This window comes from Kribbella sp. VKM Ac-2568 (assembly GCF_004345365.1).
Classification (GTDB): Bacteria; Actinomycetota; Actinomycetes; order Propionibacteriales; family Kribbellaceae; genus Kribbella; species Kribbella orskensis.
The window spans coordinates 229,185-342,498 of the sequence record NZ_SLVF01000002.1 but is presented as its reverse complement, the minus strand read 5'-3'; the positions used below and the strand labels follow the sequence as shown (position 1 = coordinate 342,498).

Sequence of the window (113,314 nt, the reverse complement as noted above, 5' to 3'; positions counted from 1 at the left end):
CGAGCTAGTGATCGCCGATGCCCGTGCGCGCGGCGAGGTGACCGTGGCCGACGACCGCGAGGCGGCCCGCTCGGTGGTTGCCCAGCTCGAGGGTCAGGTGTTGTTCGCCAAGCTCTTCAACGACCCCCAGCGACTCGAAGCCCTGTGGAGCAACTGCCTGGCGCTGCTGGGTGCGAAGGTGCCTGAGCAGGCTGGCAGCTGATCAGTCGTCGGCCGGAGTGGGATCGGTGTGGAGCCGGATCTGCTTGACGCGGACGGAGCCGTCGCCGTACAGGTCGAGCTCGCGGTGGGCGCCGTCGGCGCCCCAGCCGGACTCGGTGTAGAAGCCGCGGAGGACGTCGTCGGTGGAGTTCACCCAGACGGTGACCCGGCTGAAGCCGTCGGCGCGGATGGTGTCGACCACTGCATTCAGTAGGCGCGAGCCGTGCCCGGCGCGGGTGGCCTCGGGGTCGACAGCCAGCTCGGCGACGAGGGCGTCGTGGCGCGGGTCGGCGTCCGGATCGTCCGACGCGGTGATCGCGGCGAAGCCGACCAGCGTGCGACCTGCCAGTGCGACCAGGACGCGGTTGCGGGCCTCTCCTGGAGCGAGCAGTGCGGCCCGCCACTGGGCGGCGAACTGGGCCGGGTTGAGGTCGGCGAGCACGTCGAGCGGGAGCAGGTTCTCGTAGGAGCGGCGCCAGGCGGCGACCTGGATCTCGCCGATCGCGTCGGCCTCGGCAGGCAATGCCAGCCGCACACTCGACTCGGCGATCGGATCCTCCGACGCGCCCATCGAGGACAGGTTGGCCGGTTCCGGTACGCCGAAGTCGCTGCTCATACGACCTATCCTTTCAAAGCGCCTGGCAACGGCGATCGGCAGGACACCCGTCGGGGAGGTGTCCTGCCGATCGCGGTCTCAGTAGGTCGGCCGGTTCTCAGTAGGTCAGGCGGCGGAGCAGAGTCTCGGCCGGACCGCGGTACGACTGCTTCGTCATCTGGTAGGCGCCGATCACCGAGATCGTCCAGACCGCGATCGCGGCACCCGCGGCGGTGAAGGCGGTGTTGCCGAGCCGGTCACCCAGGTTCAGCGTGAAGGGGGCCAGCAGCAGCATCCAGGCGATCGACTGGAGCAGGTAGCCGCTCATCGAACGCTGACCGAGCGCCGAGATCGCCGTGATCGGCAGACTCAGCTGGTCCGGCCGGCGGTTCGCGGTGAGCTTGCCGACCAGCAGGGCGAACAGTGCGATGTACCCCGGGCCGCCGAACTGGCCGCTGATGTTGTGCAGGAAGCTCATCGCGTCCACCGCGGCAGCGTCGACGTGCAGCCAGCCGGCCGAGACAAGGGCGAGCGGCAGACCACCCAGAACGGTGATGCCCATGCAGGCCGCGGCAACCCGGATCAGGAGGGTGCGGTGGGCCAGCGGGTTCTCCAGCATTTGCTTGCGGGCTGCCCAGATGCCGAGCCAGACGATGACGATGAAGCCGAGCACGGTGGCGGTGTGCAGCGGGTACTCGTGCAGCCGGTCGACCAGGCCGGCGCCGTAGCTGGTGGCGGCCAGGGACGGGTTCGGGCTGTCGGTCATCGCGTGGGCCGGGCCGGAGGTGTTGGCGATGGCGAGCACGGCCAGGCCGGCGGCGACGATCGTGTAGACGACCTGGGCTCCCCAGATCCACAGGATGATCTGGTGGAATTTGTCGCCCCGATTCAGCAGAAGCAGCGTGCAGAGGATCCCGACGATGCCGTAGGCGCCGAGGAAGTCACCGAAGTACAAGAGTGTCGCGTGGGCCAGGCCGAAGGCGACGAGCCAGCCGTTCCGCTTGAGCAGGATCTTCCGTACTCCGCTCGCGGTGGTGCCCGCGTTCTGTTGCCGCCGGGCGAGCTGGACCAGCCCGTAGCCGAACATCACCGCGAACACCGGATAGGCCCGCGCATCCACCAGCGTGGTCTTGAGGAAGTTGAGGATCCGCTCGAGTCCGTGCGGATCTCCGTTCAGTCCGGGCTGCCCGGCGAACGCGAAGTTGGCCGCGTTCGCGAGCCCGATCAGCAACAACATCGCACCCCGGATCAGGTCCGGAGCCAACGCCCGCTCCCGCCCCGTGACCGGTCCCCGCCACCCACCGACCCGCTCAGCCACCTGCACCACGACAACCACTCCCTCAAACTGTTGAACCCCTGAACTGTTACCTCCATCCTTCTGTCCCGGCGCCTGGCTCCCTATCGCCCTGAGCCCCCTCTTCGGGTGGTGCTACCACCACCCTTCGGCCGCGACGGCGTTCGGAGTACGGGCGAGTTGTGACACTTTTTGTCGGGAGAGGGAGGAAGTGTCACATCTGCGCTATGCTCGCGGGCATGGACAGCTTTCAGGCGACGATCGAGGCGGATGGGCGGATCGAGCCGCGGGATGCGATGCCCGAGGGGTATCGCAAGACGCTGATCCGGCAGATCGCCCAGCACGCGCACTCCGAGATCATCGGGATGCAGCCGGAGGGGAACTGGATCAGCCGCGCCCCGTCGCTGCGGCGGAAGGCGATCCTGATGGCGAAGGTGCAGGACGAGGCCGGCCACGGCCTGTACCTGTACGCCGCCGCCGAGACGCTCGGGGTGGATCGTGCCGACCTGCTGGACCTGCTCCACAGCGGCAAGCAGAAGTACTCCAGCATCTTCAACTACCCGACCCTCACCTGGGCCGACATCGGCGCGATCGGCTGGCTGGTCGACGGCGCCGCGATCGTCAACCAGGTGCCGCTGTGCCGCTGCTCCTACGGACCGTACGCGCGCGCCATGGTCCGGGTCTGCAAGGAGGAGTCGTTCCACCAGCGGCAGGGCTTCGAGATCCTGCACACGCTGTGCAACGGCACCGAGGCGCAGAAGGCGATGGCGCAGGACGCGCTGAACCGCTGGTGGTGGCCGAGCCTGATGATGTTCGGTCCGCCGGACGCCAGTTCGACACACTCCGAGCAGTCGATGGCGTGGGGGATCAAGCGGCACAGCAACGACGAGCTCCGGCAGCGGTTCGTGGACATGACCGTCCCGCAGGCCGACGTCCTCGGCATCCGCGTCCCGGACGAGGGGCTGACCTGCGACGAGGAGACCGGGCACTACAGCTTCACCGAGCCGGACTTCACCGAGCTCTACGAAGTTGTCAAGGGCAACGGTCCGTGCAACCAGCAGCGCCTCGCGCATCGCGTCAAGGCGCACGAGGACGGTGCCTGGGTCCGCGAGGCAGCGGCGGCGTATGCCGAGAAGCAGGCCGCCAAGGCGCAGGGGAGTGCCGCATGATCGAGCCGCTGTGGGAGGTCTTCATCCGGTCGAGGCGCGGCCTGTCGCACGTGCACGTCGGCAGCCTGCACGCGCCGGACGCGACGATGGCGCTGCGCAACGCCCGCGACGTCTACACCCGCCGTCAGGAGGGCGTCTCGATCTGGGTGGTTCCGGCCACCGACATCACCGCGTCGAGCCCGGACGAGAAGGACGAGTTCTTCGACCCGGCCGGCGACAAGGTCTACCGGCACCCGACCTTCTACCAGGTCCCGGAAGGCGTCGACCACCTGTGAACGACCTCTTCGTCTACACGCTCCGGCTCGGGGACGACGCGCTGATCGCGGCGCAGCGGACCGCAGAGTGGATCGCGGCCGCTCCGCAGCTCGAGGAAGATGTGGCCCTGGGCAACATCGGGCTCGACCAGCTCGGCCAGGCCCGCACCCTGCTGCAGTACGCCGGGCAGGTCGAGGGCGCGGGTCGCTCCGAGGACGACCTTGCCTACTTCCGCGACGAGCGTGACTTCCTCAACGTGCAGCTCTGCGAGCTCCCCAACGGCGACTTCGCGCAGAGCATCGCCAGACTCCTGTACTTCGCGACGTACCAGCACTTGCTCTACGAGGAGCTGCGCGGGTGTGCTGACGAGACTCTCGCGGGTGTCGCCGGCAAGGCGGTGAAGGAGGTCGCGTACCACGTCGACCACGCGACGCAGTGGGTTCTCCGCCTCGGCGACGGCACCGAGGAGAGCCACCGGCGTATGCAGGCCGGCCTCGACACGATGTGGCCGTACACGGCGGAGCTGTTCACCTCGGACGCCCTCGTGGAGCGCCTGGAGGTCGCGGTGGATCCGTCCACCCTGCACGACGAGTGGGAGCGTCGGGTCACCCAAGTGATCGATGAATCCACCTGCGCGCGGCCGACTTCGTCGTACCAGCACTCCGGTGGTCGCGAGGGCCGGCATACCGAGCACTTCGGCTTCCTGCTCGCGGAGCTGCAGCACGTGGCGCGCTCGCATCCAGGAGCATCGTGGTGAGCGACACCGCGATCAGCGACGCCCAGATCTGGGAGGCGGTCGGCGAGGTCGCGGATCCGGAGGTGCCGGTGCTGACGATCGCGGATCTTGGCGTACTGCGCAGCGTCCGGCACGAGGGTGGCGAGGTGGTCGTGACGATCACCCCGACGTACTCCGGCTGTCCCGCGATGGACCTGATCCGGCACGAGGTCGAGCTGACCCTGAATCATCTGGGCGTCGAGGGACGGGTCGAGACGGTGTTGTCGCCGGCCTGGACCACCGACTGGATGAGCGACGAAGGCAAGACCAAGCTGACGGAGTACGGGATCGCTCCACCGACCGGCAAGCGTGCCGTCGGTGGACCGGTGTCGCTGAGTCTGACCATTCGCTGCCCGCTGTGCGGTTCACCCGACACGACCGAGTTGAGTCGCTTCGGCTCCACGTCGTGCAAGTCGCTCTGGCGCTGCAACTCCTGCCGAGAGCCCTTCGATCACTTCAAGGCGATCTGACATGACGACGATGACCCGTAGGCGGGCCACCTTCCATTCCCTGACGGTGAAGGCGATCGACCTGGTCACCGACGACTCGGTCGCGATCACCTTCGACGTGCCGGCCGATCTGGCGGCGGAGTATGAGTTCGCCGCGGGACAGCACCTGACCGTGCGGCGGCCGGGGGACGACGTGCGGCGGAGCTACTCGATCTGCTCGCGGGCCGGGTCCGGCGTACTGCGGATCGCGGTCAAGCGGATCCCCGGCGGCGAGTTCTCGTCGTACGCCGCCAGTGGGCTGAAGGTCGGGGACACGATCGAGGTGATGACCCCGCTCGGCCGGTTCGGAACCCCGCTGGACCCGGCGAACGCCAAGCACTACGCGTTCGTCGCCGCGGGCAGCGGGATCACCCCGGTGCTGTCGCTGGTCGCGACCATCCTGGCCGTCGAGCCGCAGAGCCGGGTCACCCTGCTCTACGGCAACCGCACCGCCGGTTCGGTGATGTTCGCGGACGACCTCGCCGACCTCAAGGACGTGTACGCCGAGCGGCTCCACCTGGTGCACGTGCTCTCCCGGGAGTCGACCGAGGTCGAACTGTTCAGCGGCCGGATCGACAGCGATCGGTTGCGCCGGATGATCGACACGATCCTGCCGGTGAAGTCCGTCGACGAGTGGTTCCTCTGCGGGCCGTACGCGATGGTCGTCGGCGCGCAGGAGGTGCTGCTCGACGAGGGCGTGCCGCGGGAGACCGTGCATGCCGAACTGTTCCACGTCGGCGACGAGGCGCCGGTCGCCCGCGTCGAGGAGAACGTGGCCGACGAGGACGCAGCCGAGGTGACGGTCATCCTGGACGGCCGCCGGTCGACGTTCCCGCTGGGGGAGCACGCGAAGGCGGTGCTCGACGCGACCCTCGCAGTACGGACCGATGCGCCGTTCGCCTGCAAGGGCGGCGTGTGCGGGACCTGCCGGGCCAAGGTCGTCGAGGGGACCGTGCGGATGGATACCAACTGGGCCCTCGAGCCCGACGAGATCCGGGCCGGCTACGTGCTGACCTGCCAGTCCCACCCGACCAGCGACAAGGTCACCCTCGACTTCGACGCCTGACGGTTGCGCCTCCCCGGAACTGTCGGAGTTCGCTGAAATACTCGGCCGCTCACGACGTGAGGGACTGAGGGGGTGGGGCGCCGTGATGGGGCGTTCGCATGCGTTGTCCGGTTGGTGTGCCGGTCTGGCCGTGGCGCCGTTCGTCGGCCTGCACTCGGTGGCCGAGGTGGTGCCGTTCGCCACCGCGACCGCGGGGTACGCGTTGCTCCCCGACCTCGATCACCCGGGCGCGAGCGCGTCGCGGGTGCTCGGTCCGATCACCGGGTTCGTGTCGGGCGCGGTGCGAGCCTTCTCGGGTCTCCTCTACGCGATCACCAAGGGACCGCGCGACGAGGACAGCACCGGGCGACACCGGCACGCGAGTCACACCCTCGCCGCGGCCATCGCCCTGGGCTTCCTGACCTCCAGCGTCGGTGCTGCCGGCGGTTGGCGCGCAGTACTCGGCGTCGCGTTGTTCGGCCTGATCCTCGCCGCGGACGTGCTCGGCGACTGGGTGCTGACCGTCGTCGTCGGCGCGGGTGCCTGGACTCTCGCAGGCACCTGGTTGCCCGGCACCTCGGCTGCTCAGGCACTGCAGGGCGGCCTCGCCGAGATCGGTAGCTGGATCGGTGTCGCGGTCGCCGTCGGGATGTTCGTGCACTGCCTCGGCGACAGCCTCACCCGGTCAGGTTGTCCGTGGCTCTGGCCGCTGCCGATCCGCGGCGAGACGTGGTACGAGATCCGCCTGCCCCGCGGCCTCCGCTTCCGCACCGGCGGCTGGGTCGAGAACCTTCTCATCGCCCCGGCTCTGGTCATCGGCAGCGTTCTCCTGCTCCCCGGCGCCGTCCAGGTCCTCCGCGACTTCCTGGCCGCACTGCTCTCCACCACCTCGGTCTGGATCGCCGGCGCCAACTAGCCGGGCGTGGTGCGCCGGAGGAGGAAGCTCACGGCACACCACGCCAGGGGTGGAACCTCATGGGTGGCTGGGAGGCGGGGCACGAATCCCGGCCACCCACGAGGGATCGGGGGGTCAACTCCCGGCGTCGGGAGCGACCAGGTCCGGCAGCTTGGCGTCGAAGAGCCCGGCGAAGGTCAGGCTGGGCAGGATCTGCCCCTGGTTCGGCGCGCCGGTCACGACGCTGTAGGCCCACTCGACCGTGCGCAGCCGCTGGTTGGGGGTGCCATGGTGACCGGGGTCGGCGAAGTTGCAGTCGCCGATGCCGTAGAAGACCTGGTCGAAGAGTCGCACCCGCTTCCACTGCATGCTCGCGCCGCGCGAGTGGGACAGGAAGTAGGCACCGAAGCCATCGGCCATCAGTTCGGTCCGGCGAGTCGCCTCGGGGCCGGTCAGGTCCGACGCGAACAGACCGTCCTCGTACTGGACGTGGTGACCGAACTCGTGCGAGAGGATCGCCTGCGGCGCCACGTCACCGAGTCCGATCGCCTGGTAGGCCTGCAGGATGCCGTCGCCCATCACGATCTGGTCCGGCAGAGCGGCCACTGCGGGGTTCGGATCGCCAACGCCGGTGAACGCGTAGGCGTTCAGGCTGAGCAGCGGGTGGTTGCGGAACTTCGGCTGCTCGGCCCACGAGGCGTAGAGGTTCGCGAAGTACGTCGAGTCGAAGTCGGACCGGTTGTAGATCGTCCGGAACACCCGGTAGAGCGCCGAACGGTCGGCCAGGATCGCGCTGTGCATCGGCTTGATCCTGATGTCACCGGACTGGATGTCCCAGAACGTCTTCACGTCGCGGAAGGTGTGCGTCACCGCGGTGGTGAACTCACCGTTCAGCCCGTACGGCGAGTTGGCGGGCGTCGCGATCATGCTGCCGTAGCCGGCCAGGTTCGACAGCGTGGCGCCGAGCGCGAAGATCTTGTCCAGCGTGGTCCAGTCGGCGATGGTGCCGGCCACCCAATCCGTGAGCGGAGTGTTGGGCGAGCAGGCGTAGTCCTCCGGATCGATCGCCTTGAGGATCGCGGCCGTGGAGGCGGGTGCCTCCTCCAGGCCGAGGCGCTGCGCGTTGGCCGTCGCGGTGGCCACGATCTCCGGGCCGAGCATCGCGCGAGCCTGCTCCAGCAGGGATCCGGGCTCCCTCCGCGATCGATCCGGCGAGCTGTTCTCCATCCCGTCTTGCCTTCGGGCTGTCGGAATCCGGCATGGCAGATTCCTGACGCTGACACCTCTGTGCCGTCGTCTTGCCGGTCGGCCTTGCGCGGCTGAGCAATCGATGCCAGTCTCGAAATCCGGCGAAGGATCGACGGATGGTGAGCGTTCCGTCACAACACGTAGTTCCAGAAACTTTTCCGGACTTTTTCGGACAAATGTGTAACGCCTGCGGGGGGTCGCCCGATAGGACGAGTGAGCCTGGTGGCTGCCCGGACCCCCGAGCGGACAGCCACCAGGCCTACTCATTTCTCGAGGCAGTGGGAGCGGTAATCTGAGCCCCATGTCCTCAGCAACAACTCCCGCCTCAGCAGCCCTGCCATTCGGCCGGTTGACCACGGCGATGATCACCCCGTTCCGGCCTGACGGCTCGCTCGATCTCGACGCTGCGCAGAAGGTGGCGACCGGGCTGGTCGACCAGGGGAACGACGCGCTGATCATCAACGGCACCACCGGCGAGGCGCCGACCACCAGCGACGAGGAGAAGGTCGAGCTGGTCCGCGCCGTACTGGCCGCGGTCGGCGATCGCGCGAAGGTGCTTGCGGGCGTCGGGTCGAACAACACGGCGCACACCGTGGAGTCCGCGAAGGCTGCCGAGGCCGCGGGAGCGGACGGCCTGCTGGTCGTCACGCCGTACTACAACAAGCCCCCGCAGGACGGCATCAAGGCGCACTTCACCGCGGTCGCGGACGCCACCGGCCTGCCCGTGCTGGTCTACGACATTCCCGGCCGCGCCGGTGTCCCGATCACCACCGAGACGCTGCTCGCGCTGGCCGAGCACCCGCGGATCGTCGCGGTGAAGGACGCCAAGGGCGACGTCGCCGGCACCACCAAGGTGCTCGCCAACTCCGACCTGGCCTACTACTGCGGCGCCGACGAGCTGAACCTCGCCTGGCTGGCGATCGGTGCCGTCGGCATCGCGAGTGTGGTCGCGCACGTGGCCAGTCCGCAGTACCGCGAGCTGATCGACGCCGTCGTCGCCGGCGATCTCGCCACCGCACAGCAGATCGATCGCCGGCTGGTGCCCGCCGTCGAGGCGATCATGACGAGGACCCAGGGCGCCATCATGGTGAAGGCCGCACTGAAGCTGGCCGGCGTGATCGAGCACGCGACCCTGCGGTCGCCGCTGATCGAGGCGACCGCCGAGCAGGTCGACCGGCTCACCACCGATCTCAAGACGGCAGGACTGATTGCATGAGTCACCCCCACCCGGATCTGGACACGCCGGCACCACTGGCGCCCGGCGCGCTGCGGGTCATCCCGCTCGGCGGCCTCGGCGAGGTCGGCCGGAACATGACGGTCTTCGAGTACGACGGCAAGCTGCTGATCGTCGACTGCGGCGTGCTCTTCCCGGACGAGAACCAGCCCGGTGTCGACCTGATCCTCCCGGATTTCCAGCCCATCCGGGAGCGTTTGGACGACATCGTGGCGGTGGTCCTGACGCACGGCCACGAGGACCACATCGGCGGCCTGCCGTACCTGCTGCGCGAGCGCGGCGACATCCCGGTGGCCGGCTCGCAGCTCACCCTGGCGCTGCTCGAGGGCAAGCTGAAGGAGCACCGGCACCGCAACGTGCCGCAGCAGACCGTGGTCGAGGGCGAGACGGTGCGGTTCGGCCCGTTCGAGTGCGAGTTCATCGCGGTCAACCACTCCATCCCGGACGCGCTCGCGGTCGCCATCCGTACCCCGGCCGGCCTGGTGCTGCACACCGGAGACTTCAAGATGGACCAGTTGCCGCTGGACAACCGGATCACCGACCTGCGCGCGTTCGCCCGGCTCGGGGAGGAGGGCGTCGACCTGTTCTGCGTCGACTCCACCAACTCCGAGGTGCCCGGTTTCACCACCCACGAGCGCGACATCGCGCCGGTGCTCGACGGGGTGTTCAGCAAGGCGAGGAACCAGCGCATCATCGTCGCCTGCTTCGCCTCCCACGTGCACCGCGTCCAGCAGGTGATGGACGCCGCCGTGAAACACCACCGCAAGGTCGCCTACGTCGGCCGCTCGATGGTGCGGAACATGGGAGTCGCCCGGGATCTGGGCTTCCTCAACGTCCCCGGCGACACCCTGATCGACATGCGCGAGCTCGACAACTACCCGCCGGAGCAGGTGGTGCTGGTCTCCACCGGCTCGCAGGGTGAGCCGATGTCGGCCCTGTCGCGGATCGCCGCGAACGACCACCATGTAGTACAGATCCAGCGGGGCGACACCGTCGTCCTGGCGTCGTCGCTGATCCCGGGCAACGAGAACTCGGTGTTCCGGGTGATCAACGGGCTGACCCGGCACGGCGCGAACGTGATTCACAAGGGCAACGCGCTGGTGCACGTGTCGGGCCACGCGAGCGCCGGTGAACTGCTGTACTGCTACAACATCGTCAAGCCGCGCAACGTGATGCCGGTGCACGGGGAGATCCGGCACCTGCACGCGAACGCGGAGCTCGCCCGGCAGACCGGCGTACCGGCCGAGAACGTCGTGGTGGTCGAGGACGGGGTGGTGGTCGACCTGATCGACCGCAAAGCCGTTGTCGCGGGCAAGGTGGACTGCGGGTACGTGTTCGTGGACGGGTCGACCGTCGGCGACATCACCGAGACGTCGCTGAAGGACCGCAGGATTCTCGGCGACGAGGGTTTCATCTCGGTGATCGCCGTGATGGACTCTGTCACCGGCAAACTGACAGCCGGACCGGAGATCCAGGCCCGCGGGTTCGCCGAGGACGACACCGTCTTCGACGACCTGAGGCCGAAGATCGAGGCGGAGATCGAGAAGGCGATCGGGAGCGGGGTGGACGACATGTACCAGTTGCAGCAGGTCATCCGCCGCGTGGTCGGCAAGTGGGTCAGCGACACGCATCGTCGCCGGCCGATGATCATCCCGGTCGTCGTGGAGTCCTAAACGAGAGGGTGGGCCAGGCATGAGTTTCACTGGTGTCAATGGAGCCGGGCAGCGCCGGCCCACCATGAAAGAGGTCGCGGCCCGGGCGGGCGTGGCGCTCAAGACCGTCTCCCGGGTGGTCAACGAGGAGCCGAACGTCAGCCCGGAGCTGACCGCGAAGGTCCAGGCCGCGATCAAAGAGCTGAACTACACGCCGAACGAGAGCGCCCGGATGCTGCGCCGGGGCAAGACCGGCACCATCGCAGTGGTGATCCGGGACATCGGTGACCCGTTCTTCGCCTCCCTCGGCCGCGCGGTCGAGCTGTGGGCCCGGTCCAGCGGCTCGGTCGTGATGATCGGCCTGACCGACGAGGACCCGGAACGTGAGCGGGACGTCTGCCTCGAGTTCGTCGCCCGCCGCCCGGACGCCCTCATCATGGCGCCGATCGGCGAGACCCAGGACTACCTGGCTCCACACGTGGACGCGGGCATGGCCGTGGTCACGATCGACCGGCCGGCGCACGGGATCGAGGCCGACGCCGTACTGGCGGACAACGCCGGCGGCATCGACCAGGCGATCGACCACCTGGTCCGCCAGGGGCACCGCCGGATCGCGTACCTCGGTGACGACGAGCGGATCTTCACCGCCCGCGAACGGGTCGTCGCCTACCGCGCGGCGATGGCCCGGCACCGGATCGACGTCGACGAGGACCTGGTCCACCTGTCCGAGCCGACCACCGAGGGCATCGGGATCACCCTGTCCGCAGTACTGGACCGGCCGGAGCCGGCCACCGCGATCCTCTCGGCGAACAACATGACCACCGCCGAGGTACTGCGGGGGATGGCGGGCCGCCGCGATCGGGTCGCCCTCGTGTCGTTCGACGACCTGGCGCTGGGGGACCTGCTCAGCCCGGGGCTGACCGCGGTGGCTCAGTCGGCCGACGTGATGGCCCGTACGGCGATCCAGTTGATGACCGAGCGCCTGCCCGAGCCGCATCGCCCGGGCCGGACCGTTCGGGTGCCGGTGAAGCTGACGATCCGGGGCTCGGGCGAGATCCCGCCCTCGAGCTGAAGGCGACAGCGCAGAGGACCGCGATAACCGCGGTCCTCCCGCTGTTGGTGAGCTACTTCCGCATCGTGGCGGCGAGCGGGCACTGGAACGGGTCGCGCGCCCTCAGCCCGACGTTGTTCAGGTAGTCGATGACGATCCGGTAGGACTCGAACAGACCGACCTCGGTGTACTTCACGCCGTGCACCTGGCAGTACTCGCGAACGATCGGCCGCACCTTCCGCAGCGTCGGCCTGGGCATGCTCGGGAAGAGGTGGTGCTCGATCTGGTAGTTGAGGCCGCCCATCGCGAAGTCCACCATCACACCGCCGCGGATGTTGCGGGACATCAGCACCTGGCGGCGCAGGAAGTCCAGCTTCATCGTGGCCGGCACCAGCGGCATGCCCTTGTGGTTCGGCGCGAACGAGGCGCCCAGGAAGACGCCGAACAAGGCGAGTTGCAGCCCGAGGAAGGCGCTGGCTTTGCCCATCGGCAGCACGATGTAGAGGGCGGCGATGTAGCCGCCGATCCGGGACACGACGACCGCGGCCTCGATGCGCTCCAGCCGGGTCGCCCCGCGCCGGAAGAGGTGCCGGATGCTCGCCACGTGCAGGCTCAGCCCCTCCAGCGTCAGCAGCGGGAAGAAAAGCCAGCCCTGCCGATCGCCGAGCCACTTGACCAGGCCGGTACGGCGGGCGACGTGGTCAGGGGTGAAGGCGACCACTCCGATCGCGATGTCGGGGTCCTTGCCCAGCTGGTTGGGCGCGTTGTGGTGCTTGCTGTGCTTGTTGCGCCACCAGGTGACGCTCATCCCGGCGAGTCCGCCGGACAGCAGCCGGGCGGTCCAGTCGTTCCAGGCGGCCGAGTCGAAGATCTGCCGGTGTGCGCTGTCGTGGCTGAGGAACGCGACCTGGGTGAGAACGACCGCGAGCGCGCCGGCCATCAGCAGCTGGAACCAGGAGTCGCCGAGGAGGATGAAGCCGGTGATGATTCCGCCCAGCGCGGCCAGTACCAACCCGATGCGGGTCCAGTAGTAGCCGTAGCGGCGCCGGAGCAGACCAAGGTCACGCACAGTGTGCGAGAGGTCGGTGTAGAGACTTGCGTGCCGCGCCTGCGGGCCTTGCGGATGTCTGTCATCCGCGACGAGCTGTGACAATGAGAACGCCCCATCCGGGAGTGCATCGGTCGAGATGCGCTACCGGGTCCAGGGCAGCGCCACGAGAAAGTGGCTGACACCGTCAACGGAACCACGGCCGACCATCGGGCGCAACTCAGCGGGTCAGCAGTGCAGAAGTTTGGAGTGTGCCGTCGAGCACACCGTGGGCCACGGAAGTCAGCCCGCAGCCCCGGCCCCGGGCGTACGAACGCATTGCGGTGAAGGCGTCCGGCAGGCTCACGCCGGCTCGTTCGGCCAGCATCCCCTTGGCCTGTTCGATCACGACGCGGCTGTCCAGCGCGTGCTGGAGCTGCCCGGCGAGCTCCTGCTGGCCGCGCAGCTCCCGTTCGTGCAGCAGGCCGATCGTCGCCATGTCGGCGAGGGCTTGCCCGAGCGCGGCGTCCTCCTCGGTGAGCGGAGTCGGGTTGGACCGGAACAGGTTCATCGCGCCGATCACCTGGCCGCGGAGTCGCAGCGGCAGGGCATGTGCGGAGACATAACCACCGGCCGCCGCTGCCGAGGCGAAGTCGGGCCAGTCGGCCAGGTCGACGTTGACGACCGGTACGCCGGTCCGGAAGCACTCCGGGCACGGTCCCTCGTTCTGCTGCAGCTCGAACAGCTCCAGCAGTTCGGCCTGGTCGTCCGAGGAGGCCATCACGTGCAGTACGCCGTGGTCGTCGGCCAGCATCAGGCCGGCCGCGTCCACGTCGAGCAGCTCGACCGTCGCCTCGGCGAGCATGCCGAGGAAGTCGACCAGGTCGAACTCGGCGACCAAGGTGTCGGCCAGCGTGATGAAGACCTGCGTGAGGCGGTGTTCTCTGCTCATTCCCCGGCATTCCCTTTCGGCCCTGACTTCCCTCCATCATCGGTCCCCACACAAGGGTGAGAACACCCTGGCTGAGTTGTCAGGTAGTTCGCTCGAAGGTCACCCTGCCGTCACCCTGGAAGAGCACCTTCGGCTTCATGAACCTGAGCCGCCGCCAGCTGCTGGCCGCCACCGCCGCCGCGAGCGCCACCGTCGCCGTACCGGCCGCAACCGCCGCCGCTGCCCCCAACCTCGTCCGCCGTACCCGGCCCGCCCTGCCGTCCGGGATCGCCAGCGGCGACGTCACCTCGAACTCGGCCGTCGTCTGGTCCCGGACGGATCGCCGCGCCCGCCTCGTCGTCGACCTGACCAGCCATGGCCGGTTCGACAAGGCAGTGCGGCTGCGGGGCCCGATCACCTCGGCCGACGAGGACTTCACCGCCCAGTTGCCGCTGAAGGGACTCCGGCCCGGCCAGCGCTACGACTACCGGATCGGCTTCGAGGACTCGTCCGGCCGGGTCGGCGAGACCGCCGAAGGCTCCTTCAGTACTCCGGGCCGCAACCGCCCGGTGAGCTTCGTCTGGACCGGGGACACCGCCGGCCAGGGATACGGCATCAACCCCGAGATCGGCGGCATGGTCGCGTACAAGGCGATGCACCAGACCCGGCCCGACTTCTTCCTGCACTCCGGCGACAACATCTACGCCGACGGCCCGATCGAGGCCGAGCTGAAGGTTGCCGACGGCACCATCTGGAAGAACGTGGTGACCGAGGAGGTCTCCAAGGTCGCCGAGACACTGGCCGAGTATCGCGGCCGTTACAAGTACAACCTGCTCGACCAGAACGTGCTGGACCTGTACGCCGACGTGCCGATCGTCAGCCAGTGGGACGACCACGAGACCCTGAACAACTGGTACCCCGGCGAGATCCTGACCGACGACCGGTACACCGAGAAGCGGGTCGACGTGCTCGCGGCGCGGGGCGCGCAAGGCGTTCCTCGAGTACCTGCCGATGACGCACCCGGCCGGGCGGAACCGGATCGACCGCAAGGTGAGCTACGGCCCGCTGCTGGACGTGTTCTGCCTGGACATGCGGACCTACCGCGGCGCCAACCCGGCCCCGGGTGTCGCCGGCCCGGTCGCGATGCTGGGAGCGGAGCAGGCCGCTTGGCTGGTGCGGGAGGTCGCTGCGTCGAAGGCTGCCTGGAAGGTGATCGCCAGCGACATGCCGCTCGGCCTGCTCGTCCCGGACGGCAACGAGATCGAGGCGGTCGCCAACGGTCTGGCCGGAGCGCCGGGTGGTCGTGAGCACGAGATCGCCTGGGTGCTGAGCCAGTTCAAGCGCCGCAAGGTGCGGAACACGGTCTGGCTGACCGCGGACGTGCACTACTGCGCCGCACACCACTACGACCCGTCCCGCGCGGCCTTCACCGACTTCGACCCGTTCTGGGAACTCGTCGCCGGTCCGGTCAACGCCGGCACCTTCGGCCCGAACGGGCTCGACTCGACCTTCGGTCCGAAGGTGGAGTTCGTGAAGGCGGCGGACTTCCCGAGCCAGCCCCCGAGCGGCGGCAACCAGTTCTTCGGCCACGTCGAGATCGACCCGCGCACCGAGGTCTTCACCGCGTCGCTGCGCAACCTCTACGGCGAGGTCCTGTGGCGCAAGGACCTGAACCCCGCCGGACGGCACTGACTGTATTTGACTCTTTCCCCGCCCCACCGCCCCGGTCTGGCTCTGGGGAGCGGCCCACTCACCGGTCCGGACGCCTAGCGCGGGATGCCGCCCGCCGAAGGTCCGGTGAGTGGGACGCCCAGTCGCCGCCTGCAAGGGAAAACCGGCGGAAGGGAGTCGGTACGGCGTACTAGGTTGGCTGGCATGACCTCCGAGTACCCCGAGAGCCGCCGCGACGAGAGCGTCGTCGACACCCTGCACGGCCGTGAGATCGCCGACCCGTACCGCTGGCTGGAGGACCCCGACTCCACCGAGACCAAGGACTGGGTCCGCCGTCAGAACGAGGCCACCGAGACCGAACTGTCGAGCTACCCCGAGCGGGAGTGGTTCCAGCAGACGATGACCGCGATCCTGGCGCGCCCGCGGGCCGGCGTACCGGCTCAGGAGTCCGGCTGGTTCTTCGTCGGCCGCAACGACGGCACCCAGGCCCAGGACGTCGTGTCCGTCGCCGACTCCCTGCAGGGGCTGCTCGACGGCGGCCGGGTCCTCATCGACCCGAACAAGCTCTCCGAGGACGGCACCGACTCCCTGGGCAGCTACACGGTCAGCCCGGACGGCCAGTACTTCGCGTACGGCGTGAACGAGAGCGGTAGCGACTGGATCACCTTCCGGCTACTGGAGGTCGCCACCGGCGCCGAGGTGGACGACGTGGTCACCCAGGCCAAGTTCTGCGAGGCCACCTGGCTGCCGGACTCCTCGGCGTACCTGTACCTGCACTACCCGGCCAGTGGTCGCAGCGAGGGCACCGAGACGAAGGCGCTCGGCGGGGGCCAGTTGAAGCTGCACAAGGTCGGGACGCCGCAGGAGGACGACCAGCTGATCCTGAGCTTCCCGGAGAACGACCGGATCTTCATCGGGCCGGAGGTCTCCGACGACGACCGCTACCTCGTCGTGACGATCAGCGAGGGCACGGACCCGGCGACCAGGCTCTGGCTCTACCCGATCACGGACGGCGGGCTCGGCGAGCCGATCAAGGTGATCGACGAGTTCCGCGACGAGACCGCCTTCGTCCGCATGTCCGGCGACCGGCTCGTCCTCCGGACCGACCGGGACGCGTCGCGGGGCCGGGTGGTGACCTCGGACCTGGAGGGCACTTTCACAGACCTGATTCCCGAGGGCGAAGGCGCGCTGCAGTCTGTCCGCGGGACCGCGGCCGGTCTGGCCGTGCTGTCCCTGATCGACGCGCAGCCAGTGCTCTCGCTGTACGACCTGGACGGCGGCAATCCGCGGGTGGTGCCGGTGCCTGGTGGGGGAGTCGTCGGCCTGAACGCGTCACCCAAGCACGACGAGGTGTTCGTCGGCCTGTCGTCGACCACCGACCCGACAGTCTCGTACGTCGTCTCCGCGGTCTCGGGTGAGTTCCGCGCACTGCCTGAGCTCGTACCGGCTGGCGCGGGCTTCACCTCGCCGGAGATCACCGTCACCCGACGGGTCGAACCGGGCCGCGAGGTGCCGTATTTCCTGATCAGCCGGGCCGACCTGACCCTCGACCAGCCGCGGCCCACGCTCATGTGGGGGTACGGCGGCTTCCGCATCCCGGTGCTGGCCGATTACCGGCCGGGGTGGCCCGCCTGGCTCGCGGCCGGCGGCGTACTGGTGATCACCAACCTGCGCGGCGGCGGCGAGTACGGCAGTTCCTGGCACGACGAGGGGCGGCTGGCGAACAAGCAAAACGTCTTCGACGACTTCATCGCGGTCGGCGAGCACCTGCAGAAGACCAAGGTGACCACGCCGCAGCAACTCGCCATCCACGGCCGCAGCAACGGCGGCCTGCTGGTGGGCGCGGTGATGACCCAGCGGCCGGACCTGTTCGCGGTGGCACTACCCGGGGTCGGCGTGATGGACATGCTGCGGTTCCACCTGTTCACCGTGGGTGCTGCGTGGGCGTCGGACTTCGGGCTGCCGGACGACGCCGCACAGTTCGAGGACCTGGTCGCCTACTCACCGCTGCACAACCTGCGCGCCGGTACGTCGTACCCGGCGACGCTGGTCGTGACCGGCGACCACGACGACCGGGTGGTGCCGCTGCACAGTCACAAGTTCATGGCGACGCTGCAGCACGTGCAGGCCGGAGATCGTCCAGTGCTGAGCCGGATCGAGGTCAACACCGGCCACGGCTTCGGTAAGCCCGCGGCCATGGTCGCCTCGGAATGGGCCGACCTACTGGCGTTCGCCGCGCATCACACAGGTCTGCGACCGCAGTAGCGGGTCAGTATTCTGACGGATGCCTGCCGGTGGGACCGGTGGTGGACTCGAGCTACCAGTCCCACCTGAGCAGGGAGAAGTCAGATGAGCGCATCGTTCGAGGTTCCCGACGCCGGCACCGACCCGAGGATCGAGCGACGGGTCCGCGAGTTCCTGGCCGTGCTGAACAAGAACCCGGATCCCTTCTGGTTGCTGCCGGGCGACGAGGTCCGGGCCACTCTCAGCGGCCTGCAGGCCACCGTGCCCGTCGACCTGAGTGGCGTCGACGTCGAGGAGCGGGACATCTCGGTCGACGGCACAACGACGAAGATCTACATCCAGCGGCCGAGCGGGGTCACCGAGACGCTGCCAGTGATCCTGTTCCTGCACGGTGGCGTGTGGATCGCGGGCGACTTCGACAACCACCAGCGGCTGACCCGGGACCTCGTCGTCGAAACCGGGTACGCGGTGGTCTTCGTCGAGTACACGCCGATCCCGGACGCGGTTTTCCCGACCCAGCTCGAGGAGGCGTACGCCGCGCTGCAGTGGGTGGCTCGCGAGGGCGGGTCGGCCGGTCTCGACGCGAGCCGACTGGCGGTCGCGGGCAACAGCGTCGGGGGCAACCTCAGCGCGGCGCTCACGCTTTACGCACGAGACCACGACGGTCCCGAGATCAAGGCGCAGTTGCTGCTCTACCCGGCCACGGACGCGCGCTTCGACACGGACTCCTACCGTGAGTTCGCCGACGGACGGTTCCTGCCGACGGCCTTCATGAAGTTCGGCTGGGACACCTACGCGCCCGACGAGGCCACCCGCCACAACCCGTACGCCGCTCCGCTGCAGGCCCGGGTGGACCAGCTGGGGGGCCTGCCCCCGGCGATCATCCACACCTCGGGCAACGACGTACTGCGGGACGAGGGTCAGGCCTACGGCCACAAGCTCGACGAGGCCGGCGTCGACGTCATCTCGATCCAGTACGTCGGCCAGATCCACGACATGGCGCTGCTCAACCCGATCCACGACTTGCCGTCCACCCGGGCTGAGTTCCGGCACGCGGCTGCAGATCTGAAGCATCTGCTCGGCTGAATCCCGTCGCGTTCACTACCGCCGCTCGCCCGCTCTGTAATAGATTCAACCTGGATCTGATCGCGGAGCGCGGCGAGGTGGTGGATGACAACCCTGCCTGCGGAGTTGACCAGCTTCGTCGGACGACGCCAGGAGTTGCTGGAGGTCCGGGCCCTGCTCGCCACCAGCCGACTAGTCACGCTGACCGGTCCGGGTGGAGTGGGCAAGACCCGGCTCGCGCTGCGGACCGCAGTACGGGTTCAGCGGACTTTTCCCGACGGCGTGTGGCTCGTTGAGCTCGCAGCTGTGCACGATCCCGGGCTGTTGGCGAAGACGATCGGGATGACGTTGGGGTTGCGGGACGCCGACGAAGATCCGGCGGCCAGGCTGACGGAGTACCTAGGTGACCGGTCGCTGCTGCTGGTGCTCGACAACTGTGAGCACCTCGCTGAGGCGTGTGCGGTGCTCATCGGGCGGCTACTGCCGGCCGCGCCCGGCATCCGCGTGCTCGCGACCAGCCGGCACGTCCTAGGTGTCGAGGGAGAACATGTGTACTCCGTGCAGCCGCTCGTCGTCGGTGAGGTCCGCGACCTGGCCGACGCCCACGAACGGGACGTCGTGAGGTTGTTCGCTGATCGAGCTGTGGCGACGTCCGCCGGCTTCACGGTCGATGAGCAGAACTGGTCTCAGGTCGTCGAGGTCTGCCGGCGGCTGGATGGGATCCCGCTGGCCGTCGAACTGGCCGCTGCTTGGCTACGCGTGCTCTCGGTCGACGCCTTGCTGGACAGGCTCGACAAGGTGCTGGCTCCTGGAAGCAGGTCAAGTCCTGCGCGGCACACGCTGGCGGCGACCATCGACTGGAGTCACGCCCTGTGCACTCCGGCAGAGCGAACACTGTGGGCCAGGCTCTCCGTCTTCGCCGGAGGATTCGATCTCGCTGCGGCTGAGGAGGTCTGTTCAGGTCGGGACGTCGCACCACTCGACGTGCTCGAGTTGCTCGCCAACTTGGTGGACAAGTCGATCGTGCAATCGGAGCAGGGGACTGCACGCTTCCACCTTCTGGAGACGATTCGCCAGTACGGACTTCGACGACTCCGCGAGGCGGGGGAGGAGGACGCGGTACGGGCCCGCCACCGCGATCACTACCTGCGGCTTGCCGAGGGATGGAGCCGGGACTGGCGCCGCAGCACCGCTCAGACCAAGACGTACGCGCAAGCCAGGCAGGAGCACGCCAACCTCCGCGCAGCGCTGCAGTTCAGTCTGGGGAGTCCGGACCAGGTGGCGATCGGTCTGCGGCTGGTTGTCGCCCTGCACTTCCAGTGGTTGTTCTGTGGTCATCCGGCTGAGGGCAGGCTCTGGCTGGAACAGGCCTTGGAGCTCAACCCGGAGCCCAGCCGAGACCGCGCTGCGGCGCTGGGCATCACCGCGTACGCGCTGAGCCTGATGGGGTACGCCTCATCGACCTACTCCCACGCCCAGGAGGCCGACGCATGGGCGCGGAAGCACCAGGACGAAGACATGCTCGGCCACACGAAGTTTCTCCTCGGCTCCTACTACTTCCTGACTGGTGAGATCGAGAAGTCGGCGCCGCTCTTCGAGGAGTCGATCAGGCGTCTCGAGGGCCTGGGGGAGCCGAGCAGCTTCGTGCTGATGCTCTACTCGGCCGTCGCGCAGGCCGAGCTCTGGCAGGGGCATCTCGCCGAGGGCATGGCGCTCGCCCGCCGGGCTCTCGGGCGCTGCGACGACACTGGCGAGCAGTTCGCTCGCCGCAGCTTGCTCTTCGCCGCCGCGCTCGCGGACTGGATGCAAGGCAACCATGACGAGGCGGTCAAAGGTCTGACGCAGGCCATCAGGCTCGCGCAAGCCTTCAACGATGTCCTTGGCGCGATCAACTCGCTCGAGCTGCTGTGCTGGACGACCGCCGCTTCGGGGCGGCACGAGCGCGCAGCCGAGCTTCTGGGAGTGGCGAACAAGGTGTGGTCGCTGGTCGGTGGGCACCGGTTGCTGGGCTCGCTGAAAATGATCGACGCCCATGACGCCTGCGAGCGGGACGTGCTGAACGCGCTCGGCAGTTCCCGCTACCAGGCGGCCTTCGACCGCGGGACGGCCGCGTCCGTGGAGTTCCATCAAGCGATGGTCTATGCCGTGGGGCGCGAGGCAGACGCCGACGGCGCGGTGGCTCCCGCCCGGCCCGGAAGAGGATCGCTGAGTGAGAGGGAGTACGAGGTGGCCGAGCTCGTGGCGCAGGGACTGACAAACAAGGAGATCGCGCTCCGCCTGGTGATCAGCCGGCGGACCGCGGAGTCACATGTCGTCCACATCCTCGACAAGCTCGGCTTCAACTCCCGCAGCCAGATCGCGACCTGGCTGACGAGCCGTCGGTACGACGCTCGCTAGTCCGGGGTGACTCGCTCATAGTCCGGCGTGGCTGGTTCTGCTTGGCGTTTGCCGCTCACCTTGCAGGGCTGCTGCCGGACGCTTCTGCCACCTACCAGGCCTGGGTCTCTCCGAGCGGTGGATCGGGCTCAGGCGGTTGGCAGGTGCGGGTGTGTCACCAGATCTGGGGGGCCTCGAGGTCGCGGGGGTCGCCTACCGGCTGACAGCCGTGGGCGGACTCGACGTACTCCGACGCCGGGCCGGTGGTGGCGAGGGTGCGGACCGCGGTGACGAGGCGATCGACGTGCTCGCGGCTGGTACCGAGGCCTAGGCTGGCGCGGACGGCCGTTCCGTGCTCCGGGGACTCGGCGAGCAGGTGACCGACCAGCGGGTGGGCGCAGAACTTGCCGTCCCGCACGCCGATCCCGTACTCCGCCGAGAGTGCCGCGGAGACCACGGTTGAGCTGACCCCCTCGACGGTGAAGCAGACGGTGCCGACACGGTCCGCCTCGGCTCCGAAGATCGAGTACGTCGTTACACCGGGGATCTGCGCCAGGCCGGTGCGAAGCCGGGCGAGCAGGCTGCGCTCGTGCTGCTCGATGGCCTCGCGGTGCTTGCTGATCGCGGCACAGGCCGCGGCCAGGGCGATCGCGCCGATGACGTTGGGGGAGCCGCCTTCGTGGCGCGCCGGACCCTCGTTCCAGACGGTGGCTTCGGGGGTCACGGCGGCGGTGGCGCCACCGCCGTACAGATACGGGTCGGCCGCGTTCAGCCAGTCGGCGCGGCCGATCAGGGCGCCCGCGCCGTACGGGGCGTAGAGCTTGTGGCCCGACAGGGCGACCCAGTCGACGTCGAGCTCCTCGATGTCCACCGGGCGGTGCGGCGCCAGTTGGGCGGCGTCGAGGCAGACCCGCGCGCCGTGGGCCTTGGCGACAGCGGCGATCTCCTCGATCGGGAAGATCTCGCCGGTGACATTGGAGGCGCCGGTGAGGACGACCAGGCGCGGGCCGTCGGGCGCAGTACGGAGTGCGTCGGCGACGGCAGTCACGGCTGCCGTCTGGGAGGTCGGAGCCGCGAGGCGGATGGTGCGCTCGGCCGGCCAGGGGAGCAGAGCCGCGTGGTGCTCGGACTCGAAGACGATCACGGTCGCGTCGGCCGGCACCGCTCGGGCCAGCAGGTTCAGGGCGTCGGTGGTCTGCCGGGTGAAGATCACCTGGTCTGTGCTGCGGGCGCCGACGAAGGTGTGGACCTCGCTGCGCGCCCGCTCGTACCACTGGGTGGTGATCCGGGAGGCGTACCCGTTGCCACGATGCACCGACGCGTACGACGGGAGGGCTGCCTCGACGGCCGCGCGGACCGACTCGAGACAAGGCGCGCTGGCTCCGTGGTCGAAGTTCGCGTAGTCCGTCACCCGGCCGTCGGCCAGCGGTACGAGCAGGTCGGCCGCGACGGTGGCGGGGATGCTGCCGGAGGTGAGCCGCGCGACGGCCGGACGGCTGCTCGCGGCGGAGTTGGCAGGCTCGAGGATGGAGAGGATCGACATGGTTCTGCTCCCGGGTGGTCCGCACTTGCCGATTCGGGGTATCCGAACGGCCGGGTCCTCACCCGGGGCACCCCACCGCGGAGGAGGGTTGCCGGCCAGCAAGCCGGGGCTTCGCGCTGGCACTCATGACCTGCCGAAGACGGTAACCAACGACCTTGTCCGTGCGCCAGCAGCTATCTCATTAGATGGGATAGCCGGACATATCGTGAGACAGCGATCTTCCGGAAGGCTCTCCTGGCCCTTACGTCCGAAGAACTGCTGACCCGGGTCCGCACTTCTTCGGACGCTAGGGTCTGGACGATGATGGCGGCATGATCGGACGACTTCACCATGTGGTGCTCGACTGCCCGGACCCTTCGGCGCTGGCGCGGTTCTATTCGGAGCTGACCGGGCTGCCGATCACCTACGAGAGCGTCGACTGGGTGGTGATCGCGGTGAACGACACGACTTCGGGGCTGGCGTTCCAGCTCGCGTCGGATCACCGGCGGCCGGTCTGGCCGGATCCGGAGCGGCCGCAGCAGTTCCATCTCGACGTGATGGTCGACGATGTGCAGGCCGCCGAACCGCAGGTCCTGGCGCTGGGCGCCCGGAAGCTGTCCGGCAATGTGTTCGAGGACCCGGCCGGCCACCCGTTCTGCCTCATCCCGCGTCCGGGCTGGGCGCCCCCGGTCCATCCCGGCTAATCAGTTGGTGCGGTGGCGGTCGGCGGGGGAGGATGCGCGGATGACCTGGACCGCGCCTGAGATCGAGCGACCCGAGGGTTCGCTGGTGGCACCCGAGCGGGAGTTGCTCGCCGGCTACCTGGACTTCTACCGAACGACGTTGCTCTACAAGTGCGTTGGCCTGACCGCCGAGCAGTTGGCCGTCCGGCCTGCGCCGCCCTCGAACCTCTCGCTGCTCGGGCTGATCCGCCACGCCACGAAGGTGGAGCGCATCTGGTTCCGCATCCACTTCGCCGGCGACGACCCGGCCGAGCCCCTGTTCGCGCCGGAGCTCGGAAAGGACGCGGACTTCGAGCTGATCGACGCCAGCCGGGCGCAGTCGGAGTACGAGGCTCTGATCGCCGAATGGGCCCTCTCCGACAAGGCCGCCGAGGGCCACTCCCTGGACGACCGCTTCACCTTCAGCGGCGAGCCCTCGAGTCTCCGGATGATCTACATCCACCTGATCGGCGAATACTCCCGGCACTGCGGCCACGCGGACCTCCTACGCGAACAGATCGACGGTGTCACCGGCGCCTGAGGATTTAGACCTCCTGGGCAACTAATGTGCGGCGGGTGCCTTTTCCGTTAGCGCATCCGGCCGCGGTGTTGCCGTTGATGCGAGGCCCGTTGGTGGCGTCGGCGCTGGTGGCGGGTGCGGTCGCGCCGGATCTGCTGTACGTCGGTGCCGCCTACCGGTTCGCGACCATGTACATCGACGGGAACCTCACCATCACGCGGACGCACGAGTTCTCGGCTGCGTTCTGGCTGGACCCGCTGCTGGCTCTGCTCATCCTGCTGGTCTTCCATTTGCTGGTGAAGCGGCCGCTGCTCGCCCTGGCTCCCGCCGCCCTCGCCGGCCGATTGCCGTCGCCTGCTGTGCGCCTCCGGATCCCCAGCCTCGTGGATCTGTTCTGGATCGTGGTGTCGACGGTGATCGGCGCGTTCACCCACGTGCTGTGGGACTCGTTCACGCACTACGACGGGTACCTCGTCCGGCACAACTGGAAGTTCTTCACCGCCGACATCACCCCGTTCTGGGACCTCAACCGTGTGCTGCAGTACTTGAGCAGCGTGGGCGGCGTCCTGGTCATCGCGATCTGGCTGTACTTCTGGTGGCGCAAGACCCCGCCCAGCCCGGTCGACTCCAGCCGTTACGTCCCCGCACCCGCCCGGTACGCCGTACTTGTGGCGGTGGTCCTTCTGGCCGCAGCTGCCGCCAGTTGTGGAGGTGGGCCGGGCCGAGGGTCCGCTGCTCGGGGAAGCGGTCGCGCGGCTGCTGCTGACCGGGGCCGCCTCAGGTGTGCTCCTGGCACTCGCCGGGTATGTGCTGATCTGGCACGCGCTGGGCCTGAAGAGGCTTCAGCGGGAGCGGGTGGCGGGGTTGTGACCCTACGGATGGGGCGGTGTGATCGGCGTGTGACACGTGTGACTCGAGAGGTAGTCGGGGTAGCCTGCTAGATATGGCGACCCGCACGTCTTCCCCGGCGCGGGCGCGGAAGTCGGCAGCCAACAGTCCCGGTACGGGCCGGTCGGCGGCAGGTGGACGCTCCCGTCCGTCAGGTGCCCAGAAACGTGGGCAGAGCGCGAAGCGCAGTGGTACTACCGCTGCGCGCACGGCCGCGCCCAAGTCGAGCGGCGCCGGTCCTTTCGCGGCCGCCATGCTGGCCCTCGGGCGAGGGCTGATCAAGTGCTGGATCGGGATCGCACACCTGCTCGGTGGCATGGTCCGCGGAATCGGTCACGGCGCCCGCGACCTGGACCCGGCCCACCGCCGCGACGGCGCGGGCCTCACGCTGATCGGCCTCGCGCTGGTCGTCGCCGCCGCGATCTGGTGGAACCTGCCCGGTGCCGTCGGCAACGGAGTCCGCACTGTGGTCGGCGGCAGCGTCGGCATGCTCGGCTGGGCCGTGCCGCTGATGCTCCTGTTCGTCGCGCTTCGGACGCTGCGCCACCCGGACCGCAACGGCCCCGCCGGGCGCCAGGTGATCGGCTGGACCTCGTTGTCGCTCGGCGTGCTCGGACTGGTCCACATCGCCAACGGCCTGCCGCGTCCCGGCAATCCGGCCGACGGCAGCCTGAAGGAGGCAGGCGGCGCCATCGGCTACGTGGTCTCCTCGCTCCTGTCGGACCTCCTCACGGAGTACGTCGCCGCGCCGCTGCTCGTGCTGCTGGCGATCTTCGGCGCGCTGGTCGTCACCGGTACTCCGATCTACGCGATCCCGCTGCGGGTGCGGGCCGCGTTCGACGTGCTGCTCGGGCGGACGGAGATCCCGGCCGACGCTCCGTCGGTCACGGCGCAGGCCGACGACACCGTGCGGCTCACCCGCAAGGAGCGGCGCGCCAAAGCCGCTTTGGACGACGACGGCGAGCCCTCCGTCAAGCCGTACGACTCGCCGGTGCTCGAGGGCCGCGAGATCTCCAAGCGCGGCCGGAAGAAGGCCGCCGTGGGGCCGGAGGAGGATGGCGACGACGTCGACGCGGCGGCCGACACCGAGGCCGAGCCGGCCTGGAAGGCCGCAGCCGCCTCGAAGGCGGAATCCGCTCCCGAGCCGCCGCCGCACACGCCGATCCCGCAGCGGGTGGAGCAGCTCAGCCTCTCCGGCGACATCACCTACACGCTCCCGGACGGCCAGATCCTGAGGCCCGGTTCGGTGCACAAGGCGCGGACGAAGGCGTCGGACGTCGTCGTGGACCGCCTGACCGAGGTGTTCGACCAGTTCGGCATCGACGCGCAGGTCACCGGCTACACCCGCGGCCCGACCGTCACGCGGTACGAGGTCGAGCTCGGCTCCGCGGTCAAGGTGGAGAAGGTCACCGCGCTGAGCAAGAACATCGCCTACGCGGTGGCCAGCGCGGACGTCCGGATCCTGTCGCCGATCCCGGGCAAGTCCGCGATCGGCATCGAGATCCCGAACACCGACAAGGAGATCGTCAGCCTGGGCGACGTGATCCGGTCGGCGACCGCGCGCAACGACCACCACCCGATGGTGGCCGGGCTCGGCAAGGACGTCGAGGGCGGGTTCGTCGTCGCCAACATGGCGAAGATGCCGCACCTGCTGGTCGCGGGTGCGACCGGCTCCGGCAAGTCGTCCTTCGTCAACTCGCTGATCACCTCGGTGCTGATGCGCTCGACGCCGGACGAGGTGCGGATGATCCTGGTCGACCCCAAGCGGGTCGAGCTGAACAACTACGAGGGCATCCCGCACCTGATCACGCCGATCATCACGAACGCCAAGAAGGCCGCCGAGGCGCTGCAGTGGGTCGTGCGCGAGATGGACATGCGCTACGACGACCTGGCGGCGTTCGGCTTCCGGCATGTCGATGACTTCAACAAAGCGGTCCGCGGCGGCAAGGTCAAGCCGCCCGCGGGCAGCGAGCGCGTCCTCACGCCGTACCCGTATCTGCTGGTGATCGTCGACGAGCTCGCCGACCTGATGATGGTCGCCCCGCGAGACGTCGAGGACTCGATCGTCCGGATCACCCAGCTCGCCCGGGCCGCCGGTATCCACCTGGTGCTGGCCACGCAGCGGCCCTCGGTCGACGTCGTGACCGGTCTGATCAAGGCGAACGTGCCGTCGCGGCTCGCCTTCGCCACCTCGTCGCTGGCCGACAGCCGGGTCATCCTGGACCAGCCGGGGGCCGAGAAATTGGTCGGACAGGGTGACGGGCTGTTCCTGCCGATGGGCGCGAGCAAGCCGATGCGTATCCAGGGCTCTTGGGTCACCGAGAACGAGATCCGCGCGGTCGTCGAGCACTGCAAGGAGCAGTTGCAGCCGACGTACCGCGAGGACGTCACCGCGGTGGCCGGCCCGAGCAAGGATCTGGACGACGAGATCGGCGACGACCTCGACCTGGTGGTGCAGGCGGCCGAGCTGATCGTCTCCACGCAGTTCGGGTCCACCTCGATGCTGCAGCGTAAGCTCCGGGTCGGCTTTGCCAAGGCCGGCCGGTTGATGGACATCCTGGAGAGCCGGGGTGTGGTCGGGCCGAGCGAAGGGTCCAAGGCCCGGGACGTGCTGGTGAAACCTGACGACCTAGAGGACTTCGTCGCCACATTGCGAGGAGAGTGACCCGTGACCGCCCATACCGCGATGGCTCGGTCTGAGCAGCACGCTGTCGACCCGGATTCCGTCGCCACGGAGTTCACCATCCGTGCCTCCCAGAAGGTGCACGGGGGCCTGGCCCTCGGCGCCGTCCTGGTCGCGCTCGGATTCGCCGCCTCCGCTTCGAGCAGCCCCACCGGTGTACTGCGCTGGATCGCGGCCGCGGCGTTCGGCGTACTGGCGGTGATCTGCGCCCGGGCGATGACGGTCGGGGCGCTACTGGTCGCCGACGAGGTCGGGATCCGGTTGCGGATCCGCAACGAATGGATCGGTACTCGCTGGGAAGAGATCGAGGAGGTCACCGTCCTGCCACGGCGGCACCTGCTCGACGACGGGCGGATCGCGGTACACCTGCTGGACCCCGGGCCGGTGCTCGGAGCGATGTCGCAAGCCAGTCGCAAGGTGACTGATGCCAACCGTCGCCTGACGGGAACCTCACTCGCGGTACCGTTCGGGTTGACGGCTCGGCCGTCGAACGGGGAAGTGGTTCAGGCGCTGCACTTGCTGGCAGACACCAGGTGTCCGGTCAGGGAACAACTCTGACATCCGCGTGACCCCGTCTGACCAAGGCCGTTGACTGTGGTGTCAGCGGATCTGAACAAACTTGTCGACGACGGTGGAGAGGCGGTGGAGACGTGAGCATCGGCAGCGAGCTCACGGCGGCCCGCGAACGGGCTGACATGACGATCGAGCAGTTGAGTGCCTCGACCCGGATCAGATCCGGTCTGCTCGCCGCCATGGAAGCCGACGACTTCACCCGCTGCGGTGGCAATTTCTATGCCCGCGGCCACATCCGTGCGATCGCCCGCGTGGTCAAGACCGACGCCGAGGTGTTGCTGGCGAAGTTCGACGAGACGCATCCGGAGCCCGACGCCGACCGCAGCCGCCGCGACGAGCGCGCGCAGGTCCGGCGACCGACCCTGCACCCGGCACGTCCGCGCTGGGCCGTGGTCCTCGGCGCGATCCTGGTCGGCCTGATGGGCTGGGGAATGGTCCGCCTCTTCACGCTCCCGAGCGACGTGGAGGCCAACGCCTCCAAGACCGCCCCGACCCCGGTCGTCACCACGCCCGCTCCCAAGGTGACCGTCAAGCCGTCGGCGAAGCCCAAGCCCCCGGCCAAGCCGCCGGTCGTGAAGCCGGGCATCGTCAAGCTCACCCTCACCGCCCGCGGCGACGGCTCCTACGTCACCGTCCGGAACTCCAGGGGCGTCCGCCTCTTCCAAGGCCGGCTGGGCCCGGGCTCCACCCAGACCATCGTCAACAAAGGCGAAATGCGAGTCTCCCTGGTCAACGGCGGCAACATCACCGTCCTGATCAACAACAAGTTGTCCATCCCACCCGCCAAACGCTTCACCATCACCTCCACCGGCAAACTAACCAGACCGAACTAACGATTCGGCGAGGGCCGGTCGCCATCCCGCACCCGTCCGCGCGGGTGAGTGGGACCTGCGCGTTCGCTGGGTGGTTCAGGGTCCGGTGCCTTTCGCGTAAGTCGGTCCGGGGTCCGCGCCCCTCACATGGGTGGGTTGGGATCCTGGCTCTTCGTGGGCGGCTGATTTCGAGGCGTCGGGTGCAGCAGTCATACTCGGAGTGATGACTACGACTCCCACGACCGTCGCCCTGGTCACGCTGGGCTGTGCCCGCAACGATGTCGACTCCGAGGAACTGGCCGGACGGCTCGAGGCCGGCGGCTTCCGCCTCGTCGACGACGCCGCCGAGGCGGACACCGTGGTGGTGAACACCTGCGGGTTCGTCGAGGCCGCCAAGAAGGACTCGGTCGACACCCTGCTCGCCGCCTCCGACTACAAGGAATCCGGCCGGACCCAGGCCGTCGTGGCCGTCGGCTGCCTGGCCGAGCGGTACGGCGAGCAGTTGGCCGAGGCGCTGCCCGAGACGGACGCCGTGCTCGGCTTCGACGACTACGCGGACATCTCCGAGCGGCTCCGCTCGATCCTGTCCGGCACCAAGCACCAGTCGCACGTACCGCGCGACCGCCGCAAGCTCCTCCCACTCGCCCCGGCCGACCGCGCGAACGCCACCGGCGTAGCCCTCCCCGGTCACGGCAACCCCCACGACACCACCGCAGTCAACGCTCCAGCGGGTGACGACCTCACTCGTGAGGCGTTGGTGGGTGGCGAGGCCGCAGGCGACGGCGGCGTGGACGGCAAGGAGCTCAAGGGGCGGACCGTGAAAGCGGCCGACCGCGAGTTGACGATCGATGCGCCTGACCTGGCCTCCGCGCCGGCGAGCGGACCCCGGATCATGCGTCGCCGGCTCGATGGTGGCCCGATGGCCCCGCTGAAGCTCGCGTCCGGGTGCGATCGTCGTTGTGCGTTCTGCGCGATCCCCGCCTTCCGCGGCGCGTTCGTGTCCCGTCGTCCCACCGAGGTACTCGGCGAGGCGCACTGGCTCGCCGAGAACGGCGTCCGCGAGGTCTTCCTGGTCTCGGAGAACTCCACCTCGTACGGCAAGGACCTGGGCGACCTCCGCCTGCTGGAGACCCTCGTCGCCGAGATCGCCGAGGTCCCCGGCCTCACCCGGGTACGCGTGTCGTACCTGCAGCCGGCCGAGATGCGACCGACGCTGATCACGGCGATGGCGTCCACCCCGGGCGTCGCGCCGTACTTCGATCTCTCCTTCCAGCACGCCTCCGGACCACTGCTGCGGCGGATGCGCCGGTTCGGTGATGCGGAGCGGTTCCTCGAACTGATCGAGCAGGTCCGCGCGCAGGCGCCGACCGCCGGCATCCGCAGCAACGTGATCGTCGGGTTCCCGGGGGAGACCGAGGAGGACGTGGACATTCTCTGCGACTTCCTTTCCCGCGCCGGACTCGACGCGATCGGTGTGTTCGGGTACTCGGACGAGGACGGCACCGAGGCGGAGACGTACGACGGCAAGCTGGACGAGGACACCATCGCGGCCCGGCTGGATCGCGTCACCCGGCTCGCCGAGGACCTGACCTCCGCGCGCGCCGAGTCCCGGATCGGCGAGACGGTCGAGGTGCTGGTCGAGTCGATCGACGGCGACACCGCCGAGGGCCGTGCCGCCCACCAGGGGCCGGAGGTGGATGGTTCGACCACGCTGACCGGGCTTCCCGACGGCCTGGCCATCGGCGACCTGGTCTCTGCCGAGGTGGTCGGAACCGAGGGTGTCGACCTGATCGCCGAATTCGCCGCGCACGTGGGCACCCGAGAGGGCGTCGCGGCAGCTAACCTGACCGCGTGACCATCCCGCCGACGAATCCGGTGCCGCACGCCGCCTCCGGACCGCTCAGCGCGCCGAGCGCCTGGAATGTGGCGAACGCGCTGACGGTTCTGCGACTGGTGCTGGTGCCGTTGTTCGTGTGGTTGCTGCTCCGCGACGGTGGCCAGGACACCGAGACCCGGCTGCTCGCGACCGCCGCGTTCGTAGTGGCGATCGTCACCGACCGGTTCGACGGCGACATCGCGCGCCGGTGGAACATGGTCACCAACTTCGGCAAGATCGCCGACCCGATCGCCGACAAGGCGCTCACCGGAGCCGCGTTCATCGGACTGTCCATCCTCGGCGAGCTGCCGTGGTGGGTGACCATCGTTGTGATGGTCCGTGAGTGGGGCGTCACCGCGCTGCGCTTCTGGGTGATACGGCACGGCGTGATGCCCGCCAGCCGCGGCGGCAAGCTGAAGACCGTTCTCCAGGCGATCGCGCTCGGCCTCTACCTCCTTCCGTGGCAGTCGGTGGCCGTTCTGCACTGGACGGCAGTCGTGTTCATGGGCGCGGCCGTGATCGTCACCATCGTCACTGGCCTCGACTACGTCGGCCGAGCCCTCCGCCTCCGGGCCGCCGCGAAGCGCCCCCTTCCATGAGTCAGGAAGCGCCCACTCCCAGGGGTCAGGACGCCGTCGGGACCGCGCTACAGCGGCTGGTGGAACTGGTGAAGAACCGCGGGGAGACCCTCGCCACGGCCGAGTCGCTCACCGGCGGCCTGGTGGGCGCAGCGCTGACGGACATCCCGGGCATCTCCGCGATCTACCGCGGCGGCGTGGTCGTCTACGCGACGGACTTGAAGGCGACCCTCGCAGGCGTTCCGACGGACCTGCTGGCCCAGGTGGGCCCGGTGCACTCCGACACCGCAGCAGCCCTCGCAGCCGGCGTACGGGAGCGGCTCGGGGCCACCTACGGCCTGGCCACGACCGGTGTCGCCGGCCCGGACCCGCAGGACGGGATCGAGGCGGGCACGGTCTATGTCGCGGCGGCCGGTCCGGACGTTGTAAAGGTACGAAAATTGTCCCTGAGTGGGGACCGGGCAACCATCCGCCGCGGCAGCGTCGAAGCTGTTCTGGACCTGGCGGCAGAACTCGTGGCGGAAGATCTGGCCGTACCGGGGTGTTGAGACCAGCATGGGGACAGGTAAGGCAGACTGGTACGGCGCACCGAAGCTGGACATTGCGAGGAGTAGTGACCCGGCAGCGGGTACCGTTGGTTCTCACGGACGGGCTACGGTGCGAGTAGGTTCGGTCCGACAGGCGGAAGGGAGAAACCTCATGGTGCTGGTTCGTGGCCTGCTGGGCGACGTCCTGCGGCGCAAGCGGCTGCGCCAGGGGCGCACTCTGCGCGAGGTGTCCGCCGATGCAAGGGTCAGCCTGGGCTATCTCTCCGAGGTGGAGCGCGGTCAGAAGGAAGCCTCGAGCGAGCTGCTCGCCGCCATCTGCATGGCGCTGGAAGTTCCCTTGTCGACGATCTTCGCCGAGGTGAGCGAGGACCTGGCCCGCGAAGAGGCTCTGGTGCTGGCTCATCCCACCATCGAGACCGAGGTCGTCGCCTCCGCCGCCTAAATCGCGGCATTGCTCACGGCCTGACTCGCGGTAGTGCCCGCGCCTGACCGCCGGTCCGGCCTGACGCTGGGCCTGCCTTGCGGCTTGGCTTCTCCTGCGCGGTTCATCGGTTGCCGCCCATCCAGGCCATGTTGCTCGGCCAGACGAACTGCAACGCCTGGATCGGCGGATCTCCGGCGCGTCTGAACATCCCGTTCGCCGTATAGAGGTGGGTCGTGGAGTCGGGAAAGCGGAGCAACTGCGGCTTCTGCCCAGTCGGGTAGAACCGGCTCAGGTCATCACCCTCGTCGAAGCGCTCCCCGTCGAGCACGGCCCGGACGAGCGGTCCGAGGTCGCCTTGGACGGACTCCGGCCGGCAGTTGAACGTGATGAACTCCGGATGACCCCGCAGGCTGAGCCCGAGCGTGTAGGCGAAGGCCGGATTCCGTTGGTCGTCACCCTCGATGAACTGCACGGTCCAGCCGTGCGTCCGGATGCTGTCCACGAGTCGCTGCAGGTACTCGTCGTTCGTGATGCCGCCGCACACGTCGCACATGGTCTTCTCCTCCTCAGGTCGAACAGATGTTCGATTCGACAGAGAAGATATCCGTCATCTCGCCGGTGCCGCGGGGTTATCCACAGACGCCAGGGCAGCCGAGGTCAGAGCTCAGGCTGGCAAGTGGGGCACCAGTAGCTGACGCGGTCCTGGGGCGGCTCGCCGATGTGGGCAGTCTGGATCGTCGTCCCGCACCGCCGGCACTGCTTTCCGGCGCGCTCGAAGACCCAGGTCCGCTGACCCGGACGATCCACGCCGGTAGCCACCTGAGCGGCGCGCCGCAGGTTCGACTTCAGCAGGCGGCGACTGAGGTCCACCGCCGCACCGAGATCCACGGATGACACCGGGCGCCACGGGTGCAGCCCCAGGAGGAAGCAGACCTCGGTGCGATAGAAGTTCCCGATCCCGGCCAGGTTCCGCTGGTCCAGCAATGCTTCACTGATAGTTCGTTCGGGTTCGGCGGCGAGGTTGGCGATCGCGAGGGACCGGTCGAAATCGGGGGATAGCAGGTCGGGGCCGAGGTGCCCCACCACCGTGTCCTCCTTCTCCGTCTCGACGAGTTCGAGCACCGGCAGCCGATACCCGACGGCCACCCAATCAGCGGTCTCCAGCACGACCCTGATCTGGAAGTCCGGGCCGCCCTTCCAGGACTCACCAGGGCGGTACAGATGCCAACTGCCATCCATCCGGAGGTGACTGTGGATCGTCAGCCCATCCGACACCCGCATCAGGAGATGCTTGCCGCGCGCAACGACTTCCGTCATCGTGCTCCCGCCGAGGTCGGCTGTCGCCAGGGACGGCACCCGGAAGTCGGTCCGCGTCAGCTCCCGACCGCCCAGGGCCTCGTTGAGACGCTTGCAAGCGCGCCAGACGGTATCTCCTTCAGGCACGGCTCAATCCCCCTCAGACATGGCTCAGGCCCGGAGCCGCAGTCCGCGTGGCGTCGCGTGGAACCCAGCCTTCGCCAGGGCATCCCCGAAGGCCGTGTGCCGCACCTGCTCGCCGTCCGCGGTCTCGACGCTGAGCTTGCCGAGATGGCCGTCCCTGATCGCAAGCGCGAGCGCATCTACAGCAGGCTGCAGCAGGTCCGGGTCTTCGGTGAAGCTGAGCACGGTCCGCCCGCCGCGCTCGACGTAGACGATCAGCCGCCCGTCCACGAGCATCACCAGAGCGCCCGCCTTGCGCCCCGGTCGATGACCACCCGCGTTCTCCCGCTCGGGCCACGGCAGCGCCGCACCATAGGGATTCGCCGGATCGGAAGCAGCCAGTACTACGGCCCGCGCCGCCGGCTCCTCCTTACGCCTCCCGGCCGCGGAGTTCGGCGCGCTGGTCGGAAGCTCAGCCATCGCCCGCAAGCGATCCACCGCGCCAGGCAAGGCGAACTGCGCCGCACCGAGCCCCGCCACGAAGTACCCGCGACGGCAGCGTCCAGACTCCTCGAACGCGCTCAGCACCTTGTAGACCGCGGCGAATCCACCCGGCGTCCGCTCGGTGATCACCGAGCCGCGAGTGACGATCCCGTAGCGGTCGAGCAGTGTCTCCGCCGCGGCATGAGCGCGTCTGGTGGCATCCGGGTTCCGCTCAGGCAGCAGAGACCAGCGGCCGCCTGCCGTGGGCGGACCACTCCGCGATGGCATGGCGGGCCGCCCTGGCCGGGTCGGACGACCCGGGCGCGGGCGGGGCGGAGTACGGCGGGTTCGGTGGCTGCCTCGGCCGCCGCCGACCAGGGAGCGCACCGGGGCCAGCGTGTCGTTGGTCAGGTGCCCCGCCCAGACCAGATCCCAGAGGACACCGACCAGCGTCTCGTCATCGACCACGCCGGCACTCGCGCCGACCACGTCGCTCAGTTGCCGGAAGAAGAACGCCCCTCCGCCCGACAGCGCGTCGAGCACAGCCTGGTGGGTCTCACCAAGCTCGAAGGCGGGATCCGGATCGGGCAGCGTCAGATCGCAGTTGTCCGCGAGATGCAACGAGACCCAGCCGTCCGTGCCCGGCAGCGAACCCGAGCCCGCCCAAACCACCTCGCCCGTCGCAGTCAGCTCATCCAACATGGACGGCTGGTACCCGGGGACGCGTGACGGCAACACGATCGACTCCAGGGCCGACGCGGGCACAGCACAACCCGCCAGCTGCTCAACGGCGCCCAGCAGCACGTCGTACCCACGGCCGCGGCTGCTGGTGATTCCCTGCCAGGCAGGCAGGAAGCGCGCCAGCGCGGCGGGATCGACAGGCTCGACCTCCTTGCGGAGCGCAGCGAGGGAACGACGGCGGAGCAGCCGGAGGATCTCCGAGTCGCACCACTCCATCGCGATGCCGCCAGGCAGGAATTCGCCTTCGACCACCCGCCCGGCAGCCGCCAACCGCCGCAGCGCATCCGTCACCACAGCCACGCCGATCCCGAGGTGGGTGGCAAGGTCGATCGCGCGGAATGGGCCATGTGTGCGGGCATAACGAGATACCAGATCGCCCAGCGGATCCGCGACAGATTCGGCGTGAGCCTCGGCGACACCCGGAGGCAGCGGTACTCCGAGGGCGTCGCGCAGCCGGGCGACGTCCTCCACCACGGCCCAGCGGTGCTCGCCCGCGATCCGCACACGGACCACTCGCCGGGCAGCGGCAAGGTCGGTCAACCAGGCCTCGGCGTCCGAGCCGTCCACACAACGCTGCGAAGCCTCGGAGATCGACAGCGGCCCGACCAGCCGTAGTACGTCGAACAGGCCTTCGGCATCGCGGGCTCGACGGTCTTCCGCCAGGCGCTGCAGTTCGGCCTCGGTGCGCAGTACGACCTCTGCGTCGAGGAGTTCGCGCAGCTCGGTCCGGCCCAGCAGCTCCGCCAGCAACCCCTGGTCCAGGGAGAGGGCGGCCGCGCGCTTCTCGGCGAGCGGGGTGTCGCCCTCATACATGAAGGCGCCCACGTAGCCGAACAGCAGAGACTTCGCGAACGGCGAGGCCTCGGGCGTCTCGACCTCGACCACGGAGATCCGGCGCTCGCCGATCCCGGTCAGGAGATCCTTCAGCGCGGTCAGGTCATACACGTCCTGCAGGACTTCCCGCAGCGTCTCGAGCACGATCGGGAACGAGCCGTACTTGCTGGCGACGCTGAGGAGCTGCGCCGACCGCTGACGCTGCTGCCACAGCGGGGATCGCTTGCCCGGATTGCGCCGGGGGAGTAGCAGCGCCCGCGCCGCACACTCACGGAACCGCGCGGCGAACAAGGCCGATCCGCCGACCTCAGCGGTGACCAGATCCTCGATCTCGGCCGGGTCGAACAGCACCAGATCCGCACCCGGCGGTGCCTCGTCGGTCTCCGGCAGGCGCAGCACGATCCCGTCGTCACCGGAGACGGACTGCGCGTCCATCCCGTACCGCTCCCGCAGGCGGGCGGCGATCGCCAGAGCCCAGGGGCCGTGCACCTGACCGCCGTACGGCGAGTGGATGCAGACGCGCCAGTCGCCCAGCTCGTCGCGGAACCGCTCGACCAGGATGGTGATGTCGTCCGGGATCCGGCTGGTGGCCTCGCGCTGCTCGGCGAGATAGGCGACCAGGTTGTTTGCCGCGTACTCGTCCAAGCCGGCGTCGCGTGCGCGTTTGACTGCCTTGGCTTGTGGCAGCGAGGCCATCGTCCGGACGAAGGCGCCGGTGGCAGCGCCCAGCTCGGCCGGACGCCCGACGGCATCGCCCTTCCAGAACGGGAGCCGCCCTGGTTGACCGGGAGCCGGTGAGACCAGCACCCGATCGTGGGTGATGTCCTCGATCCGCCAGCTCGACGCGCCCAGGGTGAAGACGTCGCCGACCCGCGACTCGTAGACCATCTCCTCGTCAAGCTCACCGACGCGGTGGTTGGTGGACTCGCCGACCAGGAAGACGCCGAACAGGCCGCGGTCGGGGATCGTGCCGCCGCTGGTCACCGCCAGGCGCTGAGCCCCCGGCCGGCCGGAGATCTCGCCGCTGACCCGGTCGAACACGATCCGCGGCCGGAGCTCCGCGAACTCGTCCGACGGATAGCGCCCGGACAACATGTCGAGCACCCCGTCGTACGCCGAACGCGGCAACGTGGCGAACGGGGCGCACCGGCGTACGAGGGCATAGAGCTCGTCCACATCGATGGTGTCGAGGGCAACGATCGAGACGATCTGCTGGGCGAGTACGTCGAGTGGGTTGGCCGGGATGTGCAGGCTCTCGATCAGGCCGTCGCGCATCCGCTGGACCACCACGGCCGTGTCGACCAGGTCGCCGCGGAACTTCGGGAACAGCACACCTCGCGAGGTCGCGCCGACCTGGTGCCCGGCGCGGCCGACCCGCTGCAGACCGCTTGCCACGGACGGCGGCGCCTCGACCTGGATCACCAGGTCGACCGCGCCCATGTCGATGCCGAGCTCGAGGCTGCTGGTCGCGACCACGCAGGGCAGTCGCCCGGACTTCAGGTCTGCCTCGATCAGCGCGCGCTGCTCCTTGCTGACCGAGCCGTGGTGGGCCCGGGCGATCAAAGGCGGTGCTGCGAGGGACGCACCCGACTGAGCCATGAGTTGCGCGGGTGAGCCTGCGTCAGGCAACTCCAGCTCCGCCCGCTCGGCAGCGATCTCGTTCAGCCGTGCGGTGAGCCGCTCAGCGAGGCGACGTGAGTTGGAGAAGACGATGGTGGAGCGGTGGGCCGAGATCAGGTCGAAGACATGCTCCTCGACATGCGGCCAGATCGAGGCATGCTTAGGCGGCCCGGCGGCTGGGCCGGAGACCTCGATCTCGGTGTTTGCGAGCTCGGCCATGTCCTCGACCGGCACGACGACACTGAGATCCCACTGCTTGGTGAACTTGGGCTGGACCACCGTGACGGGCCGCTCGCCGCCGAGGAAGCGGGCGACCTCCTCGACCGGCCGGACGGTCGCGGACAGGCCGATCCGCTGCGCCGGCTTGGGCAGCAGCGCATCGAGCCGCTCGAGGGTGAGGGCGAGATGGGCGCCGCGCTTGGTGCCGGCGACCGCGTGCACCTCGTCGACGATCACCGTCTCGACGCCCTTCAGCGACTCGCGGGCTTGCGAGGTGAGCAGCAGGAACAGCGACTCGGGAGTGGTGATCAGTACGTCGGACGGCTTCGTGGCGAAGCGCCTGCGTTCGTTGGCCGGGGTGTCGCCGGAGCGCACCGCGACCTCCACGTCGAGCGGAGCCTCGCCGAGCCGCCGGGCGGTCTCGCGGATTCCGATCAGCGGAGCTCGCAGGTTGCGCTCGACATCGACCGCCAGAGCCTTCAGCGGTGACACGTAAAGCACCCGGCAGCGCAGCTTCGGATCCGTCGGAGGAGGAGTGGTGGCCAGCCGGTCGAGCGCCCAGAGGAAGGCGGCCAGGGTCTTGCCGGAACCGGTCGGGGCGACCACCAGCGCGTCCCGGCCCGCGGTGATGGCGTCCCACGCCTCGAGCTGGGCCGGGGTGGCCGCCTCGAAGACGTCGCCGAACCACGCCCGGGTGGCGGGCGAGAAGCGGCTGAACGCGGTGGGTCTCTGCACGATCCCCATCTTGCCGGGTGCCACCGACAGTTCTCGGAGGGCTGACACCGGACAGAGCATTGTCCCCTGCTTCTGGAATGATCGGAGACATGCTGAACCGCGTGCGTACCGCACTCGTCGTCGTGGCCTGTCTGTTCGCTCTGACCGGCTGCGTGAAGCTGGATGCCGACCTCGAGGTGAACACCGACGAGACCGTCTCGGGCAGCATGACGCTCGGGATCGACAAGCAACTGGTCCAGACCAGTGGGCAGTCGCTGGACAAGATCCGGCAGCAGGTCGAGGACGGGATCAAGGGGTCGGACACCGAGGGTGTCACCTGCAAAGCCTTCGAGGACGACAAGTACGTCGGTTCCGAGTGCACCTTCGACAAGGTGCCGTTCAGCAAGATGGGCAGCTCGACCGGCGACGGCGTGAGCTTCCGCAAGGACGGCGACAAGTTCATGGTCAGCGTCAAGGACATGAACCTGGGCAGCATGCCGACCGGCAGCCAGCCGGTGATCAACTTCAAGATCACCATGCCGGGCAAGATCCTGGAGCACGACCCGGGCGCCCAGGTGAGCGGCCGCACCGCGACGTACGACAGCGTGGAGAAGCTGGGCAACGTCTCCCTGACGTCGAACTCGAGCGCCGGTTTCCCGCTCTGGGCCATCATCCTGATCATCGTGCTGGTGGCGTTGGCCGCCGCTGCTGTGGCGTACTTCGTACTCCGCGGCCGCCGGAACGCTGCCCAGGCGCAATACCCAGGTCAGTACGGGCAGTACCCGGGCCAGCCGCAGCCGGGCCAGTGGGGACCCCAGTACGGCGGCCAGCCGGGCCAGCCTGGTCCGTACGGGCAGCAGGGGCCGTATGGCCAGCAGCCGGGTGGATACGGTGAGCAGGGGCCGTACGGGCCGCCACAGCAGTACGGGCAGCCGGGGCCGGGGCAGTACCCTGGGCAACCTCAGCAGGGTCCGCCGCAGCAGGGTCAGCCGGGCCAGTGGGGTCCGCAACCGCAGCAGGGACCGCCGCAAGGGCCGCCTCAGGGTGGACAGCCTGGGCAGGGTCAGGGCGGCGGTTGGGGTCAGCCCCAGCAAGGCCCGCCACACCAGCAGCCTCCGCACCAGGGACCGCCTCCGCAGGGCGGACAGCCGCCGCAGCAGGGGCAGCCTGGGCAGGGACCGGGCGGGCAGGGTCAGAGTGGGCAGGCTCAGGGTGGTTGGGGTCAGCCGCCGCACGGCGGGCAGCAAAGTGGACAGCAGGGCGGCTGGAACCAGCCGCCGGACGATGACGGGCAGGCATGAGACTGACGGAATTCTGGGACCGGATGGACCACCATCTCGGTCCTGCCTACTCGCGGACCTGGGCCGAGACCCAGGTGGTGAGTGAGCTCGGCGGCCGCACGGTCGCCGAGGCATTGGCCCAGGGCGAGCACGCCAAAACAGTCTGGCGCGCCGTCTGGGCCCACCTCCAACTCCCCGCCAGCGAGCGCTGAACCAGTAGATCAGCCACCGGCGAGCGAGGGCTCGGGCTCTTCTTCGGGAAGTTCCTCGCCCGGCTTCGGGTCGCGCTTCTGGGCCAGCTTGCTCGGCCACCACATGTGCCGGCCGATGTCGAGGGTGAGCGCCGTCACCAGTACCGACCGGACCACGATCGTGTCCAGCAGGACACCGAGCGCGACCGCGAAACCGATCTCCGCGAAGGCCACCACGGGCATCGTCGCCAGCACCGCGAACGTGCCCGCCAGCACCAGCCCGGCCGAAGTGATCACGCCACCGGTCGCGGCGACGCCGATCAGCGCGCCGCGACGGGTTCCGTACACCTTCGACTCCTCGTGCACCCGGGTCATCAGGAAGATGTTGTAGTCGATGCCCAGGGCAACCAGGAAGACGAAGACGAACAACGGCAGCGAGGGATCGGCGCCTCCGAACCCGAGCACGTGGGTGAACACCAACGCGCTGAGGCCCAGGGCGGCTCCGAAGGACAGCACGACCGTAGCCACCAGCAGGACTGGGGCCAGCAGGGATCGCAGCAGCAGCGCGAGGATCAGCAGCACCACGCCCAGCACGGTCGGGATGATCACCTTGTTGTCGTGGTTCGACGCGCGTTGCGTGTCCAGCAGGATCGCGGCTCCGCCACCGGCGAGCGCATCGGCTCCGTCAACCGCGTGTACGGCGGCTCGCACCCGGTCGACGGTGTCCTTGGCCGCCTGAGTGTCGACGGCATCCGTCATCGTGCCCTCGAGGTAAGCCAGGTCGCCGGCGGTTCGCGGCTCGGCCACCGAGGCGATTCCCGCCGTCGACTCCATCGCCGTACGGACTTCCGCGGCCTTGTCGGCGTTGCTCACCACGACCAGCGGATTGCCTGCGCCGGCCGGGAAGTGTTCCGCCACGACCTTCTCACCGACCACCGAGTCCGGAGTACCGGTGAAGGACTCCTCGTTCGTGAGCCCGTTGGCGTCGAGAGTGAGCATGCCGAGAGACGCGGCGCCAAGCGCCAGCGAGGTGACGACCCAGGTGAGCCGTGGCCTTATTGCGATCCGCCGCCCGATCCTGCCCCACACGCTCGTCTCGGTGTGGTCGTCGGATCCATAGGTCGGCCGCAGCGGCCAGAACACCCAGCGGCCGGAGATGACGAGCAGAGCGGGCAACAGCGTCAGCATGGCCAGCAAGGCGACCACGATGCCGACAGCAGCGACCGGTCCGAGGCCACGGGTCGAGTTCATGGAAGCCAGCAGCAGACAAAGCATGCCGGCCACGACTGTCGAGCCTGAGGCGATGATGGCCGGCCCCGAGCGGTGCAAGGCGAACGCCATCGCCTCATGCCGATCCTCATGCCGCCGCAGTTCTTCTCGATAGCGAGCCACCAGCAGCAGGGCATAGTCCGTCCCCGCGCCGAACACGAGCACTGTGAGGATGCCTGCGCTCTGTGCGTTGACGGTGAGGTCTGCCTTGGTCGCCAGCAGGTAGACCACCGCTTGCGCGGCGAACAGGGCGACACCGGCGGAGATCAGCGGCAGGAGCCAGAGCACCGGGCTGCGGTAGGTGAGCAGCAGGATGATGATCACCACGGCCGCAGCGGAGTACAGGAGCTTGCCGTCGATGCCGGCGAAGGCCTCCTGCGAGTCCGCGGCGAATCCACCAGGTCCGGTCAAGTGGAACGACAGTCCGTCGGGTCGCTCGGCCGCGATCCGTCGGATGTCGTCGGCTCTCTCACCGATCGTTTCCCAGCCGCCTGAGCCGGCGTTGATCGGCACGAGTACCTGCAGGGCCTTCTTGTCCTCGGACGGAATCGGCCCGATCACCTTGCGGTCGACGTCCTGCAGCTGGCCGAACTGGGCGACCTGAGCCTCCACCGCCTGCTGGTCGGCCGGGGTGATCCCGCTGTCCCGCACGTACACGAGGACGGCCGGGATCTCGTCCGGCGAGGAGAACTGCGCCGAGGCCTTCAGGACCTCGGTCGACTCGGCATTGCCGGGCAACCAGGACACAGCATCGTTCTCCTGAGCACCGGTGAGCTTGCTTGCCGGGCCGAAGGACACCGCGATCGCGACGATCCATAGCGCGAGCACGATCCACTTCGACACCTTGCCGCAAGGCAACGCCGCGAGCCGTCCTGATCCAGCCATTCCGTATCACGCCCCCTAGGGGAGCGGCCCGCCCGTCGTACGCCGGTCGTCCTCGACGCACCCCCCTGGTCAAGCCTGGTGTGTACCACGGCACGCGTCAACGAGCCCCGAGTAGTACTGCGATTACCGTCCGCGCGTGGTCGCCTGGGGACTGGAGGTCAGCTTCAGACGGTCCAACCGGTGCGTTCGGCCCATTCCTCGGCCGGCAGGTAGATCAGGTCGCACACGGGATCCTTCAGGTCGGCGTACTCGCCCACCGACTCCAACGGGAGACTCGCCGCCCGCTTCTTGAACTCCCCGTACGCCGCCGCGGTGTCCGGGTGGGCTCGCAGATAGTCCCGGAACAGCAGGGCGTACCGCTGGTTGGCGCGGCCCGCTACTCGCAGGTGCAGGTTCACCCGGCGGCGGTACATGGGCTCGATCACCAGCCGCTTGACCCACTGGAGCTCGTCCTTCGGCAGGCCCGGCACGGGGTGATCGCGGCGCGGCGGGCGCACCTCCCAGTCGGCGGCGACCAGCAGTTCCACCGCGTCGTCCAGGTCGGTCTCGCTGACGACGGTCGCCTGGATGTCGAGGACGTCCTTGGCCGCCAGTCCCGGTACCGCGGTCGAGCCGATGTGGTCGATGCGCAGCGCGGTGTCCCCGAGGATGTTGTGGATCACCTGCGCCGTCTTGTCGTACTGCGCGGCCCAGGTGGCATCTGGTCTGACGATGGCGATCGCGCTCATGGGTAGATCATCGCAGCGCGCGTGGACCTCAGACAGGCCTTATCCGGAACGAGCCGCTGTTGAGGAGGTCCGCGGCGGCGTACGCGGCGTTCCGGATGCCCTTGCGCTCGTCGAAGAAGCCGCCGACCACTCCGATCGCCGGGAGCTTGCCGAACATCCTGGCGCCGATGCTGCCGCGCGGGCGGTCCTCGAAGACGTCCCCGAGCCCGCCGAACAGCTTGCTGATCCGCCAGACCAGCCGGACGCCCATGCGCAGCCCCACCTCCTCGGACTCCTCACCCAGGCCCAGTTGCTGCGCGACATCCTTGCCCGCGGTGGTCGGGTCGTCGTACTTGAGCACCTCGTCAGGGGTGATCGGCCGGGACGTCAGCACCCGGGCGATCACCGCGGTGCGGTCCGCATGCGCCTCCACGCCGTACTCGCGGCAGACGGCCCCGACCACCATGGCCTGTACTGCGGCGCCGAGGGTGTCCTTGACCGGCAGGGCATCCGCGGCGGCTCCGCTGAGCCGGGGGAGGCCCGCGACCAACGCGGCGAACCCGCCTAGCCGCTCCACCCACCAGCCGCAACGCTCGGCCAGTGGCAGGGTCGGCCACTCGGTATGACCGGGGACCCGCATCCGCAGCAGCCCGTCGATGGCCAGGATCAGGCCCTTCTCGGCCAGGTTCGGCTGCTCCTGGGCGGAGTACTCGGTGAGGATGCTGCGGATGCCGAACGGGTCCGGGGTGCGGAGTGAGTCGAGCACCGAGTCGATGCCGAACTCGACCCTGCTGAGGGTGAGGATGACGGCGGAGTCGGGGACGTCGGGGCGGTCGGTCACGAGCGCCAGAGTAGGCAGTCGACGGTCCAGCCTGGGTGTCCGGGCCAGGTTCCGGCGTGTCAGTTGCGGTTCGAACACGTGTTCGGGTTAGTTTGTCTCGTACGAGTTCGTCGGATCGGCCGAGTTGTCCACAGATTCAGCGCGGCACCCAAAACTGTCCGACGTAACCCATACCGTCTCTGGCGACAAAGAATTCCTCCGGGCAGCTGGGACAGCGGCCCCGATAGTAGATGGGTTAGGTGGCAGTCACATGGCTGGTGCAGCGGCGAGTGCGGAGCGCAAGGCCGGCGATCGCGAGAAGGCTCTGGCGACCGCGCTGACGCAGATCGAGCGGCAATGCGGCAAGGGGTCGGTGATGCGGCTGGGCGAGCAGGGCCGGGCGCCGATCGAGGTCATCCCGACCGGTTCGATCGCGCTCGACATCGCGCTCGGGATCGGTGGGCTGCCGCGTGGCCGGGTGGTGGAGATCTACGGCCCGGAGTCCTCCGGTAAGACGACGGTGGCGCTGCACGCGGTCGCGAACGCGCAGCGGGCCGGCGGTATCGCGGCGTTCATCGACGCGGAGCACGCGCTCGACCCGGACTACGCGCAGAAGCTCGGTGTCGACACCGACGCCCTGCTGGTCTCGCAGCCGGACTCCGGTGAGCAGGCGCTGGAGATCGCCGACATGCTGATCCGCTCCGGCGCGATCGACATCGTCGTGATCGACTCGGTGGCCGCGCTGGTGCCCCGGGCCGAGATCGAGGGCGAGATGGGTGACAGCCACGTCGGTCTGCAGGCCCGGCTGATGAGCCAGGCGCTGCGCAAGATGACCGGTGCGGTCAGCGGTACCAACACCACCGCGATCTTCATCAACCAGCTGCGCGAGAAGATCGGCGTCATGTTCGGCTCCCCGGAGACGACGACCGGTGGTAAGGCGCTGAAGTTCTACGCCTCGGTGCGGCTGGACGTGCGCCGGATCGAGTCGCTCAAGGACGGCACCGACTTCGTCGGCAACCGGACCCGGGTCAAGGTCGTGAAGAACAAGGTCGCTCCGCCGTTCAAGCAGGCCGAGTTCGACATCATCTACGGCCAGGGCATCAGCCGTGAGGGCAGCCTGCTGGACCTCGGCGTGGAGCAGGGCTTCGTCCGCAAGGCCGGCGCCTGGTTCACCTACGAGAGCGACCAGCTCGGTCAGGGCCGGGAGAACGCGCGGAACTTCCTGCGCGACAACCCGGATCTGGCCAACGAGCTGGAGAAGAAGATCAAGGAGAAGATGGGCATCGGCGCGGCGGTGGACCAGCCGGCCGAGGCTGCAGTGGCCGAGGTCGATGTCGACTTCTGAGAGCACCCGTCCGGGCCCGCGCCGGCGTCGCCGGTTCGGGTCCGGGCAACCCTCCACACCGGCCGACTCGGAGCTCGACAAGCCGTCGGATCCCGAGTCGGCCGCGCGGACGATCCTGCTCGACAAGCTGACCGCCCAGCCGCGGACCAGGGCTGAGCTGGCCGACATCCTTGCCGAGCGGGAGATCCCGGACGAGGTTGCCGCGGCGGTCCTGGACCGCTTCACCGAGGTCGGCCTGATCAACGACGCCGCCTTCGCCAACGCCTGGGTGGAGTCCCGTCACCGCGGCCGCGGCCTGGGCAAGCGCGCGCTCGCCCAGGAGCTCCGCCGCCGCGGCGTCGACGACGAGCTCGCCCGCGACGCCCTGGACGAGCTCGACCCGGACCAGGAAGAAGCCACCGCTCGGACCCTGGTCCGCCGCAAACTCCGGTCGATGCGCTCCCTCGACCGCCAGGTAGCCATGCGCCGCCTCCTCGGCATGCTCGCCCGCAAGGGCTACCCCGGCGGCCTGGCCATGACCATCGTCAAACAAGAACTAGCCGCCACCGACGAAGAACTCCCCCTCCTCAACGACTCCGGCCTAGAAGTCGAATAACCGCCTCACTCTGTCTCCCCAGCCGTCCGCCAGGCGCCAGGCAACCCCGCACTCGCCGGCCCGGTGCTGCCCAGCCAGCAACCTGCACTCCTGGTCTGTGGCAACGGCCCACGCTGAGCTCGGCCAGCGTCCGCGACCATCCGGGAGCAGCGGTGGATGGGGCGTGGGCGGCTGGGCGCGGGCAGGCTGACGGGGGTGCGGAGCGGGGGAATTGGAGGGGGTTGGGGTGGTGAATTGGGGGTGCGGGGGAGTACGGGTGGGGAGGGAGTCGGGGGTGTGGGCGGCGAGGGACGTTGACGGGTGGGGGTTGACGGTGTCTGATCCGAGGTAGGGATCGGGGTTTGTGACTGGTCCGTAGGCTGAGATTTTCGTCCGATCCGCCCCTGACACCTCTCGGAGGGTGCAATGAACGATTTCCAGGAACAGGCGAAGAACTGGCTCCGGAACGTCGTCAAGCAAAACCCGGACAAGATCAAAGCGGGCGTGGATAAGGCCGGTGACTTGATCGACAAGCAGACCGGCGGCAAGTACTCGGAGAAGGTCGACACGGTCCAGCAGAAGGTCGGCCAGTACGTCGAGTCGCAGTCGGGCGACGCTTCACAGACTTCCGGTACGACCCAGGACGCCCCTGAGCAACCGTCCGCATCCGAGCAGTCGACCGGGACCACCGCAGAGACCGTGGACCCCGCGACCGGCCCCGACGACGGCGCCCCGGGCGCCGCCACCCAGTCGACGGACTCCACCGCCGACTCCGACACCACTGAGTCCGGTACTTCGGACCCGGCTGACGGTGGGGTGGTCGGTGGTACTCCACCAGATGTGTCGGAGCAGCCGAGCAGTTCGGCGGGCTCAGGCACCGAGGGCGCGGCAACTGGCGGCACAGCCACCGGTACCTCGGACGGTGACCCGTCCGCCGGTACTCCGGGAGGCGGCGGCAACATGTCGACCGGCGAAGGTCTGCCCGAGGTCGCCGACCCATCTGGCGGCGATGTCGAGAGCCCCACCGCACAAGCCGAACGTTCCGGTGGAGACGTCGAACGTTCCGGTGGAGACGTTGAGCGTTCCGGTGGAGACGTGGAGGGGACCGGCGGAGCTGGCGAGCGTTCGGGCGGCGACGTCGAGCGGACTGGCGAGGACGTCGACCGGTCCGGCGGAGATGTCGAAGGCGAAGGTGGCGGCGGCCTCCCTGGCCCCCGCAGTTGATCTGACCACAGCGGTGCCTGGCCAACGTTCTTGGCCAGGCACCGCTTTGTCATGCCCTGCCCGCCGCCACGGCGCGCCCCCGCGCTGATGCACGCGCGCTGACGCGCAACCTCGCCTCCTCGGGGCGCGACGGGCGGGTGGGGGAGTGCCGGGGGCGGTGGGGTGATGGCGCTGCGGGGTAGATGGGGAGTGCCGGGGTGGGTAGAGGTGGGGGAGTGCGGGGGGTGAGTGGGGGTTTACGGGGTGGAGTGAGGTTGGGGGGTGGTGGGTGGGTGTCCGTGTTGACGGGGTGGTGGGGCGCGCCTAGCCTCGGAATCAGTAAGGGATCACTCCACCTGACGGTGGCGGATATAGCACCGGCGGGCCGGTTGATCACCGGCTGATACGGGCCGGACGATGACGCGAGACCAACGCTCGACCGAGCTTAAAGAAACGGACGACGGCGACCTTCATCGCCGTCGGATGGGACGGAACCGCCGCGGCGGACGGGCCAGTCGCAGTCGACAGGTCACGCCGGCGCGAACGGGACCGTGATAGCGAAGGATCCGCTGTGCGGGCGGGACTGTCCTGACGGACGGAACCATCCCAGGACGGAACCATCCGGGACGAACAGTCCAGGGTGGGACTGGACAGGGTGGGACGGGACAGGACCGGCCACCACGGATCAGGCACCTCCGAACCTGGTGGTGCGTTTCGCCGTACCGTCATCCGGCCGTCTGTCCACCGCTCAGTGGCGCATCCCTTCCACGTTGACAAAGTCACGCCCCGCGGGCGCGACTCGAAGAGGGGAGACGCCGATGTCACTCGCGGCCCTGCCGACGGCGGCATCAGTCGGGCTCGTCCTGATCGGGTTGCTGATCGTCGGCCTGCTTGCCTGGATCGGCTTCACGCTGTCCCGCCGCAAGGTCGCCGATGCGACCGCGGCCGCGACCGCCGCCGAGGCGAACGCGAAGCTCGAGGCAGCCACCATCACTTCCGGCGCCAAGTCCGCCGCCGAGCTCGTCCGCCGCCAGGCCGAGGAAGAGGCCGCCGTACTGCGGGTCCGGGCCGAGGCGGCCGAGCAGCGCGCTGAGGAGATCCGGCGTGGCGCCGAGGACCGCGCGTCCGAGGTACGGCGGGAGGCCGAGCTTCGGGCGTCCGACGTACGGCGCGAGGCCGAGTCCGAGGCCCAGTCGATCCGCGACGACCTGCGCGAGCAGCGGCTCGAGATGGAGCGGCGCGAACACCGGCTGACCGAGCGCGAGGAGCGCCTCGACGAGCAGCACCGGAGCATCGAGGAACGCCAGACCGGGCTGACCGCCCAGCTGGCCGAGCTGGATCGCCGCAAGGCCGAGATCCGCGACCTCGAGGAGGAGCGCCGGCGGATCCTCGAGGGCGTCGCGAACCTCACCACCGAGCAGGCGAGGGCCGAGCTGGTCGCCGCCATCGAGGCGGAGGCGAAGCGGCACGCGCACACGATCGTCCGCGACATCGAACGACAGGCGCAGGACGAGGGTGAGATCAAGGCCCGCAAGATCATCACCGGCGCGGTGCAGCGGCTGGCGTCCGAGCAGACCAGCGAGTCCGTCGTCTCCGTGGTGCACCTGCCGAGCGACGACATGAAGGGCCGGATCATCGGTCGCGAGGGGCGCAACATCCGGTCCTTCGAGCAGACCACCGGCGTCAACCTGATCATCGACGACACCCCGGAAGCGGTGCTGCTGTCCTGCTTCGACCCGGTACGGCGGGAGACCGCGCGGCTGACGCTGGACTCGCTGGTGCTCGACGGGCGGATCCACCCGAGCCGGATCGAGGAGATCTACGAACGCAGCAAGGGCGAGGTGGCCGAGCTGTGCGAGCGGGCCGCCGAGGACGCGATGGCGGACGTGGGGATCACGGATCTCCACCCGGAGCTGATCCGGACGATGGGCCTGCTGCGGTACCGGACGTCGTACGGGCAGAACGTGTTGAAGCACCTGATCGAGTCGGCGCACATCGCGGGGATGATGGCGGCCGAGCTCGGGCTGGACGTCAAGCGGTGCAAGCGTGGGGCGTTCCTGCATGACATCGGGAAGGCGCTCACGCACGAGTCCGAGGGCAGCCACGCGATCGTCGGGGCGGATCTGGCCCGCAAGTACGGCGAGGACGACGACGTCGTGCACTGCATCGAGGCGCACCACAACGAGGTCGAGGTGCGCACGGTCGAAGCGGTACTGACGCAGGCGGCTGATGCCGTCAGCGGCGGCCGGCCGGGGGCGCGGCGCGAGTCGCTGGAGGCATACGTGCAGCGGCTCGAGCGGCTCGAGGAGATCGCGATGCACCACGACGGAGTGGAGAAGGTGTTCGCGATGCAGGCCGGGCGGGAGATCCGGGTGATGGTGATGCCGGATGCGGTGGATGACATCGCTGCTCAGGTGATGGCTCGGGATATCGCCAAGCAGGTCGAGGAGGAGCTGACCTACCCGGGGCAGATCCGCGTCACTGTCGTGCGGGAGTCTCGCGCCACCGAGGTTGCCAAGTAGTTCTAGGTGGGGTCGGTGTATTTGGCTCGCCAGGGTGGCGGGTCAAAAGGGGTGGCGTAGAGGCGGGTTTCTTTGGCGATGCGGCCGTCGGTGAACTCGACGATGTTGGCGACGTAGTAGATGTCGCCGCTGTAGTCGGAGCGGCCCATCACCACGAAGTGGTCGCCGGAGCCGATGATGCGCTGGATCTGGATCGAGGGCGGGCTGGGGTACTCCTGCTGCATCGCCCGCATCGTGTCCCGGCCGACGATGCGTTCGCCGGACTGCGGCATCTCCAGGACGTAGTCCTCCGCGCGCATCTCGTGTTCGGCCTCGGCGGACAGCGCCAACTGCCCGTCCATCGGCCAGAGCCGTTCCAGCAACTCCCTGTTCCGATCCGTCATCACGCCCGCCCCTTCGTGGTCTGTACCGCCACTGTCGCCCGGACTCTTCAGCCAGCCTTAAACCAGCTCACCCGCGCCGTAAATGGTCCGGCCCGAGGCGGCTTCAGCGGTTACGTTCGGTGGATGGACGACATCAGACCGGCCACCAGTGCAGACGTGGACCAGCTGATCGAGGCAGAGCAGCATCCGGCCGCTCGCGAACACCTCCGGGAACGCTGGGCACAGCAAGTCCGCGGTGAAGCCCTCTTCCTCCTCGCACGCCGAGACGGCGCCGTCGTCGGACACACCATGCTGCTGCGCGAGTCGAAGTACCCGGCGGTCCAGGCGAAGTACGAGCCGGCCGAGATCAACGCTCTGCACGCCTACGTGCAAGGCCAAGGCATCGGTACTGCGATCGTCGCCGCAGCTGAGGGCATCGCCGCGGAGTGGGGCCGCGCGTACGTCGGCCTGGCCGTCGGGCTGGACAATCCCGGCGCACGCAGGTTGTACGAACGCCTGGGCTATGAGCAGTGGACCAACGGCCAGGTGCTGGACGAGTGGACCGAGAAGGACGCGGACGGCAACATCGTCCGCAGCCACCGAGACCCCTGCGACTACCTGCTCAAACCGCTGACATCGATCAGCATCAGCGGCCAGGTGTGACCAAGCCCGTCTCATAGGCGAGGACGACCGCCTGGACGCGATTGCGGAGATCGAGCTTGGCCAGGATGTGGTTGACATGCGTCTTGACGGTGGCCTCGCTGACTACCAGGACCGAGGCGATCTCGTCGTTCGACCGGCCACGCGCGATCTCCGCGAGCACAGCGACTTCCCGCGCCGTCAGGGATGCCAATCCTGGAGGCAAGCCCGTCACCGGGGGTGGTCTGCCGATGTGCTCCTCGATCAGCCGGGTGGTGATGCTGGGCGCCAACAACGCCTCGCCCGCGGCCACGGTCCGGATGCCGGCGGCGAGTACATCAGGTGGCGTCGCCTTCAGCAGGAATCCGGCTGCGCCGGCCCGGAGCGCGTAGTACACGTACTCGTCGAGGTCGTACGTGGTCAGAATCAAGATCTTGGTCCGGCAGCCGAGCCGCACGAGCTCGCGGGTCGCGCCGATTCCGTCGAGAACGGGCATCCGGATGTCCATCAGCACCACGTCCGCATCCGTGCGCCGGACAGCTTCGATCGCCTTCCTCCCATCCGCGGCTTCGGCGACCACGCTGAAACCACGGACCTGCAGCACCAGCGCCAGGCCGGACCGCACCAGGTCCTGGTCGTCCGCGATCACGACGCTGTTCATCGGACGAGCGGCAGGTCGGCGGTCAGCACGAAGCAGCCGTCGTCGCTGCGACCGTGGGTGAGGCGACCACCGAGAACGGCGACTCGCTCGCCCATTCCGAGGAGTCCCAGTCCGCCGCCACTGTCCGCGGGACCCGAGGTCGGGTTCTCGACGCGGATCCGCAGCTCCGTCGCCGTGCGGGTGATCCGCATCGACGCGATCCGGTCGGCGGCGTAGCGGAGTGCGTTGGTCAGCGCTTCCTGGACGATCCGATAGCCCGACACGTCGACGTCGGCCGGAAGTGCAGCGAGCTGACCTTCGACGGTGAGGTCCACCCGCAGCCCGCTCCGGCGGAACCGCTCGACGAGTTCCTGCAGGCGGTCGAGTCCCAGCGGTGCAGCAGGTTCGTCATCGTCGTCGGTGTCCCGAATCAGCCGCAGCAACCTCCCGGTCTCCCCGAGCGCCTCGCGCCCCACGGCAGTGACTTCGTCGATCGCGGCCTCGGCACCCGATACGTCGTTCCGCAGCAGGTCGCGAGCAGCCGCGGCCTGCACCACCATCGCGCTCACCGAGTGGGCCATGACGTCGTGCAGGTCGCGCGCGATCCGGGCCCGCTCGGCCGCTGCCGCGTCCCGCCGTACCAGCTCCTGATGCCTGACGAGGAGCTCGGCCTGTTCGGCCAGCCGCATGTTCCGGGCGTCGAGTGAACGCATCAGCCGGCCGAACGCGTAAGGCGGCAGGACGATAGCCGACACGAACACCAGATCGGAGACGTCCAGCGGTTGATCGAGACGCAGATATCCCCAGGCCAGCGCGGCGACGAACAACACGAGCGGCGTCAGCGCGAGCACGCCACCGACCCGCCGGGCGATCGTGATGGTCGCCAGCGCGAGGATGAGGATCGGCGCGGCGGCCTCATCGACCTCACCCACCGGGATGAGTAGAACGAGACCCGCAAGGGTGCAAGCGGCCAGCGGGAACCGCCCGCGCAGTACCAGCAATGCGCAGGCGGTCCAGTCGATGACCAGCGCCGCGGCCGCGCCCGGCAGATCGAGCGCCAGGAGCTCGACGGTCGCAACGATGCCCAGTGCCGCCGGTACTACGGCCTGCCGCAGCGCCGGCGGGTATCCCCACCTCACGCCTCGATGGTAGATCCGCGCGCGGCGCGGCGGGTCAACCCAAAGATGGAGAAGGCACCGACCCGGGAGCCGACGCCGCGGACGTAGTACTCGATTTACGGTCGCCGCAAATGAGGCGTCCCGAGGAGGCAGAGATGAATCCTGAACAGCGGCAAACCAGTTGGTGGGTCTGGGTGCCCACCGGAGTCGGTGTCGTTCTCGCGCCGTTGCACGCACTGGCACGGTTCGCGACACCGGACGGAAAGGAGGACCTGGAGAGTGGAGTCGTCCAGTGGTGGGCCGAGCCCGCTGCTCGAGCATTGCGGCCGCTGCTCGACTGGTCGGACGCTGACACGGTCTATCGGGCCTACGGCAAGGTGTGGCCAGTCCTGATCGCGGCGACCGCTCTCAGCGCGCTTCAGGTCTGGCGCAGTCGCCATCCACGGCGCTTGGAACGGTGGGGTTGGCGGCTGACACTGCCCGGCCTGGCCCTGATGGTCCTTGGACTCTTCGGGTTCTTCTGGCTCGGATTGGACGTCGCCTATATCGCGGCAGGCATGCCCGGCTTCCTGCTGGCGGTGGTCGGCTCGGTGCTGCTCGGCGTTGCCTTCCTTCGTGACGGGTACAGGCCATGGCTAGCTCCTGCTCTGCTGCTCGGCTGGTTGCCACTTGACATCGCGTTGAGCAGCGTCCTGTCCGCCGGGGCCGGCACAGTGCCAATGATGGCTGCCTGGGCACTGGCCAACTCCAGAGCACGCCGGGGCGAGGCTCGGCGGCCGATCCCGCCGGATGCACTACCGTCCAGCCGCCAGAGTGCGTAGGCATTGGTCAGCGATCCTGGAGGGCATCGCGCGCGATCGAGAGGGTGGCATCCAGTCGCTCCCACTGGGCGGATCCCCAGGTGCGCATGCCCTCGCGGGCTTCCTCAGCGTCGGCCGTGTCAGGGGAACCGTGCAGCAGGCGGACCACTCGCGCCGTGTAGTCCGAGACGTACCGGCGGAGCAGGAAGAACGCGAACAGGTCCACCTCGAGTCGCGTATCCACTGGATAGACGGCGAGCACTCGGCGCAGTACGTGTCCGTCGACAGGCTGCTCGCCGTGGAGCAGCAAAGCGAGGTCGCACTCCGCCGGCGCGAGCATCGCGCTGTCCCAATCGAGTGCGCTGAGGCGTCCGTGCTCGTCGACCAGCAGGTTGTCCCCGGCCAAGTCCGCGTGGCACACCACGAACCGTTGCGGCAATCGGCGTACTGCGGACTGCAACCGCTCCAGCCGTTCCAGCTGATCCATCAGGGCCGCCTGCTCGGAACGAACGATTCGCTCGCCCAGGTGCAGCCGGAGCTCGTCCACGACAACCAGGGAGAAATGTTCGCGGGGGAGCACGACCGAAGGCGTGACCGCGTGGAGCGCCGCCAGAACCCTGCCGAGCTCGTCGAGGACGGCATCGGGCCACTTCGGCCAATTCGCAGGCGTGGTACCCGGCAGGAAAGGGAACAGTGCGACGACTCCGGCCGGCACCGAGCCGGAGAGTTCCCCGGCTCGGGTGGGCACGGGATAGGGGGGCGTGCTCGGAAGCCCGCTTCGTGAAGCTCCCGCACGAACGGCAGCCGAGCCACCGCGCCGGCCGCATCCCGACCACCAGGCCACAACTTGAGGAAGTACTGCTCGTCTCCAGCGTTCACCGAGTAGCCGGCCGAGACCCAGCCCAGGGGAATGAACTGCAACTCCTCGAAGTGCAGCCCATACAACTCACGAACGGCTCGGAGCAGCGCGCCGCGATCGACTCGCGGCTCAGTCAGCACGACGAAGCGGGATCAGCGGAAGGCGGCCTGGCCGGTGAGGGCTTGGCCTATCACCAACTGGTGGACCTCGGACGTGCCTTCGTAGGTGAGGACGGACTCGAGGTTGTTCGCGTGGCGCATCACCGGGTACTCGCCGCTGATGCCGTTCGCGGCCAGGATCGTGCGGCACTCGCGGGCGATCGCGATCGCCTCGCGGACGTTGTTCAGCTTGCCGACGCTGACCTGCTCGGGGCGTAGCGTTCCCTTCTCCTTCAGCCGGCCGAGGTGGACCGCGAGCAGGATGCCCTTGTTCAGCTCGACCGCCATGTCCGCGAACTTCGCCTGGGTCAACTGGTACGCCGAGAGTGGCTTGTCGAAGACCTGCCGCTCGGCCGCATAGTCCAGCGCGGTCTCCAGGCAGTCGCGGGCCGCGCCCATCGCGCCGAAGATGATGCCGAAGCGCGCCTCGTTCAGGCAGCCCAGCGGCCCGGACAGACCACGGGCCTCCGGCAACATCGCCGACGCCGGCAGCCGGACGTCGGCCAGGATCAGCTCCGAGGTCACCGACGCCCGCAGCGACATCTTCCTGGTGATCTCCGGCGCGGAGAACCCAGGCGTGTCAGTCGGTACGGCGAACCCGCGCACACCGTCATCCGTCTTGGCCCAGACGACGGCCACGTCGGCCACGGAGCCGTTGGTGATCCACATTTTCGAGCCGTTCAGCACCCAGTCGTCGCCGTCTCGCCGGGCGTTCGTCCGCATGCCGCCGGGGTTGGACCCGAAGTCCGGCTCGGTCAGCCCGAAGCACCCGATCGCCTCACCCGCGGCCATCCGGGGGAGCCACTCGGTCTTCTGCTCCTCACTGCCGTACTTCCAGATCGCGTACATCGCGAGCGATCCCTGAACGCTGACGAGCGACCGCATCCCGGAATCGGCCGCCTCGATCTCCAGACAGGCCAGGCCGTAGGCGACAGGCCCGAGCCCGGCGCAGCCGTACCCGGTCAGGTGCATCCCGAGCAGCCCGAGGGCGCCAAGCTCCTTCGCCAAGTCTCGTGCGGGGATGGTCGCCGACTCGAACCACTCCGGCAGGTGCGGCCGCAGCCGCTCGTCCGCGAACCGGCGGGCCGTCGCCCTGATGGCGACTTCCTCTTCGGTGAGCAGCGAGTCCACATCCACGAGATCCAGCGAAACGGTCATGAGCTCACGCTATCCGCATCGGATGGGCTTGGGACTGAGGAAGACCTCACACCTGGGGTGCGGTTCTACTTGCGGTACCAGGGCCACCACCAGTGGCGTTTGCGCGGGTGGCGGACGACGACGCTGCTCCAGCGGGCCTCGCCGGTGACGCGGAGGCGGACGCCCCCGGCCTTCGGAGTACCGGCTGTGTTCTTGGAGCTGCTGCCGACCATGTCGATCTGGTCGATGTCGACGCTCCAGCCCTCCGGAACGATCATCAGGACGGAGCTGTGCTTCGGGCGCACCTCGACTTCGATCTCGGGCCAGCGCACGACGGCGTCGGTGAAGTCGAGCTTCACCGACGAGTGCTCGGGGAGGGCGATGATCCGCTCCGGCACGGTCCACGCTCCCTCGCGCTTCTGGGAGCTGTGCTTGGCGCGGATGGTGAGCTCGGCGGCGTCCCCGTGCGCGACCGGGACCAGGTCGGCGGTCGCGGTACGTAGCTCGAGCTGGGTCTTGGCCGAATAGATCTGGGTCAGCCGCTGGTCCATCTCCTCGAAGTCCAGCCGGCCGTCGCTGTGGGCCTCCTGGATCATCGAGGCGGCGTGCTCGCGGTCGCGGTCGGATGCCCGATGGCCGGGCGGGGGCTGTTCCAGACTCATAGAGGCAAAGGTAGCGCCGCACCCTGGTCATCCGCTTGCGCCTGCCGTCTCCGAGAACTGTCCGGAACCTGGAACAATGGCCGCGTGAATCCGCGAACCGTCGTCATCCTCGGCTCGACCGGCTCGGTCGGGACCCAGGCCCTGGAGCTGATCGGGCGCAACCGCGACCGGTTCCGCGTACTTGCCATCTCCGCAGGCGGCGACAACGTCGGCCTCCTGGCCCAGCAGGCGCTGGAGTTCGAGGTCGAGGTCGTCGGCGTCGCCAGGGCCACGGTCGCGCAGGATCTCCAGCTCGCCTTCTACGCGGAGGCGCAGCGCCGCGGTTACGCCCAGGGAGAGTTCCGGATCCCCAAGATCCTCACCGGCCCTGATGCCTCCACCGAGCTGGCCGGGCTGGCCTGTGACGTCGTTCTCAACGGCATCACCGGATCTGTCGGGCTGCAACCGACTCTGGCCGCGCTGGACGCCGGTACGACGCTTGCGCTGGCGAACAAGGAATCCCTCGTCATCGGCGGGCCGCTGGTCGTCAAGCGGGTCAAGCCCGGCCAGATCGTGCCGGTCGACTCCGAGCACTCCGCGATCGCCCAGTGCCTGCGCAGCGGCACAGCCGATGAGGTGCGCCGTCTGCTGGTGACCGCGAGCGGCGGCCCCTTCCGCGGCCGGAGCCGGGCCGAGATGGCCGACGTGACGCCCGAGCAGGCGATGAACCACCCGACCTGGGACATGGGCCCGGTGATCACGATCAACTCCGCCAACCTGGTGAACAAAGGGCTGGAGGTGATCGAGGCCCACCTGCTCTACGGACTCCCGATGGACCGGATCGACGTCGTCGTGCACCCGCAGTCGATCGTGCACTCGATGGTCGAGTTCGTGGACGGTTCGACCGTGGTCCAGGCGTCCCCGCCGGACATGCGGCTGCCGATCGCCCTCGCCCTGGGCTGGCCCGACCGGATTCCGGACGCCGCGCCGGCGTGTGACTGGACCACGGCCGCCAGCTGGGAGTTCGAGCCGCTCGACAACGAGGCGTTCCCCGCGGTCCAGCTGGCCCGAGAGACCGGGGAACGCGGCGGCACTGCGCCCGCGGTACTGAATGCCGCCAACGAGGTCTGTGTGGAGGCGTTCCGGCAGGGGCGGCTGCCGTTCCTGGGGATCGTCGACACTGTGGCCCGGGTTGTGACCGAACACGACGTACCCTCGTACGAGGAGCTGTCCATCGACGATGTACTCGCCGCGGACGCCTGGGCGCGGGCCCGGGCCCGCGAACTGACTGTCACCGCAAACGACTGAGGCCAGGAGACCACCAAGGCATGAGCGCACTCCTCACACTCATCGGCGTCGTGCTGTTCGTCATCGGCATCCTGGCGTCGGTGGCGCTGCATGAGATGGGTCACATGCTGCCCGCGAAGGCGTTCGGCATGAAAGTGACCCAGTTCTTCGTCGGCTTCGGCCGGACGGTGTGGTCCACCAAGCGCGGCGAGACGGAGTACGGGTTCAAGCTGATTCCCGCCGGTGGTTTCGTCCGGATCATCGGGATGATGCCCCCGGCCAAGGGCCAGGATCCGACCAAGGTGCGCAAGGCCAACACCGGCCCGATCCAGTCGCTGGTGGAGAACGCCCGCAGCGCGGAGTACGAGACGATCGATCCGGCGGACGACGGCCGGCTGTTCTACCAGAAGGTGTGGTGGAAGAAGCTGATCGTGATGGCGTCCGGTCCGCTCGTGAACGTCGCGATCGCGTTCGGGCTGTTCGCCGGCCTGTTCATGCTGTACGGCACCGACGTCCCGCAGACCACGGTTGCCACAGTGACGGACTGCGTGATTCCGGCCGATCAGGCGTCCGCGGATCGCAAGTGTCAGCCGGCGGACAAGGAGTCGCCCGCCAAGGCGGCCGGGTTCCAGGTCGGCGACAAGATCGAGTCCTTCAACGGGACCACGATCAGCAGCTGGGACGACCTGACCCCGCTGATCCGGGCGAACACCGACAAGCCCGCCGTCATCGTCGTCGAGCGCAACGGCCAGCAGACCACGCTGCAGACCAACACCATCCTGAACCAGGTAGTTGAGAAGGCAGGCTCCGACAAGATCGTCTCGGTCGGCTTCCTCGGCGTCTCCCCGGAGCAGAAGGTCGAGCGGCAGGACTTCGGCTTCGTCGTCGACAAAATGGGCGAGCTGACCGTGGCCACGGTCAAGGCGCTCGGCAACTTCCCGGAGAAGCTGGTCGGCGTCGCCAAGTCGATCGTCGGCGGCGACCGCGACCAGGACAGCCCGATGAGCGTCGTCGGCGCCAGCCGGGTCGCCGGTGAGGTCGCGTCCAACAACTCGCTGACCGGGGGTGAGCGGATCGCCTTCCTGATCTCGCTGCTCGCCTCGCTGAACCTCTTCCTGGCGCTGTTCAACTTCATCCCGTTGCTGCCGCTGGACGGCGGCCACATGATCGGCGCCATCTGGGAAGGCATCCGGCGTGGGTTCGCCAAGCTGTTCGGCCGGCCCGACCCGGGGTACGTCGACGTCGCCAAGCTGCTGCCGATCGCCTACGTGGCGGCCAGCTTCATCGTGGTGATGGGCGTGCTGCTCGTCATCGCCGACATCGTCAACCCGATCAAGCTCTTCAACGGATAACTCACAACGGTTAAAGGACACATGAGCATCTCCCTGGGCATGCCCGCGCTGCCTCCCCCGACCCTCGCGCCACGCCGCAAGACCCGCCAGATCAAGGTGGGCAAGGTGCTGGTCGGCGGTGACGCGCCGGTGTCCGTGCAGTCGATGACGACCACGCTGACCTCGGACGTGAACACGACGCTGCAGCAGATCGCGGAGCTCACCGCAGCCGGCTGCGACATCGTCCGGGTCGCCTGCCCGTCGCAGGACGACGCGGACGCGCTGCCGGAGATCGCCAGGCACTCGCAGATCCCGGTGATCGCGGACATCCACTTCCAGCCGAAGTACGTGTTCGCCGCGATCGAAGCCGGCTGCGCCGCGGTACGGGTGAACCCGGGCAACATCCGCAAGTTCGACGATCAGATCAAGGAGATCGCGGCCGCCGCGAAGGACCACGGCACCTCGATCCGGATCGGCGTCAACGCCGGCTCGCTGGACCCGCGACTGCTGCAGAAGTACGGCAAGGCGACGCCCGAAGCACTCGTCGAGTCGGCCGTCTGGGAGGCGTCGCTGTTCGAGGAGCACGACTTCCACGACTTCAAGATCTCGGTCAAGCACAACGACCCGGTCGTGATGGTGAAGGCGTACGAACTGCTCTCCGAGCGAGGCGACTGGCCGCTGCACCTCGGTGTCACCGAGGCGGGACCGGCGTTCCAGGGCACGATCAAGTCGTCCGTCGCGTTCGGCGCGCTGCTGTCCAAGGGCATCGGCGACACGATCCGCGTCTCGCTGTCCGCGCCGCCGGTCGAGGAGGTCAAGGTCGGCCTGCAGATCCTGCAGTCGCTGAACCTGCGCGAGCGCAAGCTCGAGATCGTCTCCTGCCCGTCGTGCGGCCGCGCACAGGTCGACGTCTACACGCTGGCCGAGCAGGTCACCGCCGGGCTCGAGGGCATGGAGGTCCCGCTCCGCGTCGCCGTGATGGGCTGTGTCGTGAACGGTCCGGGCGAGGCGCGTGAGGCCGACCTGGGTGTTGCCTCGGGCAACGGCAAGGGCCAGATCTTCGTCAAGGGCGAGGTGATCAAGACGGTCCCCGAGTCCAAGATCGTCGAGACCCTGATCGAAGAGGCCATGCGCATCGCCGAGGAGATGGGCGAGTCCGTCGACGGCGGCGAACCCACCGTCACAGTCAGCTGACTCAGGCCCGGTACCCTCGCCGCGTGACGGAGTACATGGTTGTCAGTGCGATTCGGGCGGAAGCTCGATACGTGCCGGAGGGGATTCCTGTCGTCGTGACGGGGATCGGTAAGACGGCTGCCGCGGTGGCCGTCTCCCGGGCTCTGGCCGAGCGCGATACGACTGACCTGGTGGTGCTGAACGTCGGTACTACGGGCGCGCTGCGCGACGGGATGGCCGGGCTCTACCTCCCGAGCGAGGTGATCAACCACGACATCAACGCGGAAGCGGTCCGGGCGATCGGGCTGGACCCGCAGGAGTCGCTGAAGGTCGACGGGGGCGACGGGACCGTGCTCGCGTCGGGGGACGTGTTCGTAACCGACCCGGTGATCAAGGCGCGGCTGGCGGAGCGGGCGCATCTGGTCGACATGGAGGCGTACGGCGTCGCGTTCGCCTGCCGGGAGTTCGGCGTACCGGTTCGGCTGGTGAAGCATGTGTCGGACTCGGCCGACGAGGCCGCGATGGATTGGCCCGCGTTGGTCGACGCGAGCGCCAAGGTGCTGGGGGAGTGGGTTCGTTCAGAGGTCGGCCAGGTGTGACAGCACCTGGATTTCGCGGTCCAGCCAGCGCATGACGCCGATGCCGCCCGCCCGGACCGCTCGGTTCGCCTCCAACGCCTCCGACACTGTGACCCAGCGCGGTTCCAACTCGAGTTCGGCTTCGTAGCCCTCCAGTTCAGGCTCGCTGGGCTCGCTGTCGGATGTGCAGTAGAAGTAGTGCGAGGTCTGCTTGAACACCTCGTACTCCGGTTCGATCGCGCGCAGGTACTCCGTGGTGATCCCGATGGCCAGGCCGATCTCGACGCCGGGCAGACCGCACTCCTCGAGGAACTCGCGCTGCAACGCCGCGGCGATCGACTCCCGCCCCTCGACACCTCCGCCCGGGAACTTGTAGTCGCCGTGCCGCGACGCCAGCAGGAGCAGGCGGTCGTCGCGGAACAGCACGCCGCGGACCGAGGTCCGTTGCAGCGTGGGCGCGGTCAGGTCGAGGTCCGGGTCATGGACGAAGCTTCCGAGCAGCATCCGGCTATTCTGGCTTGACCTTGACCCTGAGGGCAGGGTTTAGCGTCGGTGTCGAGGAGGCGGAATGCATATCAGCGACCTGGCGGCCGAGGCCGGTGTGACAGTCAAGGCAGTGCGGTACTACGAATCGCAGGGCCTGCTGAAGCCCCACCGGGAAGCGAACGGCTACCGGACCTACAGCGGCGAGGACCTGCTGGTGGTCCGCGAGATCAAGGCGTTGCTGTCGCTCGGACTCACCGCGGAGCAGACCTACCCGTTCATCGAGTGCCTGCGGGCCGGCAACGACCGGGCGGACGTCTGCCCGGCCTCGCTGACGGCCTACCGGACCCGGATCGCCGAGGTGGACCGGCGGATTGACGAACTGACCGATCTGCGGGCCCGGCTGACCGATCTCCTCACCGATGCCGAAAGCTGGAGAACGAGAGTGAGAGAGACACGATGAGCGATCTGCAATCTGTCGACGAGACCAACTTCGACCAGGTGGTGCTGGGCGCGGACAAGCCGGTGCTGGTGGACTTCTGGGCCCAGTGGTGCCCGCCGTGCCACCAGATCGTCCCGGTGCTCGCCCAGATCGCGGAGGAGCGCAAGGACCGGCTCTCCGTGGTGAAGCTGAACTCCGACGAGAACCCGTCCATCTCGGCGCGGTACCGCGTGATGGCACTGCCGACCCTGATGCTGTTCCACCACGGCGAGCTGATCTGGTCCGTTGTCGGCGCCCGCCCGAAGGCCAAGCTCCTCAAGGAGTTGGACGACGCCCTACTCACCGCCGTCTGACCCGAGACCTGCGAGGAAGCTGGGCCGGCAGCCGAGACCGCGCTGCCGGCCCAGCTTCAGCTGTTCTCGCTGAACAGTTCGACCAGTACTCCGTGGGGCCCGGCGACGTAGGCGGAGGTGGTTCCCCAGTCGGTGGTGGTGGGCTCCAGGGCGATCTTGCCGCCGCGGGCGCGGATCGCCTCGATGTCCGCTTGGACGTCGTCGCTGCTGAACTGCAGCAGGGTGCCGCCGAGTGGCGTGACGTCGTCGATCATCGCGCCGCGGTGCAGCGCGATCGTGATGGCGCCGGCCTTCACCTCCGCATAGCCGTCCGCGGCGTCGCCCGACACCTCCAGGCCGAGCACGCGAGAGAAGAAGTCGGCCAGGTCCTGGTTCTTCTCCGCCGTGTCGGAGATCAGGCCGAGGTGGTCGAAGCGCAGTGTCATCGGATCGCTCCTTGCTTGGTAGCTCCCTAGATTGCTAGCATCATAGCCATGACCGAGGAAGCTGCCAAGAAGGCGCAGTTCAACGTCTACCTGCCGCCCGACCTGATTCGAAGGGTCAAGCACAAGGCGATCGACGAAGGCGCGAGCTTGTCTGCCCTCGTCGAGCAGGCCCTGACGAAGTACCTGGACGAGCACGGAGAGGCCGAGGGATGAACGAGATCGTTGTCCGACCACTGCGGTTCAGCGCCGACGTACCGGCGATGCGGGCGTTCCTGGAGACCTTGGGGCTGCGGTCCCGGATCGAGTCGGAGCGCGGCGGCTGGGTCGACATGGTCGCGGGGCGCGGGATGGTCGCGCTGCACGACGCCGCCAGCAGCAGCACCGGCGCCAAGGCGAGGGACACCCGGTTGTCCTTCGAGGCCGATGAGATCGACGAGTTGAAGGGCCGGCTCGAAGCAGCCGGCTATCGGGAGGTCGCCATCTGGGACGAGGCCTATGGGCGGGTCCTCTCGGTCCTCGGGCCTGACGACACCACCCTCTGGATCGACGAACGCAGCAAGGACCTCTACGGCTACAAGCTGCACGACGCCCATCCGGACACGCGCTGGTCGGTGACCCCTCGTCTGGCCGTCCAGGATCAAGCCGCCTGGCAGCGTTTCCTCCAGACCCTTGGCGGCGACAACGCCGAGCTGGTGCGTTACGACCCACCCGCGGCCGAGGTCGGAGTACAGCTCGAGCTCTCCACGTCGGAGCCTTTGGACGAGGTCGTACGGCGGCTCGTGGCGACCGGGTATGAGCCGACGGGGGCGCCCGACGGGTTGTCCGTCGTGGACCCGGACGGGTTGATCGTGCGAGTCCGCGGGTGATCCGAGTACGCCGCGCCTGGCCGGGCGACGCCGACGCCGTACGGGAGGTCGGTCTCAAGACCTGGCCGGTCGCGTACGAAGGCCTGGCGTCGCCCGAGTTCATCGTCGACGGGCTGGCCGCCTGGTGGTCCCCGGAGGCGGTAGACCGGGGCATCCGCCAAGGCATCACCCTGATCGCCCTCGACGACGAAAAGGTCGTGGGGATGGTCGCGCTCGGGCAGGAGGAGGGCTTCTGGGTGATGTGGAAGCTGTACGTGCTGCCGCAGTATCAAGGCAAGGGCGTCGGCAAGGCGTTGCTGGACGGGGCGATCGCGGCTCTCCCGGCAGGGACCGAGCAACTCCTGCTGGACGTGCTGATCACCAATGAGCCGGCGATCGGCTTCTACCGCAAGCATGGCTTCGGAGCGCCCCGGACGACACCGGCCAGGGACCTGGGCGACGAGTTGATGTGGATGAGCCTTGACCTCCAGTCCCCTTGAGGCCGCAGGATGACCTCCGTGAGCGACAGATTGCGCGACGACCCGGACTTCCGCCGGTACTGGCTGGCTCGGGCCCTCTCCATCACCGGTTCGATGGTGACGGCTGTCGCCTTGCCCGTGCTGGTCTACCGGCTGAGCGGTTCGCCCTTCCTCACCGCGTTGGTCACCGCGCTGGAGGCAGCGCCGTACCTGCTGACCGGGCTGTTCGCGGGCGCGCTGTCGGATCGCTGGAACCGCCGGCGGGTGATGGTGTCGGCGGACCTGATCAACGCGGTCGTGATCGGCTCCATCCCATTGGCGCACTGGCTCGGCATCCTGACCGTGCCGCAGGTGCTGGTGGTCGGGTTCGTCGTGCAGATGGTCTACACGTTCTTCGACGGCGCGAACTTCGGCGCGCTGCCCGTCCTGGTCGGGCGGGCTCGCGTCGCCCAGGCGAACGCGGCGGTGTGGACCGCGTCGAGCCTGATCGAGTTGTTCGTACCGCCGCTGGCCGGGCTCGTGCTCGCAGTACTCAACCCGGCCACCTTGCTCGCGCTCGACGCCCTGAGCTTCGTCGCGTCGGCGAGCGCAGTACGGGGGATCGTGCGGGCGATGTCCGAGCAGCGGGAGGGGCAGGCGCCGCTGCGGCCGGGAGTGGTGTTCAGGGACATCGCCGAGGGGCTTCGGTTCCTTGTCCGGAATCCGGGTGTCCGGACGATGACGATCGTGGGGAGCCTGCAGTCTTTCGCCGGCGGCGGATTCGTCGCGTTGATGGTGGTTTGGTTGGACCGGGCGCTGCACGTCGGTACTTCGGGGCTGCGGTTCGGGTTGGTCTGGGGCGCGTGGGGGATCGGGGGACTGGCGGCCGCGGTCGGGCTGCCCCGGCTGCTGAAGCGGCTGCCGCCGGCCGCGATCACGCTGTACGCGATCCCGGTCTCCGCGGTGCTCGGGATCGTCACCCCGCTGATGCCGACCTGGCCATTGGCCGCGATTGCGTTGCTGGCGTGGGGTTCGGCATACGTGCTGGTGATCGTCAACGCGATCTCGTACCGCCAGCAGGTGACGCCGGAGCAGTTGCTCGGCCGGGTGAACACAGCCGGGCGGATGCTGTCCTGGGGAGTGGGCTGGACGCTGGGGTCAATCCTTGGCGGTGTGCTCGGCAGTCAGCTCGGCGTACGGCCTGCCATGGTCGCGATGGGGCTGCTCGGCTTCCTCGCGGTCCTGGTCGCCTGGACCTCTCCGTTGCGGGCAATTGCGGCGGCGCACGACCCATTACAGGCCTCCGAGGGCGGGATCAGCTAGGTTCTGCCCCGTGGGCGTACGGGTACTGGGTCCTCGCGACCTGTCAGCAGCGAGGGCCGTCATCGCCCGTGATCCGATCGTCAACGTCTTCGTGGACAGCCTGGTGCAGGCTTCCGGGCTCGACCCGCGCCGCGGCGCGGAGGTCTGGGGGTACGTCGAGAAGGGCGAGCTGGAGGCCCTCTGCCATGCCGGCGGGAACATGGTTCCGGTCGGCGCCGGGGAGGCCGCCCTGCGCGCCTTCGCGGCGTATGCGCTTCGCCGGGGCCGGAACTGCTTTCAGATCCTCGGACCGGCGCGTGCCGTCGAGCAACTATGGGCGGCGCTCGAACCGCAGTGGGGTCCGGCCCGCGAGGTCCGTGACGACCAGCCGTTCATGGTGATCGACACCGGGCCCGCGATCGCGCCCGATCCGCTGGTGCGCGCGGTCGAGCCCGTCGAGCTGTCCATCCTCTATCCGGCCTGCGTGGCGATGTACACCGAGGAGGTCGGTGTCCCGCCGCAGACCGGTCCCGACGGGACGTTCTACCGGTCGCGGGTGGCCGAGCTGATCCGGGCCGGCCGGGCGTTCGCGCGGATCGATGACGGCAAGGTCGTGTTCAAGGCGGAGATCGGTTCGGTCGGGTCCGGCGTCTGCCAGATCCAGGGTGTGTGGGTGGATCCGTCGCGCCGCGGCGAGGGTCTGGCCGCGCCGGGAATGGCCGCGGTGGTCGAGCTCGCGCGGCGGATCTCCCCGGTGGTGACGCTGTACGTGAACGCCTTCAACATCCCGGCCCGGTCGGCGTACGAGCGGGTCGGGTTCCGGACGATCGAGACGTTCGCGACGATCCTGTTCTGAGGCTGAGCGCTCACTGTGATGGCGCGGTGACCGCTGGTGAGGTTGGCTGATCCCGCAGCGCCGCCCCGCCCAGCCGAAGACCGCACTGGTTGCCCTGGGCAAGGAGATCGGTGCGCTCAATGGTTTTCCTGTGTCGACTGGTGACGGCGGTGTCGGCTACTTCGCCCCCGGCGCGACGGACGACTGGCTCTACGGCAGCCGCGGCGTCCCCTCCTACACCTTCGAAATAGGCCCCGACTCAGGCCCCCTGCGCCGGCTTCTTCCCCGCCTACACCTGCATGACCTCAACCTTCTGGCCCAACAAAAGCCAGCCCTCCGCTACGCCGCGCAAGCCGCCGCCACCCCCTACGGCCCCTTCCCCAATCACCCACCGATCCCACCGACCGTGGCACCCAGCCGCCCGCGCATCGCAGTACTGATCAGTAACAACTTGAGCTAAAGTCCACCTCATGACGGAACGAAGCGGGAGCACCACCGGCCTGGCAGCGCTCTTCGCCGTCATGGGCGTACTGCATTTCGTGAAGCCCAAACCCTTCGAACGCATCGTCCCGCACCAACTCCCGCGCAAGAAGGACCTCGTCTACGCCTCCGGCGTCGCCGAACTCGCCTGCGCCGCCGGCCTCCTCCACCCCCGCACCCGCCGCGCCGCCGGCCTCGCCAGCGCCGCCCTGCTCACGGCGGTCTTCCCCGCGAACTGCCAGATGGCCATCGACCTGAACCGCAAGGGATCGACCCGCGCGAAGACGATCGCGTTCGCCCGCCTGCCGCTCCAGATCCCGCTCATCCGCGCCGCCCTGAAGGCCTCCCCCGAGACCTCTCGCGCCTGATCCGCGTCTGATCCGCGCCTGATACCGGCGCCGACCCTGTGGAAATGTGGTGAGAGCACTGGTCGCGGCCGGATATCCTCTTTGCCGTCAGTAGTTCCATTCACACCTGTCCTGCTTGGAGACTCCCGTGATTCTGCGCATGTCGTCGCTGTTCCTTCGCACCCTTCGCGAGGACCCGGCGGACGCGGAGGTCCCGAGCCACCGACTGCTCGTCCGCGCCGGCTACATCCGCCGCAACGCGCCCGGCATCTACACCTGGCTGCCGCTGGGCCTGATGGTGCTGCGCAACGTGGAGCGGATCGTCCGGGAGGAGATGAACGCGATCGGCGCGCAGGAACTGCTCTTCCCGGCGCTGCTGCCCCGCGAGCCCTACGAGGCCACCGGCCGCTGGACGGAGTACGGGCCGAACATCTTCCGGCTGAAGGACCGCAAGGGCGCGGACATGCTGCTCGGCCCGACGCACGAGGAGATGTTCACCCTCGTCGTGAAGGACCTGTACTCGTCGTACAAGGATCTGCCGCTGTCGATCTACCAGATCCAGAACAAGTACCGCGACGAGGCGCGGCCGCGGGCCGGCGTACTGCGCGGGCGCGAGTTCGTGATGAAGGACTCGTACTCGTTCGACGTCGACCAGGAGGGCCTGCAGGCGTCGTACGAGCTGCACCGCAAGGCCTACATCAACATCTTCGACCGGCTCGGCTTCGACTACGTGATCGTGCAGGCTATGTCGGGTGCGATGGGCGGCTCGGCGTCGGAGGAGTTCCTCGCGATCGCGGAGAACGGCGAGGACACCTTTGTGCGCTCGCCGGGCGGTTACGCGGCGAACGTCGAGGCCGTCGTGGTCCCGCAGGCGGCGAAGGCGGACGCGTCGGACGTTCCCGCCGCCGAGGTGGTCGACACCCCGGACACGCCGACCATCGACACCCTGGTGGACGCGCTGAACGCGAAGCACACCCGCGCGGACGGCCGGGAGTGGACCGCCACGGACACGTTGAAGAACGTGCTCGTGATGCTGGTGAACCCGGACGGGACGCGCGAGCCGCTGGCGATCGGCGTACCAGGTGACCGCGCGATCGACGAGAAGCGTCTCGGCGCGCAGGTCGAGCCCGCCGAGGTCGTCGCCTTCGAGGAGTCGGACTTCGAGAAGTTCCCCTCGCTCGCGAAGGGCTACATCGGGCCGGGCGTGCTCGGCTCGGAGAACACCTCCGGCATCCGGTACCTGCTCGACCCGCGGGTCGCCGAGGGTTCCGCCTGGGTGACCGGCGCGGACAAGGCCGGCTTCCACGTGATCAACCTGGTGTACGGCCGCGACTTCACCGCCGACGGCACGATCCAGGCCGCCGAGGTGCGCGACGGTGACGAGGCACCCGACGGTTCGGGTCCGCTCGAGGCCGCCCGCGGTATCGAGATGGGGCACATCTTCCAGCTCGGCAAGAAGTACGCCGACGCCCTGGACCTGAAGGTGCTCGACCAGAACGGCAAGCTGGTCACCGTCACGATGGGCTCGTACGGCGTCGGCGTGACCCGCGCGGTCGCCGCCATCGCCGAGGGCAACCACGACGAGCTCGGCCTGATCTGGCCGCGCGAGATCGCGCCGGCCGACGTCCACCTGGTTGCCACCGGCAAGGATGCGGAGGTCTTCGAGAAGGCCGCCTCGATCGCCGCCGAGCTGGAGTCGCGCGGTCTGACGGTGCTCTACGACGACCGCGAGAAGGTCTCCCCGGGCGTCAAGTTCAAGGACGCCGAACTCCTGGGCGTGCCCACCATCGCCGTTGTCGGCAAGGGTCTCGCGGACGGCACCATCGAGGTCAAAGACCGCCGCTCCAACACCCGCACCGACATCCCGGTCGCCGACGTCGTGGACCACCTGGTCTCGGTAGTCCGCGGCTGACCGACCACCTAACCGAAAGGGTGTGCCCCCGCTGGGGGCACACCCTTTCGCGCGTTCAGCGGGCTCGTAGCGTTGGGGTCAAGCCGGCGGTGGCGTCGAGGTCTGGCGGACGACGGAGTCGGCGGGGGAGAGGTCCGGTTCCCAGCCGGTGGCGAGCTGCTCGCCCTCGGGAGGCAGGATCGACGAGGCAATCCACTCACTGTTCCATCGCCCCCGCGCGTTTGTCTCCCGCGTCGCCTCCATCGCTCTCGGCGGTTGTCACCCTCACTCCCCGAGGTCGCGTTGCGCCTCGCCGCTGTCGCGGCTTGTGTCTCGCCTCACTTCCCCCCGTGTAATGGTTGAGCGGAACAATGGCCTTACCGGATGCTGAGGCGGTGATCGACTCTTCTGCCCTCGTGTACCGCCGTGCCTGACATCTCCCTGTGGACTCTCGTACTGCTGGTGGTGGCCGCGTTCTCGGCCGGTTGGATCGACGCGGTGGTGGGCGGCGGTGGGTTGATCCAGTTGCCCGCGATGCTGCTCGGTCTGCCGGGCGCCTCGCCGGCCCAGATCCTGTCCACCAACAAGATCTCCTCGCTGTTCGGTACGGCGACCAGCGCGGTGACCTTCGGCGTCAAGGTCCGCCCGGACCGACGTACGGTGCTGCCGCTGGCGATCATGGCGGGCCTCGGGTCGGCGGCCGGAGCGCTGGTGGCGACGAGGATCCCGATGTCGTGGTTCAAGCCGATCGTGCTCGTGCTGCTGGTCGCCGTCGCCATCTACACCGCGATGAAGCCGTCGCTGGGAGCCCGTACTGCGCTCCGTTTCGACGGGCGAGCACACTACGTGGCGGCGGGGGCGGTCGGTGCGCTGATCGGGTTCTACGACGGCGCGGTCGGGCCCGGTACCGGGTCGTTCCTGATCTTCGCGCTGGTCGGGTTGATGGGCTACAACTTCCTCCGCGCGAGCGCCAAGGCGAAGATCGCCAACGTCGCCACCAACCTCGCCGCGATCGCGGTGTTCACCATCGGCGGTGCCCCACTCTGGGCCCTCGGCGTGACGATGGGCCTCGCCAACATGCTCGGCGGCCTCCTCGGCGCCCGCACCGCAGTAGCCCGCGGCAGCCGCTTCGTCCGCATCATCTTCCTGGTAGTCGTCTCGGCCCTAATCCTCCGCCTGGGCTACGACGTCCTCTGGGCCTGACAGTCAGCATGAGCCCGTCGTCGCCTGGTGACGCTGGCCGGGCCTAGGGTCTCCGCATGGTGGATTATGACGGGCGGTTGCATCGGGTTTATGCGGCTGGGCGGGGGTTGGCGGCGGAGAGTCTGCAGGGGTGGATGCGGGCGTTCGCGGCGGAGGTGCCGGAGCGGCGACCGCTGACAGTGCTGGATCTGGGGTGTGGGATCGGGCGGTTCACGCCGGCGTTGGCGGAGACGTTCGGCGGCCCTGTGTACGGCGTCGAGCCGTCGGGGGAGATGCGCCGGCAGGCTGTGGCCGGGGCCGCTCATCCGGATGTCACCTATCTCGATGGTGCGGCCGAGGCGATTCCGCTCGACGACACCTCTTGCGATGTGGCGCTGGTGTATCTGGCGTTCCATCACTTCAGGGATCAGGCGCAGGCGCTGCGCGAGCTCGCCCGGGTGATCAGGCCGGGCGGCGTGGTGTTGCTGAGGACCCAGTTCGCCGATCAGATGCCGGATCTCTTCTGGTACGACTACTTCCCCTCGGCGCGAGCGGTGGATGCCGGGATGTACCTGTCGCTGGCCGAGACTCGCGAACTGGCCGAGCAGGCTGGCCTCCAACCGGACGAACAACCCGTCTGGCTTGACGTGGAAGGCCCGCGCACCTTCAGTACGGCGTACGAGCGGATGCGGGTGCGGGCGCTCTCGACGTTCGAGCATCTGCCGGAGGAGGAGATCGAAGCCGGGTTCGAGGCGTTCAGGAAGGATGCCGAGGCGGAACCAGAGCGGCTGACTCCGTCGTACGAGGCCGCGATGCTCGTGCTCAGGCGACCGTCCAGCTGACGTCCACGGCGGTCGGCTTGCGGAAGACCAGGCCGCGCGGCGGGGGAGACCCCGGATCGAGGGTCAGGTCCGGCAGGCGGGTCAGAAGGGCAGTCAGGGCGGTGACGGCCTCCAATCGCGCGAGGTGCATGCCGAGGCAGATGTGTGGCCCGCTCGCGAACGCAAGGTGACGCCGGGCGTTGGACCGGCGTACGTCGAACACATCGGGGTCCGGGAAGACCGCGGGGTCGCGACCGGCGCCGGCGAGTGACACCGTGACGAGGTCGCCGCGCTTGATCGACGCGCCGGCCAACTCGACGTCCCGGGTGGCATAGCGATCGACCACAGCGGCGGCCGGCTCGAGCCGCAGCGATTCCTCCACAGCGTTGGGCAGCAGCGACATGTCAGCCAATACCAGTGCGAGCTGCGACGGATTGGTCAGCAGATGCCAGAGGGCGTTGGTGATCATGCCCTCGGTGGTCTCGATGCCGCCGAACATCAGTACCGCGGCGTTCGCCACCACCTCGTCCGTGCCCAGCCCGGCTCGTGCCGCCTCGGCGATCAGCGAGTCGGCCTGATCGATGCTCCCGGCAACATGTGCGTGCAGCTTGGCGAAGGCCGCCGCACCTTCAGCTGTCACCGGATGACCCGCGGACACTCCGCTGACCGACGACGAGATGTCCTGATACCACTCCAGCACCGTCGCCGCCTCGGTCTGCGCCAGGCCCAGCGAGTGCGCGACCACCGCGACGGACAACGGCCCCGCGACCGTACGGCGGAGGTCGGCGATCCCGAGGGGTTCGATCAGAGAGACCAGCCGGTCGGTCTCCTCCTCGACGAAGGTGGTGAACCTGGCGCGGGTCTGTGCCAGGCTGAACGGATGCTCGAAGGGCGCCCGGTGCGCGGCATGCGGTGAGTCGTCCAGCGACAGCATCGACGGCCCCACCACCTGCGCGGTCGAGAAGCGCGGGTCGTCCACCGTGAAAGTGGCCGGATCCCGCATCACCTGCATCGCCAGTTCGCGACTCGTGACCACCCAGCCGTCGAGCGCGTCGACCCACCCGACCGGCCGTATCCTGGCCAGCAAAGCGTGCGGGTCCCGCTCGAGATCAGCCACAGTGGTCATGCCGAAGAGCTTACGGATACCGCCCGGCTGGTTAAGACCACGCGATCGAGTGGTATTGCTGCGACAGATCCGATCTCAACGACTCAGCGGGGCAGCGGGTTACGAATCCCGAAGTGTGGGCATCTAGGGTGTGGGCCATGTCAGAGAACCTGGTGCTGCTTCCTGCCGTGGACGTGGCGGATGGGCAGGCTGTGCGGCTGGTGCAGGGAGAGGCCGGCAGCGAGACCTCGTACGGCGACCCGCTGACCGCCGCGATGGCCTGGCAGGAGGCCGGCGCGGACTGGATCCACCTGGTCGACCTGGATGCCGCCTTCGGTCGCGGCAGCAACCGCGAACTGCTCGCCGAGGTGACCGGCAAGCTGGATGTGCAGGTCGAGTTGTCCGGTGGCATCCGCGACGACGACTCCCTGGCCGTCGCCCTGGCCACCGGCGCGCGCCGGGTCAACATCGGCACCGCCGCGCTGGAGGACCCGGAGTGGTGTGACCGGATCATCAGCCAGTACGGCGACCGGATCGCGATCGGCCTGGACGTGCGCGGCCGGACCCTCGCCGCCCGCGGCTGGACCAAGGAAGGCGGCGACCTCTACGAGGTGCTCGAGCGGCTGGAACAGGCCGGCTGCGAGCGCTACGTGGTCACCGACGTCACCAAGGACGGCATGCTCGAGGGGCCCAACCTGGACCTGTACCGCGACCTGTGCGCGCGGACCGACAAGCCGATCATCGCCTCAGGTGGCGTCTCCAGCCTGGACGACCTGCGCGCGCTCGGCACCCTGGTGGACGACGGCGTCGAGGGCGTCATCGTCGGCAAGGCGCTGTATGCCGGCGCGTTCACTCTGACCGAGGCACTCGAACTCACCCGTGGAGGCGACAAGTGAGTCTTGCCGACCAGCTCGCTGGCAAGAAGGTCCTGGTCACCGGCGTCACCGGATTCGTCGGTGAGGCCCTGCTGCACCGCATCCTCGGCGACCTGCCGGGCACCACGGTGGTCGCGATCATCCGCCCGAAGGGTTCGATGACCGGCACCGCCCGGATGGCGCAGATGCTGAAGAAGGACATCTTCCAGCCGTTCTACGGCGAGGGCACCCCGTACGCCGACGCGGACGAGCTGACCGCCGCGCGGGTCGAGGTGGTCGAGGGCGACCTGTCCGACGTCCCGGCGCTGCCGAAGGATCTCGACATCGTGGTGCACTGCGCCGGCGACGTCTCCTTCGACCCGCCGATCCACGAGGCGTTCACCACCAACGTGCTCGGCACCAAGAGCCTGCTCGAGCGGATCGACGAGAGCCGCGACGGGACCGACCGCCGGATCCACTACGTCCACATCTCCACCGCCTACACCGCGGGCCGTCGCCGGGGCGCGATCCCCGAGGCATCCGTTGAGCACACCGTCGACTGGCGGGTCGAGGCCGAGGCCGGGATGGCGATGAAGTCCCGGATCGAGGAAGCCTCCCGCAGCGCGGCGATGCTGACCAAGTTCCGGAAGGAGTCGGAGAAGCTGCACCGCCGGGCCGGTCACCTGACCGCGGCGGCCGACACCGAGCGCCGCCGTACCGAGTGGGTCGCGAAGAAGCTGGTCGAGACCGGCACCGAGCGGGCCCGCAGCCTCGGCTGGACCGACTGTTACACCTTCACCAAGGCACTCGGCGAGCGTGTGGTCGAGGAATTCGCCTCGAAGCTGCCCACCTCGATCGTCCGGCCGGCCATCATCGAGTCCGCGGTGCAGAGCCCGCACCCGGGCTGGATCGAGGGCTTCAAGATGGCCGAGCCGCTGATCCTGGCCTACGGCCGCGGCGAGCTGCCGGAGTTCCCGGCCAGCCCCGACTCGGTGGTCGAGATCATCCCGGTGGACCACGTCGTCGGCGCGATCTGCGCGGTGATGGCGACCGAGCCCGAGCTGTCGAAGCCGGAGTACTACCACGTCAGCTCCGGCGCCCGGAACCCGCTCACCTTCGAGCAGCTGTACGCCGGAGTGCGCGCGTACTTCTCCAAGCACCCGTTCGACCTGGGCGAGCGGGGCGCGGTCCGGCTGCCGGTGTGGAAGTTCCCCGGCGGCGACTCGGTGGAGAGCATGCTCCGCTACGGCGAGCGCGCCCACAAGATCGCCGACCAGATCATCACGCACGTGCCGCGGGGCGAGCGGACCCGGAAGTACGCCCGCGAGCTGGACGTGCAGAAGCGCCGGATCGACTTCCTCCGCCGCTACATGGACCTGTACTCCGAGTATGCGCAGGCCGAGCTGCAGTTCATCGACGACAACGTGCTCGCCCTGCACAACGCGCTCGAGGGGGACGACCGGGAGAAGTTCTGGTGCGACACCTCGATCGTGGACTGGCAGCACTACCTGCAGGAAGTGCACTGCCCGAGCGTGACGGACTCGCTGCGCCGGCTGGACGTCGTCCGGAAGAAGCGGAACAAGGCACTCGCCGAGACCGCGGGCACGCTGAAGAAGGTGCAGCCCTCCGACGACGGCAGCCAGATCATCGCCGCGTTCGACATGGACGGCACGCTGCTGTCCTCGAACGTGATCGAGACCTACCTGTGGATGCGGCTGCTGGAGCTCGACAGCCACCAGCGGGTCGGTGAGATCGGCTCGATGCTGCGCAAGCTGCCGAAGCTGATCGCGGCCGAGCGCAAGGACCGCGGCACCTTCCTGCGGACGATCTACCGGCGCTACCAGGGCGCCGACCTGGACGAGCTGAACCGGATCGTCGACGAGGTCCTCGCCGAGCACGTGCTCGAGCGGCTGAGCGGCGCCGCCGTCCGGCGGATCCGCGAGCACAAGGCGGCCGGTCACACCACGATCCTGATCACCGGCGCGGTCCGGCCGCTGACCCGGCCGCTGGAGCCGTTGTTCGACGAGATCGTCGCGGCCGAGCTGGCCGTCGACGACCGCGGTCGCTGCACCGGCTTCCTGTCCGGACCGCCGCTGGTCGGTGAGTCCCGGGCGGCGTGGATCAAGCACCGCGCGCGCGGTACGAACATCGACCTGTCGAAGTCCTACGCCTACGCCGACAGCCACTCGGACCTGCCGATGCTGACGACCGTCGGCAATCCCGTCGCCGTCTCGCCGGACGTGTCGCTGTTCCGGGCTGCCCGGGCCGCGCGCTGGCAGATCGTCGACTGGAAGACCCCTGCCACTTCCTCGCGTCTGGAGATCCCCGGGGTGAACGCCCGATGATGCTCGCGCTCGAGATGTACCGGTCGCCGGCCAAGTACCTGGCCGCGAGGGCGATGGGAAGCCGGATGCCCGGCATCCTGACCGGCCCGGCGGCACCGCTGCGGCTCGTCACGATCGAGGAGCCGAGGTCGGACAAGGCGGGCTGGGCGAAGATCCGCCCGATCCTGTCCGGTATCTGCGGCTCCGACCTCGGCATGGTCACCGGCCACACCAAGCTGTACTTCTCCGCGATGGTGTCGATGCCGTTCGTCCCCGGTCACGAGATCGTCGGCGTGCTGCTCGAGGACTGCGAGGACCTGCCGAAGGGCACCCGCGTCGTGATGGACTCGGTCCTCACCTGCGCGGCCCGAGGCGTCGAGCCCTGCGAGGGTTGCGCGTCCGGCCACACCAACCGCTGCGACCGGATCACCGTCGGCCACGTGGCCCCCGGACTCCAGACCGGCTTCTGCCATGACACCGGTGGTGGCTGGGGCAACGTGATGGTCGCCCACCGCAGCCAGCTGTACGCCGTACCGGAGGGGCTGTCCGACGAGCGGGCGGTTCTCACCGAGCCGCTGGCGTGCGCCGTCCACACCGCGCTCAAGGCGAAGGTCGAGCCGGGTCAGTCCGTGCTGGTCAGCGGTGCGGGCGCGGTCGGGTTGTTCGCCACCCTGGCGCTGCGCGAGCTCACCCAGGCCGGCCGGATCACCGTGGTCGCCAAGCACGCGAAGCAGCGTGAGCTGGCCCGGGCCTTCGGCGCCAGCGACGTGGTCGCGCCCGACGAGGTCTTCCGTGGCGTACGGCGAGCGACCGGTGCCTTCCGGCTGAAGCCGGAGCTGGGCCGGGAGTTCCTGCTCGGCGGGGTCGACGTCGCCGTCGACGCGGTCGGCAGCAAGGACTCGATCGACACCGTGCTGCGGGTCACCAAGGCCGGTGGGCGGGTGGTGCTGTCCGGCATGCCGTCGACGGGTGCGGACCTGTCGCCGGTGTGGTTCCGTGAGTTGGAGCTGACCGGCACGTACGCGTCGTCCCGCGAGGAGCCGAACGACCGGCCCGCGTTCGAGACGGCGCTGGAGATGGCCGCGAAGGCCCCGCTGGACGGGATCGTCGGGGCGCGGTACCCGCTGTACCGGTGGCGTGAGGCGCTGGACCACGCGCAGTCCGCCGGCCGGCTGGGCACCGTGAAGGTGGCTTTCGATGTGAGGGCGTCATGACCGGACCGGCTGCAGGGTCGCGTGACGAGCTGTTTTTGAGCGTACGACGAGAGAGGTTCTGACATGTCTCGGCCAGGGTTTGTGCTTGAGGTGGACGACCGGACGCCGCCGCTGCTCGTGCACAACGGTGAGGGCTTCCTGCTGGAGCGGTTCCCGCTCGGCACCCGGGTGGTGTACCCGCCGGAGGCGCTGCCGGCCGTGCGGGACGTCGAGGAGGCGATCCAGAACGCGCTGCTGCACCCGCTGGAGTCCGAGCCGCTGCCGGAGCTGCTGCGGCCGGGGATGCGGCTGACCATCGCGTTCGACGACATCTCGCTGCCGCTGCCGCCGATGAAGAAGCCGGACATCCGGCAGCGCATCATCGAGGCCGTGCTGACGATGGCCGCCGACGCGGGTGTCGACGACGTCGAGCTGATCTCGGCGAACGCGCTGCACCGCCGGCTGACCCCGAACGAGCTGCGCGACATCGTCGGCGAGCGGGTCTTCCGGTCGTTCTTCCCCGACGGCAAGCTCTACAACTTCGACGCCGAGGACACCGCGAACCTGACCCACCTGGGCCAGACCAAGCACGGCGAGGACGTCGAAATCTCCAAGCGGGCGGCCGAGTCCGACCTGCTGGTCTACGTGAACGTGAACCTGGTGGCGATGGACGGCGGCCACAAGTCGACGTCGATCGGGCTGGCGTCGTACAAGTCGCTGAAGCACCACCACAACAGCCACACGATGATCCACTCGCGTTCATTCATGGACCACAAGGCCTCGAAGATGCACCACTCGGCCTGGCGGATGGGCGCGGTGCTGACCGAGCACGTCAAGGTCTTCCAGATCGAGACCACGCTGAACAACGACATCTTCGGCGGCCCGCTGGAGTTCCTGCAGAAGCGCGAGTGGGAGTGGTCGATCAAGGACCAGGCCTCGATGCTCGCCACCAAGCGCGGGCTCGACCTGGCCCCGGCCAAGATGCGGCACAAGATCTTCACCGACGTCCGGGCGAACTACGGCCTGACCGGGATCCACGCCGGCTCGATCGAGCCGGTGCACGAGAAGACGATCGAGAACGTGCACCGCCAGCACTTGGTCGAGGTACAGGGTCAGTCCGACGTCGCGATCATGGGCGTGCCGTTCGTCGGCCCGTACAACGTGAACTCGGTGATGAACCCGATCCTGGCCGCCTGCATGGGGCTCGGCTACTACTTCAACTCCTACCGGGGCAACCCGATCGTCCGCAAGGACGGCGCGGTCATCCTGTACCACCCGGTGGACTACGAGTTCAGCCAGTTGCACCACCCGTCGTACGTGGACTTCTTCGAGGAGGTGCTGTCGGAGTCGACCGACCCGGCCACCATCGAGGCGAAGTTCGAGAAGCAGTACGCCGAGGACCCGTGGTACATCCACCTGTACCGGACCTCGTACGCGTACCACGGCGTGCACCCGTTCTACATGTGGTACTGGATCTCCCACGCGCTGGACCACTGCGGCGACATCGTCTGGGTCGGCGCGAACCGCAAGACGGTCGAGCGGATGGGCTTCCGGTCCGCCTCGACGCTGCAGGACGCGCTGGAGATGGTGAGCCACTCGGTCGGCCGGTCGCCGTCGATCACCTACCTGCACAACCCGCCCCACCTGCTCGCGGACGTCCGCTGATGGGGACGAACCTGGTCAAGTTCAGCCGGGACACTGCGCGGGACGTGAAGGTCGTCGCCCGCGGCTGGCGCTGGGGCCGTCGTCCGCAGGTGCCGCGCTCGGCCGAGCCGTACGTGCTGCCGAAGGAGTCCACGGTCTTCCCGACCAAGTGGGCCCGGACGCCGGCCGCGATCGCGCTGCGCGAGGTGCTGCAGAAAGGCGCCCTCAACTCGGTGCTGCGATGGGAGGTCAACCCGCAGGTCAGCGGGCTCGACTCGCTGCTGAAGCTGCACGGCCCGGCGCTGATCGTGGCGAACCACTCGTCACACCTCGACACCCCGCTGGTGCTGTGCACCCTGCCCGACGCGATGCGCCGCAAGACCGCCGTCGCCGCGGCCGCCGACTACTTCTTCGACACCTGGTGGCGGGCGACCGCGTCGGCGATCGTGTTCAACACGTTCCCGATCGAGCGCCGCGGCGGCAAGCTCAGCGCGACGCCGGGCGACCTGCTCGCGGACGGCTGGAACGTCGTCGTCTTCCCCGAAGGCACCCGTTCGCCCGACGGGTGGATGGAGCGCTTCCGGATGGGCGCGGCGTACCTCGCCGTCGAGCACGGCGTACCGGTGATCCCGGTCGGCATCAAGGGCTCGTTCGCCGCGATGCCGCGTGGTCGCGGCTGGCCGGTGCCAGGCCGTCCGACGGTGGCCGTCCGGTACGGCGACCCGCTCTACCCGCTCGAGGGGGAGAGCGCCCGCGAGTTCGCGCCGAAGATCTCCGCCGCGGTGTCGGCACTGCTCGACGAGGAGGCGACCACCTGGTGGGAGGCCCGTCGCCGGGTCGCCACCGGCGCCTCGCCGTCGCAGTCGGGCCCCGACGCCGCCCGCTGGCGCCGGGTCTGGGAGTCGACCGCCCCGATCAAGACGCCCGCGCAGAAGCACCGCGCCTGGAAGTGACACCGACCGTGGTCCGGCCGAGGTTCGCCTCGGCCGGCAGACCGTTCTGGATCCTGGCCGGCATGTACCTGGCGCTGCTCGCCGTCCTGTGCGCCTCGCTCGCGACCTGGGCGCTGGGCTGGCCGGTCGCCCTCGGCATGTACGTCGTACTCGTGGCCGTGCTGGCCGTGATGTTCTGGGCCACCTTTCGCGCCGCCTGCTTCTCGATCGATGCCGACACTGTCGCCTACCAGGCGAGTGCCTGGGGACCGCCGAAGGTGCTGCACCGTGCGCACCTGGTGCGAGTGCTCACGATCGGCCGGGTCAAGTCGTCGCCGCCGATCGGTGCGCTGCTGATTCTCGCCGCCGACGGTACTCGCATCTGTGCCTCGCGTTGGCTCTGGTCGTCCGCTGACTTCCGCACCGTGACCACGGCGATCGGTCTCCCGGTGGAGCATCGGGAGACCGTCGGATCGCTGGAACTGGTCCGCGAGGTCGGCGTCGACCCGGCGTACAAGCGCAACCCTGTGCATGTACTCGTGTTGCTGGCTGCGGCGGCCGTCGGTGTGCTCATCGCTTGGCCGATCGTACGAGCGCTGTTGCTCTGATCAGCGCTGGTTGGGTCCGGAGATCGCTTCGGACACAGCCACACCGAGTGCTTCGTATCCGGCGTCGCCGTGGTCCTGCTTCGCGGCGACACCTGGCTGCTGTCGGCATCCTCATCGCGGCGTTCCTGGTGGAACGAAATGGTTTCGCGGACTGGCTGGACGGTGCGCTGGGCCGGAGTCGGTACCCTTTCCGCGTGAGCCTTGCCGTGCGTGTGATCCCCTGCCTGGACGTCGATGCCGGGCGGGTGGTGAAGGGCGTCAACTTCGTCGACCTGCGCGACGCCGGCGACCCGGTCGAGATGGCCAAGCTGTACGACGCGGAGGGCGCCGACGAGCTCACCTTCCTCGACATCACCGCGTCGTCGGGCTCCCGCGAGACGACGTACGACGTGGTCCGGCGGACGGCCGAGCAGGTGTTCATTCCGCTCACCGTCGGTGGCGGGGTGCGCGAGGCCGCGGACGTGGACCGGCTGCTGCGGGCAGGTGCGGACAAGGTCGGCATCAACACCGGCGCGATCGCCCGGCCGGCCGTGATCGAGGAGATCGCCCACCGGTTCGGCAACCAGGTGCTCGTGCTGTCCCTCGACGTCCGTCGGAGCGTGGAGCAGCCGAGCGGTTTCGAGGTGACCACCCACGGCGGCCGCAAGTCGGCCGGGCTGGACGCGATCGAGTGGGTGCGCAAGGGCGCCGAGCTCGGCGCGGGGGAGATCCTGCTCAACTCGATGGATGCCGACGGCACCAAACAGGGCTTCGACCTGGAGCTGATCCGGGCCGTCCGGGCGGTGGTCGACGTACCACTGATCGCCAGCGGGGGAGCGGGCTTGCCCGAGCACTTCCCGCCCGCGGTCGAGGCGGGCGCGGACGCCGTACTGGCCGCGAGCGTCTTCCACTTCGGCGACCTTCGGATCGCCGACGTCAAGAAGGCGCTGCGCGATGCCGGCGTCGTGGTCCGGTGAGGAAGATGGTGGCCCACCGTCCCGAACAGACCACCCGGCTGATCGCGGATGTCGAACAGGAGTTGTCGATCCTGCTCCGCCGCGCCCGCTCGGCCCAGATGCTGTTGGCCCGGCGGGTCCACCCGGAGATGGACGCCGCCGGGTATGCGCTGATCTCCCAGATCGAGCTCGGTACGGCGAGCGGCCGGCCCGGCGTACGGGCCTCTGATGTGGCGCAGGCCCTCGGCCTGGACAAGTCCACCGTCAGCCGCGGCCTCACCCACCTGGAGACCCTCGGCCTGATCGAGCGAGTAGGCGACCCCGACGACGGCCGCGCCCGCCTGCTCCGCCTCACCGCCACCGGCGCCGAGGGCTACGGCGCCATGCGAGCCCAGCGCCAGACCGAGTTCCGCGCCATCCTCGACCGCTGGGACACCCCCGACCTGGCCGACCTGGCCCGCCTCCTAGCTCGCCTCAACCTCGACCTCAGCTGACGCTCGACACTGTCCGTGGGGGTCTATCGTTTCCTCAGCTCGGCTCGGCCGGTGAGGTCGTTGCCGTTGCCGAGGGCTCGCCACTGGGCCCAGTTCAGGTCGGTGTCGTTCCATGAGAAGTGCGGTTCGGTCAGGGACTGCAGGTAGTAGATGTTGGCCTCGAAGCGGTTCTGGTTGCCGGAGTAGATCGCCTTGTCGCCCACGTCCTGCACCGCGCCGGTGGTCTGACCGGCCGCCAGGGCGATCCGGTTGTCGTGGACCCAGACGTTCCGGACGACGTGCGGGCCGTGCGGCGCCGGCTGGTCGTGGGCCCGGTCGCCGCTGTCGATCAGTGCGATCCCGTTGGCGTTGTCGCTGACCGTGTTGCCCACGATCTCCACAGGTCCCGTGGTGCCGCCCGACGACTGGATCTGGATCCCGGCCTCCCAGGCCCAGCCCTTGTGCCGGCGGCCGTTGTCGGTGATCTCGTTGGACCGGATGACTGCGTCGTAGCTGAGCTCGTGCTGGATGCCGGCTCCCCAGTTCCCGGTGATCCGGTTGTACGCGTACTCCGTCCGGATGTTGCCGCCGTCAGTCCAAAGTCCGGGACCCCGGTTGTCGTGGACGTAGTTGTGGGTGACGGTGTGGCGGTCGGTCAGCCAACTCTTGCTGCCACCCGCCTCCCACTCCGGTGAGTACCCCGCGACCCCGTTGAAGGCGATCTCGTTGCTGGACACGGTCGAGCCGACGCCCCAGGCCCCGAAACCCAGCTGCCCTTGGTGGTGGATGAAGTTGTCGGTGACGACGGCGTCGTCGGCAAAGCCCAGACCGGCGCCGTGGTTGAGTCGTACCTCGTTGTGGTGGATCCGCCAGCCGGTGCCCACCCGGTGCGGCGTGACCTGGCGACTCTCCACGGCGGCGGCCTGTGCCTCGTTGGCCGCCTGCTCGAGCACGAGGTTCGCGACGGTGACGTCGTCGACCGGCGCCCGGATCAGGCCGGGCGCGACCGCCTGCTCGACCAGGTGGACCCGGGGGTCGTCGCGGATGGTGATCGTATTGGTCGCGTAGTCGGCGTACACGGTTCCACTGACGACCGCGGACCTTGACTCGACCCGATCCAGTCGTCGCTTGTCGAGAAAGACGTCCTCGGTCAGGACGCAGGTCGGTACGGACTCCAGGCACTCTCCATGCTGACCGGGAATCGCGGGCAGGAAGCCTGTCGCCGACCACGCCGGGCCGTTCTTCCGCCAGCCGGTGAGCACCTTGGACCCGCTGATCACCGCTCCCCGCAGACCGATGAGCGAGGTGCCCTCCTTCGGCCGCAGCGGTTCGACGAGCCGGTACGTGCCGGCGGACAGGCAGTACGTCGTACCCGGCGCCTGGGCGTCGATCAGCTGCTGCAGGTTGTCGGACGGTCGCACCCGCACGCCGTCGCAGGACCGCGGAACCGGACCGACCTGACCGGTCAGCCCGGCGCGGGGTGACGAACCGGACTCACTCGACCGGTCTGCGCCGCGCGAGGACCACGCCACGGCCGCGAGCGCGATCAGGGTGCAGACGACGGCGGTCCAGCGGCGCCCGCGCGACCGGGAGCTCACGGCCGGTCCGAGGTCGACGGACTGCCACCGGCGTACCAGGGCCTGCGCGTCGTCACCGCCACCCCGATCCCGAAGGCGGTCCACAGCAGCGCGGCCACCTGCGGCCCTTCGAGCTGCGGATCGAAGAAGCACGAGACCAGCACGGCGGTCGCTACCATCAGCGAAAGCACAGCCACCTGGCGTCTGAACACCATCCCTTGCCGAGCGAGGCGCCGGCAGCCAGCGACAAGCCGCCAGTACCAGCCGATCCACAGGGCCATCCACAGTGAGATCCCGACCAGGCCCATCCGGGCCACGATGTGCAGGTGGGAGTTGTGCGGGCTCCGCAGGCTTTCCTTGCCCTCGTCGTACACGCCGACCTCGGTGGCCAGGTTCTGGCCGAAGCCCGATCCGTGGACGAGACGGCCGTCCGCGATCTGCTTGTCGAGGATGCGCGACCACAGCTGCTGCCGGCCCTGGACCGTGCCGTCCAGGTTGCCCGGCGACTCCTTGCCGCCGAGGCTAACGACGTTGGCGACGAGCTGGGACGCCGAGAACTCCCGGCCCTGGACGCCGGCCATCGGGATCTTCAGGGACAGCAGCGAAGCCATCCCGAGCGCGACGACGACGATCAGGATCGCGCGGGCGGCCAGGGCGGCGCGGTTGTGCAAGAACGCCAGTCCGACTGTTGCGCCCGCCATCACGCCGAGCAGACCGCCACGGTTCTGGGTGGCCGCGAGCGCGATGACGAGGAGGGCCAGGAGGCTCCAGCCCGCACGGCTGCGAGCGGTGCGGGTATCGGGTAGGAGCCACAGGGAGCCCAGGACCAGCAACGCCGCGATCGCCGCGCTGCCGGATTTGTGTGAGAGAACCGACACGGTCGAGAACGGCACGGTCGGAGCGCTCTTGGACAGCGGAGCCAGGATGAGTCCGAGCGGCAGCCACAGCAGCAGCCACGGCGTCAGCCGGGTCAGCTGGGCGACCAGATGGTCGAGGAGTTCCGGCGACCGCGCCAGCGCGGCCGCGATGAGGAACGCGAAGACGCAGTAGTACCAGAGCGCGGCGTCGCGTACGGCGTCCAGGTGGTACGTGCCCAGCCCTGACAGCATCCGGACCAGTCCCCAGAGCACGAATGCGCCGAGGAGCGCCAGGATCGGCTCGTCCCTGATCGGCGCCTTGAGGTACCGCGTGGCCACGACCGCGGCGGCCGCGCCGACGCCGAGAACCATCTCACCGACGAACAGCGGACTGCCGGGCAGGTGCAAATACGCGAAGGCCCGGTCGAACAGGAGATAGCCGCCCAGCAGCGGACCGAGCAACCGGCCGTAAAGGACGAAGAGGCGGCCCGACGACGGCGCGCCGAGGAGCTCGCCTGCGCGGGTACCGGGAGTGCCGGCCGACAATGACATCGCGCCTCACCCCTGCGGTCGGCGTACCGGCGATCGGAGGCTGTTGTGGCGCCGGTACGTGTAGAGCGGCGCCGACGGTACGAACGGCAGACCGGTCCGACGAGCGACGCGTGTGGCGATCCGGCCCCGCAGCCGCCGGACGAACAGCGGCCCCCGGCTCGCCCGGCGGTAGACGTAACCGACGACGTCGGACTCCACCTGGTCCAGCCGCTCGACCATGGTGAGATGGTCCTGCAGGGACTCTTCGGCGCCGAGCACGACGATCGTGGCATCAGAGTCGTCGACGAGATCGGTGGCATCGGCTACCTGCAGCAGCGGCGGGCTGTCGATCAGGACCAGGTCGAAGGACAGCTTCGCCTCGGCGATGATCTTCTCGACAGCTCTCGCGTACGCCGTACCGGTGGTCCGCTCGCCGGACATCCGGCCGGCCCGGAGCACGGTGACATCCTCGTTGAGCGGGCTGGTCTCGATGCAGTCCCGGACGGGACGTCGCCCGGCGATCACTTGGTCGAAGCCGTCGCCCTGCGGGCTGCCAGGCAGCAGCAGGGCGGTCAGAACCCCCTCGCTGGAGTCGGCGTCGACCACCATGACCGGCGTACCGCTCTCGGCGACGGCCAGCGCGACGTTCGCCACGACCGTACTGCGGTCGGCCCCGCTCTCGCTGGAGACGAAGACGACGGCCAGCCGGTCGCCGCGGGCGGCCCGGATCCGCTCGACGGAGCCCGCGGTGAACCGGAACGCCTCGGCGGCGGGGGACTGCGGATCAGCAGCCACCGGCAGCGGCCCGGCCGGCCCCACCGCGGACAGAAAGCCGCCCAGCCCTGGCGACGGGATCTCGCCGATGAGCGGGGCGTCGTAGATCGCGGCTGGGTCGTCCCGGTCCTCCAGGCACCGACGGCGACTGGCTCTGGCGTAGGCAAGCCCGGCAGCGAGCAGCGTACCGACCATGAGTCCGATCGCGCCGGACCGCTTGGCATTGCCGTTGACCGGCACCAGCGGTTCGACCGCCGACCCGAAAGTTGGATGGTTGGCCCGGTCGACCTCCAGATTGGACAGCGTCTGCGTCCGCTGGTTCACCAGGTCCATCAACTGGCCGCGAGTGCGGGGATCGCGGATGGCGCGCTCGATCCCGGCGACGGTGGCCTCGGCCTGGGCCGTGATGGCGGCGACCCGGGCGTCGTCGAACGCCTGCAGAACGGCGTTGGCTCCGACCTGGGCCACGCGAGCGTTGGGCCAGGTGAACGAGATGGCCACGATGCTGGACCCGAAGGCGCCGGGTTGGGCGCCCTGCGGCGGCGTGATCTCCAGCGCCTTGCTCTCGCCGGCGAAGTCCTGTGGCGTCAGCACGGGGGCGTTCAGTGCCGCGTTGGCGATCCGGCTTGCGCGGTCGGCGACCTCCGGGGACTGCAACAGCAGCACCTGGCTGTCGAAGTACTGGCTGCGGGCCTCGCCCGGGGTCTGCGTGGTCTGCGGCACGGTGACGGTGGCATTCGCCCGGTAGAGCTCGGGCTCCACGACCGTGTAGGCCACCGCACCGGCGGCTGTCAGCAGCGCGATGAGCAGGACCATGAGACGGTACCGGCGCACGGCACCGAAGACGGTCGGCTGGAACCGGTCCTGTTCGATCATGGTGGCCTTCATGGCCCCACCTCAGTCGCTCCCCTGGACTTCGGTGCTCCGCGCAGCGGCGTGCCCCCTTGTGGCATGGTAGCCGCCGCTTCCGCTGAGTGAACCCCTCGGGCGAATATACGCTAAATGGACACTCTGCGTGACCATTGGCTGCATCGGCGACATATGGTTGCAGAAACCAACTAATCAACATATAGTTGGGTTATGCAACTAGCTCAGCAAACCTCTGTCCCGGAGGTGGAACGGGATACGCCGGCCCAGGAATTGCTCGAAGGGGTCAGTTCGCTGATCCGGGCCGTGCGTTGTATCGAGCACCGGCACCTTTGGCCCGACTCAGGCCTCCGGCGTGCCGACGCCAGTGTCCTCAAGGTGCTGGCCAAGGACGGCGAGCAGCGCGGCGGCGAGATCGCCGCGAAACTCGGCGTCGACGCCTCTGTGGTGAGCCGTCAGGTGTCCGCCCTGGAGGCCGACGGCCTGGTGAGCCGTCGGCCGGATCCGGCGGATGCGCGCGTCTCGCTGGTCGCGCTCAGCGGCGCCGGCCGCGCCCGGCTGGAAGCGCTGTACGACGGGTTCGCCCACCGGCTCCGAGTCGCGCTCGGGGACTGGGACGACGACGACATGGCAACGGCCGCGCAAGCGCTGCGCCACGTCGCCGCCGCCGTGACCGAGGCCGCCGAGTCCGTGAGACACACCAACTTCTCGACTGGAGACTGATGACTGTCACCGAGACTCGGCTGCAAGCGCCCGCTGCCCCGGAACTCACCCACCGCGAGATCCTCGAAATCCTGGTCGGCCTGCTCGCCGCGCTGTTCACGGCGATGCTCAGCTCGACGATCGTCAGCAACGCCCTGCCGACGATCATCGCCGACCTCGAGGGCTCGCAGACCCAGTACACCTGGGTGCTGACCGCGAGCCTGCTGGCCACCACGGTCTCCACCCCGATCTGGGGCAAGCTCTCCGACCTGATGAGCAAGAAGCTCCTGGTCCAGCTCGCCATCACCTTGTTCGTGGTCGGTTCGGCCCTGGCGGGTATGGCGCACAACGTCCCCTTCCTGATCGGCGCTCGCGTCCTGCAAGGCCTCGCGATGGGCGGCCTGATGGCACTCGCCCAGGCGATCATCGGTGCGGCGATCCCGCCCCGCGACCGCGGCAGGTACTCCGGCTACATGGGTGCCGTGATTGCCGTTGCCACCGTGTCCGGTCCTTTGCTCGGCGGCGTCATCGTCGACACCTCGTGGCTCGGCTGGCGCTGGTGTTTCTACGTCTGTGTCCCGCTGGCGATCGTCAGCCTGGTGATCCTGCAGCGCTATCTGCACCTGCCGCTGAACAAGCGCAAGGTCCGGGTCGACTACCTCGGCGCGATCATGATCAGCATCGCGGCCAGCCTGCCGCTGATCTGGGTCACCTTCGCCGGTCACGACTTCGGCTGGTTCTCCTGGCAGTCCGCGCTCTTCGTCGGCGGCACGCTGCTCTTCGGCATCCTCGCCGTCGTGGTCGAGAACCGCGCCGCCGAGCCGCTGGTCCCGCTGAAGGTCATCCGCGAGCGCACCACCGCACTGGCGATCGTGGCCAGCCTCGCGGTCGGTGTCGCGATGTTCGGCAGCGCGATCTTCCTCGGCCAGTACTTCCAGATCGCCCGCGGCTACAGCCCGACCGAGGCCGGTCTGCTCACCATCCCGATGATGCTCGGCTCGTTCCTCGGGTCGGTCGGCTCGGGCCAGATGATCACCCGCTTCGGCAAGTGGAAGCGGTACCTGATCGCCGGCGGCATCCTGCTGGTGCTCGGCCTGGTCGTGCTCGGCACGATCGACCACACCACGCCGTACTGGTACGTCGGCACCGGCATGCTCTCGATGGGCCTGGGCCTGGGCATGATGATGCAGAACCTGGTCCTCGCTGTGCAGAACACCGTCGACGTGAGTGAGATCGGCGCCTCCAGCGCCTCCGTCTCGTTCTTCCGGAGCCTGGGTGGAGCCGTCGGGGTCTCGGTCCTGGGCGCGGTGCTCGCCACCAGGGTCAAGGACCTGCTGATCCAGGGCGTGCTCGCCGGACCGGGTGGAGCCGCGGCCGCGGCCAAGCTGCAGGACGGCGGCTCGGACGGCACCAGCCTGCTGGACGTCAACCATCTCCCGCCACAGCTCGCCGAACTGGTGCGTCAGTCGTACGGCGACGCGACTGGGCGGATCTTCCTGATCGCGGCCGCCTGTGCCCTGGTCAGCCTGATCGCCGTGTTGTTCATCAAAGAGGTCCCGCTCCGCCGCACCGTCGCCAAGCTCGACGAGCCGATCGAGCTGGACTGACCAACGCCTTCAGTCCGGTACTCCGGTACTCCGGTACTCCGGTACTACGGCCCGGCGACGACGCAAACCGCAGGCGGTGTTCCCCACGGGGGGAGCACCGCGTGCGGGCGTTTTGCGTCGGAAGTGGATCCGCCGGGCATGAGTGCGGTGGTTCCGCCGGGCATGAGTGGCGGGTGGTCCAGCGGGCGTGAGTGGCGGGTGGTCCACCGGGCATAGGCCGAGGTGGTTCGCGGTCTCCGCTGCGTGAGTGTTCTAGTCGGGATGGCGTGCATCAAGAGCGCCTTCGGCGTCCCTTCGGGATCGAAACAAGTTTCGACTCTTGACCCACCCCATCCCGACCAGGGAAGGACGCAGCTACGCGGATCCCGCGGAGGAGTGTGAGCCGGGTCGGGGTGGTGCTTTCGGGGTGGGGTGTACCGGGCGACGGAGGGTTGAGCCGGTCCGGGGTGGTGTTTTCGGGGGCGGGTGTACGGACCGACAGGTAGTACTGGGGTGGTCGCGGAGGTTCTAGGCGTGGGGTGCTTGCCGGGGCGATGGGTGCGGCGACTACTTCCTGTCCGTCGGTACGTCGGCGGGCCCCGGGGGTGGGTTTCCGGCCCCGGTGGGTGGTGGTTGCGCCGATTCGGGGCTGATGGGGGCGGGTTGCTGGGCCACTGGCTGGTTGTTCGGCGGCTGGTGGCTTGTAAGGCGCCACTGGTCGAACGACCTGCTATCGGGCGGATCGGTTGCGGTCGGTGGGCCGCGGTTAGTCGAGAGGCGGCGGTTCTAGGCCTTCTAGGTCGCGGGTGGTGAGGATGGGGGAGCCGATCAGCCAGAGGACGGCGAAGATGCCGCCGGTCGCGGAGATCAGGAGGGTTTCTCGGACTCCGATCCAGGTTCCTAGGAGGCCGCCGATTATGGCGCCGAGGGGGCGTACGCCGTAGTTGATGCTGCTGAACGCCCCCGCGACACGGCTCCGCATGTGTTCGTGGATTACTGCGGCCTGTAGGGAGTTCAGTGGGACGTCGAAGCACATCACCGCGAACGCCCCGATGAACTCGGCGGCGGCCAGGGCGCCGGCGCGAACCCAGACGGGGCCTGAGGCGAAGGCGGCGATGGCGATGGAGGCCGGGAAGATCACCGCGCCGAGTGCGATCAGCCGGCCCGCGCCGAGCAGTCGCGTCAACGGTGTCGCAGCCAGTGCTCCGAGCAGGCCACCCGACGCGCCGATGCCGAAGGCGATACCGATCGTGCCGGCCGACAGGTCCAGGTTCCGGCTGGCGAACAGGACAAGCAGTGCCGTGCTGATCAGGTTGAAGAAGTTCACCGTCGTCGCGCACCCGAGGCTGCTGCGCAGGTACGGATGCCTCAGCAGATACCTCATGCCCTCGCGGGCCCTGCGGAGCAACGAATCCTCGCTCTCATCGGCCTCGGCGGGCGCCGTCTTGAGCCGGCTCACCTGCACCGCCGAGAACACGAAGGTCAGCGCGTCCACGACGATCGCGACCGGCGCGCTCAGCCACTGCACCAGCAGGCCGCCCAACGCCGGACCACCCATGAACGAGATCGACCTGGTCGCCGAGAGCTTGCTGTTCGCCTCCAGGAAGTGGTCCCGCGAGACCAGCCGCACGAAGAACGACGCGTAGGCGGTGTTGAAGAGCACGTGCGCGGTCCCGGCCAGGATCGCGACGGCGTACAGCTGGCCGAGCGTCAGCAGGTCCAGCCAGTACGCCGCGGGCAGAGACAGCAGCACGATCGTCCGGCTCAGGTCGGCCGCGATCATCAGTGGGCGCTTGTCCCGGCGCTTGTCCACCCAGGTGCCGATGAACAACGACGCGAGGTTCGGCAGCCAGACCGCGGCGGTGAGGAAGCCGACCTGACTGGGGGAGGCGTCCAGCAGGGTGACCGCGATCAGCGGCAGGGCGAGCTCGCTGATCCGGTCGCCGAACTCGGAGACGCCCTGGGCGGACCAGAAGGTCCGGAACTGGCGATCACGCCACAGGCTGGTGGGAGTCAGTGTCTTCACGGTGCTGTCCTCACGGGGGGCGGCGGAGCTCAAGTGGTTGCTTCAGGCAAAGAAAGGCGGATCATCCGGACCGGGTGGGCATCGGCCGGGCGGTCTTGTTCGGCGCGCTGGACGTACGGCGCCAGCAGTTCCTCGATCGCGTTCTCCACTGCCTCGGCCTCCGCGAGGGTGAGGCTCACCAGCGTGTTCGAGGACCCGGCCGTGCGGCTCCACAGGGGATCGAGGTGGGGTTCGCTCTCCACCAGCCACTGCTGCGCGTAGTCCAGGGCCTGGCTGATCAGCTCCGCCCGCAGCAGCCGCCCAGCCTCGGCGCCTTCCGGTGTGTCGGGCATCTCGAACCGGAACCCTCGGGCGACGGCCTGCCACCAGCGCTGACGCTTGTCGGCGACGCCCTCGGGAGGCGGTCCGTCGCTGACCAGGCCGAAGTTCGCGAGGTGGCGGAGGTGCCAGCTGGTCACCGACGGCGAGGCGCCGACATGCTCCGACAACTGGGTCGCGGTGGCCGGGCCGTTCTTCTGCAGATAGCTGAGGGCGGCCAGCCGGACGGGATGTGCCAGCGCCCGCATCGCCTGCGGATCGGTGATCTCGAAATCACCGTAAGGATTTCTGAGAGACATGCTTCGAGAGTAACCTCTCACATCTCCACGCCGCATCTGTCGTAAGCGAGTGCGTAGGAAAATCCGGAAGCGCAGACTTGCCGATCGTGCTTATGGTTAACCCATGCGTACCACTGACAGCGAGCTCGACATCCCGCGCCGGATCCTGACCGGCACCGGGCTGTTCGCGGCGAGGGCCCGGGCCGAGCGCGCCGGGGGGATCAGCCTTGGCCAGACGGCGGTGCTCCGGCAGCTCCAGAAGGCCGGTGCGATCACGCCGGGCGCGGTGGCGGACCGGCTGCTGACCCAGCCGCAGTCCCTGTCCCGGACGCTCGCCGCGCTGGAGGAGCAGGGCTGGATCCGGCGCCGCCCGGATCCCGACGACGGCCGTCAGTCGCTGCTCGAGATCACCTCGGCCGGGACCGAAGTACTGGCTGCTGAGATGCGCCCGCGGGAGATCTGGCTGGCCGGTGCGCTCGAGCAGTTGACCGATGCGGAGCGCGACCTCCTGGTCATCGCCGCCGGTCTGCTGGAACGGCTCTCCGAGGACAGGCGATGACGACGGCGACTCTCACCACTGACACCACCACCGACCAGGCACCGGTACGCCGGGTCGCGAGGTTGTTCCGGCCGTACCGCTGGTCGATCGTGGTGCTGCTGGCAGTGTCGGTGGCGCAAGGCGCGGCCGGAGTGGCGTCGCCGTTCCTGGTCCGCGACATCGTGGACGAGGCGTTGCCGCAGCGGAGCGCCTCCTTGGTGGTGCTGCTGGCCGGCGGCATGATCGTCGCCGCGGCGATCGCGGCAGTGCTGGGTGTTGTCACGACCCGCCTGTCGAACCTGATCGGTCAGGGCGTGATGCACGACCTGCGCGTCGGGGTGTACGACCACCTGCAGCGGATGTCGCTCGGCTTCTTCACCCGGACCCGGGCCGGCGAGCTCCAGTCGAGGATCGCCAACGACATCGGCGGCGTCGACAACGTGGTGACCAACACGGCCAGCTCGGTCGTGCAGAACGGTGTCGCGGCACTCGCGGTCGGGATCGCCGCGCTGGTGATGAACTGGAAGCTCGCGGCCGTCTGCCTGATCGTCGTACCGCTGTTCCTCGCCTTCTCCTTCCGGCTCGGACGGCAGCAGCGCCAGATCGCCCGCGGCCGGCAGAAGCAGCTCGCCGGGATCACCGCGCTGGTGGAGGAGTCTCTCTCGGTTGCCGGCGTCCTGCTCGCGAAGACGCTCGGGCGGCAGCGGGAACTGTCGGACCGGTTCGCCACCGAGTCCCGCGCCCTCAGCGCGACCGAGCTGACCGCGGCGATGACCGGCAAGTGGGTGAACTCGAGCCGCCGGGCCAGCCTGACGATGATCCCGGCGATCGTGTACCTCGTCTCCGGGCTGACGCTGGCGCACGGCTCGGCGGTGTTCTCGATCGGCACGGTGGTCGCGTTCACCACGATGCTGAACCGGCTGGTCGCACCCGCCACCGCGCTGCAGGGACTCGGCACGGCCGCCTCCACGTCGATGGCCCTGTTCGGCCGGATCTTCGACGTCCTCGATCTGCCGGTGGACATCCAGGAGAAGCCGGACGCCCGCAGCCTGCCGCGGGTGCGGGGCGAAGTACGGGTCGAGAATGCGAGCTTCCGGTACGGCGAGGACGGCGGGTGGACGTTGTCCGACATCGAGTTCGTGGTGCCATCCGGTACGACGACGGCGCTCGTCGGGGAGACGGGATCGGGCAAGACGACGCTCGCGTACCTCGTCGCGAGGCTGTACGACCCGCAGCTCGGGAGGATCACCATCGACGGCATGGATCTGCGCGATCTCAAGCTGTCCGCGATCTCGGACGCGGTCGGGCTGGTATCGCAGGAGACCTACCTCTTCCACGAGTCGGTCCGGGAGAACCTGCGGTTCGCTGCGCCGGAGGCCACCGACGCCCAGGTGATCGCGGCGGCCCGCGCGGCGCGGATCCACGAGCTGATCGTCGGGCTGCCCGAGGGGTACGACACGGTGGTCGGGGCTCGCGGGTACCGCTTCTCCGGCGGCGAACGTCAGCGGCTGGCGATCGCCCGGATGCTGCTGCGGAACCCGCCGATCCTGATCCTCGACGAGGCCACCAGCGCGCTCGACAACGAGACCGAGCGGGCCGTCCAGGCCGCGATCGACGAGCTGGCCCGGGACCGGACCACGATCGCGATCGCGCACCGGCTGTCGACCGTGCGGAACGCGGACCAGATCCTGGTGCTCGACCACGGCCGGATCGTCGAGCGCGGCAGCCACGACGACCTGCTCGCCCGCCATGGCCGGTACGCCCAGTTGCACGGCACACTCAGCTGAGCACAGCTCGTCGAACCCGAGCTGAAATCGGTCCGGAAATGGATGGAACCGGGCCGGGGAGCAGCGCGTGTTAGGGGTGTGAGGGACATCGACGGTGATCCGGCAGCGGAGGTCGCGGCGCTCTACCGCCGTACCTGGCCGCGGCTGATCGGGCTGCTGGTGTCCATCGGGGGCTCACGCGCCGACGCCGAGGAGATCGCGCAGGACGCCTACGTGAAGCTGCTGGGCCGGTGGGACAAGATCCGCCGGTACGACGACCCGGAGGCGTGGGTCCGGGCGGTCGCCGTCCGGGCGCTGGTGAGCCGGCTGCGGCGGCAGCAGGTGGCCGCGCGGGCCGCGGCGAAGCTGATGGGCCGGTCCGCGGAGGTTCGTGGGCCGGACGGGGACGCGCTCGACGTGGCGGCGGCACTCGCCCGCATCACCCCGGCGCAACGCGCGGTGGTGGTGCTGCATCACGTGATGGATCTGCCGATCGAGCAGATCGCGGACGAGCTGGAGCTGCCACCCGGCACGGTGAAATCGCGGTTGGCCCGGGCGCGCCAGGCGCTCGCGCCGTTGCTCGCGGTCCAGGAGGAGGTGCCTGATCATGCATGAACTGCGGACCGATCTGTTGATCGAGTACGTCGACGAGCAGACCCCTGGGGAGGCGCCGCCGTTCGAGTTCGTCGAGCAGGCCGTCCGCCGGCAGCGACGTACGCGTGGTCTGGTGGCAACGGCGGCGGCGGTGCTGTTCGTAGGTGGCGCGGTGGTCGCGACGGCGTCCGTACCGCGGGCCGAGGAGCCGGCGACACCGCCGGCGACCCCGACGATGCCCGCGGTGGGACTGCTGGACGACGGGCCGCCGCCGAAGCAGTTCAAGTTCGGCAACACAGTGATGCTGCTGGGGGAGGAGATCCGAGTGTCACGAGTCGAGGTCGACTCGGAGAACGCCGGCACGCTGATCGTCGAAGCGCCGCGCAACGCCGACGACTCCTGCGTTCCGCACACGATGGTGCGGATCCTGTCGCAGGACGCATCGACGGTCCGGATCGCGGCCTATCGGTACTCGGTGGCGCCGGATCAGCCCGAGGCGCAGCTCTGCGTGAAGCCGGGCACGCGCCCCCTCCGGATCAGCCTGGATCTGCGTCGGCAGGTGGGCAACCGAACGGTACTGGCCGGGAGCACGGGGAGCCGGGCCGTCCTGAACTGACTTCCTCGCCGGGGTGGACCGCGACCGCCCCGGCGAGGACGTCGATCACTCTAGGCCGGGATGACCTTTCGCCAGATGTCGTTGACGATGTCCGCCCGCATGCCGACCGACTCGTAGACCGCGACGGCCGGGGTCGGGTTCCCCGTGTCGACGTGCAGGATCGTGCCGCTGAGACCCGCGGCCGAGTCGAGGGCGAACACGTCGCGCAGCAGGTACTTCGCCAGCCCGCGACCGCGCGCCGCGGTGACGACCCCGAGCCGTCCGATGTAGCCGCAGTGCTCGGTCGTGAGGTAGTTGTCGTCGCACTCCCGGACGCCGACGGGCCGGCCGGCGAGCTCGAGCACGGTCAGCTTGGACCAGTCGAAGGTGGAACGACTCTCGCGCTGCTTCACCCAGTCGTCGTACGGGCGGGGAACCGAGCCCGGCTGGTCGGCGAACGAGTCGGTGATGACCTGGTGTGCAGCTCGCCGGATCTGCTCGTCCTGGGCGCCGCGCCGAAGCACCACGCCGTCGGGAATCGCCGGCGGCTCCAGCGGCCCGGCGTACCGGATCGTCATCCGTTGGACGGTGGTGTGGATGAAGAGGCCGCGGTCCGCCGCGAGCGCTGACATCTGCTCATCCTCGCGGAGCAGGCCGAGCTTGATCGCAACCTCGTCGCCGGTCCTCCGCGCATGGTCGGTGGCGCGCTCGATCGCCTGGTCCAGCATCCAGCCGGCCACCAGTGGATCAGCCGAGGAGAGATCGATCTGCGCCCGCCCGCCGTCGAGTACGACGGTGCCCGTCCCGACGAGGCCGGGGCCGGCAGTCACCAGCCAGCTGTCCACGGCCAGGTCGATCAACGGGTCGCGCAGGTGGCTGACGATGCCCTCGCGGCTGTACTGCGAGAAGCCGATCAGCCGGACGTCGTTCGCGGCGACATGATCCGCGACCACATCGCCGTCCTCCGGTCGGATCGGACGGACGGAGTACCGATCGGGCAGTACGGCGGTCATGCCCTCATCCTCGGGAACGACCGCCGTACTGTCGAACGCATTAGCTGATCAGCAGGCCTTGACCCACTCGTTGCCGCCGCAGGCATCCTCGGCGACCTGGGCGCTGCGGCTGGTGTCGGGCTTGACCGCGGCGACCGGGGCCTGGTCGGTCCACGAGGCCAGGGTGACGCCGACCGCGTCCTCGACCGAGCGGGGGCTGACCAGGTAGTTGTTGCTGATCATCGAGAAGACCAGCTTGCGGCCGTCTTTGGTCGAGACGTACCCCGACAGTGCGGTGACGCCGGTGAGCGACCCGGTCTTGCCGTGCAGATTGTTCGCGGCCGGCGTGTTGCGCATCCGGCTGCGCAGGGTGCCGCCGGTGAACCGGTCGGGGTTGCCCGCGATCGGCAACGCGTCGTACCACTGCTGGAACCAGGGCTCCTGCCGCACGCCGATCAGGATGTCGGTGACGCTCTTCGCGGTCACGTTCACCTTGCGGGACAGGCCGGAGCCGTCCGACAGCCGGATCGTGCTGGTGTCGACGCCGACGCTGTTGGCGTAGTCGGTGACGACCCCGAGACCGGCGGACCAGCTGCCGTCTGCTTCGGCGACCGCGCCCATCGCCTTGACCAAGGTCTCGGCGTGCATGTTGTTCGACAGCTTCAGGAACGGGTTCATCAGCTCGCCGACCGTCATCGACTCGTCCCGGGCCAACTGCTTGGCGGTGGCCGGGGTCGCTGCGGTGCGGACGTGTCCGTCGACCTGGATTCCCTGCGCGGCCAGGGCGCGGCGGAACACGTCGGCGGCGTACAGGGTCGGCTCCCAGACGGTGACCCACTCCTGGCCGTCGGTGTCGTCGGCCGGGACCGAGCCGGTGACCCGGACGACGTTGGTGCCGTGGTCGCGCTCGATGGTGAGCGTGTTGTCCGAGCCGGCCGCGCCGGTGGTCGCGGTGTTCACCAGCTTGATCACGCTGTTGGCCGGGACGAGGGCGAGTTTCACCGGCGCTCCGACGGTCGCGCCGGGCAGGCTGTCCACGATCGCCGTACCGGAGTCGTAGTCGGTGTTGGGCGCGAGCGTCAGCGCGGAGATCTGGGCCGAGTAGTAGTACGGCTCGTCGTCCCAGGACCAGGTGTCACCGAGCCGGACCTTGTCGAAGTAGGTGTCGTCGGCGATCAGGTCGCCGTCGATCCGCCGGACGCCCGACTTGGCGACCTGCTTGGCCAGCGCGACGTAGTCCGACTCGAGCGAGGTCGGGTCGCCGTAGCCCTTCAGGTAAAGGTCTCCGCGCAGCTTCCCGCCGCGGACCGGAGCCGTTGTGAGCACGTCGGTGTGGAAGCGGAACCCGGCGCCGAGGGTGTGCATGGCGGCGGTCGAGCTGAACAGCTTGGTGTTGGACGCGGGCAGCAGCCGGGTGCCCCCGTTGCGGTCGTAGAGCGTCTCGCCGGTGGTCGCGTCGCGCACCACCAACCCCACCTGGGACCCCTGGAAGCGCGGGTCGGCCAGCAACGCGTCGAGTTGCTGCTGCAGCCCAGTGGCCTGCACGGCGGCAGGCGCCCCGACGGACTGGGTCGGCAGGCCGGTCTGGGTCAGCAGACCGGCCGTCGCGGCGACGGCCGCGGCGACAGCGACCACTCCACGGGGCGACGCGGCCACTCTCGGTAAAAACTTCACGGTGACTCCTTGGAATCGGGCGGAAACCAACTACACACACCCGGAGTCTCCATCTCCGAGCCCCCGGGGTCCAGCAATTGCGAACCACAACTTTCCGCGGACCCCGGACGCCACCTCTCGCCAGTCAGGTGAATCGATGGAAAAGTTCGGTCCAACACACTGTCCGGCCTCGTCGGGGATGGCCCGGTCCCGGGTCGGGGATGACCCGGGATCACCCCGCCCGCTGCGTGGCGCAGTACAGCCTGGGTGGACCGGGCCTCGTAGGCTCGGAGCAGCATCGACGCAGCAACGGGGAGTCTGGAACACCAGATGGCGAAACCACCAGAGCAGGTCTCGGCCGACCGCCGGCCACATTCCCGGCCGGTCTGGCTCGACCTGCGCCGTACCACCAGAGGCCTGCAGGCGATGTTCCTGGGCGGCCTCGCGTCGCTGATCTCGCTGGTGATCACCTTCTGGACCCTGCCCCAGATCAGCAGCGACGGCGCCCTGCCGGTACTGCGACTGGTGGTCATCCTGGCGGTGATCGGCCTGTTGATGCGGTGGATCCTGGCCGGGGTCGCGATCTTGATCGGGTCGATCGGTGTGCTCGTCGGCGGGCTGCTGTCCCAGTTCGCGGTGGTCTACCTCGGCGTCACCATCGATCCGGGGGTCAACCTGCACGGCGGGCCCGAGGCGGCGCTGCTGGTGTCGATCGTGATGTCCTCGGTCAGCGCCTTCGTCGGCTGGGTCGCGTACGCGGGCAGTGACGACGCGTACGTCTCCGAGGTGATGCGGGTGGTCCGCCGCCGGGCCCGCCGGATCCAGGCGGCGCCGAAGACCGGCCTGCTGATCATCCAGCTCGACGGCCTGTCGGCGCCGCTGCTGAACTGGATGGTGATGTCGGGCAACCTGCCGCACCTCGGCGGCTGGATCCGCGACGGCAGCCACTCGATGGTCGACTGGCACACCGGTGTTCCGGCGACCACGCCGGCCAGCCAGGCGGGCATCCTGCACGGCGGCTCCGGCCAGATCCCGGCCTTCCGCTGGTACGAGAAGGACACCGGCCGGGTGATGGTGACGAACCGGTCCCGGGACGCCGCCGAGATCGAGGCGCGGATGTCGACCGGCCGTGGCCTGCTCGCCGACGGCGGCGCCAGTATCAGCAACAACTGGTCCGGCGACGCGCCGAAGTCGGAGTTGGTCTTCAGCCGCGCGGCCCTGCCGGACGGCCGCAGCCGCGGGTACGTCCGGTTCTTCTCCAGCCCGCAGGGTGCGGCGCGCGGGCTGGTGCTGTGCGTCGCAGAGATGGTCAAGGAGCTCCACCAGGCCCGCAGCCAGCGCAGGCGCAACCTGGTGCCGAGGGTCAACCGCGGCGGCTCGTACATCTTCCTTCGGGCCATCTCCAACGTGCTGCTGCGCGACCTGAACGTCTCGCTGATCACCGACGAGCTGATCAAGGGCACGCCGGTGGTCTACTGCGACTTCGTCGATTACGACGAGGTCGCCCACCACGCGGGCCCGACCCGCCCGGAGTCCATGCAGACGCTCGAGGGTCTGGACCGGGTGCTCGGCGCGCTCAAGCGGATCATCGACACGCTGCCGCACGCGTACGAGATCGTCGTGCTGTCGGACCACGGCCAGAGCCAGGGCTCCACCTTCCTGCAGCGGTACGGACGGACGCTGACCCAGGTGGTCGACGACCTGGTCGACACCACGAAGGAGCCGGTGGCGGCCACCGGGCGCTCCGAGGGCTGGGGTCCGGTGAACGCCTTCCTGACCGAGGTGAGCCTGCGCCGCAGCGTGGCCGGCTCGGTCACCCGCAAGGCCTTGCACGGCAAGGCACTCCGGGGCGAGGTCGAGCTCGGGCCGGCCGACTGCGAGCCGCCGGTCGCCGCCGACGAGCAGATGGTGGTCACCTCCTCCGGCAATCTCGCGCTGATCTACCTCGCCACCACCGTGGGCCGGGTCCCGCTGGAGGAGATCGAGCTTCAGCACCCGCGGCTGATCCCGGGGCTGGCGACGCATCCCGGCGTCGGGTTCGTCGTGGTCGACTCGATCGCCGAAGGTCCGGTGGCGATCGGCCGGGCCGGCGTACACGTACTCCGCTCCGGGCGGATCGAGGGCGTCGACCCGCTCACCGCGTACGGACCGCACGCCGCTGCGTCGATGCTGCGGCAGGCGGAGATGCCGCACAACGGGGACATCGTGGTGATCAGCCGGCTGGACCAGTTCACCCACGAGGTGGCCGCGTTCGAGGAACTGGTCGGCTGCCACGGCGGGATCGGCGGCTGGCAGACCGAGGCGGTCCTGGTGCACCCGCGCCGCTTCGCCGTCGACGAGCCACCCGTAGGCTCCGACGCGGTACACGCACTCCTGATCAGCTGGCTCGAACAACTCGGCCAGCGCACCGACCAGGCCGACCAGACCGGTGAGCCGGCCGCAGCGGACGAGGTCACCGCGGAACGTGTCGCCGAACCGTCCGACGCGAGCGTGGAGGCCTGACGAAGTGCGGATCACCTGGTGGGGGCACAGCACCATCACCATCGAGGAGAACGGCACGCGGCTGCTGACGGACCCCGTGCTCACCTCCCGGATCGCGCACGTGCGGCGTCGTCGCGGCCCGGCCCCGACGCCCGAGGCCGGCCGGTGTGACGCGGTGCTGGTGTCCCACATGCATGCGGACCACCTGCACCTCACGTCGCTGCCCATGGTCTCGCCCGACGCGGCCCTCGTCGTACCGCGGGGTGCGGCCAGGTTGATCCACGCTGAGCGCGGAGCGGAGTACTCGGACCGATGCATCGAGGTTGCCCCGGGCAACCAGGTGCGGATCGGCAACCTCGACCTCACCGTGGTGTCCGCCCATCACGACGGACGCCGGCTGCCCTGGTCCTCGTACCGCGCGCCGGCGATCGGGTTCCGGGTCGAGGGCGCGCCGAGCGTCTGGTTCGCCGGCGACACCGACCTGTACGACGACCTCGCCGCCGAGGCGGGTCCGGTGGATCTGGCGCTGGTCCCGGTGGGCGGCTGGGGTCCCTCGCTGGGTCCGGGCCACCTGGATCCCGTCGGCGCGGCCGAGGCGGTCCGCCGCGTCGGGGCACGGGTCGCCGTACCGGTGCACTTCGGGACGTTCTGGCCGATCGCGTGCGACTGGCTCAAGCCCGAGTTGTTCCTGCCGCCGGGGGAGAAGTTCAAGGCTGCGATGCACGAGGTGGACTCGTCGGTGAACGTGGAGTTGCTCGTCCCGGGAGAGTCGGCCGAGGTGGTGCGGCCGTGAGCGGTGACCCCCACTTCGACCTCTGGTACCTGTGCGTGCTCGCCGGGGCGGTCCTGCTCGGCGCGGTGCTCCCGGTGCTGCCGACCGGCGCGGCCGTGTCGGCGGGCGCGGTATTGGCCTCCCACAGCAACCCCATCGGCCTGGTCGGCGTACTGATCGCCGGGGCCGGCGGCGCATACGTCGGCGACCTGATCGTGTACGGCGCCTGCCGGTTGGGCGGGGAGAGGTTGGCCAAGAGGGTCGGCTGGCTCCGCGACAACGCCTCGCTCGACGCGCTGCGGGTCCGGTTGAGCCATCACGAGGTCTCTGTGCTGCTGACGTCCCGGCTGATCCCGGGGGGACGCGTTCCGGTGCTGCTCGCGGCCGGGCTCGCGGGGTTCTCCTGGCGCCGGTTCGCGGTGGTGGACCTGGCCGCCTCGTCGCTGTGGGCGGTGGTTTACATGGCGATCGGGCTGCTCGGGTTCGCGTTGTTCGACGAACCTTGGCAGGGCGTCCTCGCGGCGATCCTGCTGGTGATCCTGGTCACGGCGGTCAGCAGCCTGGTGCAGCGCCAGCGCAGGAAGGTTGCGGCCGCCCGCCGGGCCGGTCCTGAGGAGGAAGCCGAGCAGACCTCCGAGACTTCCGAATCCAAGCCTTCCGAAGCTAGGCCCTCTGAAGCTAGGCCTTCCGAAGCCAGGCCCTCCGAAGCGAGGGCGTCAGACTCCGAATGAGGTGTTGCGGAGCCGTTCGACCAGTTCCGCGTCACCGTCGAGCTTGACCTGGGCGACCGCCTGGCGGCCGAAGCAGAACAGCACGAGCTCGACCGGCTCACCCGTCACGGTGACCGAGCCTCGCGCCGTCGGTTTCTTCGCGACCGACTCGGCGCCGTCCGGGAGACGCAGTACAAGGCCGCTCGGGGCCTTGCGGGTCATCGACTTCGCGGCGAGGCGGAGTTGCTTCCACAGACCTTGCTGCTGCTCGGCGGGCAACTCGCGGACGGTGAAGTCCGGGACCGCGCGGCGGACGTCCTCGTGGTGGACGAGGTACTCCGTGGTGTTCAGGTTGTGGCCCAGGCCGGGGAACGAGTAGATCGAGAACGTCGGCGGACCGGTGCGCACCTTGTCCACGATCTCGGTGAAGGAGTACTTCGCCTTCGCCTGCGCCATCCGCCGCTCGGTGGTGTCCGCGAGCGCCGGGATCATGATCCCCGGACCGGCCACCGGATCGGCCTCCCGGACATGCAGGTGGACCGCCAGATCGTGCGTCGTCCACCCCGCGCAGAGCGTCGGCTGATCCGGCCCGACCTGGTCGAACAGATCACACAGAGCGAGTCGTTCCACCTTGCTGTAGTCGGTCACAACTCGATCGTAGTTGTCCCCACCCAATGGCAGAATGTCATTCGTTGTCAGCCTCGTGGCTGGCTACGCCCCTGACAGTTCCGTCATCGTTCTGAGGATGTTTGCGTGCCGCAGCCGAAAGTCCCGAGCAAGGGCAGCGTGACCCGGCGCGGGTTCGCCGTTCTGCGCGTCGCCATCTGGGAGGAGCCGTGGGTGTTCGCGCTCTCGGTGCTCGCGAGCGTGCTGTACGGCGCGATGACGGTGGCCGACGGATGGGCCCTGGGCTGGGCCACGGATCACGTGATCCGGCCGGCGCTCGAGCGCGGTGACACCACCTTCGGCGCGATCGCGTCGATGGTCTCGCTCTTCCTCGGCATTGCCGTGCTTCGCGCGATCGGCGTGGTCGGCCGCCGGATCGGCGCCGGCGTGATGCAGTTCCGGCTGCAGGCGACGTACCGCCAGCGCGTCACCCGGCAGTACCTGAAGCTCCCGCTGGAGTGGCACCACAAGCACCCGACCGGGGAACTGCTGTCCAACGCGAACGCGGACGTCGAGTCGACCTGGTACCCGATCGCCCCGCTGCCGATGGCGGTCGGCGTGATCGCGATGCTCGTCTTCGCCACCGTCGCGATGTTCGCGGCGGACCCGTGGCTTGCGGCGGTCGGTTGCCTGGTGTTCCCACTCGTCTTCGTCGCGAACGTGATCTTCCAGCGGACCCTGCAGCCGCTCGCCACCCGAGCGCAGGAGTTGCGGGCCGACGTCTCCGAGGTCGCGCACGAGTCGTTCGACGGCGCGCTGGTGGTGAAGACGCTGGGCCGCGAGGCCGCCGAGACCGAGCGCTTCCGGGCGCCCACCTACGAGCTGCGCGACGCGAACATCGCGGTGAACAAGGCGCGTGGCGCGTTCGACCCGGTGATCGAGGGCCTGCCACGCATCGGAGTACTGGCCGTTCTGCTCGTCGGAGTCGGGCGGGTCAGCTCGGGCGCGGCCGAGGCCGGTGACGTGGTGCAGGTGGCGTTCCTGTTCACGCTGATCGGGTTCCCGATCCGGGCGCTCGGCTGGGTGCTGGGGGAGTTGCCGCGCTCTGTCGTCGGGTGGGACCGGGTGCAGCGGGTGATCACGGCCGAGGGCGGGATGGAGTACGGCGCCGAGAAGCTAACCCACTCGTCGGCCGCGCGGCTGGAGGTGTCGGACGTCCGGTTCGGGTACCTGCCGGACCGCGACGTGCTCGCCGGCGTGGACTTCACCGTCGAGCCGGGCCGGACCGTCGCGGTCGTCGGCCCGACCGGCGCCGGGAAATCGACGATGACCACCTTGCTCACCCGGCTGATCGATCCCGAGGAAGGGTCGGTCAAGGTCGACGACCACGACCTGCGCTCGCTGGCCCGTGACGAACTCGCGGGCTCGGTGGCGCTGGTCGCGCAGACCGCCTTCCTCTTCGACGACACGATCCGCGGCAACATCACCCTCGGCGGCGACTACACCGACGACGACGTGTGGGACTCGCTCCGGATCGCCCAGGGCGACGGATTCGTGAAGTCCCTGTCGCACGGCCTCGACACCAAGGTCGGCGAACGCGGTACGACGCTGTCCGGTGGCCAGCGGCAGCGGATCGCCCTGGCCCGAGCGCTGGTACGGCGACCCCGGTTGCTGATCCTGGACGACGCCACCAGCGCGGTGGATCCCCAGGTCGAGGCGCGGATCCTGGCCGGGCTGCGGACCGCCGTACAGGGGGCTGAGGCGGCGACCACCGTGCTGGTGATCGCGTATCGCAAGGCGACGATCGCGCTGGCGGACGAGGTGCTGTTCCTCGACGGCGGCCGGATCGCCGATCAGGGGTCGCATCTGGAGTTGCAGGCCCGCTCGGCCGCCTACCGCGACCTGGTCGACGCCTACGAGAAGGACGCGGCGCGGCGTGAAGAAGAGGCCGCGCTGGAAGCAGATATGGACCGCGATCTCGACACCTACGACGCAGAAGGAGCATCCGCGTGAGCGCCGCAGAGGCCACCCGGCTCGACCACGGCGACGACGCCGGCGGTCTGGAGACCCTCAAGCAGGGGCTCCGGGTCTCACCCGAGCTCGGCCGCGGCTGGGGGATCACGGGGCTGCTCGCGCTGACGATGACGGCCGGGCGGATCGTCGTACCGATCGCGGTCCAGCAGACGATCGACAAGGGCCTGTCGGGTCCCGGCGGACCGGACATGTGGTTCGTGGCGTGGATGTGCCTGCTCTGCGTGGGTGCCGTGCTGATCACCGGCGTCGCGTCGTACCTCACCACCGTGCGGCTCGCGAAGAACTCCGAGCGCGGGCTCGCGACGATGCGGATCAAGGCGTTCCGGCACGTGCACGACCTGCCGGTGCTGACCCAGAGCACCGAGCGCCGCGGCGCGCTGGTCAGCCGGGTCACCTCCGACGTGGACACGGTGTCGCAGTTCCTGCAGTTCGGCGGGTTCATCTTCCTGGTCAGCATCGGGCAGATGCTGCTCGCGACCGTGGTGATGTTCTTCTACTCCTGGCAGCTCGCGCTGGTCGTGCTGATCTGCTTCCTGCCGTTGTTCGCCAGCCTGAAGTACCTGCAGCGGAAGATGTCCGCGGCGTACGGCGTGGTCCGGGCTAAGGTCGGCGAGATGCTGTCCGCGATCGCCGAGCCGGTCGTCGGCGCCCAGGTGGTCCGCGCGTACGCGATCGAGCAGCGCACCCAGGCCCGGATCGATGCCTCGATCGAGGACTACCGGCGGACCGCGACCCGCGCCCAGGCCATCACCGGGATCACCTTCTCCATCGGCGGTCTGGCGGCCGGCCTGGCCAACGCCGGCGTGCTGACCGCGGGCGTGCTGCTCGGGGTGGACGGCAAGGCGACGCTGGGCGAGATCCTCGCGTTCATGTTCCTGGTCGCACTGTTCTCCGACCCGGTGCAGATCGCCACCCAGGTGCTCACCGACGCGCAGAGCGCCTTCGCCGGCTGGCGGCGCGTGCTCGGCGTGATCGCGACCCCGGCCGACGTGGTCGACCCGGGCGAGGACGGCGTCACCCAGGCGCGGGGCCCGGTGACGGTCGAGTTCGCCGACGTGAACTTCGCCTACCCCGACGGCGACCTCGTACTGCGGGACGTCGACGTCCGGCTGGAACCGCACCGGCGGGTCGCGGTGGTCGGCGAGACGGGTTCGGGCAAGACGACCTTCGCCAAGCTGCTCACCCGGCTGATGGATCCCACCTCCGGCGCGGTACTACTCGACGGGGTGAACGCTCGGGAGATCTCGTTCTCCTCGCTGCGGGAGCGGGTCGTCATGGTGCCGCAGGACGGGTATCTCTTCGACTCGTCCCTCGCCGAGAACGTCCGCTTCGGACGTCCCGAGGTGACCGACGCGCAGTTGCTGGACGCGTTTGCGGATCTCGGGCTGACCGATTGGCTGGAGTCGCTGCCGGACGGGCTGGAGTCACCGGTCGGGCAGCGAGGGGAATCCCTGTCGGCGGGTGAACGGCAGCTGGTGGCGCTGGTCCGGGCGAACATCGCGGACCCGGATCTGCTCGTCCTCGACGAGGCGACCTCGGCCGTGGATCCCGGGACCGAAGTACGGGTGAATGCCGCGCTGGAGCGGTTGATGGCGGGGCGGACGTCCGTGACGATCGCCCACCGGTTGTCGACCGCGGAAGCCGCCGACGAGGTACTGGTCTTCGACGACGGCCGCATCATCGAGCGCGGTCCGCATGCGGACCTGGTCCAGGCAGGAGGCGTCTACACCCGCCTCCACGCCAGCTGGATAGCCCAACGCTCCGCAGTCTGAAGTGAAGCTGGACAGGTCTAACGGGCCGGGGGAGGAAAGGGGCCCCCGGCCCGTCGACCTGTCGTGTGCGGTCTGCTGGACCGATCCGTCAATCGGCCGCTGACCCAGCTGGTACTACGCGGTCGGCGCGGCGCCGTTCTCGCGGCCGGCGCCCGGCTGCGGTACGAGCAGGAACTCGACACCGCCCTTGTCGTCGACGGCCGCGTCGAGGATCTTGTCGTCGAGTGCGTTGGCGGCGTTCTCCTCGAGGAAGACCCGGGCGCCGCTCTCCTCGACCACCTGATCACCCGGCAGCGGCGACTCAGTCGTGGTCACCGCCAGTGCGGGGTCGGCCGGGTTCTCCTGCGAGATCCGGACGCCGGCGCCTTCGGGAGCGCCTTCGACGCCCGTGATGCTCTTGATCACCAGGGTGGCGTTCTCTGTCAGGGTAAGCACTGCTGCTCCTAGCATCGATTGCGGTGAGCGCGTCCCGTGCCCCTTCCCCCGACACCCAAACATCCCCGCCCGGAACCCGAACCCCACCACCCGCACCCGCCCACCGGCACCCCGCCCACCGGCACCACCGCACCCAGTTCCGCGCCTGCAGCCTGCCCCGGCCACCTCCGACGGCAGCCCCGGCGACCTCCTCCGGCAACCTCGCGGGCCCCGCCTGCAGCCCGCCCGGCTACTTCGCCCGGCCACCTCGGCCCGCCGCGGTCGCCCGCCCAGGGCCCTGCGACCTTGTGCACCGTTCGCGCGGCAGCGGAGCCGAGGACTACTTACCTCGTGCACAAGGTCGACGAAGCCTGGGGGCGGACCAGCACTTTGTGCACCACCTGAGTGTTTTCCGCCCGTCAGACTGCTTGGGCCGGGCGTTGTCAAGCTGCGTGGACGCGGCGGGTCGTTGGGGTGGCTGCGCGAGAGGTCGGGCGTGGGTTGGCGTCGGGCGAGGGGTGTGCGGCTGCGTGTGTGTGGGGGGCGTCGGGCGGCGGGGTGGGGCTGGGGTTCGCGGGAAACCCGGGTGCGGGCTGTCGGTGGGGTGGTGTGTGATCGGGGGTATGACTATCGAGCTGGGTGTGCCGGGGGTCGGCGGGTTGGGTGAGGTTGCCGGGAAGCTGGGGGAGTGGCAGTACGGCGGGGCGGCGGTGCAGGTGCATCCGGGGGATCTGGGGTGGTTCTGGCGGTTCGGGGCCGAGCGGACCGCGGACGCCGTGCGGGTGTGGAAGCGCGACCACGAGATCCTCGCGGTCGGGTTGCTCGACGAGCCGGACATGTTGCGGCTCGCGCTGGCGCCGGGCGCGTTCGACGACGCGGAGCTGGCCCAGCAGATCGTCGACGACAGCTCGGACCCCGCGCGCGGAGTACTGATCGAGGGGACCGTGTACGTCGATGCTCCGGAGGGTGCGCGGGCTCGCGACCTGCTGTTCAAGGACGGGTGGGACGCCGACGAGCCGTGGGTACCGCTCGAGCGTGACCTCGCGGAGCCGATCGAGGATCCCGGTCTGGCGGTCGAGGTGATCGGACCGGACCAGGCGCACGTGCGGACCGCGGTCCAGCGCGCGTCCTTCGACGGCTCCACCTTCACCGACGAACGCTGGCACGCGATGGCCGCCGGTACGCCGTACGCCGAGGCCAGGTGTCTCGTCGGGAGGAACGGCCAGGGCGACCCGGTGGCCGCGGTCACCGTGTGGTCGGCCGGAGTCGGCAAGCCGGGGCTGATCGAGCCGTTGGGGGTGCACCGCGAGTTCCGCGGCGCCGGACACGGCAAGGCGATCACCGTCGCCGCGGCCGCCGCGCTCCGGGACCTGGGTTCGTCCAGCGCCCTCGTCTGCACGCCCGCCTTCAACGTCGGCGCCGTCGCCACCTACCGCACGGCCGGATTCCAGCCCCTCCCCGAGACCCGCGCCCAGGTCCGGAAAGCCTGAAACCTACCCGGCGACCTCGTCGGCGGCGCGCAGTACTCGAAGGATGTTGCCGCCGGCAAGTTTCGCGAGTTCGTCGTCGCTCCAGCCGCGATCGGCGAGGGCGTAGAAGAGCGACGGGTACGACGCGACGTCCGGCAGTCCGACGGGGAACTCCGGGCAGCCGTCGTAGTCGCCGCCGAGCCCGATGTGGTCGATCCCGGCCACCTCGCGGACGTGTTCGACGTGTGCCACCACGTCGTCGAGGGTGATCTTCGGCTTCGGTACGCCGTACGCCTCCTTCAGCTTCTTCTGCTGGGCCGGCACCAGCGGATCGAGGCCGAGCTCACCCGCCAGTTCGCGGGCCCCCGCCACCCAGTCGACGTACGCCTGCGAGACGAAGACCGGCACGAACGTCACCATGCACACCCCGTCGTTGCCGGCCAGGGTCTGTAGCACGTCGTCAGGCACGTTGCGCGGGTGGTCGCAGACCGCCTGGGCGGACGAGTGGCTGAAGATGACCGGCGCGCTGGTCACCCGCAGCGCGTGCCGCATCGTGTCCGCGGAGACGTGCGAGAGGTCGACCAGCATGCCGAGCCGGTTCATCTCCCTCACCACGTCCTCGCCGAACTCGTTCATGCCGCCGAGCACCGGGTCATCGGTGGCGGAGTCGGCCCAGGACACGTTGTTGTTGTGCGTGAGCGTCATGTACCGGACGCCGAGCTCGCGCATGATCCGCAGCACGCCGAGCGACTCACCGATCGAGTGGCCGCCCTCCATCCCCATCAGCGAGGCGATCCGGCGCTCCTTGAACGCGATGTCGACGTCATCAGCGGTATCGGCGAGCTGGAGCGCCTCCGGGAAGCGCGCGACCATCCGGTGCACGAAGTCGATCTGCTCGAACGTCCGGCGGACCGCGTCGGCGTCCTGCGGCACCCACAACGACCAGAACTGGGCCGCGACCTGACCGAGCCGGAGCCGGGGCAGGTCGGTGTTCAGCTTGGGCACCGAGACGCTCAGGTCGTACGCGTCGAGGTCGTACCCGCACAGCTCGTAGAAGGCGATCGGGAGATCGTTGTGGCCGTCGATCAGGGGATGGTTCTGCAACAGGGTCCGCACCCGGGCGACACTCGTCATTCCGGCATTTTGTCAGGCCCGGCGGCGTCTCGCATGCCCACCCGACGCCGGGCCGTCAGGGGTGGTCCGCGGCCACCCGACCCCGGGCGGTCGGGCAGTGACAGGGGATCGGGGACAATGGGGTGGTGGATACCGAGGAGCTGACCTTCGACGCGGCCGGGCTGATCCCTGCCGTCGTGCAGCAGTACGACACCCGTGAGGTCCTGATGGTCGGCTGGATGAACGCCGAGGCCGTCCGCCGGACCGCCGAGTCCGGCCGCAGCACCTTCTGGTCGCGCAGCCGCCAGGACTACTGGGTGAAGGGTGAGACGAGCGGCAACCGTCAGCACGTGAAGCAGATCCTGGTCGACTGCGACGCCGACACCCTGCTGGTCCTGGTCGACCAGGAGGGCCCGGCCTGCCACACCGGGACGCGGAGCTGCTTCGAGCACGGCGAATTCGAGGTCAAGGCGTGAACACTCCCGACCTCGAGACCTTCCGCGAGTACGCGAAGGACCGCCGGGTCATCCCGGTGACGCGGCGGCTGCTGGCAGACGCGGAGACCCCGATCGGCGTCTACGGCAAGCTCGCCGCCGAGCGCGAGGGCACCTTCCTGCTGGAGTCCGCGGAGAACGGCGGCGTCTGGTCGCGGTACTCGTTCATCGGGGTGCGCAGCGCCGCCACCCTGACCGAGCGCAACGGTGAGGCCGTCTGGTCCGGCCACCCGCCGGTCGGGCTGCCGCAGACCGGCGACCCGCTGAAGGCGCTGCGCGAGACGCTGGACATCCTGCACACGCCGCGGCTGCCCGACCTGCCGCCGCTGACCGGCGGCATGGTCGGCTTCCTCGGGTACGACGCGGTTCGCCGGCTGGAGAAGTTGCCGGACACAACGACCGACGACCTCGGCCTGCCCGAGCTGACCTTCCTGTTCGCCACCGACCTGGCCGCGCTGGACCACGAGACGGGCGAGATCTGGCTGATCGCCAACGCGGTCAACTGGGACGACTCCGACGAACGGGTGGACGAGTCCTACGCGGACGCCGTCCGCCGGCTGGACGCGATGGAGAAGGACCTCGCCCAGCCGACCCCGTCGTACGTCGTGCACGCGAACCGGCAGGCGCAGCCGGACCCGCACCGGCAGCGGTCCAGCGCGGAGTACCGGGAGGCGGTGGAGACCGCCAAGGAGGAGATCCGGGCGGGCGAGGCGTTCCAGATCGTTGTCTCGCAGCGGTTCGAGCTGCAGACGACGGCGAGCGCGCTCGACATCTACCGGGTGCTCCGCCGGTCGAACCCGAGCCCGTACATGTACCTGGTCCGCCTGGACGGCTTCGATATCGTCGGGTCCAGCCCCGAGGCGCTGGTGAAGGTTACCGACACCAAGGTGATCCTGCACCCGATCGCCGGCACCCGTCCGCGCGGCGCGACGCCGGAGGAGGACCGGGCGCTGGAGGAGGAGTTGCGGGCCGACGCCAAGGAGCGCGCCGAGCACCTGATGCTGGTCGACCTCGGCCGCAACGACGTCGGCCGGGTCTGTGCGCCCGGCACGGTCGAGGTGGTGGACTTCATGGACGTCCGCCGCTACAGCCACGTGATGCACCTGGAGTCGACGGTCACCGGGCACCTGCAGGCGGGCAAGACCGCCTTCGACGCGCTCACCGCCGCGTTCCCGGCCGGAACGTTGTCCGGAGCACCGAAACCGCGGGCGATGGAGATCATCGACAAGCTGGAGATGACCCGGCGCGGCGTCTACGGCGGCGTGGTCGGTTACCTCGACTTCGCCGGTGACGCCGACACCGCCATCGCGATCCGTACCGCGGTGCTGCGCGGTACGACGGCGTACGTGCAGGCGGGCGCGGGCATCGTCGCGGACTCGGACCCGGCCTCCGAGGACGCCGAGTGCCGCACGAAGGCAGCGGCCGTCCTGAACGCCATCGCCGTCGCCGGCACGTTCTCCGAGGTCTGATGCGACCACAACGACTGGTTGACCTGCTGGCGGTGGTGGCCCTCGTGCTGCTCGGCCTGTCGGCCTACCTGACCTGGTCGATCGCGGACCCCGGCAGCGGCCGGCCGGTGGTGAACTTCAACGGGTACGCCGTGACCCGCGCGCCGGTGACCCTGGCGCTGGCAGGCGTGGTGGCCGTCATCGTCACCAAGCTCGCCGGTACTGCGCTCCGGCGTGTCCTGGCCGCCCTGGTCGCGCTGATGGGTGTCGCCGCGATCGCGGTGGCAGTGCAGGTGCGACCGGATGCCGCGGAACTCGGTAGGCTCCGGCCAGAGCTCAGTCAGGCGGTGACGGACCGGGTGCTGCTCAGCACCGGACCGGCGCCCTGGCTTGCTCTGGCGGGCGGGGTGGCACTGCTGGCGGCGGGGGTGATCGCGCTGCTGACGGCGCATCGATGGCGGCGCCCGACACTGCGGTACGAGCGTGATCCGGCCGCCACACCGGCCGATCAGTGGAAGGCGATCGATGCCGGTGAGGACCCGACGATCTGATTGTCGGGGGCTACCGCCACAATAGGACGGGACGACAAGAGGAGTGGCGCCAACGATGGACAATACGACCGCAGATCAAACGCTGGACTACGAGAGCGAAGAAGCTCACGCAGGCGGCCTGCACGGCAGCACTCCGGCGGCCTGGACCGCCGTGACGATCGTGCTGGTCGGGTTCACTGTCGGAGCCATCGCGATGGTGATGGGGCCGAACTGGGTGTTGTTCTGGATCTCGGTCGGGATCGCCGTGGCGGGCGGACTGGTCGGCAAGGTGATGCAGCTGCTCGGGTTCGGTGCACGGTCCAACGACCACCACTGACGGACGGACCACAATCATGACTGTGCTTGACGACATCCTCGCCGGGGTCCGGGAGGACCTGGCGGAGCGCCAGGCGCGGGTCAGCCTGGACGACCTCAAGCTGGAAGCCCAGCGCAAGCCCGACGCCAAGGACCCGATGCCGGTGTTCCGCGGTGACGGGATTGCGATCATCGCCGAGGTGAAGCGGTCCAGCCCGTCGAAGGGGGCCCTGGCCGACATCGCCGACCCCGCCGCGCTCGCCTCGGAGTACGCGGAGGGTGGTGCGGCGGCGATCAGTGTGCTGACCGAGCAGCGCCGCTTCGGCGGCAGCCTGGAGGACCTGCGCGCGGTCCGCGGCCGGGTCGACGTACCGGTGCTGCGCAAGGACTTCATCCTGTCCTCGTACCAGCTCTGGGAGGCCCGGGCGGCCGGCGCCGACATGGTGCTGCTGATGGTGGCCGCGCTGGAGCAGGAGGCGCTGGTCTCGCTGATCGAGCGGGCCCACTCCATCGGGTTGTGCCCACTGGTGGAGGTGCACGACGAGGAGGAGACGTTGCGGGCGGTGGACGCGGGCGCTCAGCTGATCGGCGTCAACAACCGCAACCTGAAGACCCTCGAGGTCGACCGGAACACCTTCGCCCGGGTCGCGCCGTCGATCCCGACCAACCTGGTCCGGGTGGCGGAGTCCGGCGTTCGCGGTCCGCATGATGTAATCGAGTTCGCGCGCGCCGGGGCCGATGTCGTCCTCGTCGGTGAAACCCTGGTGACCGGCCGCGATCCGCGGGCCTCGGTCGCCGATCTCGTCGCTGCGGGATCGCACCCCGCCATCCAGCAGCGTCACTGAGACGTGCCGGCCCCCGCCGAAGGGGTCGTCACCGAGACGTGAAACCCCTGTGTGAGCAGGGGTTTTGGAAGGCGAACATGACTGCTGTGCTGCCCGACCAGCTCGGGCACTTCGGCCGCTTCGGCGGCAGGTTCCTGCCGGAGGCGCTGATCGCGCCGCTCGACGAGCTGACCACCGCGTGGCAGCAGGCGATGGCGGACAAGACCTTCACCGACGAGTTCGAGCGGATGCTGCGTGAGTACGCCGGCACCCCGAGCCTGCTGTACGACGCGACCCGGCTGTCGGACATCGTCGGGGCGCGGGTGCTGCTGAAGCGCGAGGACCTGAACCACACCGGGGCGCACAAGATCCGCAACGTGCTCGGCCAGGCGCTGCTCACCAAGCGGATGGGCAAGACCCGGGTGATCGCCGAGACCGGCGCCGGCCAGCACGGTGTCGCCACGGCGACCGCGTGCGCCTACCTGGATCTCGAGTGCGTCGTCTACATGGGTGAGGTCGACACCGAGCGGCAGGCCCTGAACGTGGCCCGGATGAAGCTGCTCGGCGCCGAGGTGATCCCGGTCAAGACCGGCAGCCGGACGCTGAAGGACGCGATCAACGAGGCGCTGCGCGACTGGGTCGCCAGCGTCGACAACACCCACTACCTGCTCGGTACCGCGGCCGGCGGGCACCCGTTCCCGGCCATGGTGCGCGACTTCGTCCGGGGGATCGGTGACGAGGCCCGGGCCCAGTCGCTCGAGCTGCTCGGCCGGCTTCCGGATGCGGCCGTCGCCTGCGTCGGTGGTGGCTCGAACGCGATCGGTCTGTTCGCCGCCTTCGTCCCCGACACAGAGGTGAAGCTGTACGGCATCGAGGCCGGCGGCGACGGGTACGAGACCGGCCGCCACGCGGCGACGATCACCGCGGGCCAGGTCGGCGTGTTGCACGGCGCCCGGTCGTACCTGCTGCAGGACGAGGACGGCCAGACGATCGAGTCGCACTCGATCTCCGCCGGACTGGACTACCCGGGCGTCGGCCCGGAGCACGCCTGGCTGGCGGAGACCGGCCGGGCGACGTACCGGCCGGTGACGGACGCGGCGGCGATGGAGTCGCTGCGGCTGCTCGCACGCACCGAGGGCATCATCCCGGCGATCGAGTCGGCGCACGCGATCGCCGGCACGCTGGAGATCGCCAAGGAACTGGGGCCCGAGGCAACCATTCTGGTGTGCCTGTCCGGTCGTGGTGACAAGGACATGGACACGGCCGGCGAGTGGTTCGGCCTGATCGACGGGACCGGCAAGGCATGAGCGACGTGAGCACCGAACTGGGCAACGCGGGCACCGCGATCCGGAAGGCGAACGACGAGGGCCGGGCCGCGCTGGTCGGCTACCTGCCGGCCGGCTACCCGACCGTCGACGGTGGCGTGGACGCGATCAAGGCGATGGTCGACGGCGGTGTGGACGTGCTCGAGATCGGGCTGCCGTACAGCGACCCGGTGATGGACGGCGTGACGATCCAGCGCGCCGCCGAGATCGCGCTGGCCGGCGGGCTGCGGATCCGCGACGTGCTCGGCACCGTCGAGAAGGTCGCTGCGTACGCCGACTTGCCGGTGCTGGTGATGACGTACTGGAACCCGATCGAGCGGTACGGCGTGGACCGGTTCGCGGTGGATCTGGCCGCCGCCGGGGGAGCGGGCCTGATCACGCCCGACCTGATCCCGGACGAAGGCGCCGAGTGGATCGCCGCCGCCGACAAGAACGAACTGGACAAGGTGTTCCTGGTCTCGCCGTCGTCCACCGACGCGCGGATCGGGCTCACCACGGCGTCCTGCCGGGGATTCGTCTACGCGACCGCCGTGATGGGCGTCACCGGTGCCCGTGACCAGGCCTCCGACCTGGCCGCGCCGCTGGTCGCCCGGACGAAGGCGGCCACCGGGCTCCCGGTCGGGGTCGGGCTCGGCGTCTCCAACGCGGACCAGGCGGCGGACGTCGCGGCGTACGCGGATGCTGTGATCGTGGGCTCCGCGTTCGTGAAGGCGCTCAACGCGGGCGGTCCGGCGGGAGTGAGATCGCTCACGGAAAGCCTCGCTGAAGGGGTCCGGCGGGAACGTAGCACCCCCGTCGCTCGTTAGAACCGCCGTGAGTCGAACCAGGAACGCGGCTGTTTTCTTCGCCGCGGTGGCTCTGCTTGCCCTCGTGGGCTGCAGCAGCGGGCCGAAGCAGTCAGCCGAAAACCCCGGTGGGGCGATCATCCGCACCCCGGCCGGTGACCCGAACGGGTTGCGCGGGGCAACGCTGGACCGGCCGTACTCGCTACCGGCCACCTCGCTGACCGACACCTCGGGCAACGAGTTCAACCTGGTCACGTCGACGAAGAAGCCGGTCACGCTGGTGTTCTTCGGCTACACGAACTGCCCGGACGTCTGCCCGACGGTGATGGCCGACGTCGCCTCCGCGCTGACCAAGCTGGACGAGTCGGTGCGCGACCAGGTTCAACTGCTGTTCATCACCACTGATCCGGCGAGGGACACTGGACCGGTGATCCGCAAGTACCTGGACCGGTTCGACCCGTCGTTCGTCGGGCTGACCGGCAACCTGACCTCGATCAAGGACATCGCCAAGGCCGTCGGCGTCCCGGTGGAGGGCATGAAGAAGCTGCCCTCCGGCGGGTACGAGGTGGGCCACGGCGCCCAGGTGCTCGGTTTCGGCGCGAACGACAAGGCCACCGTGCTGTGGCTGTCGAACGCGGCGATCGGCGACCTCGCGCACGACTTCGGCAAGCTCGTCGAGGAGAACCAGTGAAGCAGCAACCTTGGTTCCCGTGGGTGTCGCTGCT

The 113,314-nt window shown here is 69.1% G+C and carries 107 protein-coding genes, 1 pseudogene and 1 riboswitch (2 of these 109 only partly in view); of the genes and pseudogenes, 77 read left to right on the top strand and 31 right to left on the bottom strand.

Annotation, left to right across the window (positions count from 1 at the left end; all coding sequences use genetic code 11):
- A protein-coding gene (locus EV648_RS05465; protein WP_132285605.1) for a TetR/AcrR family transcriptional regulator crosses the window boundary here: on the top strand, positions 1 to 202 show its 3' end. The gene continues 413 nt to the left of window position 1, outside the view; the window shows 202 of its 615 coding nt (coding positions 414-615); its start codon lies beyond the left edge, outside the window; the stop codon is at positions 200 to 202.
- Here the strand turns inward: EV648_RS05465 and EV648_RS05460 are convergent, their stop codons facing one another.
- Positions 203 to 817 (bottom strand): GNAT family N-acetyltransferase, encoded by a 615-nt coding sequence (locus tag EV648_RS05460; RefSeq protein WP_132285603.1) that lies wholly within the window; start codon positions 815 to 817, stop codon positions 203 to 205.
- Between the two features lie 97 nt (positions 818 to 914).
- On the bottom strand, positions 915 to 2,123 hold the full coding sequence (locus EV648_RS05455) for a DUF418 domain-containing protein (protein ID WP_241994916.1): 1,209 nt from the start codon (positions 2,121 to 2,123) through the stop codon (positions 915 to 917).
- Between the two features lie 206 nt (positions 2,124 to 2,329).
- Between EV648_RS05455 and paaA the strand changes: the two genes are divergently transcribed.
- From paaA to EV648_RS05425, 6 genes are all read left to right on the top strand, one after another.
- Positions 2,330 to 3,259: a 1,2-phenylacetyl-CoA epoxidase subunit PaaA gene (gene paaA / locus EV648_RS05450; RefSeq protein ID WP_241994915.1), complete on the top strand. Its 930-nt coding sequence runs from the start codon at positions 2,330 to 2,332 to the stop codon at positions 3,257 to 3,259.
- The gene (gene paaB / locus EV648_RS05445; RefSeq protein ID WP_132285599.1) at positions 3,256 to 3,534 is read left to right on the top strand and encodes a 1,2-phenylacetyl-CoA epoxidase subunit PaaB; all 279 of its coding nucleotides are present in this window, start codon (positions 3,256 to 3,258) and stop codon (positions 3,532 to 3,534) included. Before paaA ends, paaB begins: the two co-directional genes overlap by 4 nt.
- A complete protein-coding gene (paaC, locus tag EV648_RS05440; protein WP_132285597.1) occupies positions 3,531 to 4,271 on the top strand; it encodes a 1,2-phenylacetyl-CoA epoxidase subunit PaaC in 741 nt (246 codons plus the stop codon). Before paaB ends, paaC begins: the two co-directional genes overlap by 4 nt.
- Positions 4,268 to 4,759, top strand: coding sequence for a 1,2-phenylacetyl-CoA epoxidase subunit PaaD (gene paaD / locus EV648_RS05435; RefSeq protein WP_132285595.1), 492 nt, complete (start codon positions 4,268 to 4,270; stop codon positions 4,757 to 4,759). The genes paaC and paaD overlap by 4 nt, the downstream gene beginning before the upstream one ends.
- A 1-nt stretch (position 4,760) precedes the next feature.
- A complete protein-coding gene (gene paaE / locus EV648_RS05430) occupies positions 4,761 to 5,843 on the top strand; it encodes a 1,2-phenylacetyl-CoA epoxidase subunit PaaE (RefSeq protein ID WP_132285593.1) in 1,083 nt (360 codons plus the stop codon).
- A gap of 85 nt (positions 5,844 to 5,928) precedes the next feature.
- On the top strand, positions 5,929 to 6,738 hold the full coding sequence (locus EV648_RS05425; RefSeq protein ID WP_132285591.1) for a metal-dependent hydrolase: 810 nt from the start codon (positions 5,929 to 5,931) through the stop codon (positions 6,736 to 6,738).
- Positions 6,739 to 6,852: 114 nt separating this feature from the next.
- On the opposite strand, the gene EV648_RS05420 is transcribed toward EV648_RS05425, so the two are convergent.
- Positions 6,853 to 7,944 (bottom strand): hypothetical protein, encoded by a 1,092-nt coding sequence (locus EV648_RS05420; protein WP_132285589.1) that lies wholly within the window; start codon positions 7,942 to 7,944, stop codon positions 6,853 to 6,855.
- A 322-nt stretch (positions 7,945 to 8,266) separates the two neighbouring features.
- Between EV648_RS05420 and dapA the strand changes: the two genes are divergently transcribed.
- The 3 genes from dapA to EV648_RS05405 are packed head-to-tail and all read left to right on the top strand — an operon-like array spanning position 8,267 to position 11,923.
- Positions 8,267 to 9,181, top strand: coding sequence for a 4-hydroxy-tetrahydrodipicolinate synthase (gene dapA / locus EV648_RS05415; protein ID WP_132285587.1), 915 nt, complete (start codon positions 8,267 to 8,269; stop codon positions 9,179 to 9,181).
- Positions 9,178 to 10,872, top strand: a complete 1,695-nt coding sequence (locus tag EV648_RS05410) for a ribonuclease J (protein ID WP_132285585.1) — start codon at positions 9,178 to 9,180, stop codon at positions 10,870 to 10,872. Before dapA ends, EV648_RS05410 begins: the two co-directional genes overlap by 4 nt.
- A gap of 19 nt (positions 10,873 to 10,891) precedes the next feature.
- Complete coding sequence (locus EV648_RS05405; RefSeq protein ID WP_132285583.1) at positions 10,892 to 11,923, top strand: LacI family DNA-binding transcriptional regulator; 1,032 nt, start codon at positions 10,892 to 10,894, stop codon at positions 11,921 to 11,923.
- 52 nt (positions 11,924 to 11,975) lie between these two features.
- On the opposite strand, the gene EV648_RS05400 is transcribed toward EV648_RS05405, so the two are convergent.
- Both EV648_RS05400 and EV648_RS05395 read right to left on the bottom strand, forming a co-directional pair.
- The gene (locus tag EV648_RS05400) at positions 11,976 to 12,971 is read right to left on the bottom strand and encodes an acyl-CoA desaturase (RefSeq protein ID WP_241994914.1); all 996 of its coding nucleotides are present in this window, start codon (positions 12,969 to 12,971) and stop codon (positions 11,976 to 11,978) included.
- A gap of 199 nt (positions 12,972 to 13,170) precedes the next feature.
- Positions 13,171 to 13,881: a GAF and ANTAR domain-containing protein gene (locus tag EV648_RS05395; RefSeq protein ID WP_132285579.1), complete on the bottom strand. Its 711-nt coding sequence runs from the start codon at positions 13,879 to 13,881 to the stop codon at positions 13,171 to 13,173.
- 137 nt (positions 13,882 to 14,018) lie between these two features.
- On the opposite strand from EV648_RS05395, the pseudogene EV648_RS43820 reads away from it, so the two are divergent.
- The 5 genes and pseudogenes from EV648_RS43820 to EV648_RS05375 form a co-directional block, all read left to right on the top strand.
- Positions 14,019 to 14,789: pseudogene (locus EV648_RS43820) on the top strand (alkaline phosphatase); the annotation flags it as partial.
- 82 nt (positions 14,790 to 14,871) lie between these two features.
- Positions 14,872 to 15,552: an alkaline phosphatase gene (locus EV648_RS43815; protein WP_241994913.1), complete on the top strand. Its 681-nt coding sequence runs from the start codon at positions 14,872 to 14,874 to the stop codon at positions 15,550 to 15,552.
- A gap of 183 nt (positions 15,553 to 15,735) precedes the next feature.
- Positions 15,736 to 17,796 carry a prolyl oligopeptidase family protein gene (locus EV648_RS05385; protein WP_132285577.1) on the top strand — a complete coding sequence of 687 codons (2,061 nt, stop codon included), beginning with the start codon at positions 15,736 to 15,738 and terminating at the stop codon, positions 17,794 to 17,796.
- A gap of 84 nt (positions 17,797 to 17,880) precedes the next feature.
- Complete coding sequence (locus tag EV648_RS05380; protein WP_132285575.1) at positions 17,881 to 18,861, top strand: alpha/beta hydrolase; 981 nt, start codon at positions 17,881 to 17,883, stop codon at positions 18,859 to 18,861.
- An 84-nt stretch (positions 18,862 to 18,945) separates the two neighbouring features.
- Positions 18,946 to 21,237: a LuxR C-terminal-related transcriptional regulator gene (locus EV648_RS05375; RefSeq protein WP_132285573.1), complete on the top strand. Its 2,292-nt coding sequence runs from the start codon at positions 18,946 to 18,948 to the stop codon at positions 21,235 to 21,237.
- A gap of 154 nt (positions 21,238 to 21,391) precedes the next feature.
- Here the strand turns inward: EV648_RS05375 and EV648_RS05370 are convergent, their stop codons facing one another.
- Complete coding sequence (locus EV648_RS05370) at positions 21,392 to 22,759, bottom strand: aminotransferase class V-fold PLP-dependent enzyme (RefSeq protein WP_132285571.1); 1,368 nt, start codon at positions 22,757 to 22,759, stop codon at positions 21,392 to 21,394.
- Between the two features lie 16 nt (positions 22,760 to 22,775).
- Positions 22,776 to 22,890: riboswitch (SAM riboswitch) on the bottom strand.
- Positions 22,891 to 23,070: 180 nt separating this feature from the next.
- Here EV648_RS05370 and EV648_RS05365 point away from each other — a divergent pair.
- The 10 genes from EV648_RS05365 (at position 23,071) to EV648_RS05320 (ending at position 32,380) form a co-directional block, all read left to right on the top strand.
- Complete coding sequence (locus EV648_RS05365) at positions 23,071 to 23,442, top strand: VOC family protein (RefSeq protein ID WP_132285569.1); 372 nt, start codon at positions 23,071 to 23,073, stop codon at positions 23,440 to 23,442.
- 40 nt (positions 23,443 to 23,482) lie between these two features.
- Positions 23,483 to 24,001, top strand: a complete 519-nt coding sequence (locus EV648_RS05360; protein ID WP_132285567.1) for a DinB family protein — start codon at positions 23,483 to 23,485, stop codon at positions 23,999 to 24,001.
- Positions 24,002 to 24,036: 35 nt separating this feature from the next.
- Positions 24,037 to 24,921: a DUF4184 family protein gene (locus tag EV648_RS05355; RefSeq protein ID WP_132285565.1), complete on the top strand. Its 885-nt coding sequence runs from the start codon at positions 24,037 to 24,039 to the stop codon at positions 24,919 to 24,921.
- Between the two features lie 2 nt (positions 24,922 to 24,923).
- Positions 24,924 to 27,533 (top strand): DNA translocase FtsK, encoded by a 2,610-nt coding sequence (locus EV648_RS05350; protein WP_199234436.1) that lies wholly within the window; start codon positions 24,924 to 24,926, stop codon positions 27,531 to 27,533.
- Positions 27,534 to 27,536: 3 nt separating this feature from the next.
- Positions 27,537 to 28,109: a hypothetical protein gene (locus EV648_RS05345; RefSeq protein ID WP_132285563.1), complete on the top strand. Its 573-nt coding sequence runs from the start codon at positions 27,537 to 27,539 to the stop codon at positions 28,107 to 28,109.
- Between the two features lie 92 nt (positions 28,110 to 28,201).
- Positions 28,202 to 28,957, top strand: a complete 756-nt coding sequence (locus tag EV648_RS05340) for a RodZ domain-containing protein (RefSeq protein WP_132285561.1) — start codon at positions 28,202 to 28,204, stop codon at positions 28,955 to 28,957.
- A gap of 202 nt (positions 28,958 to 29,159) precedes the next feature.
- The gene (gene rimO, locus EV648_RS05335; RefSeq protein WP_132285559.1) at positions 29,160 to 30,791 is read left to right on the top strand and encodes a 30S ribosomal protein S12 methylthiotransferase RimO; all 1,632 of its coding nucleotides are present in this window, start codon (positions 29,160 to 29,162) and stop codon (positions 30,789 to 30,791) included.
- Complete coding sequence (gene pgsA / locus EV648_RS05330; protein ID WP_132285557.1) at positions 30,788 to 31,411, top strand: CDP-diacylglycerol--glycerol-3-phosphate 3-phosphatidyltransferase; 624 nt, start codon at positions 30,788 to 30,790, stop codon at positions 31,409 to 31,411. The genes rimO and pgsA overlap by 4 nt, the downstream gene beginning before the upstream one ends.
- Positions 31,408 to 31,938 (top strand): CinA family protein, encoded by a 531-nt coding sequence (locus EV648_RS05325; RefSeq protein WP_132285555.1) that lies wholly within the window; start codon positions 31,408 to 31,410, stop codon positions 31,936 to 31,938. The genes pgsA and EV648_RS05325 overlap by 4 nt, the downstream gene beginning before the upstream one ends.
- A 151-nt stretch (positions 31,939 to 32,089) precedes the next feature.
- Positions 32,090 to 32,380, top strand: coding sequence for a helix-turn-helix domain-containing protein (locus EV648_RS05320; protein ID WP_132285553.1), 291 nt, complete (start codon positions 32,090 to 32,092; stop codon positions 32,378 to 32,380).
- Between the two features lie 103 nt (positions 32,381 to 32,483).
- Here the strand turns inward: EV648_RS05320 and EV648_RS05315 are convergent, their stop codons facing one another.
- The 3 genes from EV648_RS05315 to EV648_RS05305 form a co-directional block, all read right to left on the bottom strand.
- A complete protein-coding gene (locus tag EV648_RS05315) occupies positions 32,484 to 32,915 on the bottom strand; it encodes a DUF4262 domain-containing protein (protein ID WP_132285551.1) in 432 nt (143 codons plus the stop codon).
- 104 nt (positions 32,916 to 33,019) lie between these two features.
- Positions 33,020 to 33,805, bottom strand: coding sequence for an Fpg/Nei family DNA glycosylase (locus EV648_RS05310; RefSeq protein WP_132285549.1), 786 nt, complete (start codon positions 33,803 to 33,805; stop codon positions 33,020 to 33,022).
- 24 nt (positions 33,806 to 33,829) lie between these two features.
- Entirely contained in the window at positions 33,830 to 38,422 is a 4,593-nt protein-coding gene (locus EV648_RS05305; protein WP_132286693.1) for an ATP-dependent helicase, read from the bottom strand.
- An 80-nt stretch (positions 38,423 to 38,502) separates the two neighbouring features.
- Between EV648_RS05305 and EV648_RS05300 the strand changes: the two genes are divergently transcribed.
- Together EV648_RS05300 and EV648_RS05295 are read left to right on the top strand one after the other, a co-directional pair.
- Entirely contained in the window at positions 38,503 to 39,693 is a 1,191-nt protein-coding gene (locus EV648_RS05300) for a hypothetical protein (protein WP_132285547.1), read from the top strand.
- Positions 39,690 to 39,884: a DUF3046 domain-containing protein gene (locus EV648_RS05295; RefSeq protein WP_132285545.1), complete on the top strand. Its 195-nt coding sequence runs from the start codon at positions 39,690 to 39,692 to the stop codon at positions 39,882 to 39,884. The genes EV648_RS05300 and EV648_RS05295 overlap by 4 nt, the downstream gene beginning before the upstream one ends.
- A 9-nt stretch (positions 39,885 to 39,893) precedes the next feature.
- On the opposite strand, the gene EV648_RS05290 is transcribed toward EV648_RS05295, so the two are convergent.
- The 3 genes from EV648_RS05290 to EV648_RS05280 form a co-directional block, all read right to left on the bottom strand.
- Positions 39,894 to 42,017 carry an MMPL family transporter gene (locus EV648_RS05290; RefSeq protein WP_132285543.1) on the bottom strand — a complete coding sequence of 708 codons (2,124 nt, stop codon included), beginning with the start codon at positions 42,015 to 42,017 and terminating at the stop codon, positions 39,894 to 39,896.
- A gap of 164 nt (positions 42,018 to 42,181) precedes the next feature.
- A complete protein-coding gene (locus tag EV648_RS05285; RefSeq protein ID WP_132285541.1) occupies positions 42,182 to 42,745 on the bottom strand; it encodes a GrpB family protein in 564 nt (187 codons plus the stop codon).
- A 28-nt stretch (positions 42,746 to 42,773) separates the two neighbouring features.
- Entirely contained in the window at positions 42,774 to 43,565 is a 792-nt protein-coding gene (locus tag EV648_RS05280) for a hypothetical protein (protein ID WP_132285539.1), read from the bottom strand.
- Between the two features lie 250 nt (positions 43,566 to 43,815).
- On the opposite strand from EV648_RS05280, the gene recA reads away from it, so the two are divergent.
- From recA to rny, 4 genes are all read left to right on the top strand, one after another.
- Positions 43,816 to 44,889 carry a recombinase RecA gene (gene recA, locus EV648_RS05275; RefSeq protein WP_132285537.1) on the top strand — a complete coding sequence of 358 codons (1,074 nt, stop codon included), beginning with the start codon at positions 43,816 to 43,818 and terminating at the stop codon, positions 44,887 to 44,889.
- A complete protein-coding gene (locus EV648_RS05270) occupies positions 44,876 to 45,484 on the top strand; it encodes a regulatory protein RecX (RefSeq protein WP_241994912.1) in 609 nt (202 codons plus the stop codon). The genes recA and EV648_RS05270 overlap by 14 nt, the downstream gene beginning before the upstream one ends.
- A gap of 405 nt (positions 45,485 to 45,889) precedes the next feature.
- Positions 45,890 to 46,687, top strand: a complete 798-nt coding sequence (locus tag EV648_RS05265; protein ID WP_132285535.1) for an Rv0909 family putative TA system antitoxin — start codon at positions 45,890 to 45,892, stop codon at positions 46,685 to 46,687.
- A 797-nt stretch (positions 46,688 to 47,484) separates the two neighbouring features.
- Entirely contained in the window at positions 47,485 to 49,188 is a 1,704-nt protein-coding gene (gene rny, locus EV648_RS05260) for a ribonuclease Y (protein WP_132285533.1), read from the top strand.
- Between the two features lie 2 nt (positions 49,189 to 49,190).
- On the opposite strand, the gene EV648_RS05255 is transcribed toward rny, so the two are convergent.
- Positions 49,191 to 49,571 (bottom strand): nuclear transport factor 2 family protein, encoded by a 381-nt coding sequence (locus tag EV648_RS05255; protein ID WP_132285531.1) that lies wholly within the window; start codon positions 49,569 to 49,571, stop codon positions 49,191 to 49,193.
- Positions 49,572 to 49,694: 123 nt separating this feature from the next.
- Between EV648_RS05255 and EV648_RS05250 the strand changes: the two genes are divergently transcribed.
- Complete coding sequence (locus EV648_RS05250) at positions 49,695 to 50,213, top strand: GNAT family N-acetyltransferase (protein ID WP_132285529.1); 519 nt, start codon at positions 49,695 to 49,697, stop codon at positions 50,211 to 50,213.
- Here EV648_RS05250 and EV648_RS05245 read toward each other — a convergent pair.
- Positions 50,197 to 50,850: a response regulator transcription factor gene (locus EV648_RS05245; RefSeq protein ID WP_132285527.1), complete on the bottom strand. Its 654-nt coding sequence runs from the start codon at positions 50,848 to 50,850 to the stop codon at positions 50,197 to 50,199. The two genes, EV648_RS05250 and EV648_RS05245, sit on opposite strands and share 17 nt — an antisense overlap.
- Positions 50,847 to 51,968 (bottom strand): sensor histidine kinase, encoded by a 1,122-nt coding sequence (locus EV648_RS05240; RefSeq protein ID WP_158293903.1) that lies wholly within the window; start codon positions 51,966 to 51,968, stop codon positions 50,847 to 50,849. Before EV648_RS05240 ends, EV648_RS05245 begins: the two co-directional genes overlap by 4 nt.
- Before the next feature lie 134 nt (positions 51,969 to 52,102).
- Between EV648_RS05240 and EV648_RS05235 the strand changes: the two genes are divergently transcribed.
- Complete coding sequence (locus EV648_RS05235; protein ID WP_158293902.1) at positions 52,103 to 52,768, top strand: hypothetical protein; 666 nt, start codon at positions 52,103 to 52,105, stop codon at positions 52,766 to 52,768.
- Positions 52,769 to 52,775: 7 nt separating this feature from the next.
- On the opposite strand, the gene EV648_RS05230 is transcribed toward EV648_RS05235, so the two are convergent.
- The 3 genes from EV648_RS05230 to EV648_RS05220 form a co-directional block, all read right to left on the bottom strand.
- Positions 52,776 to 53,495: a phosphotransferase enzyme family protein gene (locus EV648_RS05230; protein WP_158293901.1), complete on the bottom strand. Its 720-nt coding sequence runs from the start codon at positions 53,493 to 53,495 to the stop codon at positions 52,776 to 52,778.
- A 263-nt stretch (positions 53,496 to 53,758) separates the two neighbouring features.
- Complete coding sequence (locus EV648_RS05225; RefSeq protein ID WP_132285519.1) at positions 53,759 to 54,922, bottom strand: acyl-CoA dehydrogenase family protein; 1,164 nt, start codon at positions 54,920 to 54,922, stop codon at positions 53,759 to 53,761.
- A 65-nt stretch (positions 54,923 to 54,987) separates the two neighbouring features.
- Positions 54,988 to 55,563, bottom strand: coding sequence for a DUF1707 domain-containing protein (locus tag EV648_RS05220; RefSeq protein WP_132285517.1), 576 nt, complete (start codon positions 55,561 to 55,563; stop codon positions 54,988 to 54,990).
- 84 nt (positions 55,564 to 55,647) lie between these two features.
- Here EV648_RS05220 and dxr point away from each other — a divergent pair, with 84 nt between their 5' ends.
- From dxr to EV648_RS05200, 4 genes are read left to right on the top strand one after another with little or no spacing between them, the layout of a single operon-like run.
- Positions 55,648 to 56,850 carry a 1-deoxy-D-xylulose-5-phosphate reductoisomerase gene (dxr, locus tag EV648_RS05215; protein ID WP_132285515.1) on the top strand — a complete coding sequence of 401 codons (1,203 nt, stop codon included), beginning with the start codon at positions 55,648 to 55,650 and terminating at the stop codon, positions 56,848 to 56,850.
- A 20-nt stretch (positions 56,851 to 56,870) separates the two neighbouring features.
- On the top strand, positions 56,871 to 58,181 hold the full coding sequence (locus EV648_RS05210) for an RIP metalloprotease (RefSeq protein ID WP_132285513.1): 1,311 nt from the start codon (positions 56,871 to 56,873) through the stop codon (positions 58,179 to 58,181).
- A 21-nt stretch (positions 58,182 to 58,202) separates the two neighbouring features.
- Complete coding sequence (ispG, locus tag EV648_RS05205) at positions 58,203 to 59,354, top strand: flavodoxin-dependent (E)-4-hydroxy-3-methylbut-2-enyl-diphosphate synthase (RefSeq protein WP_132285511.1); 1,152 nt, start codon at positions 58,203 to 58,205, stop codon at positions 59,352 to 59,354.
- Between the two features lie 23 nt (positions 59,355 to 59,377).
- The gene (locus tag EV648_RS05200; protein WP_199234435.1) at positions 59,378 to 59,932 is read left to right on the top strand and encodes a nucleosidase; all 555 of its coding nucleotides are present in this window, start codon (positions 59,378 to 59,380) and stop codon (positions 59,930 to 59,932) included.
- On the opposite strand, the gene EV648_RS05195 is transcribed toward EV648_RS05200, so the two are convergent.
- A complete protein-coding gene (locus EV648_RS05195; RefSeq protein WP_132285509.1) occupies positions 59,912 to 60,415 on the bottom strand; it encodes an NUDIX domain-containing protein in 504 nt (167 codons plus the stop codon). The genes EV648_RS05200 and EV648_RS05195 overlap by 21 nt on opposite strands.
- A 64-nt stretch (positions 60,416 to 60,479) precedes the next feature.
- Here EV648_RS05195 and EV648_RS05190 point away from each other — a divergent pair, with 64 nt between their 5' ends.
- Both EV648_RS05190 and trxA read left to right on the top strand, forming a co-directional pair.
- Positions 60,480 to 60,857: a MerR family transcriptional regulator gene (locus EV648_RS05190; RefSeq protein ID WP_132285507.1), complete on the top strand. Its 378-nt coding sequence runs from the start codon at positions 60,480 to 60,482 to the stop codon at positions 60,855 to 60,857.
- Entirely contained in the window at positions 60,854 to 61,189 is a 336-nt protein-coding gene (gene trxA, locus EV648_RS05185) for a thioredoxin (protein ID WP_132285505.1), read from the top strand. The genes EV648_RS05190 and trxA overlap by 4 nt, the downstream gene beginning before the upstream one ends.
- Positions 61,190 to 61,245: 56 nt before the next feature.
- On the opposite strand, the gene EV648_RS05180 is transcribed toward trxA, so the two are convergent.
- Positions 61,246 to 61,614 carry a VOC family protein gene (locus EV648_RS05180; RefSeq protein ID WP_132285503.1) on the bottom strand — a complete coding sequence of 123 codons (369 nt, stop codon included), beginning with the start codon at positions 61,612 to 61,614 and terminating at the stop codon, positions 61,246 to 61,248.
- A gap of 48 nt (positions 61,615 to 61,662) precedes the next feature.
- Here EV648_RS05180 and EV648_RS05175 point away from each other — a divergent pair, with 48 nt between their 5' ends.
- The 9 genes from EV648_RS05175 to EV648_RS05130 all read left to right on the top strand — a co-directional run bounded on the left by EV648_RS05175 (position 61,663) and on the right by EV648_RS05130 (position 69,796).
- A complete protein-coding gene (locus tag EV648_RS05175) occupies positions 61,663 to 61,827 on the top strand; it encodes a CopG family transcriptional regulator (protein WP_132285501.1) in 165 nt (54 codons plus the stop codon).
- Positions 61,824 to 62,480, top strand: a complete 657-nt coding sequence (locus EV648_RS05170; RefSeq protein WP_132285499.1) for a VOC family protein — start codon at positions 61,824 to 61,826, stop codon at positions 62,478 to 62,480. Before EV648_RS05175 ends, EV648_RS05170 begins: the two co-directional genes overlap by 4 nt.
- Positions 62,477 to 62,959: a GNAT family N-acetyltransferase gene (locus EV648_RS05165; protein WP_132285497.1), complete on the top strand. Its 483-nt coding sequence runs from the start codon at positions 62,477 to 62,479 to the stop codon at positions 62,957 to 62,959. The genes EV648_RS05170 and EV648_RS05165 overlap by 4 nt, the downstream gene beginning before the upstream one ends.
- Positions 62,960 to 62,977: 18 nt before the next feature.
- Positions 62,978 to 64,240, top strand: a complete 1,263-nt coding sequence (locus EV648_RS05160) for an MFS transporter (RefSeq protein WP_158293900.1) — start codon at positions 62,978 to 62,980, stop codon at positions 64,238 to 64,240.
- A gap of 10 nt (positions 64,241 to 64,250) precedes the next feature.
- Positions 64,251 to 65,075, top strand: a complete 825-nt coding sequence (locus EV648_RS05155; protein WP_132285493.1) for a GNAT family N-acetyltransferase — start codon at positions 64,251 to 64,253, stop codon at positions 65,073 to 65,075.
- A gap of 449 nt (positions 65,076 to 65,524) precedes the next feature.
- Entirely contained in the window at positions 65,525 to 65,902 is a 378-nt protein-coding gene (locus tag EV648_RS05145; RefSeq protein WP_132285491.1) for a DoxX family protein, read from the top strand.
- Positions 65,903 to 66,029: 127 nt separating this feature from the next.
- Positions 66,030 to 67,793, top strand: a complete 1,764-nt coding sequence (locus EV648_RS05140; protein WP_132285489.1) for a proline--tRNA ligase — start codon at positions 66,030 to 66,032, stop codon at positions 67,791 to 67,793.
- Between the two features lie 405 nt (positions 67,794 to 68,198).
- Positions 68,199 to 68,975: a TSUP family transporter gene (locus tag EV648_RS05135; RefSeq protein WP_132285487.1), complete on the top strand. Its 777-nt coding sequence runs from the start codon at positions 68,199 to 68,201 to the stop codon at positions 68,973 to 68,975.
- Positions 68,976 to 69,031: 56 nt separating this feature from the next.
- Positions 69,032 to 69,796 (top strand): class I SAM-dependent methyltransferase, encoded by a 765-nt coding sequence (locus EV648_RS05130; RefSeq protein WP_132285485.1) that lies wholly within the window; start codon positions 69,032 to 69,034, stop codon positions 69,794 to 69,796.
- On the opposite strand, the gene EV648_RS05125 is transcribed toward EV648_RS05130, so the two are convergent.
- Positions 69,777 to 70,901: a cytochrome P450 gene (locus EV648_RS05125; protein WP_132285483.1), complete on the bottom strand. Its 1,125-nt coding sequence runs from the start codon at positions 70,899 to 70,901 to the stop codon at positions 69,777 to 69,779. The two genes, EV648_RS05130 and EV648_RS05125, sit on opposite strands and share 20 nt — an antisense overlap.
- Positions 70,902 to 71,038: 137 nt before the next feature.
- Between EV648_RS05125 and priA the strand changes: the two genes are divergently transcribed.
- The 8 genes from priA (at position 71,039) to EV648_RS05085 (ending at position 79,864) form a co-directional block, all read left to right on the top strand.
- On the top strand, positions 71,039 to 71,776 hold the full coding sequence (gene priA, locus EV648_RS05120) for a bifunctional 1-(5-phosphoribosyl)-5-((5-phosphoribosylamino)methylideneamino)imidazole-4-carboxamide isomerase/phosphoribosylanthranilate isomerase PriA (RefSeq protein WP_132285481.1): 738 nt from the start codon (positions 71,039 to 71,041) through the stop codon (positions 71,774 to 71,776).
- Complete coding sequence (locus EV648_RS05115; RefSeq protein WP_132285479.1) at positions 71,773 to 74,079, top strand: HAD-IB family hydrolase; 2,307 nt, start codon at positions 71,773 to 71,775, stop codon at positions 74,077 to 74,079. The genes priA and EV648_RS05115 overlap by 4 nt, the downstream gene beginning before the upstream one ends.
- Positions 74,076 to 75,272 carry a zinc-binding dehydrogenase gene (locus tag EV648_RS05110; RefSeq protein ID WP_132285477.1) on the top strand — a complete coding sequence of 399 codons (1,197 nt, stop codon included), beginning with the start codon at positions 74,076 to 74,078 and terminating at the stop codon, positions 75,270 to 75,272. Before EV648_RS05115 ends, EV648_RS05110 begins: the two co-directional genes overlap by 4 nt.
- A 63-nt stretch (positions 75,273 to 75,335) precedes the next feature.
- On the top strand, positions 75,336 to 76,916 hold the full coding sequence (locus EV648_RS05105) for a lactate racemase domain-containing protein (protein WP_132188167.1): 1,581 nt from the start codon (positions 75,336 to 75,338) through the stop codon (positions 76,914 to 76,916).
- Positions 76,916 to 77,848 carry a lysophospholipid acyltransferase family protein gene (locus EV648_RS05100; protein ID WP_132285475.1) on the top strand — a complete coding sequence of 311 codons (933 nt, stop codon included), beginning with the start codon at positions 76,916 to 76,918 and terminating at the stop codon, positions 77,846 to 77,848. Before EV648_RS05105 ends, EV648_RS05100 begins: the two co-directional genes overlap by 1 nt.
- Positions 77,845 to 78,435, top strand: a complete 591-nt coding sequence (locus tag EV648_RS05095; RefSeq protein ID WP_132285473.1) for a hypothetical protein — start codon at positions 77,845 to 77,847, stop codon at positions 78,433 to 78,435. Before EV648_RS05100 ends, EV648_RS05095 begins: the two co-directional genes overlap by 4 nt.
- Positions 78,436 to 78,629: 194 nt before the next feature.
- On the top strand, positions 78,630 to 79,391 hold the full coding sequence (hisF, locus tag EV648_RS05090; protein ID WP_132285471.1) for an imidazole glycerol phosphate synthase subunit HisF: 762 nt from the start codon (positions 78,630 to 78,632) through the stop codon (positions 79,389 to 79,391).
- Positions 79,392 to 79,396: 5 nt separating this feature from the next.
- Positions 79,397 to 79,864, top strand: a complete 468-nt coding sequence (locus EV648_RS05085; protein WP_241994952.1) for a MarR family winged helix-turn-helix transcriptional regulator — start codon at positions 79,397 to 79,399, stop codon at positions 79,862 to 79,864.
- A 23-nt stretch (positions 79,865 to 79,887) separates the two neighbouring features.
- On the opposite strand, the gene EV648_RS05080 is transcribed toward EV648_RS05085, so the two are convergent.
- Genes EV648_RS05080 through EV648_RS05070 form a run of 3 tightly spaced genes read right to left on the bottom strand, consistent with a single transcriptional unit; the run spans position 79,888 to position 84,470 of the window.
- Complete coding sequence (locus EV648_RS05080; protein ID WP_132285467.1) at positions 79,888 to 81,525, bottom strand: right-handed parallel beta-helix repeat-containing protein; 1,638 nt, start codon at positions 81,523 to 81,525, stop codon at positions 79,888 to 79,890.
- Entirely contained in the window at positions 81,438 to 82,829 is a 1,392-nt protein-coding gene (locus tag EV648_RS05075; RefSeq protein WP_132285465.1) for an O-antigen ligase, read from the bottom strand. Before EV648_RS05075 ends, EV648_RS05080 begins: the two co-directional genes overlap by 88 nt.
- A 6-nt stretch (positions 82,830 to 82,835) precedes the next feature.
- Complete coding sequence (locus tag EV648_RS05070; protein WP_132285463.1) at positions 82,836 to 84,470, bottom strand: Wzz/FepE/Etk N-terminal domain-containing protein; 1,635 nt, start codon at positions 84,468 to 84,470, stop codon at positions 82,836 to 82,838.
- A gap of 192 nt (positions 84,471 to 84,662) precedes the next feature.
- Here EV648_RS05070 and EV648_RS05065 point away from each other — a divergent pair, with 192 nt between their 5' ends.
- Entirely contained in the window at positions 84,663 to 85,172 is a 510-nt protein-coding gene (locus EV648_RS05065; protein ID WP_132285461.1) for a MarR family winged helix-turn-helix transcriptional regulator, read from the top strand.
- Positions 85,172 to 86,758, top strand: a complete 1,587-nt coding sequence (locus EV648_RS05060; RefSeq protein WP_132285459.1) for an MDR family MFS transporter — start codon at positions 85,172 to 85,174, stop codon at positions 86,756 to 86,758. Before EV648_RS05065 ends, EV648_RS05060 begins: the two co-directional genes overlap by 1 nt.
- 745 nt (positions 86,759 to 87,503) lie before the next feature.
- Here EV648_RS05060 and EV648_RS05055 read toward each other — a convergent pair.
- On the bottom strand, positions 87,504 to 88,763 hold the full coding sequence (locus EV648_RS05055; RefSeq protein ID WP_132285457.1) for an MFS transporter: 1,260 nt from the start codon (positions 88,761 to 88,763) through the stop codon (positions 87,504 to 87,506).
- 29 nt (positions 88,764 to 88,792) lie between these two features.
- Positions 88,793 to 89,380, bottom strand: a complete 588-nt coding sequence (locus EV648_RS05050; RefSeq protein WP_132285455.1) for a helix-turn-helix transcriptional regulator — start codon at positions 89,378 to 89,380, stop codon at positions 88,793 to 88,795.
- Positions 89,381 to 89,483: 103 nt separating this feature from the next.
- Here EV648_RS05050 and EV648_RS05045 point away from each other — a divergent pair, with 103 nt between their 5' ends.
- The 4 genes from EV648_RS05045 to EV648_RS05030 all read left to right on the top strand — a co-directional run bounded on the left by EV648_RS05045 (position 89,484) and on the right by EV648_RS05030 (position 92,873).
- A complete protein-coding gene (locus EV648_RS05045) occupies positions 89,484 to 89,918 on the top strand; it encodes a MarR family winged helix-turn-helix transcriptional regulator (protein ID WP_132285453.1) in 435 nt (144 codons plus the stop codon).
- Positions 89,915 to 91,684, top strand: a complete 1,770-nt coding sequence (locus EV648_RS05040; protein ID WP_132285451.1) for an ABC transporter ATP-binding protein — start codon at positions 89,915 to 89,917, stop codon at positions 91,682 to 91,684. Before EV648_RS05045 ends, EV648_RS05040 begins: the two co-directional genes overlap by 4 nt.
- 78 nt (positions 91,685 to 91,762) lie before the next feature.
- Positions 91,763 to 92,278 carry a sigma-70 family RNA polymerase sigma factor gene (locus EV648_RS05035; protein ID WP_158293899.1) on the top strand — a complete coding sequence of 172 codons (516 nt, stop codon included), beginning with the start codon at positions 91,763 to 91,765 and terminating at the stop codon, positions 92,276 to 92,278.
- Positions 92,271 to 92,873 (top strand): hypothetical protein, encoded by a 603-nt coding sequence (locus EV648_RS05030; RefSeq protein WP_132285447.1) that lies wholly within the window; start codon positions 92,271 to 92,273, stop codon positions 92,871 to 92,873. Before EV648_RS05035 ends, EV648_RS05030 begins: the two co-directional genes overlap by 8 nt.
- A 50-nt stretch (positions 92,874 to 92,923) precedes the next feature.
- On the opposite strand, the gene EV648_RS05025 is transcribed toward EV648_RS05030, so the two are convergent.
- The gene (locus tag EV648_RS05025; protein WP_132285445.1) at positions 92,924 to 93,865 is read right to left on the bottom strand and encodes a GNAT family N-acetyltransferase; all 942 of its coding nucleotides are present in this window, start codon (positions 93,863 to 93,865) and stop codon (positions 92,924 to 92,926) included.
- A gap of 48 nt (positions 93,866 to 93,913) precedes the next feature.
- Positions 93,914 to 95,518, bottom strand: coding sequence for a D-alanyl-D-alanine carboxypeptidase/D-alanyl-D-alanine-endopeptidase (gene dacB / locus EV648_RS05020; protein ID WP_132285443.1), 1,605 nt, complete (start codon positions 95,516 to 95,518; stop codon positions 93,914 to 93,916).
- Between the two features lie 309 nt (positions 95,519 to 95,827).
- Here dacB and EV648_RS05015 point away from each other — a divergent pair, with 309 nt between their 5' ends.
- From EV648_RS05015 to EV648_RS05005, 3 genes are read left to right on the top strand one after another with little or no spacing between them, the layout of a single operon-like run.
- The gene (locus tag EV648_RS05015; protein ID WP_241994911.1) at positions 95,828 to 97,999 is read left to right on the top strand and encodes a phage holin family protein; all 2,172 of its coding nucleotides are present in this window, start codon (positions 95,828 to 95,830) and stop codon (positions 97,997 to 97,999) included.
- A gap of 4 nt (positions 98,000 to 98,003) precedes the next feature.
- Positions 98,004 to 98,771 (top strand): MBL fold metallo-hydrolase, encoded by a 768-nt coding sequence (locus tag EV648_RS05010; protein WP_132285441.1) that lies wholly within the window; start codon positions 98,004 to 98,006, stop codon positions 98,769 to 98,771.
- Positions 98,768 to 99,481 carry a DedA family protein gene (locus EV648_RS05005; protein WP_132285439.1) on the top strand — a complete coding sequence of 238 codons (714 nt, stop codon included), beginning with the start codon at positions 98,768 to 98,770 and terminating at the stop codon, positions 99,479 to 99,481. Before EV648_RS05010 ends, EV648_RS05005 begins: the two co-directional genes overlap by 4 nt.
- On the opposite strand, the gene EV648_RS05000 is transcribed toward EV648_RS05005, so the two are convergent.
- Positions 99,467 to 100,108, bottom strand: coding sequence for a TIGR03085 family metal-binding protein (locus EV648_RS05000; RefSeq protein WP_132285437.1), 642 nt, complete (start codon positions 100,106 to 100,108; stop codon positions 99,467 to 99,469). The two genes, EV648_RS05005 and EV648_RS05000, sit on opposite strands and share 15 nt — an antisense overlap.
- Before the next feature lie 105 nt (positions 100,109 to 100,213).
- Here EV648_RS05000 and EV648_RS04995 point away from each other — a divergent pair, with 105 nt between their 5' ends.
- The gene (locus EV648_RS04995) at positions 100,214 to 102,079 is read left to right on the top strand and encodes an ABC transporter ATP-binding protein (RefSeq protein WP_132285435.1); all 1,866 of its coding nucleotides are present in this window, start codon (positions 100,214 to 100,216) and stop codon (positions 102,077 to 102,079) included.
- Positions 102,076 to 103,872, top strand: coding sequence for an ABC transporter ATP-binding protein (locus EV648_RS04990; protein WP_132285433.1), 1,797 nt, complete (start codon positions 102,076 to 102,078; stop codon positions 103,870 to 103,872). Before EV648_RS04995 ends, EV648_RS04990 begins: the two co-directional genes overlap by 4 nt.
- Before the next feature lie 114 nt (positions 103,873 to 103,986).
- Here EV648_RS04990 and EV648_RS04985 read toward each other — a convergent pair whose 3' ends face one another.
- Entirely contained in the window at positions 103,987 to 104,307 is a 321-nt protein-coding gene (locus EV648_RS04985; RefSeq protein WP_132188192.1) for a Fe-S cluster assembly protein HesB, read from the bottom strand.
- Positions 104,308 to 104,909: 602 nt separating this feature from the next.
- Between EV648_RS04985 and EV648_RS04980 the strand changes: the two genes are divergently transcribed.
- Positions 104,910 to 105,776: an N-acetyltransferase gene (locus EV648_RS04980; RefSeq protein WP_132285431.1), complete on the top strand. Its 867-nt coding sequence runs from the start codon at positions 104,910 to 104,912 to the stop codon at positions 105,774 to 105,776.
- A 3-nt stretch (positions 105,777 to 105,779) separates the two neighbouring features.
- Here EV648_RS04980 and EV648_RS04975 read toward each other — a convergent pair whose 3' ends face one another.
- Positions 105,780 to 106,889 carry a dipeptidase gene (locus EV648_RS04975; RefSeq protein ID WP_132285429.1) on the bottom strand — a complete coding sequence of 370 codons (1,110 nt, stop codon included), beginning with the start codon at positions 106,887 to 106,889 and terminating at the stop codon, positions 105,780 to 105,782.
- A 125-nt stretch (positions 106,890 to 107,014) separates the two neighbouring features.
- Here EV648_RS04975 and hisI point away from each other — a divergent pair, with 125 nt between their 5' ends.
- From hisI to EV648_RS04930, 9 genes are all read left to right on the top strand, one after another.
- Complete coding sequence (hisI, locus tag EV648_RS04970) at positions 107,015 to 107,344, top strand: phosphoribosyl-AMP cyclohydrolase (RefSeq protein WP_132285427.1); 330 nt, start codon at positions 107,015 to 107,017, stop codon at positions 107,342 to 107,344.
- A complete protein-coding gene (locus EV648_RS04965) occupies positions 107,341 to 108,831 on the top strand; it encodes an anthranilate synthase component I (RefSeq protein WP_132285425.1) in 1,491 nt (496 codons plus the stop codon). Before hisI ends, EV648_RS04965 begins: the two co-directional genes overlap by 4 nt.
- A complete protein-coding gene (locus tag EV648_RS04960; protein ID WP_132285423.1) occupies positions 108,831 to 109,361 on the top strand; it encodes a Trp biosynthesis-associated membrane protein in 531 nt (176 codons plus the stop codon). The genes EV648_RS04965 and EV648_RS04960 overlap by 1 nt, the downstream gene beginning before the upstream one ends.
- 55 nt (positions 109,362 to 109,416) lie before the next feature.
- Positions 109,417 to 109,677: an HGxxPAAW family protein gene (locus EV648_RS04955; protein WP_132285421.1), complete on the top strand. Its 261-nt coding sequence runs from the start codon at positions 109,417 to 109,419 to the stop codon at positions 109,675 to 109,677.
- Between the two features lie 16 nt (positions 109,678 to 109,693).
- Positions 109,694 to 110,500: an indole-3-glycerol phosphate synthase TrpC gene (gene trpC, locus EV648_RS04950; RefSeq protein WP_132285419.1), complete on the top strand. Its 807-nt coding sequence runs from the start codon at positions 109,694 to 109,696 to the stop codon at positions 110,498 to 110,500.
- 77 nt (positions 110,501 to 110,577) lie between these two features.
- The gene (trpB, locus tag EV648_RS04945; RefSeq protein ID WP_132285417.1) at positions 110,578 to 111,786 is read left to right on the top strand and encodes a tryptophan synthase subunit beta; all 1,209 of its coding nucleotides are present in this window, start codon (positions 110,578 to 110,580) and stop codon (positions 111,784 to 111,786) included.
- Positions 111,783 to 112,610 carry a tryptophan synthase subunit alpha gene (trpA, locus tag EV648_RS04940; protein ID WP_132285415.1) on the top strand — a complete coding sequence of 276 codons (828 nt, stop codon included), beginning with the start codon at positions 111,783 to 111,785 and terminating at the stop codon, positions 112,608 to 112,610. The genes trpB and trpA overlap by 4 nt, the downstream gene beginning before the upstream one ends.
- Positions 112,611 to 112,617: 7 nt before the next feature.
- Positions 112,618 to 113,280, top strand: a complete 663-nt coding sequence (locus tag EV648_RS04935) for an SCO family protein (RefSeq protein ID WP_241994910.1) — start codon at positions 112,618 to 112,620, stop codon at positions 113,278 to 113,280.
- On the top strand, positions 113,277 to 113,314 hold the beginning of the coding sequence (locus EV648_RS04930; protein ID WP_241994909.1) for a MauE/DoxX family redox-associated membrane protein. It continues 448 nt past the right edge of the window; the window shows 38 of its 486 coding nt (coding positions 1-38); its start codon is at positions 113,277 to 113,279; its stop codon lies off the right edge, out of view. The genes EV648_RS04935 and EV648_RS04930 overlap by 4 nt, the downstream gene beginning before the upstream one ends.

Excerpts from the sequence above, each read along its gene's own strand:
- EV648_RS05460 (WP_132285603.1), bottom strand. The coding sequence starts at position 817 with ATGAGCAGCGACTTCGGCGTACCGGAACCGGCCAACCTGTCCTCGATG.
- paaA (WP_241994915.1), top strand. The coding sequence starts at position 2,330 with ATGGACAGCTTTCAGGCGACGATCGAGGCGGATGGGCGGATCGAGCCG.
- paaB (WP_132285599.1), top strand. The coding sequence starts at position 3,256 with ATGATCGAGCCGCTGTGGGAGGTCTTCATCCGGTCGAGGCGCGGCCTG.
- paaE (WP_132285593.1), top strand. The coding sequence starts at position 4,761 with ATGACGACGATGACCCGTAGGCGGGCCACCTTCCATTCCCTGACGGTG.
- EV648_RS05425 (WP_132285591.1), top strand. The coding sequence starts at position 5,929 with ATGGGGCGTTCGCATGCGTTGTCCGGTTGGTGTGCCGGTCTGGCCGTG.
- EV648_RS05420 (WP_132285589.1), bottom strand. The coding sequence starts at position 7,944 with ATGGAGAACAGCTCGCCGGATCGATCGCGGAGGGAGCCCGGATCCCTG.
- dapA (WP_132285587.1), top strand. The coding sequence starts at position 8,267 with ATGTCCTCAGCAACAACTCCCGCCTCAGCAGCCCTGCCATTCGGCCGG.
- EV648_RS05410 (WP_132285585.1), top strand. The coding sequence starts at position 9,178 with ATGAGTCACCCCCACCCGGATCTGGACACGCCGGCACCACTGGCGCCC.
- EV648_RS05405 (WP_132285583.1), top strand. The coding sequence starts at position 10,892 with ATGAGTTTCACTGGTGTCAATGGAGCCGGGCAGCGCCGGCCCACCATG.
- EV648_RS05395 (WP_132285579.1), bottom strand. The coding sequence starts at position 13,881 with ATGAGCAGAGAACACCGCCTCACGCAGGTCTTCATCACGCTGGCCGAC.
- EV648_RS43815 (WP_241994913.1), top strand. The coding sequence starts at position 14,872 with ATGACGCACCCGGCCGGGCGGAACCGGATCGACCGCAAGGTGAGCTAC.
- EV648_RS05385 (WP_132285577.1), top strand. The coding sequence starts at position 15,736 with ATGACCTCCGAGTACCCCGAGAGCCGCCGCGACGAGAGCGTCGTCGAC.
- EV648_RS05380 (WP_132285575.1), top strand. The coding sequence starts at position 17,881 with ATGAGCGCATCGTTCGAGGTTCCCGACGCCGGCACCGACCCGAGGATC.
- EV648_RS05375 (WP_132285573.1), top strand. The coding sequence starts at position 18,946 with ATGACAACCCTGCCTGCGGAGTTGACCAGCTTCGTCGGACGACGCCAG.
- EV648_RS05370 (WP_132285571.1), bottom strand. The coding sequence starts at position 22,759 with ATGTCGATCCTCTCCATCCTCGAGCCTGCCAACTCCGCCGCGAGCAGC.
- EV648_RS05365 (WP_132285569.1), top strand. The coding sequence starts at position 23,071 with ATGATCGGACGACTTCACCATGTGGTGCTCGACTGCCCGGACCCTTCG.
- EV648_RS05360 (WP_132285567.1), top strand. The coding sequence starts at position 23,483 with ATGACCTGGACCGCGCCTGAGATCGAGCGACCCGAGGGTTCGCTGGTG.
- EV648_RS05350 (WP_199234436.1), top strand. The coding sequence starts at position 24,924 with ATGGCGACCCGCACGTCTTCCCCGGCGCGGGCGCGGAAGTCGGCAGCC.
- rimO (WP_132285559.1), top strand. The coding sequence starts at position 29,160 with ATGACTACGACTCCCACGACCGTCGCCCTGGTCACGCTGGGCTGTGCC.
- EV648_RS05325 (WP_132285555.1), top strand. The coding sequence starts at position 31,408 with ATGAGTCAGGAAGCGCCCACTCCCAGGGGTCAGGACGCCGTCGGGACC.
- EV648_RS05320 (WP_132285553.1), top strand. The coding sequence starts at position 32,090 with ATGGTGCTGGTTCGTGGCCTGCTGGGCGACGTCCTGCGGCGCAAGCGG.
- EV648_RS05315 (WP_132285551.1), bottom strand. The coding sequence starts at position 32,915 with ATGTGCGACGTGTGCGGCGGCATCACGAACGACGAGTACCTGCAGCGA.
- EV648_RS05305 (WP_132286693.1), bottom strand. The coding sequence starts at position 38,422 with ATGGGGATCGTGCAGAGACCCACCGCGTTCAGCCGCTTCTCGCCCGCC.
- EV648_RS05300 (WP_132285547.1), top strand. The coding sequence starts at position 38,503 with ATGCTGAACCGCGTGCGTACCGCACTCGTCGTCGTGGCCTGTCTGTTC.
- EV648_RS05295 (WP_132285545.1), top strand. The coding sequence starts at position 39,690 with ATGAGACTGACGGAATTCTGGGACCGGATGGACCACCATCTCGGTCCT.
- EV648_RS05290 (WP_132285543.1), bottom strand. The coding sequence starts at position 42,017 with ATGGCTGGATCAGGACGGCTCGCGGCGTTGCCTTGCGGCAAGGTGTCG.
- EV648_RS05285 (WP_132285541.1), bottom strand. The coding sequence starts at position 42,745 with ATGAGCGCGATCGCCATCGTCAGACCAGATGCCACCTGGGCCGCGCAG.
- recA (WP_132285537.1), top strand. The coding sequence starts at position 43,816 with ATGGCTGGTGCAGCGGCGAGTGCGGAGCGCAAGGCCGGCGATCGCGAG.
- EV648_RS05270 (WP_241994912.1), top strand. The coding sequence starts at position 44,876 with ATGTCGACTTCTGAGAGCACCCGTCCGGGCCCGCGCCGGCGTCGCCGG.
- EV648_RS05265 (WP_132285535.1), top strand. The coding sequence starts at position 45,890 with ATGAACGATTTCCAGGAACAGGCGAAGAACTGGCTCCGGAACGTCGTC.
- rny (WP_132285533.1), top strand. The coding sequence starts at position 47,485 with ATGTCACTCGCGGCCCTGCCGACGGCGGCATCAGTCGGGCTCGTCCTG.
- EV648_RS05255 (WP_132285531.1), bottom strand. The coding sequence starts at position 49,571 with ATGACGGATCGGAACAGGGAGTTGCTGGAACGGCTCTGGCCGATGGAC.
- EV648_RS05250 (WP_132285529.1), top strand. The coding sequence starts at position 49,695 with ATGGACGACATCAGACCGGCCACCAGTGCAGACGTGGACCAGCTGATC.
- EV648_RS05245 (WP_132285527.1), bottom strand. The coding sequence starts at position 50,850 with ATGAACAGCGTCGTGATCGCGGACGACCAGGACCTGGTGCGGTCCGGC.
- EV648_RS05235 (WP_158293902.1), top strand. The coding sequence starts at position 52,103 with ATGAATCCTGAACAGCGGCAAACCAGTTGGTGGGTCTGGGTGCCCACC.
- EV648_RS05225 (WP_132285519.1), bottom strand. The coding sequence starts at position 54,922 with ATGACCGTTTCGCTGGATCTCGTGGATGTGGACTCGCTGCTCACCGAA.
- EV648_RS05220 (WP_132285517.1), bottom strand. The coding sequence starts at position 55,563 with ATGAGTCTGGAACAGCCCCCGCCCGGCCATCGGGCATCCGACCGCGAC.
- EV648_RS05210 (WP_132285513.1), top strand. The coding sequence starts at position 56,871 with ATGAGCGCACTCCTCACACTCATCGGCGTCGTGCTGTTCGTCATCGGC.
- ispG (WP_132285511.1), top strand. The coding sequence starts at position 58,203 with ATGAGCATCTCCCTGGGCATGCCCGCGCTGCCTCCCCCGACCCTCGCG.
- EV648_RS05195 (WP_132285509.1), bottom strand. The coding sequence starts at position 60,415 with ATGCTGCTCGGAAGCTTCGTCCATGACCCGGACCTCGACCTGACCGCG.
- EV648_RS05190 (WP_132285507.1), top strand. The coding sequence starts at position 60,480 with ATGCATATCAGCGACCTGGCGGCCGAGGCCGGTGTGACAGTCAAGGCA.
- trxA (WP_132285505.1), top strand. The coding sequence starts at position 60,854 with ATGAGCGATCTGCAATCTGTCGACGAGACCAACTTCGACCAGGTGGTG.
- EV648_RS05180 (WP_132285503.1), bottom strand. The coding sequence starts at position 61,614 with ATGACACTGCGCTTCGACCACCTCGGCCTGATCTCCGACACGGCGGAG.
- EV648_RS05175 (WP_132285501.1), top strand. The coding sequence starts at position 61,663 with ATGACCGAGGAAGCTGCCAAGAAGGCGCAGTTCAACGTCTACCTGCCG.
- EV648_RS05170 (WP_132285499.1), top strand. The coding sequence starts at position 61,824 with ATGAACGAGATCGTTGTCCGACCACTGCGGTTCAGCGCCGACGTACCG.
- EV648_RS05145 (WP_132285491.1), top strand. The coding sequence starts at position 65,525 with ATGACGGAACGAAGCGGGAGCACCACCGGCCTGGCAGCGCTCTTCGCC.
- EV648_RS05130 (WP_132285485.1), top strand. The coding sequence starts at position 69,032 with ATGGTGGATTATGACGGGCGGTTGCATCGGGTTTATGCGGCTGGGCGG.
- EV648_RS05125 (WP_132285483.1), bottom strand. The coding sequence starts at position 70,901 with ATGACCACTGTGGCTGATCTCGAGCGGGACCCGCACGCTTTGCTGGCC.
- priA (WP_132285481.1), top strand. The coding sequence starts at position 71,039 with ATGTCAGAGAACCTGGTGCTGCTTCCTGCCGTGGACGTGGCGGATGGG.
- EV648_RS05110 (WP_132285477.1), top strand. The coding sequence starts at position 74,076 with ATGATGCTCGCGCTCGAGATGTACCGGTCGCCGGCCAAGTACCTGGCC.
- EV648_RS05105 (WP_132188167.1), top strand. The coding sequence starts at position 75,336 with ATGTCTCGGCCAGGGTTTGTGCTTGAGGTGGACGACCGGACGCCGCCG.
- EV648_RS05100 (WP_132285475.1), top strand. The coding sequence starts at position 76,916 with ATGGGGACGAACCTGGTCAAGTTCAGCCGGGACACTGCGCGGGACGTG.
- EV648_RS05085 (WP_241994952.1), top strand. The coding sequence starts at position 79,397 with ATGGTGGCCCACCGTCCCGAACAGACCACCCGGCTGATCGCGGATGTC.
- EV648_RS05075 (WP_132285465.1), bottom strand. The coding sequence starts at position 82,829 with ATGTCATTGTCGGCCGGCACTCCCGGTACCCGCGCAGGCGAGCTCCTC.
- EV648_RS05070 (WP_132285463.1), bottom strand. The coding sequence starts at position 84,470 with ATGAAGGCCACCATGATCGAACAGGACCGGTTCCAGCCGACCGTCTTC.
- EV648_RS05065 (WP_132285461.1), top strand. The coding sequence starts at position 84,663 with ATGCAACTAGCTCAGCAAACCTCTGTCCCGGAGGTGGAACGGGATACG.
- EV648_RS05060 (WP_132285459.1), top strand. The coding sequence starts at position 85,172 with ATGACTGTCACCGAGACTCGGCTGCAAGCGCCCGCTGCCCCGGAACTC.
- EV648_RS05050 (WP_132285455.1), bottom strand. The coding sequence starts at position 89,380 with ATGTCTCTCAGAAATCCTTACGGTGATTTCGAGATCACCGATCCGCAG.
- EV648_RS05045 (WP_132285453.1), top strand. The coding sequence starts at position 89,484 with ATGCGTACCACTGACAGCGAGCTCGACATCCCGCGCCGGATCCTGACC.
- EV648_RS05040 (WP_132285451.1), top strand. The coding sequence starts at position 89,915 with ATGACGACGGCGACTCTCACCACTGACACCACCACCGACCAGGCACCG.
- EV648_RS05030 (WP_132285447.1), top strand. The coding sequence starts at position 92,271 with ATGCATGAACTGCGGACCGATCTGTTGATCGAGTACGTCGACGAGCAG.
- EV648_RS05025 (WP_132285445.1), bottom strand. The coding sequence starts at position 93,865 with ATGACCGCCGTACTGCCCGATCGGTACTCCGTCCGTCCGATCCGACCG.
- EV648_RS05015 (WP_241994911.1), top strand. The coding sequence starts at position 95,828 with ATGGCGAAACCACCAGAGCAGGTCTCGGCCGACCGCCGGCCACATTCC.
- EV648_RS04980 (WP_132285431.1), top strand. The coding sequence starts at position 104,910 with ATGACTATCGAGCTGGGTGTGCCGGGGGTCGGCGGGTTGGGTGAGGTT.
- EV648_RS04975 (WP_132285429.1), bottom strand. The coding sequence starts at position 106,889 with ATGACGAGTGTCGCCCGGGTGCGGACCCTGTTGCAGAACCATCCCCTG.
- EV648_RS04960 (WP_132285423.1), top strand. The coding sequence starts at position 108,831 with ATGCGACCACAACGACTGGTTGACCTGCTGGCGGTGGTGGCCCTCGTG.
- EV648_RS04955 (WP_132285421.1), top strand. The coding sequence starts at position 109,417 with ATGGACAATACGACCGCAGATCAAACGCTGGACTACGAGAGCGAAGAA.
- trpC (WP_132285419.1), top strand. The coding sequence starts at position 109,694 with ATGACTGTGCTTGACGACATCCTCGCCGGGGTCCGGGAGGACCTGGCG.
- trpB (WP_132285417.1), top strand. The coding sequence starts at position 110,578 with ATGACTGCTGTGCTGCCCGACCAGCTCGGGCACTTCGGCCGCTTCGGC.
- trpA (WP_132285415.1), top strand. The coding sequence starts at position 111,783 with ATGAGCGACGTGAGCACCGAACTGGGCAACGCGGGCACCGCGATCCGG.